The following is a 97686-nucleotide window of genomic DNA, read 5'->3' on the forward strand; positions in this document are numbered from 1 at the left end:
AAAGTCACGCCGACCCCCCGGCCGCCCCCACCACCTACCGACTGCAGTTCGCCCCGCCCGCCGATCAGGCCCGCCGCGGGATGGAACCGGACCTCCAGGAGCGCTTCGACGGCGCGATGGAGCGCATATCCGACGATCCGTACGGGCACGGCTCGACCGCCATCAACAAGGAGACGGACCGCCGCGAGGCCACCGTGGCGGGTGTGGTGATCCGTTACTACGTGAGTCGTTCGGTGCTGACGGTGACGGTGGTGCGGGGGGTATACATCTAGCTGCCATCCGGAAAGGCGTCCTGGAGTCCGTCGCCCACACCCCCTCGCGCATAAACGGTGGACGCCCCCACCCGCCACCGCATATACATTCCGCATGACGCATGACGATGCACCCCTCATCTGGCCCACCGGCTTCCACGCCTACACCGGCCACGGCGGCCTGCGCGAGAGCGGCGACGACATCTCCGTGATCGTCTCCGACCGCCCGGCGTCCGGTGCGGCCGTCTTCACCCGGAGCCTCTTCGCCGGCCCCGCGGTGGTCCTCAGCCGCGCCAACGCCCGCTCCGGGCAACTGCGGGCGGTGGTCACGCTCGCCCAGAACGCCAACGTCGCCACCGGCCGCGCGGGCGAGGCGAACGCCGCCGAGGTCGTACGCCGGGTGGCGGAGCTGGCCGGGGTCCCGGAGGGGGACGTCCTGATCGGCTCGACGGGGGTGATCGGCCGCCCGCTGCCGATGAGCACCATCCGCGCCCACTTCGACGCGGCGGCCAAAGCGCCGTTCGACGCCACGCCGGGCCAGGTGGCGCGGGCGATGATGACGACGGACACCCGACCCAAGACGGCGGTACGGACGGTCGGCCCGGCCCGTATCGTCGGCGTGGCGAAGGGCGTCGGCATGCTGGAGCCGGACATGGCGACGATGCTGGCGTACCTCGTCACGGACGCGTCGCTCGACGCCCCCGCCCTGGACGCGGCCCTGCGCCGGGCGGTGGATCCGACGTTCAACTCCCTGAGCGTGGACACGGACACGTCCACGTCGGACACGGTCGCGCTGCTCGCGAACGGCGCGGCGGGCCCGGTCGACCCGGCCGAGTTCCAGCGGGCCCTGACGGACCTCTGCCTGGACCTGACCCTCCAACTGGCCCGCGACGGCGAGGGCGCGACGAAGCTCCTCCGCGTCACGGTCTCGGACGCCCGCGACCACGCCCAGGCGAAGCGGATCGCGAAGAGCGTGGTGAACTCCCCCCTGGTCAAGACGGCGGTCCACGGCGCCGACCCGAACTGGGGCCGGGTGGTGATGGCGATCGGCAAGAACACGTCGGACACGGACATCGACCCGACCCGGGTCACGGTCCGCTTCGGCGACGTCCCGGTCTACCCGGACGAGCCGTCGGACCTGGCTCCCCTGGTGACGATGATGCGGCGCGACGAGGTGGACATCGCGATCACGCTGGGCACGGGGACGGCGGAGGCCACGGTGTACGGGTGCGATCTGTCGGCGGGATACATCCGGATCAACGCGGACTACACGACGTAGACCGGCGGCCCCACGGGCGTGACGTCTGTCACGGGCGAGGCGAGCCGCCGGCCGCGACCGCGGGCCCCGTCCGGCAGGCACATGGCCTGGTGAGAGGCCTGAAGGAGCCCCCGTAACGCCCGCGCCCGCGGACCGTGGACCCGCCCGCGTCCCCGCAGATCGATTTCGGTTGAATCATAAACGGCTGTAGAGTTTTGCACTGAGCGGTCGCTTAACCCCTTGGCCCCGCCGACCCGTTGGGTCTCCCCCCGTAATCCAACGGCCGGCCGCCGCCGAGGACTCCCCCTAGAGGCGACCGCTCCCCCTCCTGGTGGGCCGCTACTCCCCCCGTAGGCGGCCCACCAGGCAGCTTCCCCGACTCCCTTACGGCTTGACGGCCACCCCGGCCCAGAAGCCGTCGTCCGCGTCCGCGATCTCCCGGGCGTTGACCGTCTCCGCGTCGTCACCCAGCTCGGGACGCCACCGGTGCAGCAGCTCGATCCCCGGCTCCACCAGGTCCAGCCCCTCGAAGAACCGCGCCCCCTCCGCCCGGCTGCGCATCTGGAACCCGATGCCCCGGCTGCGGTAGATCTCCACCGCCTGCGCCGACCCCACGGGGTCGAACTCCCCGGTCACATGGGTCATGGCCAGCGCGGACCCGGACGGCAGCGCGGACAGCAGCTCCCGTACGACGCCGACCGGGTCGTGCTTGTCCTCCACGAAGTGCATCAGCGCGATCAGCGTCAGCGCGACCGGCTGGGACAGGTCCAGCACCTCGGCGAGCTCGGGGTCGCCGAGGATGGTCTCGGGCCGGGTGGCGTCGGCCTGGATGTACGTGGTGCGTCCCTCCGGGGTGCTGCGCATCAGGGCGCGGGCGTGGGTCAGGACGACGGGGTCGTTGTCGACGTAGACCACCCGGCACTCGGGGGCGACCTCCTGGACGACCTGGTGGAGGTTGGGCTCGGTCGGTATGCCGGTGCCGATGTCGAGGAACTGGCGTATCCCCGCCTCACGGACGAGCCAGCGGGTGGCCCTGCGCATGAAGGCGCGGTTGCGGCGGGCGACCTTCACGATGGGCGGGTAGAGCTCGATGATCTTCCCGGCGGCTTCCCGGTCCACGGCGTAGTTGTCCTTGCCGCCGAGGTAGTGGTCGTACATCCGCGCCGGGCTGGGGCGGTCCAGGCGCAGATCCGGGGTCTCGTCGACTGCCATCGGTGTCCTTCGCATCCAGAAGCTCAACAGAAGCCACCGCGGCCCTACTTCACGGTGCAGACAGCGGTTCCGGCAGCCTACGCCTCACCAGCGACAACAGCGATCCTCGTTAGCACAACGGGCCGCCGCCCGCCCCCACTCCATTGTTACCGAACCGCGGCCTCGCCCAGTGCGTCTAGAACAACACCTGTCGTGATGAGAACGGGAGCAGCCGTGGCACCCATCTTCAATCACCAAGTGTTCGAGCTGGTGGGCAGACTCGTGAAGCGCCCGCCCGGCCCCGCCCGGGTCCGGGAAGGCATTCCCATCCTCGAACTCCTCGGCACCCACGACGCCGAACTCGGCGCGCAGATCGACGACTCCGCCCACCGCTCCGACCCCCGGTCCGTACCGCACCGCCGGATCGACATGGACGCCCTGTGGGCGGAGGTCGTCCGCGACCGCGGCGCCGAGGGAACGCCCAGATACCTGGACCACGACTGGCAGCGGACCGAGCTCTGCCGCCGCTCCCTGGTGAAGCTCGCCCAGGAGTTCTCCTCCGACAGCTACGGCCCGGACCAGCGCGTCCGCTTCCGCCGCTTCGGCATGGTCAACTGGCTGCTCCAGACCACGGACTCCCCCGAGGAGCCGGACAGCCAGCACGGCCGGCTGGTGATCCGCCGATTACGGGACCGGGAGTTCGCCCGCCGCCGGCTGTTCCGGCTGACCGGCGGCTCGAGCGCCGAGTCCGCGCTGACCGGCCAGGTCCAGTGGTGGGCACAGCTGTTCGGTCTCGTCCTGGCGCCGCTGATCTGGTTCCGCCTGTGGAGACTGGTCGGCCAGGAATACCGCTGGCTCCTGAAACAGCCCTACATGGCCCCGGCCGACCCCGGCACCTTCACCGGCTTCGCCCTGCGCCTGACCCAGCCCCGCTGGGGCCGCGAGGACCCGGAACAGATCAGCCGCCTCATGGTCAACGCGTTCCTCGAGGACCTGCGCGTGGCCTACCGCCGCCGCCACCCCCTGCGCCCGGCCGGATACCGCCGTACGGCCCACTGCACCGCCTGGCTCCAGGGCGCCACCGCGGCCAACGGCGGCCGCAACCTCGCCCGCCTCATCGCCACCGTCCGCAACGACACCGGCGCCTTCGACCCCCTCCTGCTCGTCCTGACCCGCCCCGAGGACCCCCGGGAGCCGGTCCAGGTCCGCAACGTGAACGACGACCCCTCCCCGTACGACGCCTGGCTCGAGGAACTGGCCGGCCCCGTCCGCGACCGTTCCCCGGGCTTCTGGTACCTCCCGGTACGCATCCCCGCCCCGGTCCCGCCCGACGACCCAGACGTCCACCTCCACGCCGGCCGCACGGCCCGCGCCTCCCGCTGGCAGCTCCCCCGCCCACCGCGCTGGGCCGGCCGTACGGTCCGCCGCACCGTCGCGGCGCTGCTGGTCCTGGCCACCGTGGCCACCACCGCCGCCTACGTCCGCGACGCCCGGGCCGACGAGGCCGCATGGAGCCGCCGGCACTGCGGCCTCGACCGCGGCGACCCCGACGCCGCGACCGTCTGGAAGACGGACCGCACGAACGAGTGCGTGGGCATCGCCCCCCACGGCTTCGCCTTCGGCGCCGCCGACGCCCGCGTACGGACCACCCTCCGGGTCATCACCAGGCAGAACGAAGAGGCCGAGAGAATCCACGAAGCCACCCCCGACCGCCCGCTCATCACCCTGATCCACCTCTCCGCCCTGCTCAGCTCCCCGGGCGGCCACCCGAGCGGCTCCCTGGCCTACGCCCGCGAGCAGCTGCAGGGCGCCGCCGCGGCCCAGCGCCGGCAACTCGACGCGACCCGCAGCAACGCCCCCGTCGTACGGATCTTCACCGCGAGCGCCGGATCCGGCATGCGGTACGGCCGCGACGTGGGCCGCGAAATCGGGGAACTGATGCGGACGGACCCCACCATCGCCGGCGTCACCGGCCTCGACCAGAGCCGTTCGGCGACCGTGGACACCATCGCCGAACTGACCCGCATCGGCCTGCCCATGATCGCCACCACCCTGTCCGCCGACAGCCTCCCGGGCTACTCGGCGCTGTACATGCAGGTCTCCCCGCAAAACCGCCGCGAGGCCGACATCGCGGCCGCCTACGCCCGCCACATGCTCGACGAAGGGCGGCTGAAGAAGCGCAGCGTACGGATCATGTACTCCCTCGACCCCAGCGACACCTACAGCAGCAACCTCCGCGACGACGCCACGCGCTCGTTCGAGTCCGCCGGATTCCACGTGACCCGGCAGGGTTACGCCCCGGACACCCGGCTCGGGAACACCCTCACGGGCGCCACCCCGAGCGAAGTCGGCAAGACGGCCTGCGGCTACGAGGGCCTCGTCTTCTTCACCGGCCGCACGGAGGACTTCATGACGGTCGCCGAATCGGTGAACACCCGCTGCGGACACACCCCGCCCGCGTTCCTCGGCGGCGACGACATCGGCCGGCTCGGCGCGGACCCCGACAAACGGCGGAGCCTGGCCCGCGTACCGTACGAGTTCCTCGACTTCACCGTCGGATCCGCCGGCTGCGACGGTCAGAGCGACCTGTACGCCACCATGCGGCAACTGTTCCCAGAGGAATGCGCGAGTGCCCCCGACACCTCCCTGGACGGCCACGCGGCCCTGGCTTTCGACGCCGTGAACCTGCACCTCACCGCCCTCGCCCACCTCCAGGACACCGCGCCGCGGCTCCCTCTCACACCCGCCGCGCTCTGGCACGGCCTCAGCGGTATCCACGGGGACGACGCGCTGGACGGCGAGAGCGGGAAGATCGACTTCGGCGGGGTCGTGGACCAGCAGGTCCCCATCGACAAGCTCATCTCCGTCCAGCACGTGGAGGGAGGGAAACGGCCCCGGCAGATCGGCTTCTGCGGACTGCTCGGGGGCAGCGAGCAGTCATCCTGGTGTCCGGAGCCAGAGATCCGGCGTTCTCACTGACACCGACGGCCACCGGCTGCCGGGTGTGGGTCCGTCAGCCCGCCTCCGACCGGGGGAAGCTCACCTCCACGCGGCGGTTCTTCCTGCGGCCTTCCTCGGTCGCGTTGTCCGCGATCGGGTAGTCCTCGCTGTAGCCGCGGACCTGGAACGTCATGCCCGCGCTGGCCGTCAGGAGGCTCACCAGCTCGCGGTGGACGGCGTTCGCGCGTTCCTTGGAGAGGGTGACTCCGTGGGCGTACGCGCCGAGGTTGTCGGTGAAGCCGAAGACCCGTACGACGTCGGGGTTGTTCTTCTCCAGCTCCGCCGCGATGGCCGCGATGCGCTCGTGCGCCGCGGCGGTGAGCTTCGCGCTGTCCATGGGGAAGAGGACGTCGGCCTGGAGGGCGATGGTGATCGTGGTGTTCGTGTCGGACCTGCGCTCTTCGCCGCCCTGCGTCTCGACGACGGACACGATGTCAAGCACCTTCGGCTCCGCGAGGGTGGCCCCGTCCTCGAGCTTGAGGTCGGGGTCGTCGGGGTCGGTCTGCACCGGGGGCGGCGCGGAGAGGTTGGTCCCGGGCGGGGAGCTGGGGACGTCGTCCTGCGCGGGGGCGGGGGTTACGGGGAGGAGCAGGAGGGTGAGGGTGGCGGCGAGGGTGAGCATCGCGCGGGGCGGGGTGGGGCGGGGGCGCGGCTGGCGAGGCGCCGACGGGGCTGTGGGCTCTTCACCCCAGCGCGGGAGGTGGTCGGAGGCGGCCCCCGAGGTGGCGCCTTCGGCGGGGGTGGTGTGGGTGTTCGGGGTCATGGCTCCTCACCTCACTCTGAGAGGGGGAGCGTGGTGGGAGTGAAGGTCGGCAGCTGGAACTCGACCTCCTTGGTCTTCTCGGGTGGGGCGGGGAACTGGATATAGATGTCGACTGCCTTGCCCGCTTCGACAACTGCGATGCCTGATGTACACAGGCATCGTTTCTCCGTGTCCCGCAGCACGTAATAGCGCTTCTTGCCCGACTTATCCACGAGAGTCGCCCCCGCAAGGGAGTTACCACCCATCCCGGACTCGGTCCCGCCCCAGGTGGCCGTATCAGTAAAGGGGGCGCTTCCGGTGTTCTGGATCTGGCCGGTCAACGTAACAAAGCCACCCGAGTCTCGCTCAACATCGCCGACGGTCAGCACCATCCCTGACTGCCCTTTGAGCTGAGCCACTGGGGTGCCGGCGGCCTCGTCGTTCGAGTCCTCACCCGACGCCCCGTCGTCACCTTTGCCGTCGCCCTTCGACGATGACGACGAAGCACCATTCTTCGGGCTTCCCCCATCGCTGTCTCCGTCCGAGCCACACCCGGCCGCAGTGACAGTCAGCCCGACCGCCAGAATCGCGGCTACGACTCCCTTACTGACCGCGCTAACGCGCCTGATGCTCATGGTCCGAATCCTTTGTAGGTCAATCGACGAGATGAACAGTGAACAGGTCCGACGGATCGGGAAAGAGATCGAGGTCCGACGGATCCAAGGTCCAGTCCTGTCCGTCGCAGTCCAGCTGAAGCGGCAACTCGTCGTCGCTGGTCTCGGTCGGCGGATCAAGGCGGCAACGCGACTCGATCACGGCCGTGGCCGATGCTTCGGCGTGCCGATCTTCCGTTCCTGGCACCACCGAGTCCCCGACGGTTCCATGGGTCGTCACTGACACAGTGAAGCCATCCCCTGGGTCGTAGACACGTTGGCAATCGTTCAGGTCTGCATCGTTTCTACCGGCAAAGTCCGCTGCCGCATCGCACGACCGGCCGTAGGAAAGCCCATTCCCGCCGAGGATGTCCCCCCATTGAGTGGGATCCGAGATCGCGTCCAACAGATTGCCGCGAAGTTGCTGCCGAGCGTCTTGCGCAGCCGCCAGGGCAGCCGCATCCGCCGCACCCTGCGCATCGTTGCGGGTTGCTGCCGCCTGACCGACCGCGAAGTACGCGACCGCCAAGAAAAGCAGCGCGGCAACGCCAGCGATGTAGATGGGGAAAGCCTGACCATCGTCCGAGCGCAATCGCCGGAGACAGGTCAGGTGAGCTTCGCGATCTGCGCCTGGATCTTGTTGAGGATCGTGTTGCCCAGCCCCGCGTTCAAGAGGATCACGATGATCGCGACGACCACCACGATGATCCCCAGGTACTCGACAACCGTCTGCCCCCGCTCCCCGCCGCCCCGATACCGCCGACGGAGTCGCGCGCCGGCCGTCGACGCCCACTCCGACGCCCTGACCTCCGACCGGACCAGGGACCGCAAGACGAACCCGTTCCGCCTCCACATGCGTACTACCTCCGTACTCGGGTACCGCAACCGCCACCCCGCCGACACCGCTCGTGCCGCCGGGCACTTCTGACCGCAACGCCCCCCGGACGGGCCTGCTGGGCCAATTCTGGACCGAAAAAGGCATCTTGGTGCTACGAACGGCGACATTCCCATCACCCTCCGGGCATAACCCTCCCGATGCCTTCACAGGCGCGATCACGCCTGATCACCCACCGGGCACCGGGCCCCGAAGCCGACCTCGCCCCAACGGCACATCCGTCCCGCTACCAGCCTTCCGGAACAAGGGAGTTGCGGTTGCAGCCGACGGCAAAGCCCGGCCACGAAGCCACTACCCGCACTCACCACCGCACATGCCGTTGCAGCCGCGAACCTCCACCATCCCGCGTCCGCAACCCATGACACACGAAACGCACCCCACCCCCGCACGATTCAGGACACCCTCCCGCCCAAAGGCGCAAGCAACCCACGCCCCCTGACGACCACACCGTCGACACAGAGCCACGAATCCCCACCCCTACCCCCTGACCAGCCCCTTTGTCCCTGAACGCAGGGGATTGCGGAACCCACCTGATCACAACCCGGGGGTGCCCTACCGCTCACGCGTGCACCCCCAGCGGCCCCGGCACCGAATTGTCAGACCCCCCTGCCATCCTGAGGAACGTTCCCTACCCGACGACCTACCCCGCCGCCGACCAGGAATGGACCACCGAACTCCACACCGCGGTGGAAGCCGCCGCGATAGAACCCCCGGGCGCCCCGCTCGACCCCCCGCAGTGGTACGGCGCCTACCTCCGCGGCCACTTCCCCCAGGCGTAACGGCAGCGACGGTCCCGGCCCCGAGACCCGCAACACACAATGAGGAGCCCCGTGGAGTTCGAGACCTACCGCGGAGAGCTGGTGGCGTACTGCTACCGGATGCTGGGGTCCGTCCACGAGGCCGAGGACCTGGTCCAGGAGACGATGCTCCGCGCCTGGAAGGCCCGCGAGCGATACGACCCCGCCCGCGCGTCCGTACGGACCTGGCTCTACCGCATCGCCACCAACGCCTGCCTGACCGCCCTGGACAAGGACCGCAGGCGCCCGCTCCCCTCCGGCCTGGGGGTGCCCGGTGGCGACACCGAGGCGCCGCTCGTCCCCGCGACCGACGTCCCCTGGCTCGGCCCCTTCCCCGACGCGCGGTTCGACGTCGAGGCCCGGGCGGATCTGCGCCTGGCCTGGGTGGCCGCCGTGCAGGTGCTGCCCGCGCGGCAGCGGGCGGTGCTGATCCTGCGCGAGGTGCTGGCGTTCAGCGCCGCCGAGGTCGCCGAGCAGCTGGAGACCACCGTCGCGGCGGTCAACAGCGCGCTGCAGCGCGCCCGCGCCGCCCTCGACGGCGGGGCAGACGCCCACGCAGTCGCGGAGCCGGACGACCCCGAGACGCAGACCGTCGTCCAGCGGTACATACAGGCCTTCGAGGCCGCCGACGTGCCCGCCCTCGTACGGCTCCTGGCCCACGACGCGATCCTCGAGATGCCCCCGATCCCCCTGTGGTTCCTGGGCAGCCGGGACTACGGCCGCTTCATGGACCGCGTGTACCGCATGCGCGGGACAGGCTGGCGCACGCAAACGCTCACCTCCGGCGGCCAGCCCGTCCTCGCCGCGTACGCCTCCCGGCCCGGCGGCGGCTACGAGCGCCACAGCGTCCAGGTCCTCACCGTCACGGGCGGCCGGATCACGCACAACGTCACGTACGTCGACCCCGCCGTCCTCGACACCTTCGCCCTGCCCGACGAGTTCCCCGGAAGCTGACCGCACCGCCCGCGATGAGTCCCGGCGGCGCCCCCGGTACGTACCGGTGAGCACCGAACCGAAGGGATCTGATCATGAGCGTCATCGTCATCGAGTTCATCACCCTGGACGGGATCGTGTACGACCCGGACGGCTCCGCCGGATCGCCCCGGGGCGGCTGGATGTTCCGGCACGGCCCGGAGACGGTCGCCGGGGACGCGTTCCGCCTCGGCAGCACGCTGGACGACGGCGTGCTGCTGCTCGGGCGCGCCACCTGGCAGCTGCTCTCGGGCCTGTGGCCGAAGCGCGACGACCCGTTCTCCACCCGCATGAACGCCGTCCCGAAGCTGGTCGCCTCCAGCACCCTGACGGCCGGCGACCTGGCGGCGTGGTCCAACTCGCGGCCCCTGGAGGGTGACCCGGCCGACGCCGTCGAGCGCGAGCGGCGGGACGTCGTCGTCGCGGGGAGCCTGAGCCTCGTGGACCAGCTGACGGCCGCCGACCTGGTCGACGAGTACCGGCTGCTGACCTTCCCCACCGTCCTGGGCACCGGCCGCCGGCTCTTCCCGGCGGAGGGCCCGCACGCGGAGTTCACCTGCCTGACGGCGGAGCCCTCCGGCGCGGCCGTCTACACGCGCTACGGGCGGGCCTCCGCGTAACTCCGAATGCCGGTGGGCCGCCTCGGGGGAAGACGGCCCACCGGATGCGAGCGGCCGCCCGGGGGGAACCCATGACCGCCGGCCGGATGTTGGACGACGGGGGACGCCCAACAGATCGACCGGCTCACGAGAGTGAACGACCGCTCAGTCCAAAACCATACAGTGCTTCACCCTTCAACCGAAATGGATCGAGGACGAATTCGGCTGATCACCCCCACCCCGTCAACGAATCGACACCCCCGCCCACCAGCGGACATTCCAGACCGAATCGTTAACGGAATCCCTCCGACCGTATTCAGCCCGTGACGGACCTCACGCTGCAAACGAGCGTCTCCCCTCCCGCAAGATCAAACCCCCCGAAAAGACATTCGCAACCGGCTTGCACATTCGTGCCCCTGGGGCTGTTGAGTTGTCGAGCAAGCGGACGGACCTCTGTTCCGCCGGACGCAAAGCGAACCGCGTCCCACCTTGCCCGCCCAACGAGGGGACCCAAGCAACATGCACGTTGAAACTGCCGCCGCACTGCTGGCGGGAGTGACCGCGGTCCGGGTGTTCGGCCCGGACCTGCGCCGCCTGTGCCGGCGAGCCCTCGGCGCCGGCGTGCGGGCCGGAGCCGTCGAACTGGCCCGGCGCAGCCTTGAACCCCCCGCGGCGGTCCCCTGGACGGAGGCGCCATGACGGAGGCAGGAGTCCCAGGCCAGTTACGACCGAACCCGTGGAGTGGCATCGCCGTGCGCACTGACCTCAGCGGCGCACTGCCACGGGATTTCGGCGCCTTCTACGAGGCCAACGTGCGGATGTACCTGGGCTTCGCCCACTCCCATCTGGGCGAGCGGGCACGCACGGAGGCGGCGGTCCACGACTTCTTCGTCTGGCTCGCCCCCCGCTGGGGGCAGGCGCTGACCCGGCCGAACGCCCCCGCGGCGGTCTGGACGGCGTTCAGACGGCACGTGGCCCGCCGGCTCGAGGTCCACGGACAGCACCGGCCGGTCGTCGAATCCCTCGCCTTCGCCCTCAACCGCGAGGACACCCGCGCCACGCTCGAGTCCCTGGAGTCCCGTCTGGGCCTGTACGAGGCCATCGCCAAACTGCCCGACCGGCCCTTCGACGTCATGGTCCTGCACTTCCTGCTGAAGATCCCCCAGAAACAGGTCGCCGGCCTCCTGGGGGTCAGTCCGGCAACCGTCCGCTCGCACATACGCCACGCCCGGATCAGTCTGGCCCGGGACCTGAACATCAACTGGGAAAGAGACAGGGGGGAGACAGATGAGTCGGGGTGACGCGGCAGCCGACCGCGACGACAAGCCGACCACCGAGGAACTGATCGACATGCTCAAAGAGGGATCCCGTGTCCTCGCGCGGGAATACGACGACTTCGACGTACGAGAAGGCCTGGAACGCATCGCCCGCCAGGTCCTCTGGCACGGCGCCCTCTCGTTCGAGGAATTCGCCCAGCTCGTCGACCAGCCCACACCCATTCCGTACATGCCGCCACAGTCGTCCGCCGTCCACCAGTGGGCCGGCCTCGCCCTGCAGCGGCTCTGCGTCGAGCAGATCTGCAACCCGAAGGCGATCGCCGCGATGGGCAGGCGGCTCCCCGGCGGATTACGCAGATACGAGCCCATCGAGCCGGAGGAGGCCCTGGCCTTCGCCTGCCTGCTCTACCTCGGGGAACGGGTCGAGGCGGCCCTGTTCTGGTGGCAGTACGCGGCCGGCGCCGATTCCGCGGACGCCGCCCGCTCCCTCTCCCTGCACCATCTGCAGCACGGGGACCGCCGCACGGCGGAGGGCTGGAGCAGCCTCGAAACGCGAATCCAGCACCAGCAGCACCACCCGGCCGACGCCAGGGAATGGTTCGAACCGCTCCGTCCCGACTACGTCATGGCCTGGATGGACGACCTGGGCCCCAGCGACATCTTCGAAGTGGAGGTGAACAGCCGTCCGCCCGTCGCGGACGCTCTGTCCCTCGCGGCCGAGTCAGGCGGCATGACGGCCACCGTCAGGCTCACTCCGCCACTGGCGGAGGCGGTCCGCCGCCTCCACACCTCGGAGGACGCGGACTACGGCATCCACTGCCAGCCGGACTCCCGCCTCACGGCGGAGCTGGAGAAGACAACACCGAGCTGCTGACCGGGGCCTTGGCCCCGGGAGGCCCGGTACGTCCGCCGGGCAGCTCCCGCTGTGGGGGCGCCCGGCGGACGTAGGCTCGGGGTCAGCCGAGGAGGTGGTCGAACTCCCCCGCCTTCACGCCTTTGAGGAAGGCGGCCAGTTTCTCGGCGCTCGTGGTGATGACGGTGCCCGGGGCGTCACTCTCCCGTATGAGGATCACGCCGTCATGCGAGGCGAGTTCCACACAGTTGGGGCCGTTCGCACCCGAGAAGGACGACTTCTGCCACTGGATCACGTTGCTCATGTCTGCATCCTCACAGTTCCCTGGCGATGTGGTGAATGAGGTGCCGAGATTCCTGCTGATCAAGCGCCAGCTGTTCGGCGCCGTCGAGCAGCTGGCGGTAGTTCTCGAGATGCGACCGGGAGTCGAGGAAACAGCCTCCGACCGCGCCGTCGATCTGAACCGTGTCGAGCTGCGGCACTACCCCGCTGGCGTAGAGAACGGACTGCGAAGCCTCGATGTAGTCCTCGCACGTAAGCGGGATCACGCGTACAGAGATCAGCGGTAGTTCGGAGACCTCCATGAGGTGCCCAAGCTGCTCCTTGACCACCTTGCGACCGCCGAACCGCATTCGCAAGGCCGCCTCGTGGATGAACGCCTCGAAGGCGGGAGGGTCGTCCCGATCGAGAATCGTCGCGCGCTTCATCCGTTGCTCGACACGCGCTTCGAATTCGCTCTCGGGGACCTTGGGGCGTCCACCTGCAAAAATCGTTCGTGCGTAGGCCTCGGTCTGGAGCAGACCCGGCACCGTGACAACCTGCAAGGACCGCAGCGCCACCGCATGGTGCTCCAACTCCGCGATGTCCATGAAGGCCGGGTCAAGGATGCCGCGATAGTTATCCCACCAGTGCTGCCCCCGATGCTCCCGCGCAATGGCGCAGAGCGCATCGATCAACGCTGCGTCACCACACCGGTAGAAGGCCGCAAGCCTGCGAATCCGCTCCTCGCCGACCCCGATGCGCCCGGCCTCCAGGTGGCTGATCTTGGCCTGGTCTATCGCCAGATGCCCCCCGGCCTGCTTCGCCGTCAGCCCCGCCTGCTCGCGCAGCTTCCGCAGTTCGGCCCCCAAACGCACCTGCCGGGCGGTCGGGCTGTTCCTCGGCGGCATGAAATCTCTTCCTCCCGTTTTGATTGAGTGTGCCGCCAAACCACCCTGCGGGTCTACTCACCGTCAGTGAAGCCAGGGGCCACGCTTGCCACGGATCAACCTTGACCCCTACCGTCGTATCAGCATCGCACGACCAACGCAGTGCAGCCGCCGCGACGTTCTACGTCACGCCCGGCCGAGCCACGGTGGTCGTGCGGCGCGAGCCGTACCACGTAGGGAGAACGACCATGGCAACCGCCTTACAGCTTCCCGCACCCCCCGAGCCACCCCCTGTCTCCAACTACCGCTTGTCGGCGGAAAACTCGGAGACTGCCGCGGCCGTCCTACGCGATCTGATAGGGGCCCTCCTCCGGACAACGGGCCACGAAGCCCTGGTGGACGACGCCCGCCTCTGCACGAGCGAGCTCGTCACGAACGTCCACCGTCACACCGCGACCCGCGTCATCCACGTCGACGTGGAGGTGCACGAACGGCACGTCACCGTCTGGGTCCACGACGACCGCCCCTCGCCCCTCCCCATACCGCAGGGCTTCGCGGGTACGGCCGGGGGCCTGGGCCTCTTCATCGTCGACCGGATCGCCGACGCCTGGGGCACGTCCCGCGCCGGCGGCCTCACCCCGCGCGCGAAGGCGGTCTGGTTCCGCCTGGTCGAAGACCCCCTCCAGCCCGCCGGCGGACGGCAACTCACCCCCGTACAGCTGGACCCCTGATCCCCGCCCTCGTACGAGATGCAACCGGCCCCGTCCCGCGCGGCGCTCCACGCCGCGGAGGTGCCCCCGGCGGGTGGGCCGGGGGCCTGGAGGGTGGGGTCGTCAGAGGTTGAGCAGCATCGCCGCCCCGACGGCGTCCGCCGCGTTGCGGTGGCCGGCCGCGTTGGGGTGGACGAAGGCCGGCGTGGACGGGAGGTCGGTGAAGATGCCGTCGACCCAGCGGTCGTCGTCGCAGACGCTGTGGGCGCGGGAGGAGTCGTACAGGTCGACGAAGCTCGTCGCGTCGGAGCCGGCGGCGGACTCCTCCACGAGCGTGTTGAGGGGCTTCAGGACCTCGTCGCGCAGCCAGTCGAGGTCGCCCGGCGTGACCGTACCGAACTGCTCCAGGTCGCCGTAGCGGCACTTCGACGTGTCGTCGGGCACGATCGCCGGGTAGCCGACGGCGAGGATCTTCGCGTGCGGGGCGCGGTCATGGAGCACGGTGAGCATGAAGCCGTAGGCCTGGGAAGCCTCGACGAGCCGGTACCGGACTTCGCGGGCGGAGGCGTCCTTGCACGGGGTGCCCTCGCCGCCGCTCTCCGCGCCCAGCTGGAGGCACCGGAAGAGGATGTCGGCGAAGTGGAGGTCGTTGCCGCCGACGCCGACGGTGATCACGTCGGTGTCCTCGCTGACGACCGAGGACTGCGGAGGGACGGCGGGGAACGGGTAGTCCGGGTCCTCGGAGAGGGGCGGCAGGTGGCGGCCGATCGGCTCCTGCGCCCGGTAGGTGACATCGCCGATGTTCGCGCCGCCGCAGCTGACGTTCGTCAGGTCGAGGAGCGGGCCGAGATCGCGCGCGATCACCTGCGGGTAGGCGCGGTCGGTGCGGTCGCAGCCGTCGCGGGGGAATTCGAAGACGTCGCCGGAGGCGGGGATGACGCCGGCGGTGTACGAGTCGCCCAGGGCCACCCAGTCGTAGTCCGCCGACGGCGCCGCGGAAGCGGGCTGGGAGGCGGCGACCTGCGCGGGAACGAGGGCGCCGGCGAGAAGGGCTACGGCTGAGCCGAGCAGGGCGAAGCGAGCGCGGAAGCGCGCCATGGATCCTCCAGAGGAAGGGGCATTGGCGTCTTTATCCGTACAAGACGCAGTCACTTACTGTACTGGATCTGCTGCGCTGAGTGATCAAGAACGGGTCGCTTTGTCAGACCCCGCTGATACAACCGAGACATGACCGAACTCACCCCGTCGTACGACCGGCTCCTCGCCCGGATCGAGGAGCGTTCCGAAGCCCTTCGCAAGGCCGCCGCTGCCGCGGATCCGGGTGCGCGTGTGCCCAGTTGCCCGGACTGGAGCCTGCGTGACCTCGTCGTTCATCTCGGTGAGGTGCAGCGGTTCTGGGCGACAGTGGTCGCCTCGGGGCCGGACTTCACGCCCCGGCGGCGGGACGGGGACGACTCCGGCCCCGGTGCGGGTGAGTTGCTCGCCTGGGCCGAGGAGTCGACGCGGATCCTCGTCGGCGCCCTGCGGGCCGCCGGCCCCGAGGATGGCTGCTGGACGTGGTGGGGTGGCTCGAAGGCGCCGCAGACCGTCGGGGCCGTGGCGCGGCATCAGGTGCAGGAGGCCGCTGTTCACGCCTTCGACGCGCAGCTGGCCGCCGGGCTGCCCGAGGCGGTGCCGGCTGACGTGGCCCTGGACGGCATCGCGGAGTTCCTCGACGTGTCGCACGGTACGGCGGTCGCGTGGCCCCACGCCCCCGGTGAGATACGTCTGCGGACGGCCGAGGGACCCGAGTGGGAGCTCGGGCTGCCGGAGGGCGCCGGGGATCCGGGGCGTGCCGCCACCCTGCGGGGAGCGGCGAGCGATCTGCTCCTCGTGCTCCACCGTCGGCTTCCCGTGGACCGGATACGTGTCGAGGGCGACGCGTCCCTCGCCACCGACCTGTTGACCTGGCCCGACCTGAGCTGACCGGCGCACTCCGGGATGGTGCACACCTGCGCAACTGCGCAACGTCACCTCCGGGTTGTCCTTGTCACCGCGCATCCGCGGCGACGAGGGTGCTGGTGCGCGCCGTAGCCCTCCGACCAGCCGGATCCGGCGTCCCCCTGTCGCCGGATCCGGGAAGCGGAGAGCCGCGGCTCCCGAACGACTCTCCCGGAGGCACGTACTGTGAGGTTCTCCCCATCCCGAAGAACGGCCGTGGCGGCGCTCGCCGCCGCGACCGTCGCCGCCCTGGCCGTCCCCGGCACGGCTCAGGGCTCCGGCCGACCGGCTCCGGCCGTGCAGAAGTCCGCCACCCCGACCACCGTCACCCTGCTCACCGGCGACCGGGTGACCGTCGGCGCCGGCCCGAAGCCCGAGGTCAGCGTGCAGCGGGCGCCGGGGGCCACGGGGTCGCTGCGGGTGACCGTCGAGGACGGGCACACGTTCGCGTACCCGGACGCGGTGCTGCCGTATCTCGCCGACGGACGGCTCGACCGGCGGCTCTTCGACGTCACCGGGCTGATCGAGCAGGGCTACGACGACGCGCACGCCGCCTCGCTGCCCCTGATCGTCACCCACGGGACGGCCAAGGAGCCCGCCCTCCCCGGCACCGAGACCACCCTCGACCTGCCGGTGATCCACGGGAAGGCCGTACGGGCCAACCGGTCGAAGTCCGCCGCCCTCTGGTCGGCCCTCACGGGGAAGAAGGGCCCGGAGTTCGCCGCCGGGGTGGACAGGGTGTGGCTCGACGGCCGCTCCCACGGCACCCTCGCCGACAGCACGGCACAGATAGGCGCCCCCGCGGTCTGGGCGAACGGCGGGACGGGCGCCGGAGTGCGGGTGGCCGTGCTGGACACCGGGATCGACGCCACGCACCCGGACCTGAAGGACCGGATCGTGGAGTCCCGGAGCTTCGTCCCCGGCCAGGAGGTCACCGACCGGTTCGGCCACGGGACGCACACCGCGTCCACGGTCGCCGGGACGGGCGCCGCGTCCGGCGGGACGGAGAAGGGGGTCGCCCCCGGTGCCGACCTGGTCGTGGGCAAGGTCCTCAGCGATCAGAACAGCGGCCAGGACTCCTGGATCATCGCCGGCATGGAGTGGGCGGCGCGCACCGAGCACGCCCGCGTGATCAGCATGAGCCTGGGCAGCAACGTGCGCAACGGCCAGGACAATCCGCTGAGCCAGGCCCTGAACCGGCTGAGCGCCGAAACGGGCGCGCTGTTCGTCGTCGCCGCGGGGAACGACGGGGAGCAGGGCTCGTACACCCTCGGCTCGCCGGGGACGGCGGACGCGGCGCTCACCGTGGGCGCGGTGGACGGCCGGGACCGGCTGGCGCCGTTCTCGAGCGTCGGGCCGCGGGAGGACGACGACGGGCTGAAGCCGGACATCACGGCGCCGGGCGTGGGGATAGTCGCCGCGCGGTCGCAGTTCATGGACGACGGCGGGGAGGGCTTCTACCGCTCGTCGGAGGGTACGTCGATGGCGACCCCGCATGTCGCGGGCGCGGCGGTGCTGGTCGCGCAGAAGCACCCGGACTGGACGGCGGCGCAGATCAAGGACGCCCTGATGAGCACCAGCGTGCGCACCCCCGACTACAGCCCCTACCAGGCGGGTTCGGGCCGGGTGAGCGTGCCGGGCGCGTACTGGGCGGACGTGTTCGCGACCGGGTCGGTGGACGCGGGGCTCGTGAAGTACGGCACGGAGGCGCAGCCCATAACCAAGCCGGTCACCTACACGAACACCACGGACGCCCCGATAACCCTGGACCTGGCGGTGGACGGCTCTCCTGCCTTCGCCCTCGACGCCGAGCAGGTCACCGTGCCCGCGCACGGCACCGCGCGGGCCGAGCTGACGGCGGACCCCGGCGGGCTCGCCGCCGGGCAGTACACCGCGCAGGTCACGGCCCGCTTCGACGGCGGCGTCATACACACGGCGACCGGGTTCGTGGTCGAGGCCGAGAAGTACGCGCTGACCATGAGCCTGAAGGGCCAGGACGGTGAGCCGGCCGCCGGTGTGGTCGACGTCCGGGGCGCGGACGGGAGTTCGCTGCTGATGGAGGTCCCGGAGAGCGGCTCCGTCACCCGGCGGCTGCCGCCCGGTTCGTACACCGCCTTCTCGTCCATGGACGTGCGGGGGCTGCACGGCGCCCACTCCCTCGGGTTCGCGCTGCTCGCCGCGCCCGAGATCGAGCTGACGGGCGACCGGACGGTGGAGCTCGACGCCTCACGGGTGCGGCAGGTGAAGGTGGACACCGCGAAGCCGAGTGCCGTGACGCAGAGCCGGATCGACGTGTACCGGAACTGGGCGTCGGCGGAGCCGGTGCCGGACTGGTCGGCGCTGTTCGACGTGCAGTTCCCGTCGCCGGCGTACGACAGCCTGTGGGCGCTGCCGACCGGGAAGGTGAAGAAGGGCAGCTTCGTCTTCGGGACGCGGATCCGCGCGGTGCAGACGCCGCTGGCCCTCTCGTACCAGGGGCGGCGGATCGACGACGCGCTGACGCAGCCCGGTTCGGGGCGGTTGGCGGACGGTACGAGGCGGCTGGACGCGGTGTTCGCGGGGACGGGGTCCGAGGCCGAGTACGACGGGGTCGCGGCGCGGGGGAAGGCCGTGGTGGTGCGGGCGTCCGACCGGGCGCCGGCGGAGTTGGCGGCCGCCGCCGAAAAGGCGGGCGCGGCGATGCTGCTCGTCGTCAACCAGGATCCGGGGCGCCGGAGCGATGCGTACGACAGCGCGCTCCCCGTCGCCTCGCTCGGGTTCGACGAGGGTGAGGCCCTGATCGGGCGGATATCCGGGCCGGGCGGCGTGAAGCTCGCCGTCGAGGCCCATCCCTCGCCGGAGTATCTGTACGACCTCGCCGACTATCACGTCGGCGCGATACCGGCCGACCCCTCCGCCGGGACGGATCCCGGTGATCTGGCCCGGGTCGACCTCGAGTTCGCCGTGCCCGCCGGGATGCACGCCGTCGAGCGGCGGGCCGACTTCCCGCCGTACGAGTGGCCGGGGACGGCGGCGCCGTCGTTGGCCGCCGAGCCGGTCGCCGCCGGGTCGCGCACCGACTGGGTCTCCGCCGGTGCCGGTCGCAGCTGGCGGCAGTACGGCACGGTCGCGGAGATAGGCGAGACGCGCACCGGGCAGGTGGCGTACGAGCCGGGGAGCACGCAGGGCGACCGCTGGTTCGGGCCGGTCACCCGGCCGCGGCTGCTGGAGGACGGCGCCCTCTACCGGGGTGCGGACACGTTCAGCGCGTTCGTCGAGGCGTTCGGGGACGCGGGGGCCGCGCACAGCGGTCAGGTGATGCGTGCCCCGCAGCGGGTCGAGCTGTACCAGGGGGACGAGTTGCTGTTCCAGGCCGATGCCTGGCCCTGGGTCGGGGCGAGCGGGCTGGCGCCGGAGGAGCTGCCGTACCGGATGGTCGTCGAGACGCACGGGGACCCCGAGCTGAGCCCGTACTCCTCACAGACGCGCACCGAGTGGCGGTTCCGGTCGGAGGCCGCCGACGAGGGGAAGGCCGTCCCGCTGGTCCAGCTGGACTACGGGACCGGGGTGGACCTCGCGGGCCGTGCGGGGCGGCGCAGTGATGTGATGGTCACGCCGTCCGTGCTGGGTTCGGCGTCCGCCGCGGACGCCGTGTCGTCGCTCGGGGTCGAGGTGTCGTACGACGACGGGAAGACGTGGCGGCGTACGGACCCGAAGGAGCTGAGGGGCGGCGCGTGGCAGGCGGCCCTGGACGCTCCGTCGGGGGCCGCGTTCGTATCGCTGCGGGTCAGCGCCGGGCAGCACAACGGCGGTGGGGTCACGCAGACGGTGATACGGGCGTTCGGCCTGAAGTAGACGCTTCCTGCGGAAGGGGGCGCTTTCGCGCCCCCTTCCGTGTTTCTGCCGACGGGCGTGTTTGAGAAAGCGGTTGCCCACCTGTGCAGCTGCGCTTTCTTCCCTCCGCGATCTTCTTGTCACGGTGATCACGTGGCGGCGAAGGTTCCTGTGCGCCCCGAGCGGGCGCACCGGCCGGCGGGCGCGACGTGTCCCCCGAATCGCGCCCGCCGGCCCGGACGGACCGCCGAACGGAAGGAATCCAGCCCCGTGAATTCCCCGACCAGCAGCGCCGCCCCCCGGCGCCCGCACCGGCAACGCCTGGCCGTGACCGTGGCCCTCACGGCCGCAGCCCTCACCCTGTCCGCACTCCCCGCCACGGCCGGCACCGGCCCGGACACCGCGGCCCCCACCGCGCAGCTCCGGGTCAAAGCCAACCCCGCCCACCAGGCCACGAGCATCACCCCCGCCCACCGCAAGCAGCTCCTCGCGGAGAAGGCCGACAAGGCACCCGCCACCGCCCGCACCCTGAAGCTGGGCGCCCACGAGAAGCTGATCCCCAAGGACGTGGTCCTGGACGCGGACGGCACCGTCCACACCCGCTACGACCGCACCTACGCCGGACTCCCCGTGATCGGCGGCGACCTGGTCGTCCACGAGGGCCCCGCCGGCCGCACCGTCACCTACGCGTCCCAGACGGCCCCCGCCGTCCCCACCACGACGGCCGAAGTCCCCGCCGCCACCGCGAAGAAGACCGCCCTCGGCAAGGCCGCCGACCAGGGCACCCGCAAGGCGAAGGCCGGCAAGGCCCCCCGCCTGGTCGTCTGGACGGCCGGCGGCAAGGCACGGCTCGCCTGGCAGACGGTCGTCACCGGCGTCCAGAAGGACGGCTCGCCCAGCGAGCGGCACGTCGTGACCGACGCCGCGAGCGAGACCGTCCTGGCGAACGCCGAGCACATCCGCTCCGCCGAGGGCCGCAGCCTGTACAGCGGCACCGTGACGATCGGCTCCACGCGCCGCGACGACGGCTCGTACGAACTCGTCGACCCGCAGCGCGGCGGTCACCGCACGCTCGACGCGACGGCCACGTCCGCCGGTGTGCTGTTCACCGACACCGACGACGTCTGGGGCGACGGCACGGCCGCCGACCCGCAGACGGCGGCGGTCGACGCGGCGTACGGGGCCCAGACGACCTGGGACTTCTACCACGACCGCTTCGGCCGCAACGGCATAGCCGACGACGGCCGCGGCAGCTACTCCCGCGTCCACTACCAGGCGACGCCCGGGGTCCCGCTGGCCAACGCCAACTGGCAGGACGGCTGCTTCTGCATGAGCTACGGCGACGGCGCCGACGGCAAGCACCCCGTGACGTCGCTGGACATAGCCGCGCACGAGATGGCGCACGGCGTCACCTCCGCGACCGCCGGGCTCGGCGACTTCGGCGAGTCCCCGGCCCTCAACGAGGCGATCAGCGACATGATGGCCGCCGCCGTCGAGTTCCACGCCGACAACCCGGCCGACGTCCCCGACTACCTGATGGCCGAGCTGGACGACCTGCACGGCGACGGCAAGCCCATCCGCTACATGGACGAGCCCTCGAAGGCCGGGATCAGCGCCGTCGGCTACGCGCCGCTGGACTACTGGTCGCCGGAGACCAAGAACGCCGAGGCGCACATGGCGGCCGGCGTCGGCGCCCACTTCTTCTACCTGCTCGCCGAGGGCAGCGGCAAGAAGACGATCAACGGCGTCGCCTACGACTCCCCCACGTACGACGGCCTGCCCGTCACGGGCATCGGCCTGACGAGCGCCACCGACGTGATGTACCGCGCGCTCACGGTCTACATGACGAGCACCACCGACTACCCGGGCGCCCGCACGGCGACGCTGCGGGCGGCGGCCGATCTGTACGGCGCGCAGAGCGACGGCTACGAGGCCGTGGCCAACGCCTGGGCGGGCGTCAACCTCGGGATCGGGTACGTCAACCACATCGGCGTCGAGCGTCCGGCAACGGAGCCGGTGGCCACGGGCCAGCCGGTGAGCCGGCGGATCGTCGCGTCCAGCACGCGGCCGGGCGCGCTGGCGTACAGCGCGAGGTCGCTGCCGCGGGGCCTGTCGATCGACCCGGCCAGCGGGCTGATCAGCGGGACGCCGGACAAGGCCGGGGAGTACGACACGGCGATCACCATCACGAACGGCGAAGGTGACACCCGTACCCTCGCGTTCACCTGGACCGTCGTGGAGTCCGGCGGGCACTACTTCACCAACCCCACGCACTTCGTGATCCCCGAGCACGGCACGGTCGAGTCGCCGATGGTCGTACGGGGGAGGCCGGGCAGCGCGCCGAGTGATCTGAAGGTCACGGTCGACATCACGCACCCGTTCGGCCTCGCCATGGTGATCGACCTGGTCGCCCCCGACGGCACGGTCGTGCCCGTCAAGCCCTGGGGGCCGTGGGTGCTCGGGCCCGACCTGCACGCGACATACACGGTCGACGCCTCGGCGGTCTCCGCGGTGGGGACGTGGAAGCTGCGGGTGTTCGACGGGACGCCGGGGATCTTCGACATGGACGAGGGTGAGCTGCAGGGCTGGAGCATGAGCTTCTGAGCCTCTTTCGCTGAGGGGGCGGTGTCCGTCGGTACGGGACACCGCCCCCTGTCACGCGTCCTTCAGCCAGCCCCGTTCCGCCGCGAGCAGCGCGATCTGGAAGCGGGTCTTGGCCCCGAGGAGGGTGCCCGCGTCGCTGACGTGCTTCTGCACGGTGCGGCGGCTCACCTTGAGCACGCGGGCGATGGTCTCGTCCTTCATCCCGGTCGCCATCAGACGCAGGATCTCCCGGGTCCGCCGCCCCGGCCCCTCGTCCTCGCCGCCGCACACGGGCTCGGCGGCCTCCCACAGGCTCTCGAACAGCGCTACCAGGGAAGTCACCAGCGCCGGCGAGTGCACCACGAGCGAACCGGCCGCCGGACGGTCCACGGACATCGGCAGCAGGGCGGCCGTCCGGTCGAAAACCACCAGCTTCATGGGCAGCCGGGACGCCAGCCGCAGTTCCCCGCCCAGGACCATGCCGCGTTCGGCGGTGACGAGGGACAGGGGGTTCGTGAAGCCGTCCGTCTCGTACACCGACCGCATCCGCAGCCCGTCCGGCACCGGGAATCCGTCGGCGGGCCCGTGCGGGCCGGTCACGTACGGCGGCTTGGCCAGATGCAGGAGCTCCGTCGACGTGGCCTTCAGCAGCTGGGCGTAGCGGACCGCCACCTCCTCCTCGCGCTCCAGCACCTCCACCAGGCGGGCGGTGCGGGGCGCGGAAACGGTTTCGTACATGTCCTGCAGCCGTTCGACGAGCCCCTCCGCGCGGGCCAGTTCGGCGCGGCGGCGGCCGAGGACGGCGCCGAGGGAGGAGCGGGGCGGGCCGGCGGCCCAGCGGGGTTCGTCGCCGTCGGTGCGCAGGGCGAGGGAGGCGTCGGCGAGGAGGCGCAGGGCGGTGCGTGCTTCGGCCTGCGTCGCGCCGACGGCCGCGGCCGTCTCGGTGACGTCGGCGGACGGGACGGTCACCAGGTACTCCAGCACGCGCCCGGCGAGGGGGTCGAGGCCGGCGGCGGCCCAGGGATTGGTTGTGAGGTCCACACCGCAGTAGAACAAACCGCCGTTGGGGGCGCATAACCGGCGACTGGGGCGAGTTACCCTTCGGTAGCCGTGTTGTCGCTGGCCAGGGAGGTAAGTCGGGGGCTGTCCCGGGTGGTTGACGTGACGCGATCCACATTCCGTACGGGGGCTCTGCCGTCAGCAGACGCCCTGGCCACGGAGGCTTGCGGGGACGCAGACTCGGCGCATGCGACTGCTCATACTTGGTGGAACAGATTTCGTCGGCCGTGCGATCGCCGAGGACGCCGTGGCACGCGGCTGGGAGGTGACGGTCTTCCATCGCGGGACCGGCCCGGCGCCGGCGGGGGTCCGGGCACTGCACGGCGACCGGACGGCGGCGGACGGGCTGGCGGCGCTGTCGTCGCCCTCGGGTCCGGAGGAATGGGACGCGGTGGTCGACACCTGGTCGGCGGCGCCCTCGGTCGTACGGGACAGCGCGCGGCTCCTCGCCCCGCGCGCCGGGCGGTACGCGTACGTATCGTCGCGTTCGGTGTACGCGTACCCGGCGGCACCGGGCGGCGACGAGACCCGGGCGGTGGTCGACGGCGACCCCGACGCGGGGGACGTGGAGTACGCGCAGGCCAAGCGGGGCGGCGAGCTGGCGGCGCTGGACTCCTTCGGGGCTGCGCGGACGCTGCTGTTGCGGGCGGGGCTGGTGCTGGGTCCGTACGAGAACATCGGCCGGCTGCCGTGGTGGCTGACGCGAATCGCCCGCGGGGGCGACGTGCTGGCGCCGGGGCCGCGGGAGCAGGGGCTGCAGTACGTCGACGCCCGCGACCTGGCGGCGTTCACGCTGGACGCGCTGCGGGACGAGCGGTCGGGGCCGTACGACGTGGTGTGTCCGCGGGGGTTCGCCTCGACGGGGGAGCTGCTGGAGGCGTGTGTCGCAGCGGTCAACCCGTCGGGTGCGCGGCTGCGGTGGACCGACGCCGAGGTGATTCTGGCGGCGGGGATCGAGCCGTGGCTCCAGCTGCCGGCGTGGCTGCCGCCGGGGGAGGACTACGACGCGCTGATGACGTCGGACACTGCGCGCGCCCAGGCCGCGGGGCTGCGGTGCCGTCCGGTGACGGAGACGGTACGGGACACGTGGGCGTGGCTGACGTCGATCGGCGGGACGGCACCGCAGCGGGGGGACCGGCCGGTGGTGGGGTTGGATCCGGGGGTGGAGGCGGGGGTTCTGGGCCGCTGATCCGACGTCTGCCGTAACCGATCCCGGGCTTCTTTCGGTTATGTCGAGGTATACCTCCACCAGCTGCACCCCGACATACCTGGGAGCCCGTCGTGGCCCGACGCCCGCGCAGGCCCGTACCCAAACCCGACGGCATGTTCGACCGTAACGTCGAGTGGAGCGAGCTCACCGCCTTCGCGGGGAACCCACAACCCGGCCCCTCCCTGGGTGTGGTCTCCGGCCGGCGGCGACAGGGCAAGAGCTTCCTGCTCGACTCCCTGGCCGAGGCGACCGGCGGCTTCTACTTCCAGGCGCTTGAGGCCTCACGCTCCGAGTCCCTCGCGATGCTGGGACGGGCGGTGGCCGACTACGCGGGCCGCTCGGTCCCGGACCGGCCGGGTAACTGGGCCGAAGCCGTCGATCTGCTCTTTGACCTGGGCCGGGAAACGCCGACGGTCGTGGTCCTGGACGAGTTCCCCTATCTGGCCCGGGCGGACGACTCGCTGCCGTCCGCCCTCCAGGCGGCCATCGGCACCCGGACCCCGCGTCATCTCACCCGCTCCCCACGGCTGCTGCTGTGCGGCAGCGCGCTGTCCTTCATGGGCGGCCTGCTGTCCGGAACGTCTCCGCTGTGCGGGCGGGCCGGCCTGAACCTCGTCGTCCAGTCCCTGCCCTATCGGCAGGCCGCGGCGTTCTGGGGCATCGGGGATCCGCGGCTCGCGGTGCTCACCCATGCCGTCGTGGGCGGCACGCCCGCGTACCGGAACGAGTTCGTCGCGGGCGACACGCCCGAAGGTTTCGCCGACTTCGACGCGTGGATGTGCCGGAGCGTCCTGAATCCGGCGAGCGCGATCTACGGCGAAGCGCCGTTCCTGCTGGCGGCCGAGAGCGAGCTCCGGGACCGGTCCCTGTACCACTCGGTCCTCGCCGCCGTGGCCCAGGGGAACGAGACGTCCGGCGGGATCGCCAACTACCTGGGGCGGCCACGCACTGATGCGGCCCTGCCGCTCACCGTGCTGCGGAACTGCGGGCTGATCGCGGTGGAGGACGACGTGTTCCGGCGCAACCGGCCCCGCTATCGCGTCGCGGAGCCGTTGATCGCCTTCCACCACGCGGTCGTACGGCCCGAGCAGGCGGCCTTCGACCGGCGGCGCACGTCAGCCGCGTGGGCGCGCAGCCAGGACACGTTCCTGAGCAAGGTGGTCGGGCCGCATTTCGAGCACCTGTGCAGGGAGTGGGTGCTGGATCACGCGGACCCCGCCACGTTCGGCGGGATGCCGGTACGGGCGGCGGCGGGGACGGTGGCTGATCCCGAGGCGCGCACCTCGCACGAGGTGGACGTGGTGGTGCACGGGGCGGTCGGCCAGGACACGGGGGTCCTTCTGTCGGTCGGGGAGGTCACATGGGGCCGCCTCATGGACCTCCCCGACCTGGCCCGCCTGCACCACATCCTGGGCCTGCTCACGGCCCGGGGCATCGACACGGTCCACGCACTGCCGGCGTGCTACAGCGGCGTGGGCTTCACCCCGGCCCTGCGGGCGGCCGAGGGGCGGGGGGAGGTGGTGTTGGTGGACTTGGAGCGGGTTTATGGGGGTGAGTAGGGGACGCGGGCTCCTGTGTTGGGGGTCAGTCGTATTTCGCCTGGTTGATGTACGGCTGGTCGGTTGCCGGGATGTTGGCGCTGGACGCGCAGTCGAGGCCGGTGGCGAGTTTGTGGGCTACGGCTCGGAGGAGGGCCATGCGATAAGTGGGGGAATCGTCACCCGCCCTTCCTCCCCTCTTCACGAACGGGGTGTCGGCCTCCACCTCAATCACCGCGCCATCAGCCTTCACCCCGCGCGAGGGAGCACACCGGAAATAGAGCTTGCTCGAGAATCCGTCCCCATCGGCCCTGAGACCATAGCGATAACGCTGAAAGTAGAAATCGCTCGGGACGCCTTCGTTCGGATCGTGAGGCAATTCGGACAGCACCGCGATCTTAATGAACGTGCGCGCCATGTATCCCGCATCCCGAGATCTGTCAGGGTCGAGCGGACGAACAATACATACAGTACGCGCTCCGGCAGGGGACCCACTGATCACCGCCTTCTTCAATCGAGTCGCCGCATCAGGAAAGTCCCCGACCGATTCTTCGTCAAACCGGTCATCCCCTGCCAACTCAGCCACCGCATCCGCCGTACGTTCCGGCACACCACCACACACCTCACTGGCTGACACACCGCTCTCGAACAGGCACGAAGCCAGGGACAGAACACCCACTGCAGCGAGCGACACCATAAGTCGCCTCCAGTACACACCCGACGGCATCATGCGCCCGCACACCCCTTCACTCTCACTGAATGTTGATGCGGTCAACAGCACCAGCCCCGTGCTCGTAGCAGTTCGCCGCGGCGTCGACCAGTTCGCCCGTTGCCTCGTCGGAATAGCCACCGGCGTCGGCATACCAAAGAGCAGGATCTTTTGCCGCATCGAGTCCCGCGGACAGACGGCCTTGCGTATACAGCGAAGCTTCCTGCGAGAAATCGACGGGCGGAACTGACTCGTCGATCTTTGCGCCCACGAACTGGTCCAGTGCTCCAGCGCCCGCCTCAATGGCCATCGGAACGGCTGTCGCCACCACTACTCCGGCACCCGGCCCCGCAGCCGCGCCGGCAACGAATCCAGCCCCCACACCGATGACCTGGCTGGTGCCGTACTTCTTCCAGGCCGCGGTCTCGGCAATCTCGGCATTGATCCGTTCCGCCTGACCCGCGTAGGTTTCCTTGACCTCCGCGATTCGCGATTCATCCATGTATCCGTGCATGTAGGAACCAGTGGTCATAATCCGCTTGGCCATCTCGTGATCATCAAGATGGCCGAGCATTGCGTTATGGGTGAATGCGCTCTGGGAAGCGGTCAGTGTCGCGTGACCTACCTCGTCCTCCGCCACGATTTTGAGGAACCTCTGCGCCGTATCACCATTCACTTGCAGATGCGCAAGACCCTCGTGTCCAAACATGAGGTCCTTGTCCATGTGATCACTGTTTCCACCCCGGTCAGCCAAAGCCCAGTTGAAGTCGTCGATATAACCCGCACTCATACGGGCGATTGAATCGTTCATTCCGGGTCGCGACCCAAGGAACTCGTCATCTACCGCAACCGCCTTCACCACCTGCGTCATAACCCGCGCCCCCTCCGCCGTCCTCTCCAGCCCCACCTCGCCATGAGGCACCCCGAGCGTCGCGGCCTCCAGCGCGTGCCCGAGTTCGTCGTGGCCCATCCCCCGGGGATCGCCGCCCCCCGTCCAGTCGACCGGCCACTTGCGGTCCTCGAGGAGGTACTTCAGGTCCGGATCCGAGGACGAGCCGTCGTCGAACATCGCCGTTGCGGCCGTCGGGTCTTGGCCCAGGGCTTCGAGGTAGCCCGACATGGGGTCCGTTCCCGTGTCGTGGATGCCGAAGGTGAGGCGGTCGCCAGGACCCGCGGGGGTGCGCCAGAGGTTTTCCGGTGTGATGCCCTTGTCCGCCGAGGCGCGCTCGAACTTGAGCAGTTCCTTGCCGTAGTCCTGGAGGAAGTCCGATTCGTAGCGGCCGTTTCGCATGAGGCTGCTCATGACCTGGAATCCGTACGGACCCGGAGGCAGCGTTCCGGGAACCTTGGCGCCCTGGAGGCTGATGCGTTCCTTGCCCAGGGCTGTCATGTCACGTTCCCAGCGCTCCATCGCCGGGGTGTTCGACTGTGTGGCCGTGGCCAGGGTGACGCCGAAGGACTTCTGCAGCTTCGTCAGCTCGTCCGTCGTGGCCTTGTCGGCGCTCATCGAAGCCCTTGCCCAGAACTCCAGCGTTCGCTTCGGGCCCATCGACAGCGCGAAGCGTTCCGCGAAGTCCGGGTCGCCCTCGTGACGTTGCATGAGGGTGTTCAGACGGCGGAGTTCGGTCTCCGTGAGGGGTCGGTCGTGGATTCCCGCGAGGGCAGTCGCCGCCGCCGCGTCCTTCTCCGCCTGTTCGCGGCCCGCCTCCGCCGCGCCCAGGGTGTTGTAGCCGTCGTCGCTGAAGCCCTTGCCCCGGCCGTTCGCGTCGCGTTCGAGCCCACTGCGGAGGTTGTCGTCCGCTTCGGTGGCCGCCGTGAGGATCTTCGCGATGTCCGCGTTTGCCGAGGTGATCGACTCGGCGTAGTTCTTCGCCTGGAGGCCGAGGGCCGTGGGGGTGAGATCGGCGGTGTTCTTCGGGGTGTACGAGACGTGACCTGTTGACGGGTCCACCGTCAGGTTCGGGTCGTCCGAGAGCGAGGCGACGTAGTTCCTCAGTTGTTTCTGCAGCGCCGTGAGGACGGTGTGCGCGTCCAGCAGCAAGCTGTGCACGTCGCTCGCCTCGCCGGCGGCGAGGGTCAGTTCCCTGCCCACCGCATCGATGCGGTGGTGCGCCGCGTCGGACGACTCCCCCTGCCAGGCGGGAGGAGCGAGCGGGCGCTTGACCTGCTCCCTGAGCGCGCGTTCGCGGCTCTTGAACCGATCCGGCAACTTCTGCCATGCCGTGATCGAGTCCGCCAGCGGCTCGAAGTCCGCCGAGGTCAGATGCTGGTAGGTAACCATCTTCCGCGCCCCCTTCAGCCCTGCGTACCGGGATCGACGCGCATCAGGTCGCCGTGGGCGCTGATGTCACCCCGCTTCAGCAGCGTCGCCGACTGGCGCAGGGAAGGGGCCAGATCCGATGCCAACAGGCCGACGAGGCGGCGGGTCTGGTCACGCCAGCGCTCCTCCAGGGCCGTGAAGGCCGGTGCGCTCGCGAAGCCCTTCATCCCGGTGCCGGCCTTGCTGATGCCGGGAACGAAGGCCGTCTCGAAGCGGTGGACACTCGCCGCCACCTCCGACGCCCGGTCGGCCGCCGTGCGCAGCATCTGCGGAGTCACCACGAGGCGGACGCCCGCCCCGGGCGGGGGCGCCTCGCCTGCCACCCCGTCGAGGCGGGTTCTGCTGGTGGCTGCGGCAGCCTTGATCTCGTTCCATTCGGCCCAGTCGGATGTCATGGCACTCCCCCGTCATACGCATATGGGCATGGGCATGCCAATGAGCCCAGTCCAGGGCCCCGGCATCAGTCGCATCGTCAGGCAGGGCAGTCACACTAACAGACTCGCTACTTTGTGCAACGCACCGCTCACGTACGGGAATCGCCAGGTTGACGCACTCGCGTCGGCTTTACTCCCCCGTCAGCACATCGAACTCCGACCCCGACCCCAAATACACCGCCGTGATCAGCAAAATGATCGTCGCCGGCACCATGAACGACGTAATCAGCAACGTCGCCTTGGGAATCGCCCGAGCCGCCCGCCGCCGCGCGTTCTGGGCGTCCGTCCGGCGCTGGTCCGTCGCGATCTGGATCAGCGTCTCGACGATCGGCGCCCCCAGGTCCTCCCCCTGCTGGAGTGCCGTCACGAACTGCGCGACCTGCTCCGAGTCGTTGCGGCGGCGGAGTTCCTCGAAGGCCTGGCGGCGGCTGACGCCCATGTCCATCTGGCGGAGCGTGATGCGGAGTTCGTCCGCCCAGGGGCCCTCGTACTTCTCCGCCACCCGGTCCAGGGCCTGGCGGAAGCCGAGGCCGGCGGAGACGACCACCGCGAGGACGTCGAGGAAGTCGGGGAGGGTGCGTTCGATGACCTCGCGGCGTTTGCGGACCGCCGCCCAGATGCCCACCTCCGCCCACCAGAGGCCGAAGGCGATGAGGACCGCGGCGCCCACCAGGCTGCCGCGGGAGAGCATCGCCAGGGCGCCGAAGCCGCCCAGGAGCGCGTACACCGCGCGGCGGGCCGCGTAGCGGTCGAGCGTGAGGCCGCCGGGGTTGCCCGCCATGTCGATGCGGCGGCGTTTGCGGTCGACGCGGGCGGGGCCCATCAGGCGCAGGACCAGGGGGGCGAAGCGCATGCCGAGGCGGTCGAGGGCGGAGCCCGTACGCGTGGTGCGGGTGGCGCCGACCTCCAGGGCCAGCTGGAGGTCGGAGGGGAGTTTCACCTCGGTGCGGTAGAGGCGTATGCCCGCGAGGATGCCGAACACCGCCAGCGCGGCGGCGAGCGCCAGCAGTGGCGCCGTGTAGTCAGACACGGGCGAGCCCCTTCGTACGGTTACACATGGATCTTCGCCAGCCGGCGGATCAGCAGGATGCCCGCCGCGTACAGGGCGATCGACAGGATGATCGCCCCCTGGCCGAGGGCGGAGGAGCTCATCCGGTCGAGGGAGCCGGGGATGATCTGGTCGGTGAGGATCAGGGCGCCCAGGCCCATGACCGGGACGGTGTAGCCGGTGAGGGTGACCTGGGCGAGCTGGGTGCGGACCTCGCGGCGGGTCTCCTTGCGGTCGTTGAGGGTGACCGTGAGGTTGCGCAGGGAGGAGACGACCTGGCCGCCGGCGCGGTTGGACAGGACGAGGGTGGAGACGAGGACGACCAGTTCGCGGGAGGGAAGGCGGTCCTGGAGGTCGCCGAGGGCGTCGTCCAGGGAGATGCCGAGGGCGAGCTGGTCGGTGACCTTCGACAGTTCCTCGCCGGCGGGGGCGGGGAGTTCCTCGGCGGCGATGCCCAGCGCGGTGCGCAGGGCGAGGCCCGCTTGGGTGGCGTTGGCGAGGATGCGGGAGAGGTCGGGGAGCTGGTTGATGAACGCCTCGATGCGGCGCTGGCGCTGCCAGTTGAGGAAGGCGTACGCGCTCCACACCCCGATCAGCCCGGCGATGGGTCCGAAGAACGCGGCGAACACCGCGTCGGCCAGGATCCACAGCCCGGCGACGAGCGCCGCGACGTACACCGTGAACTCGCCCGGTGTGAGGTCCAGGCCCGTCACCGCGAGGCGGCGTTCCAGCCGGCGGCCCAGGGCCGTACGGCGGACGCGGCGGTCGACCTCGGCGAACCGGCGGCGGGTGCCGGGCGGGGCGCCGCGGTCGTCGCTGAGGCGCCGGATGAGGGCGGCGCGCTGCCGGCGGCCCGAGGCGTACGCCCAGATGCCGAGCACCGCGAGGAGGCAGGCCAGCAGGGCGGCGCCGATCGCGACGGCGGCGGCGGTCTCGTACGTCACGGTCGGGCCGTCCCTTCGGCGCTGGACACCGTCACCGCGCCTCCCGCAGATCCAGATGCGCGTCCGACGGGGCCACGCCGAACGCCGGGGGGACGGGCTCGCCCGCGTAGAAGAGGCGGTCGCCGGTGCGGCGCGGCAGCGGGGCGTAGTCGAAGCGGCCGCGGACGACGCGGTCGGCGGTGACGGGGAGGGGTTTGAAGCGGCAGACGGAGGCGAGCCGGAAGACCTCGCGGCCGCGGGAGGACAGCATCACGATCTCGTCGATCTTGCGCGTGCCGTCGGTGTGGCGGGACAGCTGGACGATGCAGTCGACGGCGCTGTTGATCTGGTCGCGCAGGGCCTCGAAGGGGATCTCGACGTCGGACATGGAGGCCAGGGTCTGCAGCCGCATCAGGGCGTCCTCGGCGGTGTTGGCGTGCACGGTGGCCAGGGAGCCGTCGTGGCCGGTGGACATGGCCTGGAGCATGTCGAGGGTCTCGCCGCCGCGGACCTCGCCGACGATGATGCGGTCGGGGCGCATGCGGAGGCTGTTGCGTACGAGGTCGCGGATGGTGATGTGGCCCTTGCCCTCGACGTTCGGGGGGCGGGACTCCAGGCGGATGACGTGCGGCTGCTGGAGCTGGAGTTCGGCGGCGTCCTCGACGGTGATGATGCGTTCGCCCTCGGGGATGAGGCCGGAGAGGGCGTTGAGCAGGGTCGTCTTGCCGGCGCCGGTGGCCCCGGAGACGATCACGTTGAGTTTGGCGCGGACCAGGCCGGCGAGGAGCAGCAGCATGTGCTCGTCGAGGGTGCCCAGCTCCATCAGCTCGTGCAGTTTGTACGAGCGGGGGAAGCGGCGGATGGTGAGGATCGGGCCGGTGAGGGAGAGCGGGGGGATGATCACGTTGACGCGTTCGCCGCTGGGGAGGCGGGCGTCGACCATGGGCGTGGATTCGTCGACGCGGCGGTTGACGGTCGAGACGATGCGTTCGATCGTCTGCATCAGCTGGTCGTCGGAGGCGAAGCGCATGGGGAGTCGTTCGACGCGGCCGGCGCGTTCGACGTAGATGTGGTCGGGGCCGTTGACCATGATCTCGGTGATGGAGGCGTCCTCGAGGAGTGGTTCGAGGATGCCCAGGCCCAGGGCCTCGTCGACGACGCGGCGGATGAGCTGGGCGCGTTCGGCGGTGGAGAGGACGGGGCCCTCGCGGGAGAGGATGTGGCCGAGGACGCGCTCGAGCCGGGCGCGCCGCTCGGCGGGGGCGAGGGACGACATCTCGGCGAGGTCGATCTCCTCGAGGAGCTTCGCGCGGTACGTCGGTACGAAACTCTCGCTGTGTCCCTCGACGGCGTGTTCCGGCGTGGTCAGCCGGGATCGCAGGCTCATCGGATCACCCCTCGTCCCCGCGCGGCATCGTGGCGTCCCTCGTGACGGAGCCGAAGCCGATACCGGGGAAGAGGGACGGGATCTCCACGGTGACGGTCACATGGACCTGGTCGTCGCTCGTGGACGGCTCTATCTGCGCGCCGTCCGCGAGCCAGCCGCTCATCGCCGCGTGTCCGGCGGCGGACGGGCTGGACGGCGGGTCGTCCAGGGAGCCCATCCTGGCCGCGGCGCGGGCCGCGGTCCCCGCCTGGGAGGCCGCGTACGCCGCGATGCCGAGCTGGACGCCAGCCAGCGCGAGGATCAGGAGGATCGGCAGGAAGCCGATGAGTTCGATGCTGACGGAGCCGCGGTCCGTCTGACGCCGGGGACGGCGCACCCGGATCACCCGTTCTCCTCATCGGTGGCGCCCGCCTTCCCGGTCACGGTGAACGGGAAGTCGATTCCCCCGGGGAACAGCACGGGCACCTTCAGGTCGACGGTCGCCGTCGAAACGCCGTCCGTCTCGGACACCGCGACAGACGCCGTCCAGCCGTCGGGCAGTTGCTCGTTCGCCGCCGCTCCGGCGTCCTGGCCGAGGGCCGCCGCGCGTGCCGCCATATCGGCGGCGTTCCCCGCGAGGGTGTAGGTGTAACCGACCAGCACGAACTGCCAGACGAGCACCAGCACGAGGGCGATGAGGGGGATCATCCCCATGAACTCGACAGTGATCTGCCCGCTGTCGTCACGCCACCGCCTGCGGCCGTCGGGAGCGCCGGGCGGCAGCTCGGGTCGCGGGGGGACGACGGCCGGCCGGCCGAGCTGGGGGCGGGCCGGCTGGGTGAGGGCGGGGGCCTCCTGCGCGGGCGGGGCGGACGCCGGTTCGGGAGCGGACGTCAGCCCGAGCTCCCCGGCGGCCGTCCACAGGGCCTGGCGGATGCTCGATTTGGGGCCGAGGTCCTGCAGCCGGCCCGCGTCGACGAACGGCTGCAGTTCCTTGAACGCCGCCGGTACGACCGTCCGGTTCACCCGGGTCCCCGTCGCCCGCGCGATGATGGACGGCTGGATCTCCGTCCCCCTGGTGAAACGGTTGACCAGTACGGTCGTGTCCTCTGCCTTGCGGATCTGCAGCCGGTCCCACAGCCGCACCGCCCGCTTGGCGCCCCGGACGGCGATCACGTCGGGGGTGGCGACCAGCAGCGCCAGGTCGGCGAGTTCGACGGCGGCGGCGGACGCCGCGCCCAGCTGGCTGCCGCAGTCGACGACGACCAGCTCGTACCGGGCGCGCAGCGCGGCGATGGTCTGGCGCGCGACCCGGTCGTCGAGGTCCTCCCCGCGCTCCCCCTCGGCAGGGGCCAGCAGCAGTCCGAGGCCGGTGTGGTGGGTGAACACGGCATCGCCGATGACCCGGGGGGAGATGTCCTTGATCCCGGCGAGGTCGGCGATGGACCGGCGGAACTGCACGTCGAGGTACGACGCGATGTCACCGGACTGCAGATCCATGTCGACCAGCGCCACCGCCCGCCCCGCCGCCCGCGCCGCGAGCGCGAGCTGGACGGCCACGACCGTCGTCCCCACGCCGCCCTTCGCCCCGCTGACGGTGAGCAGCGTCCCGCCCGCACCACCGCCGTACCCCTCGGGTCCGGGCGCGGCGGCGCCCAGATGCCGCCGTACGCCGCCGGACCAGACCGCCGCCGCCTGGATGCGCGCCGCGAGTTCGTCGTACGTCAGGGGGAGGGCGGCGACGCCGCGGGCGCCGGCGTCCATGGCGGCGGAGTAGCCCTCGGGGCTGACGTCGGCGGTGAGCAGCACGACGCCTGCGGCGGGGAAGCGCAGGGCGAGTTCGCGTACGAGCTCCAGCGCGGGCACCGGACCGATCCGCTCGTGGACGAGCACCACCTCCGGCAGCTCGGCGACCGCCTGCCGGCCGAGGGTGTCCAGGAGGGTCACCGAGTCGCCGACGGGGGGCAGGGCGTCGGAGTCGGGGAGCTGGTGCAGCAGGGAGACGGTCGCCCGGGCGGCGTCGGGGTCTCCTATGACGGGCAGGATGCGGATCATCTGGATTCACCTCGCCGCACGGGACTCGGTCTGCGGTTCACGGCGTCACCCGTCCTCGTCCAGGGTGTACGTACGGTCCTCGGCGGTGACGCTGGTGGTCGTGCCGGGGGCGACGAGCGCGAGGCGGACGTGGGCGGCGAACGACTCGGCGTACGCGATGCGCTGGGCGTCCGCGGTGTTCAGGGCGAACGTGATGGGAACGGCGTCGCCCTCGTCGCGCCGGGGGTCGTCGTCGCCGGTGCGGCGGAAGGGCGCGAGCTCGCCGACGTCGATGACGGGGGCGTTGGCGACGATCAGGCGGGACACGGACTTCTCCGCGTCGCTGCGGCCCTGGAAGGTGGCGAAGACGTTCACCGTCGATCCGGGCCTGATCTTCCCCGCGACGCCCGTCGACGCGTCGATCATGATCGCGATCTCCTGCTGTCCCGGCTTCAGTTCGGGGCGGGCGGCGATCATGTCGGACTGCAGCAGGGAGCCCTTGCGCAGGGTCGTCGTGGCGACCTTGCCGGCCAGGTCGCCGAGGTCGGTGACGGCGGTGTCGGGCAGCCACCGCTCGGGTATCCGGGTGCGCTCGAACTGGGCGGCCTCCAGCGGCTCGTACGCCTTGACGTCCGCCTTCAGCTTGTACGCGGTGGTCTCGGAGCCGACCTTCGACTCGACGTCGTCGATCACCGCGAGGACGCCGGCGAAGGCGCCGAGGGCGGCGAGGACGGACAGCAGCACCAGGATGATGCCGCGGCGCTGGCGGGAGTTCATGGGCTCATCCTCATCGCGTGGGCTCGGCGGGGACAGGGATCACGGCAGCAGCCGCATCGGGGTCGGCGGCGACGGGGCCGGGATCCCCGGGGGGACGGGTGCGACGCACAGCACGCAGCGGTCGCCCAGGACCTCCAGTCCGCACCACGGGCAGCGCTCGCGGCGGACGGAGGCGACGAGCTGGTGCAGGACGCCGGGGTCGAAGATGCCGGCCGCGAACTCCACCACCCTGGACGTCGCCCACCAGGCGGCGGACGGTCCGGGCAGCGGCACCTCCAGCACGGCCCGCACGCGCCAGGCGGGCGCGAGGACGCGCTCGGGCCAGTCGCCGGCGAGCTGGCCGCGGGCGACGACCAGGGTGGTCGCGAAGTCGGGGCCGGCGGGCGGCCTGTCGGCCTTCGCCGCCTCCTCGCGGGGGGCGGCGAGGACGGCGTGCTGGGCGCCGGGGAGCCGGGACTTGAGGTGCCGGCCGAGGGCGACGGGCACCCGGTCCAGCTTGGACAGGCTGCCGAGGAGGCCGCCGGCGTAGACGTAGTGCGTGAGCAGCCGGGCGGCGGAGGCGGCGATGCCGGGGCCGGGCTGCGGGCCGTAGGCGGGGTCGGTGAGCTGGGTGAGCTGACGGGCCAGGACGGCCACGGCGAGCGGCGGCAGGGGCAGCGGGACCAGCGCGATCCGGTCACTCTCCAGCACCGAACGCACCGTGTGCAGCCGCCGTACGACGGCCGCGGGCGCCGCCTGCGGATAGACGACGAGGAGGAACCCGTGGTGCTCCAGGATCGCGGAGGTCCGCGCGAGGGCGTCCTCGAGGCTCTGCTCCCGGGGGGACTGCAGGACCAGCACCGGGGTTTCGGGAAGGACCAGGTCGGGGCTGGTCACGGCGATTGCTAAGGGCACGCGCGGCTCCCGTCCGGTCGAAGTCGTCAGTCGGTGGTCACGGATCGTCAACTCGTGCGCACTACAGGTGGAGCCTATCCGCGGATCCCCGCGCGGACACCGGGTTCCCCGGAATCTTCGCGGCTGACCTGCGGTAAATCGCGGGGCAGGCGGAACGCGTCTCGTTCACACCCCTTGACATGCCCATTGGCCTAGACCAGATTGGTCTGGACCTTATATCTGCTCCGTTCACCCCCGCTCCGGAGGCAGTTGTGCTACCGATCACCCACAGATCACCCAAGTCACGCAGAGGCATCAGAATCGGGCTCGCGGCCGCCGTCTCGGCCGCCCTCGGCGTCGCCGGGCTGAGCGCCCTCACCGGCACCGCGCAGGCCGCCGAGAACCTGGTGTCCAACCCGGGCTTCGAGTCCGGTATGTCGGGCTGGACCTGTTCCGGTGCCAGCGGCACCACGGTCTCCAGCCCCGTCCACGGCGGCACCTCGGCCCTGAAGGCCACGCCCGCCGGCCTGGACAACGCGAAGTGCTCGCAGACGGTCGCCGTCCAGCCGAACTCCGCGTACGAGCTGAGCGCGTACGTCCAGGGCAGCTACGTCTACCTGGGCGCCAGCGGCACCGGTACGATCGACGTGTCGACCTGGGCGCCGAACGCCGCGTCGTACAGCCAGCTCAAGGTGAGCTTCACGACCGGCGCGAACACCACGTCCGTGACGATCTACACCCACGGCTGGTACGGCACCCCCGCCTACAACGTCGACGACGTGAACCTCACCGGCCCCGGCGGCACTCCGCCCGAGCCCCCGCAGCTCCCGGCCGCGCCCACCGGGCTGAAGGCCGGCTCCGTCACGCAGACGTCCGCCACGCTCAACTGGAACACCGTGAGCGGCGCGACGGGCTACAACCTCTATCGCGGCGCCACCAAGGTGCAGTCGGTCTCCGGCACCTCCGCCACGGACACCGGTCTGACGGCGGACACCTCGTACTCGTACACCGTCACCGCCACGAACGCGGCCGGCGAGTCCCCCAAGTCGGCCGCCGTCACGGTGACGACCGCCAAGCAGGACGACGGCGGCGGTACGCCTCCGGGCGGCGGGCCGGTGCCGAAGCACGCGCTGACGGGCTACTGGCAGAACTTCAACAACGGCGCCCAGGTGCAGACCATCGCCCAGGTGCCGAGCCAGTACGACATCATCGCCGTGTCGTTCGCGGACGCCACGACCACGCCCGGCGCGATCACGTTCAACCTGGACTCCGCGGGGCTGAACGGCTACACCGTCGCGCAGTTCAAGGCGGACATCGCCGCGAAGAAGGCGGCCGGCAAGGCGGTCATCCTGTCGGTGGGCGGTGAGAAGGGCACGATCTCGGTGAACAGCGCCGCGTCGGCCACGAACTTCGCCAACTCCGCGTACGCGCTGATGCAGGAGTACGGCTTCCAGGGCGTCGACATCGACCTGGAGAACGGGCTGAACCCGACGTACATGACGCAGGCGCTGCGCGCGCTGGCGTCGAAGGCGGGCGCGAACTTCGTCCTGACGATGGCCCCGCAGACGATCGACATGCAGTCGACGGGCGGCGGCTACTTCCAGACGGCGCTCAACGTCAAGGACATCCTGACGGTCGTCAACATGCAGTACTACAACAGCGGCGCGATGCTCGGCTGCGACGGCAAGGTGTACTCGCAGGGCTCGGTGGACTTCCTCACCGCGCTGGCCTGCATCCAGCTCGAGGGCGGCCTGGCCCCGTCGCAGGTCGGGATCGGCGTGCCGGCCTCGACGCGCGGCGCGGGCAGCGGCTACGTGTCGCCGTCCATCGTCAACAACGCGCTGGACTGCCTGACGGCCGGTACCAACTGCGGCACGTTCAAGCCGGCGAAGACGTACCCCGGGCTGCGGGGCGCGATGACCTGGTCCACCAACTGGGACGCCACGGCGGGCAACGCCTGGTCGAACGCGGTGGGTCCGAAGGTCCACTCGCTGCCGTAACCGCACCATGACCGGCGCCGCCGTCCCCCGGCGCCGCAGGACCGGTGCCGCCACTTCGCCTCCGGCGGCACCGGTCCACCGCTTCCTTCGCGGGACGCAGACCCCCATGAGAGAGCTGCCCCCCGGACCGTCGTCCCGGGGGGCAGCTCTCTGTGCGCGGCTCATGCGGCGAGGGTGTGCGCCTTCCGCAGCCGCGCGCGGCGGGCGGCCTCGACGGCACGGCGGTACGTACGGGCCTCGGCCCAGCGGCCGACCACGGCGGGGACGGCGAACAGGGCGACGACGGCGGCGATGGACAGGGCGTCTGCGGCGATGTCGAAGAAGTTCATGTCCTCTATGGTCCGCGATCCTTGCGCGGACAACGAGTGGCAGGACTGCCGCGAAGGAGCGGATTCCTGCCACACTGGGCGGCATGCTGAAAAATATCGCGTGCGTCCTCGTCAACGGCGTCAACGCCTTCGAACTCGGCGTCGTGTGCGAGGTGTTCGGCCTCGACCGCACCGACGCGGGGCTGCCCGCCTACGACTTCGCGGTGGTCGCCGCCGAGGGATCGCCGGTACGGGTGAACCCGGGGCTGTCCGTCGACACCCCGTACGGCATCGAACGGCTCGCCGCCGCCGACCTCATCGCGCTGCCCGCCGGGGACAGCTTCCATCTGCGGGAGTTCCCCGAGGAGCTGCTGCAGGCGCTGCGGGACGCCGTCGGGAGGGGTGCGCGGATCCTCACCATCTGCTCCGGCGCCTTCCTCGCGGGCGCCGCCGGGCTGCTGGACGGCCGCCGCTGCACCACGCACTGGCGCTACACCGGCCTGCTCGCCGAAGCGGTGCCCCGCGCGCTGATCGAGCCGGACGTGCTGTACGTGGCGGACGGTCCCGTCATCACCTCCGCCGGGACGGCGGCGGGAATCGACGCCTGTCTGGCGCTGGTGCGCGAGGAGCAGGGGACGAAGGTCGCCAACGGAATCGCGCGGCGGATGGTCGTTCCGCCGCACCGGGAGGGCGGGCAGACCCAGTTCATCGAGTCACCGGTGATCCCGCCCTGCCGCGACGACGTGATCGGGGACGCGCTGCGGCGGATGCAGGCGGAGATCGACCGGGAGCATCCGGTGGAGCGGCTGGCGGCGCGGGCGCATCTGGCGCCGCGGACGTTCGCCCGGCGGTTCCAGCAGGAGACCGGGACGACGCCGCTGCAGTGGCTGCTGGGCCAGCGGGTGCTGCTGGCCCAGCAGCTGCTGGAGGAGTCCGATCTGACGGTGGACGCGATCGCGGCCCGTACGGGCTTCGGGAACGCGGCGGCGCTCAGGCAGCAGTTCGTCCGCCGGGTGGGGACCACGCCCAACGCGTACCGCCGGACGTTCCAGGGAACGCCGGCGGTCTGAAAACGTCAGCCCAGGACGGCGAGGGCGTCGATCTCCACGAGGAGGCCGGCGGGCAGGCCGACGTAGACGGTGGTGCGGGCGGCGGGAACGGCCTTCAGATCGGCGAAGTACTCGTTGTAGATCTCGTTGAACTCCGCGAAGTGCCCCGTGTCCGTGAGATACACACGCACCATCACCGCGTCCTCCCACGACGAGCCGCCCTCCTCCAGGACCGCCTTGACGTTGGCGAGGGTCTGCAGGGTCTGCTCGCGGAGGGTCGGGCCGACCGGGGTGGGGGCCTTCCCCTCCTCGGCGGGCAGGAAACCGACCTGACCGGCGACCTGGAGGATGTTGCCCTTGCGCACGCCGTGCGAGAACTTCGCGGGCGGGGCGGTGTGGGTCGAGGGAGTGATCGCGGTCTTCTCGTTGCTCATGCGGGGATTCTTCCTGAATAGTCGTTGCTGATCGAGTCGGCGGCGGCGCGCAGCAGCGGCAGCAGCTCGCGCAGCCCGTCCGCGTCGATGACGACGGACGGCGCGGACAGCGAGCAGGCGGCGACCGTACGTCCGTCGGCGCCGCGGATGGGGGCGGCGACGCAGTTGATGGACTCCTCGTGGCCGCCGAAGTCGGTGGCCCACCCCTGCTCGCGGACCTGCGCCAGCTCGACGAGGAGCTGCGCGGGGCCGGTGATGGACCGGGGGGTGTACGCGGGGTAGTCGAGCCGTTCGGCGAGGGAGCGCCGTTCGGGCTCGGGGAGGTCGGCGAGCAGCAGTTTGGCGACGGCGGCCACGGTGACGGGGACGGGTTTGCCGATACGGCTGTACATCCGTACCGGATAGCGGCTCTCGACCTTGTCGATGTACAGCACGGTGTCGTCCTCGCGGACGGCGAGATGCACCGTGTGCCCGCACGCCTCGTTCAGCCGCACGAGATGGGGGTGGGCGATCTCCCGTACGTCCAGGCCCTCGGCGGCCTGCGCGGCGAGGGTGAACAGGCGGGCGCCGAGTCGGTAGCGGCCGTCCTGCTGGCGGTAGACCATGCCGTGTTCGTGGAGGGTGCGCAGCAGGCGCAGGGCGGTCGACTTGTGCACGCCCAGCGCGGTGGCGACCGGCTCGAGGCCGGCGGGGCCCTCGGCGAGCAGGGGGAGGATGGCCAGCGCGCGGCCGACGGACTGGCTCACGCGGGCACCCCCGGCGGCGGGGCCAGGTCGGCGGCGGTGGCGAGGACCCGGGCGGCGTAGTCGTGACCCCGGCGCAGGGCGTCGGCGGCGGGGCGGCCGGTGAGGGTCGCGTCGAGGTAGCCGGCGGCGAACGCGTCCCCGGCGCCCACGTACGCGACGACGTCCACCTCGTGGGCGGCGACATGGGTGACGCCGCGCGCGGTGAGCGCCGTCGCCCCGTCGGCGCCCTGCTTGACGACCACCGTGGCGGGACCGGGGAGGGCGGCGCGGATGTCCTCGGGGCGGGCGGTGCCCCACAGGGCGGCGGCCTCGTCGGCGCCGACGAACACCAGGTCGGCGCCCCGCGCCAGCTCCGCCAGGACGGGGCCGGCCTCCTCCGCGGGCCACAGGGCGGGGCGGTGGTTGACGTCGAAGGAGACCAGGGGGCGGCCGGGGCGGCGGACGGTGAGCTCGCGGGCGAGGGCGAGGCAGGTCGGGGAGAGGGCGGGGGTGATCCCGGTGAGGTGCAGGACGCGGGACGGGGGAAGCTCGGCGCCGGGGGCCAGGGCGGAGGCAGCGGAGCCGCGGCGGTAGTAGGCGACCTCGGCGGGGGCGCCTTCCGCGTGGGCCCGTTCGGCGGCGGTACGGAAGTACACCCCCGTCGGGCGGTCGGGGTCGCGTACGACGTACGAGACGTCCACGCCGTACGCGGCGACGGCGTCCCGTACGAAGTCACCGAAACCGTCGCCCCCCAGCCGGCTCACCCACGCCGTCCGGTGCCCGGCGGCGGCCAGCGCGCAGGCCACGTTCGACTCGGCGCCCCCCAGCCCCCGGGTGAACCCCGCGACGCCGCTGAGGGGGCCGTCGTCGGTGGGGGCGAAGGCGGCCATCGTTTCGCCGAGGCACACCGCGTCGTACATCGTCGCTCCCGCCTCGTGATTGACCTGTCGTATCGCGGGATGTTAGACAGCATTTCGCGATAGACGCAACGCGCATTGCACCCTGTGCAACGCGAGCGAGCCGGGAGGGCGCATGCCGCAGCAGGCCGACGAGGTCATCGACCACCGCTTCAAGGGCCTGCCGCCGGACGCGGAGGGGCTGACCGTCGGGGAACTCGCCGCCGAGCGCCGTTCGCTGTTCACCGGAGGCTTCACGACCCCGGTGCTCACCCTGTCCGCCGGCGCGCTGGAGCACAACCTCCGCGCACTGGCCGCCTTCTGCACCGCGCACGGGCTGGCCTTCGCGCCCCACGGCAAAACGTCCATGGCCCCGCAGCTCTTCCACCGCCAGCTCGAGCACGGCGCCTGGGGCATCACCGTCGCCGTCCCGCACCAGCTGCGGGTGGCGTACGCGCACGGCGTCAAGCGGATCTTCCTGGCGAACGAGCTGGTCGACGCGGCGGCCCTGCGCTGGCTGAGCGCCCGCCTCGCGGCCGACCCCGGCCTGCGGGTGATCTGCTACGCCGACTCCGTCGAGGGCGTCCGCCTGATGGACGCCGCCCTCGCGGGCGCCCCCCGCCCGCTGGACGTCGTCGTCGAGCTCGGCGGCGGCCCCGGCGCCCGTACCGGCGCCCGCACGGAGGACACCTGCCGCGCGGTGGCGGACGCCGTCGCCGCCTCGGCGGTGCTGCGGCTGGCGGGGGTCGCCGGCTACGAGGCGGAGGTCCCCACCGGCGACGAGGCGGGCGTACGGGCGTGGCTGACGCGGCTGCTCGCGCTGGCGGAGGAGTTCGACGAGGGGGGCCGCTTCGACGGCCTGGACGAGATCGTGGTGAGCGCGGGGGGCAGCGCCTGGTTCGACGCGGTGGCGGACGCCTTCGCCGGGCTGCCGGAGCTGTCGCGGCCGGTGCTGAAGCTGCTGCGGTCCGGGGCGTACGTCAGCCACGACGACGTGCACTACCGCCGCATCACCCCGTTCAACCGCATCCCCGCGGAGGGCAGCCTGGAGCCGGCGTTCCGGATCTGGACGCAGGTCGTCTCGCGCCCCGAGCCCGGGCAGGCGTTCGTCAACGCCGGCAAGCGGGACATGGCGTACGACCTGGACCTCCCGGTCCCGCTGACGGTCCGCGCGGCGGACGGGACGGTGCGCGAGGCGGCCGGGATCACCGTGCGCAAGCTGTCCGACCAGCACGCCTGGCTGGACGTGGCGGACGGTACGGAGCTGCGCGTCGGCGAGTGGGTGTCCCTCGGGATGTCGCACCCGTGCACGATCTTCGAGAAGTGGCCGCTGATCCCCCAGGTCGACGCCGACGGCACGGTCACCGACTACATCCGGACGTACTTCTGATGTCCCTCGTGATCCGGGGCGCCACCCTCGTCGACGGCACCGGCGCCCCCGCCCGCCGCGCCGACGTCGAGATCCGCGGCGGCCGGATCACGGCGGTCGCCGACCGGCTCACCGGCGCCCGCGAGCTGGACGCGACGGGCCTCGTGCTGGCCCCCGGGTTCATCGACATGCACGCCCACAGCGACCTCGCCGTACTGCGCGACCCCGCGCACACCGCGAAGGCCGCGCAGGGCGTCACGCTGGAGGTCCTGGGCCAGGACGGCCTGTCGTACGCCCCCGTCGACGACCGCACCCTGGCCGAGGTCCGCAGCCAGATCGCCGGCTGGAACGGCGACGGGGCGGACGTCGACTTCGACTGGCGCACCGTCGGCGGCTACCTCGACCGCCTCGACCGCCAGGGCCTCGCCCTGAACGCCGCCTACCTCGTCCCCCAGGGCAGCGTGCGGATGCTCGCCGTCGGCTGGGACGACCGCCCGGCGACGGACGCCGAGCTGGCGCGGATGAAGGACCTCGTCGCACAGGGCCTCGCGGAGGGCGCCGTCGGGATGTCGTCGGGGCTGACGTACACGCCCGGGATGTACGCCCCGACGGCCGAGCTCGCCGAGCTGTGCCGGGTCGTGGCCGCGTACGACGGCTACTACTGCCCCCACCACCGCTCGTACGGGGCGGGCGCCCTCGAGGCGTACGCCGAGATGATCGCCCTCGCCCGCGACGCGGGCTGCGCCCTGCACCTGGCGCACGCCACGATGAACTTCGGCGTCAACGAGGGCCGCGCCGGCGAGCTGCTCACCCTCCTGGACGACGCCCTCGCCACCGGCGTGGACGTCACCCTCGACACGTACCCCTACCTCGCCGGCTCCACGACCCTCGCCGCGCTGCTGCCGAGCTGGGCGACGGAGGGCGGCCCGGCGGCGACGCTGGCGCGGCTGCGGGACCCGGGGGCGGTGGAGCGGATCCGCGAGGCGGTGGAGGTCGACGGGTCGGACGGGTCGCACGGCGTGCCCATGGACTGGTCGACGATCGAGATCGCCGGCACCGCCGCCCCCGCCCTCGCCGGCTGGACGGGCCGCCGGGTGCCGGACTTCGAGGCGTTCCGCCGGCTGCTGCTGGACGACGCCCTGGCCACGACGATCCTCCAGCACGTGGGGCACGAGGAGAACGTCCGCGCGATCATGCGCCACCGCGGCCACACCGGCGGCAGCGACGGCATCCTGCACGGCGCGAAGCCGCACCCCCGGGCGTACGGCACTTTCCCGCACTACCTCGGCCACTACGTGCGCGACCTGGGCGTCCTCACCCTGGAGGACTGCGTCCACCACCTCACGGCCCGCCCCGCCGCCCGCCTGCGCCTGCCGGACCGCGGCCTGGTCCGCGAGGGCTACCGCGCCGACCTGGTGCTCTTCGACCCGGGGACGGTCGCCGCGGGCGCCACGTACGACGATCCCCGCCGGCTCCCGACGGGCATCCCGCACGTACTGGTCGACGGCGAGTTCGTGATCCGCGACGGCGTGCGCACCAGCGCCCTGCCGGGCCGGGCGGTGCGGCGTACGGGCACGTGACCTGCCCCTCACTATGGATTATCCGGAGGCGACCGCCCATAGCTGCCCGTAAGGTGACGTCATGCCACAGGTGATCCAGTCAACCAAGCTCGCGAACGTCTGCTACGAGATCCGGGGTCCGGTTCTCGAGGAGGCCACGCGGCTGGAGGCAGCAGGTCACCGCATCCTCAAGCTGAACATCGGCAACCCCGCGCCGTTCGGCTTCGAGTGCCCCCCGGAGATCCTCGAGGACTTCCTGCGGGCCGCCGGCGACGCGCACGGCTACGGCGACTCCAAGGGCATCCTGCCCGCGCGCCGGGCGGTGATGCAGCACTACCAGACCAAGGGTCTGCAGCTGGACGTCGACGACATCTACCTCGGCAACGGCGTCTCCGAGCTGATCCAGATGTCGATGCAGGCGCTGCTCAACGACGGCGACGAGGTCCTCGTCCCCGCCCCGGACTACCCGCTGTGGACGGCGTCCGTCTCGCTGGCCGGCGGTACGGCGGTGCACTACCGCTGCGACGAGGGCGCCGACTGGATGCCGGACCTCGCGGACCTGGAGCGGAAGATCACGGACCGCACCAAGGCGCTCGTGATCATCAACCCGAACAACCCGACCGGCGCCGTCTACACCAACGAGATGCTGCTGGCCCTCACGGACATCGCCCGCCGGCACAATCTGGTGGTCTGCTCCGACGAGATCTACGACAAGATCCTCTACGACGACGCCACCCACACCCCGACCGGCGTGATCGCCCCCGACCTGCTGGTCCTCACGTTCAACGGACTGTCGAAGGCGTACCGCATCGCCGGCTACCGGGCGGGCTGGATGGCGCTGTCGGGCCCCAAGGACCACGCCCGCTCGTACATCGAGGGCCTGACGATCCTCGCGAACATGCGCCTGTGCGCGAACGTCCCCGCCCAGCACGTGGTCGCCACGGCCCTGGGCGGCCGCCAGTCCATCAAGGACCTGGTCCTCCCCGGCGGCCGGCTGGTCGCCCAGCGCGACGCGGCGTACGAGGCCCTGCAGGCGATCCCGGGCGTCAGCGTGGTGAAGCCGAAGGGCGCGCTGTACATGTTCCCGCGCCTGGACCCGAAGGTCTACAAGATCAAGGACGACGCCCGCATGGTCCTCGACCTGCTGCGCAGCGAGAAGATCATGATCGTCCAGGGCACGGGCTTCAACTGGCCGGACCACGACCACTTCCGCATCGTCACGCTCCCCCACAAGGACGACCTGACGGACGCGATCACGCGGATCGGGACGTTCCTGGAGACGTACAAGCAGTAACCCTCGAGCCGGCCGGACCCACCCTCCGCACGGAAACGGGCGGCCGCGGGTGGGCAACTCCCCGCGCCGAAGGCGCGGGCGGCCGGCGGAGCCGAAAGCGACACGACTGCGACATCGAAGCAACCGACCGTTCACCCACGAACCCGGGGAATGACGAGTTCCGGGAGCACCCTGCTCCCGTGAAACGCATCCTGGGCATAGTCCTCGCGGTGCTGCTGACAGCCGGCGTGGCAGCCGCCGTCATCGCAGGCCGCGACAGCAAGGACACCGGCACGGCAACGACGACCGTGCGCGGAGTGATCGGGTCGGAGAAGGCCGAGTTCTTCGAGGACCCCGACGTGGTGAAGGCGCTGGCCGCCAAGGGCCTCACCGTACGCGTGGAGACCGCGGGTTCGTGGGACATGCGCGACCTCCCGCTGGACGAGTACGACTTCGCGTTCCCCTCCAGCGCCGCCCCCGCCGACGAGCTCCGCCACTGGACGAAGATCCGCGGCGGTCCCGTACGGCCCTTCTACTCCCCCCTCGTCGTCGTGGCCCACACGTCCGCCGCCGAGATCCTGGCCCGCAACGGACTGGCCACCCTCGGCGGCGACAGACACACCACCGGCACGCTGAAGATGGACGCCTATCTGCGCGCCGCCGAGAAGGACACGACCTGGCAGCAGCTCAAGGGCGTCGAGGGCCATCAGGAGCTCTCCGGCACGCTGTTCGTCACCAGCACCGACCCGCTCAGCTCCAACTCGGGTGCCCTCTATCTCGCCGCCGCCTCGTACGTCGCCAACGGCGACACGGTCGTCGCCGACCCGGCGGGTATCAGAAGGACGCAGGGTCTGCTGCGCAAGCTGGTCCAGGTGCAGGGCGCCCAGCAGTCGAGCTCCGACGGCCCGTTCCGCGACTTCACCAGCGGCGTCGGCAACCCCCTCGTCCTCGTGTACGAGCAGCAGGTCGCCTCGCTCCTCCTCGCGAAAACGGACCCCGGTGAACTGACGGTCCTCTACCCGGACACCACGGTCTCCAGCGACCACACCCTCGTCCCCGTCACCGAGGGCGGCCGCGAGCTCGGCGAAGCGCTGCGCACCGACGCCCGACTGCGCGAGCTCGCCGTCAGGCACGGCTTCCGCCCGGCGGGCGCGGCGCCCGAGTTCACCGCGGCGACCGCCCCGTACGCCGACTACCTCAACCAGAAGCTCACCGGCGTCCGCCAGGCGCCCGTACCCACGGCCGACGTGCTGAACGAGATGGCCGAACGGGCCCGCGGGTGACCGGCTCGCAGGGGGAGACGCACACCGTGACCGAGAACGAATACGCCCCGCCCGTCCCCGCCGGGAAGGCGTCGGGGCCGGTGCCGCTGGACGCCCGACGCGATCGACACCTGCCGGGCGCAGGCCACCGAATGACGGACAGGCTTCACGCGGCGAGCGCCCGTCCGGCGCGCAGCCGCGGGGCGCTGGAAGGGGGCGGACTGCCGTGAGGCTCAGACTGATCGCCGTACTGCTGGCGTGCGCGGCGCTCGGCGCGTGCACGGGCGGGGGCGACGAAGAGGACCGCGCTGTCACCGGCGGCACCGTCCGCATCCTCGCGTCCAGTGAGCTCGCCGACATGGAGCCCGTGCTGGCGGCCGCCCGCGAGGCGACGGGCATCACCGTCGAGGCCACCTACAGCGGCACCCTCGACGCGGTGGAGACCGTCGCGGAGGGGAAGGCGGACGGCCGTTACGACGCGGTGTGGCTCGCGTCCGGCGGGCAGCTGCGGCTGCGTCCGGACGTCGCGCGCAAGGTGGTGTCGCAGACCCCCGTGATGGCGTCCCCCGTCGCGTTCGGCGTGAGCGCGGAGGCTGCCGCCCGCCTCGGGTGGACGGACCCCGAGCACACCAGCTGGGCGCAGATCCAGCGGGCGGTCGCGGACGGGAAGCTCACGTACGGGATGACCGATCCGCTGCGCTCCAACTCCGGCTACTCCGCGCTGATCGCCGTGGCCTCCGCCCTCTCGCACGCCCAGTCGGCGCTCACCGACGCGGACGTCCAGCGGGCGACGCCCGGACTGACGGAGTTCTTCGCCGGGCAGTCGCTCACCTCCGGGTCGTCCGGCTGGCTGGCGGACGCCTATCTGCACCAGGGCACGGCGGAGGCCCTGATCAACTACGAGTCGGTGCTGCTTACCCTCAACCGCGACCGCCACACCGACTTCACCGTCATCCGTCCGAGCGACGGCGTCGTCACCGCCGACTACCCCCTGGCCGCGCTCACCTCCGCCCCGCCGGACGTCCGCGACCGGGTCCGCGCCCTCACCCGCTACCTCCTCGGCGAGGACGCCCAGCGCCTGATCACCGAACGCACCCTGCGCCGCCCGGTGACGGCGTCCGTCGACCCCGCGGAACCGCTGCCCCCCGGCAAGCGCCGCGAGCTGCCCTACCCCGGCTCGCGGTCGGTGTCCGACGCACTGCTCGCCTCGTACGAGCACAAGCTCCGCCGCCCCGCCCGCACCGTGTACGTGCTCGACACCTCGGGCTCGATGAAGGGCGACCGGCTGCGCGACCTGAAGGCGGCGCTGACGGAGCTCACCGGCGGCGGACGGCGGTTCCGGGACCGGGAGGAGGTCACGCTGATGCCGTTCGGCTCGGCGGTGAAGTCCACGCGTACCCACACCGTGCGTCCGGGCGCGCCGGACGCCGCGCTCGAGGCCATCCGGGCGGACGTCGATGCGCTGGCCGCCGAGGGGGACACCGCGATCTTCTCCAGCCTCGAGGCGGCGTACGGGTATCTGGCGGAGGCGGCGGACGACACCCCGTATCTGACGACGATCGTGCTGATGACCGACGGCGAGAACACCGCGGGAAGCAGCGCGGAGGGCTTCCGCGGCTTCTACGAGGCCCTTCCCCGCGAGCGGCGGGCCACACCGGTCTTCCCGATCGTCTTCGGCGACTCCGACCGCTCGCAGCTCGCCGGGATCGCGGAACTCACCGGCGGACGGCTGTTCGACGCGACCGAGGGTCCGCTCGACGCGGCGTTCGAGGAGATACGTGGCTATCAGTGAGGGTGTCACGGCGCTCAAGTCGTACGTGGCGTCCCTGACCCCGGCGGCCGTCCCGCGCGAGGAGGACGGCCGCCGTGCCTTCGAGGAGGTCGCGCGGGCCGCGGAGGCCGCCGCGCGGGCGGCCGTGTTCGTACGGGACGACGACGGCCTGGGCCGCCGGCGGCGGTGGTGCTCCCTGGGGACCTGTGCGGCGCGGGAGACGGCGGGGTGTCCCGTGTGAGATTCGCCCGCGTGCCGTGGATCGGCGAGGATGCGGGGATGGCGAACCGTCTGACGACAGCGACCTCCCCGTACCTGCTGCAGCACGCCGACGATCCGGTGGACTGGTGGGAGTGGAGCCCGGCGGCCTTCGACGAGGCGCGGCGGCTCGACAAGCCCGTCATGCTGAGCGTCGGTTACTCCAGCTGCCACTGGTGCCACGTCCTGCAGCGCGAGTCCTTCCGCGATCCGGCGACGGCCGATGAGCTGAACGCCGGGTTCGTGTCGGTGAAGGTCGACCGCGAGGAGCGGCCCGACGTCGACGCCGTGTACATGGAGGCCGTGCAGGCGGCGACCGGGCAGGGCGGCTGGCCGATGACGGTGTTCATGACGCCGGACGGGGAGCCGTTCTACTTCGGCACGTACTTCCCGCCCTCCCCCCGGCAGGGGATGCCGTCCTTCCGCCAGGTGATCGCGGGCGTACGGCAGGCGTGGTCGGGGCGGCGGGAGCAGGTCGGGGAGATGGCCTCGCGGATCACCCGGGATCTGGCGGACCGGTCGCTGGCCGTCGGCGGCGGGGCGGGCGTCCCCCAGGAGCGGGATCTGCACGCCGCGCTGCTGGCGCTCACGCGGGAGTTCGACGCGGTACGGGGCGGGTTCGGCGGGGCGCCGAAGTTCCCGCCGTCGATGGTGCTGGAGTTCCTGCTGCGCCATCACGCCCGTACGGGGTCGGAGGGGGCACTGCAGATGGTGCAGGCCACCTGCGAGGCGATGGCCCGGGGCGGGATCTACGACCAGCTGGGCGGCGGGTTCGCGCGGTATTCGGTGGACGCGTCGTGGGTGGTCCCGCACTTCGAGAAGATGCTCTACGACAATGCCCTTTTGTGCCGGGTGTACGCCCATCTCTGGCGGGCCACCGGTTCGGAGATGGCGCGGCGGGTGGCCCTGGAGACCGCCGACTTCATGGTGCGCGAGCTGCGGACGGCGGAGGGCGGGCTGGCGTCCGCCCTCGACGCGGACAGCGACCGGGCGGACGGTTCGCACGCGGAGGGCGCGTTCTACGTGTGGACTCCGGCGGAGCTCCGTTCGGTGCTCGGGGCGGACGACGCGGAGCTCGCGATGCGGCACTACGGGGTGACGGCGGAGGGCACGTTCGAGGAGGGTGCGTCCGTCCTGCAGCTGCCCGACACCGCCCCGGCGGACGGCGACCGGATCGCCTCCGTCCGGCGCCGGCTGTTCGAGGCGCGGGAGGAGCGGCCGCGCCCCCACCGGGACGACAAGGTGGTCGCCGCCTGGAACGGGCTGGCGATCGCGGCGCTGGCGGAGACGGGCGCGTACTTCGGGCGGCCGGATCTGGTCGCGGCGGCGGTGGACGCGGCGGATCTGCTCGTACGGGTCCACATGCGCGCGGAGGACGGCCGCCTGTGCCGTACCTCGCGCGACGGGGCGGCCGGTGACAACGCCGGGGTGCTGGAGGACTACGCCGATGTGGCGGAGGGCTTCCTGGCGCTGACCGCCGTCACGGGCGAGGGAGTGTGGCTGGAGTTCGCGGGCCTGCTGCTGGACACCGTCCTGCGCCACTTCCGCGCCCCCGACGGCTCCCTGTACGACACGGCGGACGACGCCGAGCGTCTGATCAGCCGCCCCCAGGACCCCACGGACAACGCCGCCCCCTCGGGCTGGACGGCGGCTGCGGCGGCCCTCCTGTCGTACGCGGCATACACGGGCTCCGCGCCCCACCGCGAGGCGGCGGAGGCGGCGCTGGGGGTGGTGAAGGCGCTGGCGGAGAAGGCGCCCCGGTTCATCGGCTGGGGTCTGGCCGCGGCGGAGGCCTCCCTCGACGGCCCGCGCGAGGTGGCGGTCGTCGGCCCGGCGGGCGATCCGGCGACGGCGACCCTGCACCGTACGGCCCTGCTGGCCACGGCTCCCGGCGCGGTGGTGGCGGTCGGCGCCCCGGGCGCCGGCGAGGGGGTCCCCCTCCTCGAGGACCGCCCCCTGCTGGACGGCGCCCCGGCGGCGTACGTGTGCCGGGGGTTCGTCTGCGCGCTGCCGACGGCGGATCCCGCGGTGCTGGCGGAGCAGCTGGGCTGAGGCCCGTTACGCGTGCTGGTACGCGACCAGCGAGATCCCCACGTAATGCACCACGAACGCCGCCAGCGTGAAGCTGTGGAACACCTCGTGGAAGCCGAACCAGCGCGGCGACGGGTTGGGGCGCTTGAAGCCGTAGATGACCGCGCCCGCGCTGTAGAGGAGGCCGCCGACGATCACCAGGACCAGGACCGCGATGCCGCCCTGGCGCATGAAGTCGGGGAGGAAGAAGACCGCCGCCCAGCCCATCGCGATGTAGCACGGGGTGTAGAGCCAGCGCGGGGCGCCGACCCAGAAGACCCGGAACGCAATACCCGCGAGCGCCGCCGCCCAGATGAACCACAGCAGCGTGTCCCGCCGGCCGCCGTGCAGCAGCAGGATCGTGAACGGCGTGTACGTACCGGCGATGATCAGGAAGATGTTCGCGTGGTCGAGGCGGCGCAGCACGCCGTTCACCCGGGGTGACCAGTTGCCGCGGTGGTAGAGCGCGCTCACCCCGAACAGCAGACAGGCCGTGAGCGTGTAGACGGCGCACGCGATACGTCCGCGCGGGCTCTCCGCAAGCGCGGTCAGCAGCACGCCCGAGCACAGGGCGGCCGGGAACATGCCGGCGTGGAGCCAGCCGCGCAGCTTGGGCTTGAGCGGCAGGGTCGGTTCGGCGGGGGCGGCAGGCGCCTCGGGCGGGGTGGCACTCACCCGCATCACTCTACCTACGGAACCGTAGGTTACGGGAGGCGTCCGCCGGTGGTCCTGCACACACTACGCCGCACCACGCCGTCCGCGGGGCGTCTCGTGGCACTCCTCACGTCTCATGGGGTGGACAGTTCGTCTGAGCTAGCCCATTATCAAATGAGCGCACGGTCGGCACCGGGTGAGCTCAGATGAGCGGCAGCCGGGTCGCGGCCCCCAAGGGGCGGCAGCCTTGAAAAGCGGTTACACCTAGACGGACACCACAAGCACCACGTACCCGCCCATAACCCTCAACATGGAGCATCACGGACTCATGACGCCCCTCACGTCCACCCCTTCTTCCGTCACCGACGCCCCGACGAAGCACGCCGGACTGATCTCCTGGGTCCAGGAGATCGCCGAGCTCACCCAGCCCGACCGGATCGTGTGGTGCGACGGTTCCGAGGCCGAGTACGAGCGCCTGGCCGAGGAGCTCGTCGCGAAGGGGACGTTCAAGAAGCTCGACCCCGTCAAGCGCCCCGGCTCGTACTACGCCGCCTCCGACCCGTCCGACGTGGCGCGCGTCGAGAGCCGCACCTTCATCTGCTCGGAGCAGGAGGAGGACGCCGGCCCGACGAACAACTGGATGGCGCCGGCGGAGATGCGCGAGATCTTCTCCGGCGACAAGGGCGTGTTCCGCGGCTCCATGCGCGGCCGCACCATGTACGTCGTGCCCTTCTGCATGGGCCCCCTCGGCTCCCCGCTGTCCGCGCTGGGCGTCGAGATCACCGACTCGGCGTACGTCGCGGCCTCGATGCGCATCATGACCCGCATGGGGCAGCCCGTCCTGGACGAGCTCGGCGACGACGGCTTCTTCGTCAAGGCGGTGCACAGCGTCGGCGCCCCGCTGGCCGAGGGCCAGAAGGACGTCTCCTGGCCGTGCAACGAGACCAAGTACATCTCCCACTTCCCCGAGTCCCGCGAGATCTGGTCGTACGGCTCCGGCTACGGCGGCAACGCCCTGCTCGGCAAGAAGTGCTACGCCCTGCGCATCGCCTCCGTGATGGCCCGCGACGAGGGCTGGCTGGCCGAGCACATGCTGATCCTCAAGCTGACCCCGCCGCAGGGCGAGCCGAAGTACGTGACCGCCGCGTTCCCGTCCGCCTGCGGCAAGACGAACCTCGCGATGCTGCAGCCGACGATCCCCGGCTGGACCGTCGAGACGATCGGCGACGACATCGCCTGGATGCGCTTCGGCGAGGACGGCCGGCTGTACGCGATCAACCCGGAGGCCGGGTTCTTCGGCGTCGCCCCCGGCACCGGCGAGGACACCAACGCCAACGCGATGAAGACCCTCTGGGGCAACACCGTCTTCACCAACGTGGCGCTCACCGACGACGGCGACGTGTGGTGGGAGGGCATGACCGAGGAGCCGCCCGCGCACCTCACCGACTGGAAGGGCAACGACTGGACGCCGGAGTCCTCGACCCCGGCCGCCCACCCCAACTCGCGGTTCGCGGTGCCGGCCGCGCAGTGCCCGACGATCGCGCCGGAGTGGGAGGACCCCAAGGGTGTGCCGATCTCGGCGATCCTCTTCGGTGGCCGGCGCGCCTCGGCCGTACCGCTGGTGACGGAGTCCCTGTCCTGGCAGCACGGCGTGTTCCTGGGTGCCAACGTGGCCTCCGAGAAGACCGCCGCCGCCGAGGGCAAGGTCGGTGAGCTGCGCCGCGACCCGTTCGCGATGCTGCCGTTCTGCGGCTACAACATGGGCGACTACATGGCCCACTGGATCAAGACTGGCGCGGACGCCGACCAGGCGAAGCTGCCGAAGATCTACTACGTGAACTGGTTCCGCAAGGACGACGCGGGCCGCTTCGTGTGGCCGGGCTTCGGCGAGAACAGCCGGGTGCTGAAGTGGATCGTCGACCGTCTGAACGGTGACGCCGAGGGCGTGCAGACGCCGATCGGTGTGCTGCCGGCGAAGAACGAGCTGGACACCGAGGGTCTGGAGCTGTCCGAGGCCGATCTGGACGTGCTGCTGTCCGTCGACCCGGAGGTGTGGCGCGAGGAGGCGGCGCTGATCCCCGAGCACTTCAACACGTTCGGCGACCACACGCCCGCGGCGCTGTGGGACGAGTACCGGGCGCTGGTGCGGCGCCTGGGCTGACCCCACGGCTCATCGACCGGCCCCTGTCCCGGTGCGCGCACTCGCGCCGGGCGGGGGCTTCGCCGTACCCGAGCCGTATCCGCGCGCCGTTCCCGCACTACCCGCGTGCGCCCCGAGTTGTCCACAGGGGGATGCGAGACAGCTTGTCAGGCGGAAGACTTGATGCCGCAAGAGCGAGATCGGCTCAAGGGGGAATGCGCATGCCGGGCACGGACGGGTCGGCACGGACGGATCAGCTGCGGGAGGAACACCGCGCGCAGGCCGAGCAGTTGCTCGAGCGTGCCGTGGACGAAGAGGTACGCAGATCGGGGGGCCGGACCGACAGGGCCGTGCTGCTGGGCAGGGCCCGGGCGGCGCTCGACGACATCGCGCGGGGCGCGGCGGAGGAGTACGGGGCGTATGTGCGCGCCCTGGAGGAGGCCGGCGCCGGCCGGCGGACGCTGGGCGAGCGGTTCAGCGGGGAGGCGCTGGGGCCGGCGGCGGCGGGCGTGATCGTGTCGGCCGGGGTGGCGCTGGTGGTCGCGGCGGACGCGGGCTCGCGGGCCGCGCTGTGGACGGGTGTGGCGACGGCTCTGGCCGGGGCGGTGGCGGTGCTGCTGCAGCGGCTGACGGTGCACTGGTGGTCGGGGGCCAGCCGGTCGGGGGCCAGCGGGCAGCCCGGGGGGCCGGAGCAGCTGCGGCTGCAGTGGCTGACGGCGCTGGAGCTGCGGGGGGTGCGGCCGTACGTGGACCAGCAGCGGATGCTGGCGGCGACCCGGCCCGGGCGCTCCGGGACCGGCGGCGGGATTCCCGCGCCGGCCAAGGGCGGTGCGGGCGGGGACCAGGAGGTGCGGCTGCGCGGCGGGGATCGCAGTCAGGCGGCCAAGCGGCGGGCGGTGCTGGAGCAGTCGTGGCGTCAGCTGCCGGACACCCGGGGGCCGTTCGCGGGGCGGCGGGCGGAGCTGGGGCGGATCGCGCAGTGGGTGCATCACGCGCGGGCGTCCGCGGAGACCAAGCCGACGGTGGTGGTGCTGCACGGCCCGCCCGGCTCGGGGCGGACGACGCTCGCGGTGCGGGCGGCGCAGGATCTGCGCGACCAGTTCCGGGGCGCGTGCGTGGTGGATCTGCGGGGGCACGCCCTGGGTGAGACGCCCACGCCGACGCGGGACGCGCTGCTGCATCTGCTGAACCGGCTGGGCGCGCCGCGCGAGCAGCTGCTGTTCCGGGAGCGGCCCGCCCAGGACGTGCAGCTGCGCCGGCTGGGCGAGCTGTACCACCAGCATCTGACGGACATCCCGGTGATCGTCGTGCTGGACAACGCCACGGACGCGGAGCAGGTGCGCGCGCTGATCCCGGAGCGGTCGGAGTCCCTCGTGCTGGTGACGGCGCAGGAGCCGATCGGGCTGCCGGAGCGGCTCGACGCCCGGGTGTATCAGCTGCCGGTGGGCGCGCTGGAGACGTCGGGGGCGGAGGAGCTGCTGCGGGAGGTCGCGCAGGAGAAGGACGACGGTCCGTACGACGCGCAGTCCGCCGACGACGTCATCCGGCTGTGCGGGGCGCTGCCGCTGGCGCTGCGTGTCGCCGGCTCGTCGCTGGGGCCCCGCAGCATGGGCGCGCTGGCCGCGGACCTCGACGCGTACGGGCCGGTGGAGCCGGTGGAGCGGGCGCTGTGGCTGCGCTACGCCGACCAGCCCGAGCCCGGGCGGCGGCTGCTGCGGCGGCTGTCCCTGGCCGGCCGGACGAGCCTGGGCGCGGCGGCCGGCGCGGCGCTGCTGGGCACGGCGGAGGAGGAGGCGGGAGCGCAGCTGACGGCGCTGGCGCGGGCGGGCCTCATCGAGCACGTACGCGGCTCGCGCTACCGGCTGCACGACTCGGTGCGGCGCTTCGCGCAGGCGCGGCTGCTGGACGAGGAGGACCCGGCGGAGCGGACGGCGGCGCAGGAGCGGCTGATCCGCAGCTACGCGGAGCTGGCGGACTCGGTGATCCGCCTGGTCGACGGCAAGACGTCCACGCGGGCGGACCAGTTCGGGCAGCACGGGTTCGTGTCGCTGGACGCGGCGCTGCGCTGGCTGGACGACGAGACGAGCTTCATCACGGCGGCGCTGCGGCACGCGGAGGCCCCGCAGCAGGCCGACCAGGGCGCGGTGCTGCATCTGCTGGGCGCGCTCGCCGACTACTGCCTGCTGCGCGGCGACCTGTACCGGCTGGGTGAGCTGAACGAGCTGACGAAGGCCGCCGACCAGGGTCTGCTGGCGCGGTCGGTGCAGTGGCGCACGGGTGTGGCGGCGCGCCAGCTCGGTGAGCTGGACAAGTCGCGGACCACGCTGTCGTCGGTCGTCGATCTGTACCGGGAGGCCAGGCACGAGGCGGGAGCGGCGCGGGCGCTGCGGGACCTGGGGATCACGCTGCAGCAGCAGGGCAATCTGCCCGAGGCCCGGGCGCGGCTGCGGGAGGCGCTGGAGATGCAGCGGGACGACGAGCTGCGCGGGGACCGGGCGTGGACGCTGCACGCGCTGGCGGCCGTGGAGCGGGACCGGGCGGATCTGCCGGAGGCGCTGCGGCTGCTCACCGAGTCGCTGGGGCTGCACCGGGAGAGCGAGAGCGTGCACGGGGAGGCGTGGGCGCACTTCCAGCTGGGCCAGGTGCGGCTGCGGATGGGCGACGTCGGCGCCGCGCGCGAGGAGCTGGAGCTGGCGCTGGAGGGCTACCGGCGCACCCGGGACCCGCGCGGTGAGGCGTGGGCGCTGACCCAGCTGGCCCGGGCCCGGCTGGTGGGCGGCGATCCGGCGGCGGCCGTGGAGGGCCTGCGGTCGGCGCTGGCCCGGCACCGGGACAACGAGGACGCGCGCGGGGAGGCCTGGACGCTGTACTACCTGGGGCAGGCGCGCGAGGAGCGGGACGACTACGAGGGGGCGGTGCGGGCGCTGGAGCGGGCCCGGACGATGTTCAGCCGGATGCGGGACGTGTACGGGCTGGCCTGCGCCCGGCATCACTCGGCGCGGGTGACGCGGGACATGCGGGCGGAGCAGACGGGGTCGCTGCGCAACTCCGGTTTCGCGCGCCAGCTGCTGGACGACGCGCGCAAGGACTTCCAGCGGATCGGGGTGCCGCACGGGGAGGCGTGGTCGGCGCTGGAGCTGGCGGTGATCGACGCGGGCAACGGGCGCACGGCGCAGGCGCTGGGCCTGGCCGACCAGGCGGCGGCGCTGTTCTCGGGGTACGGCGACCGGCGGGGCGGGGCGTGGGCGCGGTTCCTGCGCTGCACGCTGCTGCCGTTCGCGTCGCCCGGCGGGTCGGAGGTCGGCAGCGCGGTGGCGCAGCAGGAGCTGGCGGAGCTGGCCGCGGAGTTCCCGTCGGGCGGCTCGGCCGGGGACGGGGCGCTGGAGGACTATGCCGAAACGTTCGCCCTGCTGCTGGAGCGCGGCGTGGAGCCGGAGACGGGCTGGCAGGCATGGCGCCTGGGCATGGTGCCCAAGCGCCGGTCCCGGGAGGTGATGGGGTCGGCCGTCCCGGCGTAGCGGGCCGAGGGCGCGCCGTCCGGCGGGATCTGCTCAGCCCGCACCGGCCGGACCGCCCTGCCGCACCGGCGCCCGGTTCGCGACCTCGCCCGCAGGCGGGCCGGCGTCAGTCCCGCCGGCCCGCGTCGGAGGACGCCGACGCGCCGCCGCGCGCCGCCGCCTCCTCGTCCGCGATCTCCTGCCGCTCCTCGAAGTCGACGCGCTTCATGTGCTTGTTCATGCTCTTCAGCAGCTGCCACACCGCGATCGCGAGCACCGCGAAGACGACGAAGCCCAGCAGGCCGGGAGTGACCTTGTCCTCGTCGAGCTCCATGGCCAGGGGAAGGAGCTCGACGGCAGCCAGATAACTGTTCACGGAATCAATTGTCGCGGATACCCGCGAAGAGGTCGGACTCGGGGAGGGAGGTCTCGACGAGAGACTTCGCCAGCTCGTACTCCTCCGTGGGCCAGATCTCGGCCTGGACCTCCAGCGGGATCCGGAACCACGGGCCGTCCGGGTCGATCTGCGTGGCGTGCGCGATCAGCGCCTTGTCGCGGACGGCGAAGAAGTCCGCGCACGGCACGTACGTCGTGATCTCGCGCTCCGTGCGCACCGTGTCCTTCCAGCGCTCCAGCCACTCCCCGTACGGGGACTCCAGCCCGCGCTCGATCATCGCCAGATGCAGGGCCTCGGTGCGGGGGCGGTTGAAGCCCTGGTTGTAGTAGAGCTTCTGCGGCTGCCAGGGCTCGCCCGCCTCCGGGTACTTCGCCGCGTCGCCGGCGGCCTCGAAGGCCACCATGCTGATCTTGTGGGTCATGATGTGGTCGGGGTGGGGATACCCGCCGTTCTCGTCGTACGTGGTGATCACGTGCGGCCGGAACTCCCGGATGAGCTTCACCAGCTCCCCCGCGGCCACGTCCACGTCCTGCAGCGCGAAGCAGCCCTCGGGCAGCGGCGGCAGCGGGTCGCCCTCGGGCAGCCCCGAGTCCACGAAGCCCAGCCAGGACTGCCCGACCCCGAGGATCTCGCGCGCCTCGGCCATCTCCTGGCGGCGCACCTCGTGGATGTTCTCCTCGATGTACGTGTCGCCCTGGAGCTTGGGGTTGAGGATCGAGCCGCGCTCTCCCCCCGTACAGGTGGCGACGAGGACGTCGACGCCCTCGGACACGTACTTGGCCATGGTGGCCGCGCCCTTGCTCGACTCGTCGTCGGGGTGGGCGTGGACGGCCATCAGTCGCAGTTGCTCAGTCAAGATCCGGTCCTCGAACGTGTGGGTCCAGCGTGGGCAGCCAGGTCGCTCCGGAAGAAGAGCGGCTTCTATAGTGACGGAAAGGACTGACAATTCATTCCGCGCCCCCGCCCGCCCGGCACACGAAGGATCGGCCGCATGACCGCTGCAGAGGTACGCCCGCCCGAGGGGCGTTACGGCCGCGCCGCGGCGGACGACGCCAGATCGGACCGGCGGTTGAAGCTGGTCGGAGCGGTGCTGGGGGTCCTGGGGCTGGGCGTGGTCGGCTGGTTCGGCTACGACTATGTGGCGGGTACGGATGTCTCCGGGCAGTTGGTCACGTTCCGCGTCCAGTCGGACACCAAGGCGGTGGCGACGCTCGAGGTCCACAAGGACTCGCAGGTCACCGGCGTGTGCACGGTGCGGGCGGTGGCCGAGGACAAGTCCGTCGTGGGCAGCCGGGAGATCCGGATCGAGCCCGGGAAATCGGCCGAGAGCGTAACCGTGGACGTCCGTACGCTGAGCCGGGCGACCAGTGTGGAGCTGCTCGGCTGCCAGTCCGCCGGCTGAGCGGACCTTCGGCCCGGGCCGTTATCCTCTCCCGCCCCGCTGCCGGAATTGTTACGCTCGTGGTTTCGCCCCATCCGTGAAGGCGCACACCTTCTGGGTAGGGCGTTGACTGTATCCACCCTCATGCTTTGAGAAACACACCGACGAGGAGCACCTGTGACCCAGACCAGCGACAGCGTCACCTGGTTGACCCAGGAGGCGTACGACCAGCTCAAGGCCGAGCTGGAGTACCTGTCGGGTCCCGCACGCGTTGAGATCGCCAAGAAGATCGAGGCGGCCCGCGAAGAGGGTGACCTGCGGGAGAACGGCGGCTATCACGCCGCCAAGGAGGAGCAGGGCAAGCAGGAGCTCCGCGTCCGGCAGCTCACCCAGCTGCTGGAGAAGGCGAAGATCGGCGAGACCCCGCCCGACGACGGCGTCGTCGAGCCCGGCATGGTCGTGACGATCGCCTTCGACGGCGACCCGGACGACACCCTGACCTTCCTGATGGCCTCCCGCGAGTACGCCTCGGCGGACATCGAGACGTACTCCCCGCAGTCGCCGCTGGGACGGGGCGTCAACGGCAAGAAGGTCGGCGAGGACGCCTCGTACGAGCTGCCGAACGGCCGCAGCGCGATGGTGCGGATCCTCGACGCGAAGCCGTACACGGGCTGACGACAGGCATACGACGAGGGTGCGGCCCCGGCAGGGACCGCACCCTCCCGTACAGCGGGGTCAGGCGGCGTTGCGGTACTTACGCACCGCCAGGGTGCGGAACACCGCGATGATCACCAGCGACCACAGCAGCGACGCCCACACCGGATGCTGCATCGGCCAGGCGGAGGACGTCGAGACGCCCGGGTTGCCGAACAGCACACGGCACGCCTGGACCGTGGCGCTGAACGGGTTCCACTCGGCGATGTGCCGCAGCCACGGCGTCATGTTGCTGGTGTCGACGAAGGCGTTCGAGACGAACGTCACCGGGAACAGCCAGATCAGACCGCCGGACGTGGCCGCCTCCGGCGTCCGCACGGACAGGCCGATCAGCGCGCCGATCCAGGTGAACGCGTACCCCAGCAGAAGCAGCAGGGCGAACGCGCCCAGCGCCTTGGCGATGCCCTCGTGGATCCGCCAGCCCACCAGCAGCGCGACGATCGCCAGGACGAACACGGTGAGCGCCGTCTGCACCAGGTCGGCCAGCGTCCGCCCGGTCAGCACCGCGCCGCGCGCCATGGGCAGCGAACGGAAGCGGTCGATGAGGCCCTTGTGCATGTCGTCGGCGATGCCCGCGCCCGCGCCGGCGGTGGCGAAGGTGACCGTCTGGGCGAAGATGCCGGCCATCAGGAACTCGCGGTAGTCCGCCGGGCTGGTGCTGCCGCCGACGTCCATGGAGCCGCCGAAGACGTAGCTGAACAGCACCACGAACATGATCGGCTGGAACAGCCCGAAGATGATCATCTCGGGGATCCGGCTCATCCGGATCAGATTCCGCCTGGCGACGACGAGCGAGTCGCGTACGGACTGGGCCGCGCCGCCGCGCCCGCGCGGGGCCCTGGAGGCCGGGGCGGTGATGGTGCTCGCGCTCACTTGTCCTTCTCCTTCTCGTCCCGCGTCTGCTCGGCGCCCTCGCCGTTCTCGTCCTCCCCGGCCTCGGCCGCGTGGCCGGTCAGGGAGATGAACACGTCGTCCAGCGTGGGCCGGCGCAGACCGATGTCGTCGATCTCGATGCCCCGCTCGTCCAGGTCCCGGATCACGTCGGCGAGCAGCTTGGCCCCGCCGACAACCGGCACCGTGAGCTTGCGGGTGTGCTCCGCGACCGCGACCTCGCCCTTGCCGTGCCGCGCCAGCACCTCGACGCCGGACGGGATCAGGGTCCGGTCGTGCACCACGACCTCCACGCGCTCGCCGCCCGTCCGGGCCTTGAGCTCGTCGGAGGTGCCGCGGGCGATGACGCGGCCGTGGTCGATCACGCAGATGTCGTGGGCGAGGTGGTCGGCCTCCTCCAGATACTGGGTGGTGAGCAGCAGGGTCGTACCACCCGCCACCAGCTCCTGGATGATGCCCCACAGCGCCTGCCGGTTACGCGGGTCCAGACCCGTCGTCGGCTCGTCCATGAACATCACCGGCGGGCTGACCACCAGCGCCGCGGCGAGGTCGAGGCGCCGGCGCATACCGCCGGAGTACGTCTTGGCGGTGCGGTCGGCGGCCTCCGAGAGACCGAACCGCTCCAGCAGCTCGCCCGCGCGGGCCTTCGCCTCGCGGCCGGACATCTGGTAGAGCTGGCCGACCATCTGCAGGTTCTCCCGGCCCGTCAGATACTCGTCGACCGCGGCGAACTGACCGGACAGCCCGATGGACCGCCGGACCTCGTTGGGATGCTTGAGCACATCGATGCCGGCGACCTCCGCGCGCCCGCTGTCGGGCTGCAGGAGCGTCGTCAGCACCCGGACGGTCGTGGTCTTGCCGGCACCGTTGGGTCCCAGCAGGCCGAGGACCGTGCCCTCGGGTACGTCGAGATCGACGCCGTCCAGTGCCCGTACGTCGCCGAAGCTCTTCACCAGACCTTCGGCGTAAATGGCGCCTGGCATTGGGTTCTCCATACCGTGGGAGTATGTGCCACTCGGCACAGGAATGTCGGACATAAAGTCACGTCGAGGCAACGCGACCACCGTAGGGGGACGCGACATATCGCGTCAAGTCGCGTTGCCCGAATGCCCGTGCCCCGAGGGCCTCCCCGGCAGTGACCCGTTACGGCATCACCGTGTATCCGGCGTCCCCCAGGACCCCGAGCACCTCCGCGCAGTGCTCCGGCCCCTTGGTCTCGAGATGTACCTCGACCTCGGCTTCCGTGAGCCGCAGCCGGGGATCGGTCCGGATATGACTCACGTCGAGGACGTTAGCGTCCACCTCTGACAATCGGCCCAGGAGCAGCGCGAGCGCCCCCGGCTGGTCCGGCAGCGCCAGCCGCAGCGACAGATAGCGGCCGGCCGCGACCATGCCGTGCCGCAGCACCCGCTGCATCAGCAACGGGTCCACGTTGCCGCCGGAGAGCACCGCCACCACCGGCCCCGCGAAGCTCCCCGGGTCCGCCATCAGCGCGGCGACGGGCGCCACGCCGGCCGGCTCCACGACGAGCTTGGCGCGCTCCAGACACAGCAGCAGCGCGCCAGCGAGCTGGTCCTCGGTGACCGTACGCACCTCGTCGACCAGATCGCCGATGATTTTGAACGGTACGTCCCCCGGACGGGCCACCTTGATCCCGTCGGCCATGGTGGCCACCGACTCCAGCGCCACCGGCCGCCCCGCCGCCAGCGACGGCGGATACGCCGCCGCCCCCTCGGCCTGGACGCCGACGATCCGTACGTCCGGCCGCAGCGACTTCACGGCCACCGCGATCCCCGCCGCCAGCCCGCCGCCGCCGATCCCGACCACGATGGTCCGCACCTCCGGGCACTGCTCCAGGATCTCCAGGCCCACCGTGCCCTGGCCGGCCACCACGTCCGGGTGGTCGAAGGGATGGATGAACACCGCGCCGGTCCGCCGCGCGTACTCCTGCGCCGCCGTCAGCGTCGCGTCCACGACCTCGCCGGACAGCCGCACCTCGGCCCCGTACTCCCGGGTCGCGGCGACCTTCGGCAGCGGCGCGCCGACCGGCATGAACACCGTGGAGCGCACGCCCAGGAGCGCGGCGGCCAGTGCCACACCCTGCGCGTGGTTGCCGGCGCTGGCGGCCACCACGCCGCGGGCGCGTTCCGACGCGTCGAGGCCGGCGATGCGGGTGTACGCGCCGCGGAGCTTGAACGAGCCGGTGCGCTGCAGGTTCTCGCACTTGAAGTGCACCGGCGAGCCGACGAGCCCGGTCAGATGGCGGCTGCCCTCCAGTGCGGTGATCCGGGCGATCCCGGAGAGGATCTTCTGGGCGCCGCGCACATCGTCGGGCGTGACGTCGGGAAGGGGCTGGTCGTTCATGCGGTCAGTCTCGCATCCGGCACTCGAGGCGGCCGGTCGCGGCATTCCTTTGGTGCAGACCGGGTACGGGGCAGGCCGGGGCCGCGTAATCTGTGCCCATTCTTTCCGCACCTGTGGCCAGGGCGTCCGTTCCCCGCCCGGCCGTCATCCGCAAAGTGAGCACCGGCCATGCCGACGACCAGTGACACCGCCCCGCAGCTGGGCACCGCCGAGGTACTCGACGCCCTCCAGCACCAGGTGGCCGTCTTCGCCCGCCGGGCCGAACAGACCCGGCTCGGCGGGCTGGGCCAGGTCCGCAACTCCATGGACCGCGCCGCCTATCTGCTGCTCAACCGGCTGGAGCAGGAGGGACCGATGGGCGTCAAGGCCCTCGCCGCCGGGATGGGCATCGACTCCTCGACCGTGACCCGCCAGGTCGCCCCGCTGGTGGACAGCGGCCTGGTCACCCGGGCCTCGCACCCCGAGGACGGCCGCGCCGTCGTCCTGCAGCTCTCGCCGCGCGGGCTGGCCCGGCTGGCGGAGGTCCGCTCGTCGCGGCAGGAGCTGATGGCGGTGCTGACCGAGGACTGGAGCCAGGAGGAGCGCGAGCAGTTCACCGGACTGCTCGAGCGCTTCAACTCCCGGGTGTCCGGGATGGTTTCGCAGTTCGGCGGCGGCCCGGGCGCCGCTCCCGAGGGCTCGTAGAGCAGGGCGCGCCCCGCCTCTTGACCACGGGTGGTCAACTGCCGTCAGATGGAGCCGTACAGGCGTATCCGAGGGAGTGGGTCACCGACAGGAGCGGCCGTTGGGCAAGCGGCGAGCGATCCAGGAGCAGGAGCGCGCCCGGGAGTTCGAGTCCTTCGTGGCCGGGGCGGCCGGCCGACTGCTGCACACGGCGCAGTTGCTGACGAGCGAGCCGCCCGGGGCCGCGCCGGCCGCGGAGCGGCTGCTGACGGCCGCGCTGGCGCGCACGTACGCCCGCTGGGACAGGCTGCACGGCGAGGATCCGTACGAGACGGCCCGGCAGGAGCTGATCTCCCGCTTCGCGCATCTCGGCTGGCGCTTCCGGCGTACGTCGGGCGGTCTGCTGGACCGGCTGACGCCGCAGGAGCGGCTGGTGCTGGTGCTGCGGCTGTACGAGGGCGTCGCGGAGGAGCAGACGGCGGCGGCCCTCGGGCTGCCCCCGGAGCGCGTCCACGCGATCCTCGTGGGCGCGACGTCGACGATCCTCAGCCGCCCTGCCACCGCCCGCCGGCGGGCGCCGCGGCCGGAGGGGGCGACGACGTGAGGGGGGCGGCGGGATGAGCATCGTGGACCGCAAGGAGTCGGAGGTGCGCGCGCTGCTCGACACCGCGCATCCGCTCGTCCCCCCGTATCTGGCGGAGCGCACGATCCGGCAGGGGCGGCGCGTGCTGGGGCGGCGGCGGGTCGCCAAGTACACCTTCTGGCTGCTGGCGGCGGCCGTGGTGATCGGGCTCGCGGTGTGGGCGGGCGTGTCGGACGCGTGGGTGGAGCCGGCGGACACGACGACGCCGGACTTCACGGACTGGTGAGACGGGCGGCGGCGCCCTGCGGCCCGCCGCCCCTCGCCGTCAGTCCAGACAGAACTCGTTGCCCTCGGGGTCGGCCAGCACGATGATGCCCTCGTCCATCGCGTCCCCCTCGAGGCGGTAGAGCCGCGTCGCGCCGAGCTTCAGCAGCCGCGCGCACTCCACCTCCAGCGCCGCCATCCGGTCGTCCCCCTTCAGGCCGGGCGCGGAGCGGATGTCCAGATGCACGCGGTTCTTCACCGTCTTGCCCTCCGGCACCTTCTGGAAGAACACCCGCGGCCCGGCGCCCTCCGGATCGACGATCGCCGACCGGTCGTTGCGCTCTTCGGGCGGCACGCCCCAGGCGTCGAGCGCCTCGGTCCAGTCCGCGAACGGCTTGGGCGGCGGCGCCAGCTCGTAGCCGAGCGCCTGCGTCCAGAACTCGGCCTGCGCACCCGGGTCGGCGCAGTCGAACGTCACCTGGAATTCCTTGGCCATGGTTGAGCCTCCTTGCTCCCCGGGCAATCTATCCGCTCCCACCGACAATCACCCCGCGACCAGGCGTCCTTGCCGCGTCCCTCCCCTCCTCGCGACAATCCCGGGTGCCCCGGGGAGGGGCGAATGACATCGCGGGCGGAGCGGGAATTGGGACCGTTCGTACGACGCTACGAGACGGCGGTGGCCCGCCACGGCCGGGTGGGGCTCATCTCCCTGCTGCCCGGCCCGGCGGCCGCGGCGGCGGTCCCGGTGACCATCCAGACGTTCGAGGAACCGAGCGACGGCTCCGCGGCCGGCCTGCTCTCCGGCGTGGCCCGGGTCCTCCCGTGGGACACGATCACCGGGGTGTCGGACATCGGCCAGGACAACGCGGTGGGCCGGACGATGGGCTGGGACATCCACTGCCGCATCCGTACGAGCTCCGGCAAGCGCCTCCTGCTGACTGGCTTCACGCAGGACGCAGCGGAACTGTCCGCGGTCCTGCGGCGGGCGGTGGAGGGGGCGCGGCCGGGGGCGGAGTAAGGGGCCGCGCGCCCCCAGGACGGTTCCCGGGAGCGCGCGGATTCCGTTACCCCAGCGCCTGCCGCAGGTCCGCCAGCAGGTCCTCGGCCGATTCGATGCCCACCGACAGGCGGACCAGGTCGGAGGGGACCTCCAGCGGGGAGCCCGCCGCCGAGGCGTGGGTCATGCGGCCGGGGTGTTCGATCAGGGACTCGACGCCGCCCAGCGACTCGCCCAGGGTGAAGAGCTTCGTGCGGTTGCAGACCTCCACCGCCGCCTCCTCGCCCGCCGCGACGCGGAACGAGACCATGCCGCCGAAGCCCCGCATCTGCTTCGCCGCGATCTCGTGGCCCGGGTGGGACGCCAGACCGGGGTACAGGACCTGGCCGACCGCCGGGTGCTCCGTCAGCATCGCCGCGATCCGCGCCGCGTTCTCCCCGTGCCGGTCCATCCGTACCGCGAGGGTCTTGATACCCCGCATGACCAGCCACGCGTCGAACGGGCCGGCGATCGCGCCCATCGCGTTCTGGTGGTACGCCAGCTCCTCGCCCAGCGCCTCGTCCGACGTGATCAGCGCGCCGCCCACCACGTCCGAGTGGCCGCCCATGTACTTCGTCGTCGAGTGCACGACGACGTCCGCGCCGAGCGAGAGGGGCTGCTGGAGGTACGGGCTCGCGAAGGTGTTGTCCACGACCAGCTTCGCGCCCCCGGCGCGCGCCACCCCGGCGATCAGCGGGATGTCCGTGATCCCCAGCAGCGGATTGCTCGGCGTCTCCACCCACACGACCTTGGTACGGGGCGTCATCGCCGCCCGTACCGACTGCACGTCACTCGTGTCGGCGACGGAGAACTCCACGCCCCACCGCGACACCACCTTCGCGAACAGCCGGAACGTGCCCCCGTACGCGTCGTTCGGGATCACCACATGATCGCCCGGGGAGAGCAGCGTCCGCAGCAGGCAGTCCTCCGCCGCCAGCCCCGACGCGAAGGCCAGACCGCGGCGGCCGCCCTCCAGCGCCGCCAGGTTCTCCTCCAGCGCGCTGCGAGTCGGGTTGGCGGAACGGCTGTACTCGTAACCGCCGCGCAGTCCGCCCACACCGTCCTGTTTGTACGTGGACACCTGGTGGATCGGCGGTACGACGGCACCCGTCGCGGCATCCGGCTCCTGGCCGGCGTGGATGGCGAGGGTCTCAAAACTCTGGTCGCTCATGCGGACCGAGGGTAGTCGGCTGATCCACGGCGGCGTCTGGTTTGCTGAGTCTGGTTTGCTGGAAGCAGACGCCCGTCCTCAACCCACCAGTCAGGACCGACCATGGAATTTCTGTTCACCCTGGCCGTCGTCGCCCTGCTCGTCGCGCTGACCGTGCGGCTGCTGCGCGGTTCCCGGGCGGGCCGCGGTGAGCTCGGCGGCTTCGGGTCCGGCGGGCGCCCCGCCGACCTCGGGGCGCAGGCCGGTTTCGTACCGGTCGAGGACCTCGACGTCCGGCTGCCCGGCCCCGACCCGGAGCTGACGGAGACCCTCGACGCGATAGCGCGCGACCACGACTGGAGCCCGGCGGCCCGGCTGCTGGCGCTCACCGGCGACGACTGGGAGCTGCGCTGGCAGCGCGTGCAGACCCTGGCCGGCGCGGCGGCGTTCGAGCTGAGGCAGCAGCCCGGTGAGGGCGGTACGTGGCTGCGCCGCTGGCGGGCCGAGGCGCCGAAGGACGCGGGCGGGGCGGAGGTGTTCGCCGAGTTCCTGGTGCGTCAGGCGTGGCTGGCGGGGTCCGGGGCCGCCGACTACCGGATCATCCTGGAGGAGGCACGCAAGGTCTGCGGGGAGGCCCGGCTGCTGCACCCCGGCAGTCCCGTACCGGACATCGTCGAGCTGACGATCGCCCGCGGGCTGGTCTACCGGCAGGCCGACTTCGAGGAGCTGTGGGCCCGTACCGAATCCGTCGCCCCCGACCACATGGGCGCGCATCTCGCCGCCCTGCAGTACGCCTGCGAGAAGTGGCACGGCTCGCGCGAGGACGCGTACGACTTCGCCGAGCGCGCCGCCGGCTCCGCGCCGGAGGGCAGCCTCCTCGCGGCGCTGCCGCTGTTCGCGGTGTACGAGCATCTGCCCGAGGTGAACATGGTGCGGGGCCTCTACCAGAGCGCCGTCGTCACCCAGGCGATCGCGGGCGCGCTGTACGCGGCGGAGCACGCGCGGGCGGACCACCCGATGCTGCCGCACGTCCGGCATCTGCTGCTGTGGTTCCTGGTGCGCGCGGAGCGGTACGCGGAGGCCGTGGACCAGGCCGCCCACGTCGACGGGTACTGCGGCGCGATCCCGTGGTCGTACCAGGAGAACCCGGCCACGGAGTACGCCCTGTACCGCGCGCTGGCCGTGGCGGGGGCGACGGGCGGGCAGCCGGTGCTCGGGGGCTGACCGGGTCCGCCGTCCGGGCGGTCGCCTATGCTCCTCACCTCAGAAGCTCGGACGACTGTCCCGGAGAGGTGACGCCCATGCCAGCAGTACGCGCTTTCCTGCTGCTCGCCGGTTTCTATCTGCTGGGCGTCGTCGTCCTCGGCGTCCTCGTCGGCGCCGACGTCGCGATCTTCGCCGCCGACGTGCCGGGCTCCGCGGCCGTCAAGCTGTACGTGGTCTCGGTCCTCCTCGCGATCCCCCTGGTCCAGGGCATGCTCGCGCTGCGTACGCCGAAGGACGAGGGCGGCGACGGGCTCGTCCTCACCGAGGAGCGGCAGCCCGAGCTGTGGCACACCGTACGGACCCTGGCCGAGCAGGCCGGCACCCCCGCGCCGGACGAGCTGGTGCTGACCGGCGACGTGAACGCCTCCGTCACCGAGAACGCCCGGCTGCTGGGCCTGCTCCCCGGCCCGCGCCGGATGCGGATCGGCGCGCCGCTGCTGGTCGGCCTGAACGAGCCCCAGCTGCACGCCGTCCTCGGCCACGAGCTCGGCCACTTCAGCAACGCCGACACCCGGCTCTCCCAGCTGACGCTGCGCGGCCGGTACACCGTCTCGCGGACCATCCAGGCCTTCCACGACCGCGCGGACAAGGCCGCCGGCCGGGAGCTGGCCAAGCAGGAGAAGCGGAACACCAAACTCACCGCCAAGGGCAAGAAGGCCAAGGCGGTCGACGCGGGGATCGCGGGCTTCAGCTACCGGCTGATGGCCAAGCCGTTCATCGGGTACGCGCACTTCTACCTGCGGGTGACGCTCAAGGACGGCCGCGCCCAGGAGCTGGCCGCCGACCGCATCGCGGCGAAGATAGCCGGGCGGGACGTCACGGCGTCCGCGCTGCGCCAGATACCCGTGCTGGACGCGGCGTACGGCTTCTACATGGAGTCGTACGCGACCCTCGGCACCGGCGCCGGACTGCTGCCCCCGCCGGGCGAGGTGTTCGGCGGCCTGCGCCATCTGCTCGCCGCCCGCGGCGAGGAGCTCGCCCGGCTGCGCGCCGGCGCCCCGCGCGAGGAGCTCTCCCCGTACGACTCCCACCCGCCGATCGCCGACCGCGTCGCCCTGCTGGGGCAGCTGCCCGACGACGGCCGCGGACTGCCGCCGGCCCGCCCGGCGATCGCGGTGCTGCGCGACCCGGCGCGGGTGCTGGCGGAGCTGGAGGACGCGGTCCTCACGGCGGAGGCGCGCGGGCTGGAGCGCGTCGACTGGGGGCAGCTGGTGCACCGGTCGCTGCGTACGTACGTCGACCGCGGCGCCGAACCCCTGCGCACGGCGACCGCGGAGGTCACCGGCGGGCCCGGGACCCTGGACGCGCTGCTGTGGGCGGTGGACAACGGGCAGCAGTGGGCGGTCGTCGACAAGCTCCCCAAGTCCGCCGAGGCGGCGTCCGCCACCGGCCGCGCGGCCCGCGAGTTCGCCCGCCCCCGGCTGCGCTCGGGCCTGAAGTCCCTCACCGTGCTGGCGCTGGTGGACGCCCAGCAGGCGTGGTGGGAGCTGGCGTGGCACACCGAGGCCGTACTGCGGCTGCCGCAGGGGTACGAGCAGCGCCTGGACAAGGCACTGGACGCGGCCGTCTCCGACACCCCCAACACGGGGCCGCTGCGGACGATGCTGCCGCAGTCGGCGCCGGCTCTCTGATCTCTCCCGCACATCTCGAACGGAAACCGATGGACCGCCTGATCGTCCCTGTCCTCAGCCTCGTCGTCGCGATCGCGTTCTACGCGTACAAGGCGCACCGGAGCCGGGGCGCCGCCCCCGCCCGCACGCCCCGGCCGGCCGGGCGCGGGAAGCAGTCCGCCGGCTCCGTCCGGCTGGGCTTCGTACCGCCGGAGCGCCTCGACGCGGACCGCGACCAGCCCGCCGACCCGCGCGACGGGGCGGTACGGGCCGCGGTCCGCGCCGGGGACTGGCAGGCGGCGGCGACGTATCTCGCGGAGGCCGGGGGCGACTGGCAGGAGCGCTACCACCGGGCCGGTCAGCTGGCCGCGGAGGCCGCGAAGGACGACGCGTGGCTGCTGGCGTGGCGGCAGGCCCACCCGCACGACCCGGGGGCGGCGCTGGTCAACGCGGACGCGCTGATCGACCTGGCGTGGGCGATCCGCGGCAACGGGCTGGGGAGCACGGTGGGCGAGGAGTCGGCGCGCCGGTTCCACGAGGTGCTGCACCGGGCGCGGCAGGCGTGCGCCGAGGCGCAGGCGCTGGGGGGCGGCGACCCGAGCCCGTACATCGTGGAGATGGCGCTGGCGATGGGGCTGGGCTACCCGCACGAGCGGATGCGCGAGCTGTGGGCGGAGACGGAGAAGCGCGACCCGTACCACCTGGGGGCGTACACGCGGGCGCTGCAGTACTGGTGCGCGAAGTGGCGGGGCTCGCACGAGGAGTCGTTCGCCTTCGCCGCGACGGCGGCCTCGCGGGCGTATCCCGGGTCGCTGCTGACGCTGCTCCCGCTGTACGCGCACTTCGAGTACGAGACGTCGCAGGACGACCTGGACCCGGACGAGTACTACAAGCGCCCGGAGATAGTCGCGGCGGTGGACGCCTGCCTCGCGGACGTCGCGGCGGCCCCGCCCCACAACCGCCGGGTGCCGCAGGTCCGCCACTTCCTGGCCTGGTGCCTGTACTGGCAGGACCGCTATCCGGAGGCGGTGGAGCAGTTCCGCCTGATCGACGGCTATGCGGGCGCGACGCCGTGGGACTACGCGTCGGACCCGGTCAAGCGGTACACGGAGATCCGGGACTACTGCGCGGACCGGGTGGTGGAGGCGGGGGTCTGAGCGACGCACGGGGGTCTCCGTCCGCGTTTCCGGCACCCTCGCCCCCCGTCAGTAGGGGCTCATACGGCGCCGAGCGGTGGATCGAGCTGTGCGCTGACGGCGTCGAGAACTGCGATGTGACCTCCACGGCTTGTCGGACGCAGACCTTGATTCTCCAGGACAGCGACCAGCGCCTTGCGGGCTGCGTCGTACAGCAGTTGGTAGGCCCCGATGGCGTCGATGGCCGTAATCGCTTCGGCAGCGGCCAGATGGTTGCGGGACTGCTCGAGCAGATTGTCGGCCTGTATGCGGCTCGCCGGCAGACGTTCGAGTTCGCCACGCGTGAGCATGCCGTCCAGCATCGCCCGTCCCTGCTGCCACTTCATACGTTTCTCCCGTGCTCGTGCTGCGCCTCCAGGCGCACCATGGGTCGCTCGCGTACCGACGTGAGGAAGGGGTCGTCGCCGGGGGCGAGCCAGCGTTCCGGGGACACCCGGTGAACATTCACCTCACGTCCCAGCACCCGTTCCGCCGCACGCGCGGCCTCGTACAGTTCGTCCGCGTCGGGCCCCCCGACGACCAGGACATCCACATCGTTCGGAACCCCACCGCGCCGGCCCGAGTACCGAGCCGCCCAGGAACCGTAGATGTACGCCTCCTCTATCCCGTCGACCTCTGCCAGCAGACCGCCGAGAACGACGATCGGCCCGTAGGTGAGAGCAAGCAGCTCCGTGAGGGCAGGTGCCAGGCGCCCCTCGGTATCGGCACGCAGCAGCCTCAGCGTCCCCCGCCGTCGCTCCAGAACCAATCCACCCTCGATGAGGCGGGATGCCTCCCTGCTCGCCGTGGCCGAGGAGACGCCGAAGCGCCCGGCCAGTTCCGTCAGCGACGCCTCCTCCCCCGGGTGGAGATAGAGCCAGGCCAGCAGCTCCCCCTGGAAGGAACTGCGCAGTATGGGCAGCAGCGCCGGAGCTGGAGTCTTCATAAAGCGAAGAATACCTTGCAGGAAATGCAATGTCCTGCGCTCACTCGATCGGGGGATGGAACGGGACTGCGCCCGGCGGACAGCCGCTGCCGTGCGGGCGGGGTTTCTCATCCCCCTCTCACCCCCGCCTAAGGATTACGTCAAAGAACCGGGCCTAGCTTCCCCGGCATGTTCTTCACCTATTTGCGGCGTGAGTTGCGCCGGCGCAGGAAAGCGGCCGTCGTGGTCGCGTTGGGGTTGGCGCTCGGGATCGGGCTGGTCATCACCGTGGCGTCCGTGTCCACCGGGATGCGGGACGCTCAGGACGAGGTGCTGCATTCCCTGTACGGGGTGGGCACCGATCTCACCGTCACCAAGGAGAAGGCCGAGGCCGAGGAAGGCGGGGCCAAGCCGCAGCGGTTCAGTATCGGGGGTGGGGCCGATGGTGAGGACACCAAGCGGACCGACGACAATCTGATGCCGCTCGGCGGATTCGAGAACCTCGACGACAGCGTCGTCGACCAGGTGCGGCAGCAGGACGGCGTCGCCGCCGCCGTCGGGGCGCTGGCGCTCACCGACATGCAGTTCAAGGGCGAGTTCAAGCCCGGGGAGATCAAGCAGGACCAGCCGGAGCCCGGGGAGAAGCCCAAGGAGCGGCGGATGTTCGTCGGGGGCGGCGGCGCGGACGTCGACGTCGACTCCTTCACCGTGACCGGCGTCGACGTCACCGAGTCCGGCGTCGGGCCGCTGTCGTCGTCGAAGATCAGCGGCGGGAGCGGGTTCACGGCCTCCGACACCAACGCGCTGAAGGCCGTCGTCGACAGCGCGTACGCCAAGGACAAGGACCTCCAGGTCGGGGACACCGTCACCATCAAGGGCAAGAAGTTCGAGGTCAGCGGGATCGCCACCGCCGACACCGGGGCCTCCGTCTCCAACGTCTACATCCCGCTGAAGCGCGCCCAGGACCTCGCCGACGTCGACATGAAGGGGAAGGTCTCCACGGTCTACGTCAAGGCCGACAGCTCCGACGACATCGGCGCCGTGAAGAGCGCGATCGACAAGAACGTCGACGGCGCCACCGTCACCTCCTCCGCCGACCTCGCCGAGCAGGTCTCCGGGAATCTGTCCACCGCCTCCGACCTGGCCAACAACATCGGCAAGTGGCTCTCGATCGCGGTGCTGATCGCCGCGTTCCTCGTCGCCGGGCTGCTGACGATGTCCGCCGTGTCGCGGCGGGTGCGCGAGTTCGGCACGCTGAAGGCCGTCGGCTGGCGCAGCGGCCGGGTCGTACGGCAGGTCATGGGCGAGGCCTTCGTCAACGGCATCATCGGCGGCGCGCTCGGCATCGCCCTCGGCGTCGGCGGCGCGTGGCTGGTGTCCACCGTCGCCCCGACCCTCACCGCCACCACCGGCGGCGAGCAGGGCGGGCCCGGCGGCGGGCCGGGCCCCATCGGCAAGGCGCTGCGGTCCGCGAACGAGAGCGTCGAGATCGCCCTCCACGCCCCCGTCACCCTCGACGTGATCGTGCTGGCCGTGGTCCTCGCCGCCGCCGGCGGCATCATCGCCGGCTGCTTCGGCGGCTGGCGCGCGGCGCGCCTGCGCCCGGCGGACGCGCTGCGGCGCGTCGAGTGACCCCCGCCCCCACCCGAACCCAGGAGCACCCGGCCATGTACAGACTGAGCGGCGTCAGCAAACGCTACCGGCGCGGCAAGCAGACCATCGACGCCCTCGACGGCATCGACCTCACCATCGACCAGGGCGACAAGCTCGTCGTCCAGGGGCCCACCGGCGGCGGCAAGTCGACGCTGCTGCAGATGCTCGGCGGCCTCGACAAACCCACCGCGGGATCCGTCGAGCTCGACGGCACGGATCTGGCGAAGCTGTCGGAGGCGCGGCTGACGAAGGTCCGCGCGAGCACCATCGGGTTCGTGTTCCAGTCGTGGAACCTGATCCCCACCCTCAACGCCCGGGAGAACGTGGAGGCCGCGCTGGTCCCCCTCGGCGTACGGGCGAAGGAGCGGCGGCGGCGCGCGGCCGGGGCACTGGAGTCCGTGGGGCTCGGCGAGCGGCTGACGCATCTGCCGAGCGAGCTGTCCGGCGGCCAGCAGCAGCGCGTCGCGATCGCCCGCGCCATCGTCAAGGAACCCAAGGTGCTGCTCGCGGACGAGCCCACCGGGAACCTCGACGAGGACATGCGGGACGAGATCATGGCCGTCCTGGAGTCGCTGTGGCGCGAACGGGGGCTGACGTTCGTGATGGTCACGCACGACAGCTCCATCGCCCGCAAGGCACCCCGGCTGGCGGTGATCCGCAAGGGACACATCAAGGTCAGCGAGAACACGCGGGCCTGACGGCGGCGGTACGGGCGGGACTCGCGTGACCCGCCGATTTCGCCTTCGGCAGAGCGCCCGGCCGACCACCCCCCGGCCGGGCGCCCGGCGCCTACGCTGAGCGGATGGCCTCCGAAGCGCACAAGCCCGCCGCCCGCGTCATCCCCCTGCGCCCGCTCGCCCCGCGTGAACCCCACGACCCCCGCGAGCCCAGCGCCCCGGCACCCGCCCCGAGGGAGCCCCTGTGGCGCGACCTCGTCGGCGACGTGCTGCGCCGGGAGCGGCTGACGCAGGGGCGGACGCTGAAGGACGTGGCGGAGGACGCCCGGATCTCCATGCCGTACCTCTCCGAGCTGGAGCGGGGCCGCAAGGAGGCCTCCTCGGAGGTCCTGGCCGCCGCCGCCCGCGCCCTCGGCCTGGGGCTGGCGGACGTACTGGCGCGGGCGCACGGCGAGCTGGTCCGGCTCACGACGACGGTGGCGCCGGCCCGTGCGGTGCCCGGTCGCCGGCCGGGCGGCGGGCCGGGCGCGATGTGCCTGGCGGCCTGAGCGCCCCGGAGGTCACATCGGCCGCCGGCTGAGCACCGCGTCCGCGAGCCCGTACGCCACCGCCTCCTCTGCGGTGAACACCTTGTCGCGGTCCATGTCCGCCCGCAGCGAGGCCAGATCGTGCCCGGTGTGCTCGGACAGCACCTCCTCCACCTGGCTGCGGATCCGCAGCAACTCCTTGGCCTGCAGCGTCAGATCGGAGACCGTCCCCCGGCTGCCCCCGCTCGCCGGCTGCCCGAGCAGCACCCGGGCGTGCGAGAGGACCGCGCGCCGGCCCTTGTCGCCCCCGGCGAGGAGGACGGCGGCGGTGGACGCGGCCTGGCCGACGCAGAGGGTGGAGATGGGGGCGGTGACGTAGCTCATCGTGTCGTAGATGGCCATGAGCGAGGTGAAGGAGCCGCCGGGCGAGTTGATGTAGAAGGAGATCTCCCGGTCGGGGTTCTCCGACTCCAGGTGCAGCAGCTGGGCGATGACGACGTTGGCGACGCCGTCGTCGATCTCCGTGCCGAGGAAGATGATCCGCTCGGACAGCAGCCGGCTGTAGATGTCGTACGCGCGCTCGCCGTGCGCGGTGCGCTCGACGACGGTCGGGATCGTGTACTGGCTCATCGCGGTGTCCTCACAGTCCCATCCGGCGCCGCGGACCGGCCGGGCGCACGTCCTCGAGGGAGTCGACGACGCGGTCGACCATCCCGTACTCCCGTGCCTGCTCGGCGGTGAACCAGCGGTCGCGGTCGCCGTCGCGGGAGATGGTCTCCTCGGTCTGGCCGGTGTGGTGGGCGGTGATGCGCTCGATGGACTTCTTGGTGAACTCGAGGTTCTCCGCCTGGATCTCGATGTCGGCGGCGGTGCCGCCGATGCCGGCGCTGGGCTGGTGCATCATGATCCGCGCGTTGGGCAGCGCGTAGCGCTTGCCGGCGGTGCCGACGGTGAGCAGGAACTGGCCCATGCTGGCGGCGAATCCCATGGCGAGGGTGGAGACGTCGTTGGGGATGAGCCGCATGGTGTCGTAGATCGCGAGACCGTCGGTCACCGAGCCGCCGGGGCTGTTGATGACGAGGCTGATGTCGGTCTTCGGGTCCTCGGCGGACAGCAGGAGCAGCTGGGAGCAGACCCGGTTCGCGGAGATCTGGTCGACCTGGGTGCCCAGGATGATGATCCGCTGGAGCAGCAGCTGGGCGGCGAGGTGGTCGTCGAAGCGGTTGCTGGGGGTGTCGCCCTCCTCGGCGCGTGGCGCGAGGGACGGGTCCCGGACGGGCATGGGGCCTCCAAAGGATCGGGCGCGGCCCGCGTCGGACCGCGCCCTTTCACCTTCGGCCGGTGCGCCCGGCCCCGGAAGGGATCTCTGCCTCCGGCAGATCTGCCCTCGGCAGAGTTACGACAGCGCGCTGCCCGCCGTCCACTGCGCCCAGTCCATGTTCCAGCCGCTCAGCCCGTTGTCGGCGGTGATCGTCTTGTCCGGGGAGTTCTTGACGACGATCTGGTCGCCGATCAGGGAGTTCGCGTAGAACCAGGCGCCGTCGGTCTCCGGGTCGTCCGCGCCCTGGGCGTCGGCGAGGCCGATGCAGCCGTGGCTGACGTTGACCTTGCCGAAGGTCGACGCCGGGGTGCTCCAGTAGTTGCCGTGGACGAAGGTGCCGGAGCGGGACAGACGCATGGCGTGGGGGACGTCCGGGATGTCGTACTCGCTGGCGCCCTTCTTGTCCTTGAAGCCGACGGTGGAGCCGTCCATGCGGGTCTCGCGGTACTTCTCGGAGATCGTCATGGTGCCGTTGTACGTGGGGTTGTCGGCGGAACCGGCGGAGATCGGCAGGGTCTTGATCACCTTGCCGTCGCGGGTGACCGTCATCTTCTTGGCGGCGATGTCGACGGTGGAGACCTGCGAGCGGCCGACGGTGTACGAGACCTCGCGGTCCTGCACGCCGTACACACCGGTGGAGGCCTGGACGCCCTCGAGGTCCAGGTACAGCGTGACGGTGGTGCCGGGCGCGAACTCGTGCTGCGGGCGCAGGTCCAGGCGGTTGTCGCCGAACCAGTGGCCGACGACCGGCTGGCCGCTGCTCGCGTTGACGGTGATCTTCGATTCGACGGCGGCCTTGTTCTCGACCGGCTTGTCGAACTGGATCGAGGGGTACATGCCGGCGCCGACGGTCTTGCCCTCGATGTTGGGCTGGAAGTGGCCGAGGAAGCTGTGCGCGGCGGACACGGTGGTGAAGTGCGAGTTCGACGTGGCCAGGCGGCCGCGGCCGTCCTTCGCCTTCGCGGTCAGCTTGTAGTCGGTGCCGCGCTTCAGGGTGGTGGACGGGGCCCAGGAGGTGCCGTCGGGGGATATCGTCCCGGCGATCTTCGGGCCGCCGGTGGCGGCCGTGAGGGTCACCTCGGTGAGCGTGCCGTGCGTGACGGTGACGCGGGTGTCGCGGTTGATGCCGACGTTGCGCGCGCCATCGCGCGGGGTGATCGTGATCTGCGCGTCCGGCGCGTCGCCGACGTCCGCCGTCACCCGCGTCGGGGAGTGGTCGGTGGCCGCCTGGCTGATCCCGCCGCAGGCGGCGGTGAGGAGCAGCGTTCCACTCGCGACCACGGTCACGGCGATCAGGTGCTTGCGTCGTACGGCGTGCGCGCTCAAAGGATCTCCGAACTTCGACGGATGGCTCGTGCGTAAAAACGCCCCTTTCGACGCTACCTGCTCCAGACGCCCGGAAAATGTGCGATATGCCACGGAACGGGGGCGGCCCTCACGGTGAGAGCCGCCCCCGTCACGGTGCGCGGAACTACAGCAGCGGACCGACCGCCGTCTCGGCCGCCGTCACCAGCGCCCCGGTGCGTACGAAGCCGTCCGCCGCCGCCAGGTCCGGCGCCAGGAAGCGGTCCTCCCCCGGCCCGCGGACGCCCGCGGCCCGTACCGCGGCCAGGACCGCGGCGGTCGCCGGGGCGGGGGTGAGGCCGTGGCGGAGCTCGAGGGCGCGGGTGGCCGCGTACAGCTCGATCGCGACGACGCGGGTGAGGTTGTCGACGGCGGTACGGAGCTTGCGCGCGGCGGACCAGCCCATGGAGACGTGGTCCTCCTGCATGGCGGAGCTCGGGATGGAGTCCACGGAGGCCGGGACGGCCAGGCGCTTCATGTCCGAGACCAGCGCGGCCTGCGTGTACTGGGCGATCATCAGGCCGGAGTCCACGCCGGGGTCGCCGGCGAGGAAGGCGGGCAGGCCGTGGGAGCGGTTCTTGTCCAGCAGCCGGTCGGTGCGGCGCTCCGCGATGGACGCCAGGTCGGCGGCGGCGATGGCGAGGAAGTCCAGGACGTACGCGACGGGGGCCCCGTGGAAGTTCCCGTTGGACTCCACCCGCCCGTCGGGCAGCACGACGGGATTGTCGACGGCCGCCGCCAGCTCCCGCTCGGCGACCAGCAGGGCGTGCGCGAGGGTGTCGCGCCCGGCGCCGGCGACCTGCGGGGCGCAGCGCACGGAGTACGCGTCCTGCACCCGCGGCGCGTCGTCCTGGTGGTGCCCCGTGAGCCCGGAGCCCTCCAGCACCCGCAGCATGTTGGCGGCCGAGGCGGCCTGCCCCGGGTGCGGGCGGATGGCGTGCAGCTCGGGCTCCAGCACCTTGGCGCTGCCCAGCAGCGCCTCCAGGGTCAGGGCGGCGGTGATGTCGGCGGCGGTGAACAGCCGCCCGAGGTCGGCGCAGGCCAGGACGAGCATGCCGAGCATGCCGTCGGTCCCGTTGAGCAGCGCCAGCCCCTCCTTCTCCCGCAGCTCGACGGGCTTCAGCCCCGCCTCCGTGAGCAGCTCCCCGGCCGGGCGGATCACCCCGTCGGGACCCTCCGCGTCGCCCTCGCCCATCAGCGCCAGCGCGCAGTGGGAGAGCGGCGCGAGGTCGCCGGAGCAGCCCAGGGAGCCGTACTCGTGCACCACGGGCACGATGCCGGCGTTGAGCAGCGCGGCCATGGCCTCGGCGACCTCGGGGCGGACACCCGTACGGCCGGAGGCGACGGTCTTCAGCCGCAGGAACTGGAGCGCCCGGACCACCTCGCGCTCCACCCGCGGGCCCATGCCGGCGGCGTGCGAGCGGACGATGTTGCGCTGCAGCTGGGCGCGCAGGTCGGGGCCGATGTGGCGGACGGCGAGGGCGCCGAAGCCGGTGGAGACGCCGTACACCGGCTCGGGGCGGGCGGCGAGGTCGGCGACGACGCGGCGGCCGGCGGCCAGGGCCTCGAGGGCGTCGGGGGACAGTTCCACGCGCGCGTTGTCGCGGGCGACGGCGATGACGTCGGCGGCGGTCACACCACTGGTGCCCACGACGACGGGGGCAGGGTTCTGCATATCCATATTCAGGAACCTTAGAGAGTGAATCGATGCCTGTCATCAGGCGGGGTCGTCATCGGGCGGCTCGTTGACCCGCCCCCGGAAGCGCCGCCGCTCGCGCTGCCCGCCCTCGTCCCGGTCCACGAGCCGCACCACGGCCTCGTCCCGCCCGGCGACCACGGGCTTGACCGCGTGCGCCGCCTTCGCCCGGTACTGGGCGGCGTCCGCGAGCCGGAACAGCCGCCGCCCGGTGCGCACCGGCCCGATCGGGTCGCCGGTGGAGGCGATGCCGCAGCTCACGCCGTGTCCGAGGTCCAGCTCCGCGGCGCGTACGGAGAGCTCCTCGACGGCCCGTACGAACTCGTCGGCGGTGGGCCCGACGGCCAGCAGACAGAACTCGTCACCGCCGAGGCGCGCCGCCAGCGCGCCGGGAAGGTTCGCCCCGTACAACGAGAGCAGCGAGCCGAAGCGCTCCAGGAGCTTGTCGCCGCTGGCGTGGCCCATGGAGTCGTTGACCTGCTTGAGGCCGTTCAGGTCGCAGACGGCGAGGCTGACGATGGTCCCCCGCGCCCGGTGCTCGCGCAGCGCCTCCTCCAGCCGCAGATCGACGGCGCGGCGGTTGGCCAGGCCCGTCAGGGGGTCGGTGAAGGCGAGGCGGCGGGCCTCCTCCAGCCGCTCGTTCTGCGCCACGCCGGCGGCGACGACGCAGGCCAGGGCGGTGGCGTACGCGGCGTCGCCGGCGCCGAAGACAGGGGCGCCGGCGGGGCGGGCGACGTACAGCTCGCCCCAGGCGCGGTCGTGCACGACGATCGGCGCCACGACGCAGCAGCCCCGCCGCCGCCGGCGCAGGGCGGCGCCGCGGGCCAGGGGATCCTCGGCGACGGCGATCCAGGCGGGGTGGGCGCGGCGGTGCTCGCCACCCAGGAACTCGGCGATCTCGGGGTAGTCGTGCACGGGGTACGACTCGTCCTCCGGAAACTCCTCCTCCCCCGGCGCCAGCTCCCCGGAGTTCACCAGCACCCGCAGCCGCCCCCGCTCGCGCTCCCAGACGGACACGGCCGCGAAGCTCCCGCCCAGGGCACGCCGCGCCCCCTCGGCCGCCGCCCGCACAGTCCCCCGCGGACCGTTCGCGGCGGCCATCGCCTGGGCCATCTCGGCCATGCGGCAAAGCCGCGCATCCGGTTGCACGGGTTCCAGCGTAGGGAGGTATGCAGGGGTTTGCCCTGAGCAGGGGCGCGTGTGGCATGGGCCGACCGGCCCTATTCCGTCCCGGGCCGGGCTGGTCAAGCCCGCCCCGGGGCGTTACGTTAGCGGGCGTTAACACGAAGGAACGTACAGGCGGAGGCGCCCCCATGACCGATGAGGTCCGTTACGGCGAGTTCGTGGCCGTCGTCCGGCACGGATACGTCGCCGAGCTGCGGCTCGACCGGCCCAAGGCGATGAACGCGGTGTCCCTGGAGCTGGCCCGCGGGGTCGCCGCCGCGACCTTTGCCCTCGCGGCGGACGCGGACGTCCGCGCGGTGGTGCTGACGTCGTCCGCCGAGCGGGCGTTCTGCGTCGGCGCGGACCTCAAGGAACGCAACGCCATGAGCGACGACGACATGCGCCGCCAGCGCCCCACCAGCCGCGCCTGCTACACGGGCGTGCTGGAGCTGCCGATGCCCGCCATCGCCGCCGTGCACGGCTTCGCCCTCGGCGGGGGGTACGAGATCGCCCTGTCGTGCGACGTGATCGTCGCGGACTCCACGGCGGTCGTCGGCCTGCCGGAGGTCACCGTCGGCGTCATCCCCGGCGGCGGCGGTACGCAGCTGCTCCCGCGCCGGGTGGGCGCGGCCCGCGCCGCGGAGCTCGTCTTCACCGGACGCCGGGTCGAGGCGGCGGAGGCCCGGGAGCTGGGTCTGGTCGACGACCTCGTACCGGCGGGCGAGGCCCGGACGGCGGCGCTGGCGCTGGGCGCGCGGATCGCGGGGAACTCCCCCGTGGGCGTACGGGCGGCCAAGCGCGCGATGCGCCTGGGGTACGGGAAGGACCTCCCGGCCGGGCTGGACCTGGAGGACGCGGCGTGGCGCACCACGGCGTTCTCGGGCGACCGGGCGGAGGGGGTGCGGGCGTTCAACGAGAAACGCAAGCCTTCCTGGCCCGGTGTGTGACTAGGACTCCGACCGGCGGGACAGCATCCACGGGGACACGACCCCGAGGCCGCGGACCGGGCGCTGCCACATCGGCTGGAGGCCGAAGCGGTACGCCGGGGGCTCGCGGCCCTCGTCCTGCGCGGCCTTCGCGGCGAGCGTCGCCTCCGCCTCCGAGGCGGGGGCGTCGCCCTCGCGGATCAGCTCCTCCGCGAAGTCGCCGTCCACCAGCACGGCGTCCTTCGGCGCTATCGACGTCAGCCGCGACGCCAGATTCACCGTCGTACCGAAGACGTCGCCCATCCGCGTCGTCACCGTGCCGAACGCGATGCCGACGCGCAGCTCCGGCATCGTCTCGTCGTTCGCCAGGGTCTCGATGAGCCGCAGCCCGATCTCCGCCGCCGTACCGACGTCCTCCGCGGCGAAGAGCACCTCGTCGCCGAGCGTCTTGATCAGCCGCCCTCCGTACGCGGCGACCAGATCGGCGGCCGTCGTCTCGAACGCCTCGACCAGCTCGCCGAGTTCCTCCTCCTCCAGCCGCCGCGTCAGCCGCGTGAAGCCGACGAGGTCGGCGAAGCCGACGGCCCAGCGCCGGTCGACCATCTCGGTGTCCTCGGCGGCGGAGATGACCCGCCCCGTCGCGGCGGCCAGCTGACGGCGCCAGACGTAGACCAGGAACTCCTCCAGCTCCGGCAGCAGCAGCTCGACCAGCGGATACGTCATGTCCATCCGCGTCATGCCCGGCTCCTGGGGCTCGGTGAGGCCCTCCAGGAAGGAGTCGATCTGCCAGTCCGCGAGCCGCGCGGTCGTCTGCCCCGTGGACCGCGCCACCTGCACGGCCATGGACTCGCTGAGCAGCCCCGCCTCGACCAGACCGGCCAGGCGCCGCAGCGCCAGCACATCCGCCTCGGTGAGCACCTTCGCCTGCCCGATGTCGGCGAAGCCCATCGCACGCCAGAACCTCGAGGCCAGATCCATCGAGACGCCCGCCGAACGGGCCGCCTGGAACGGCGTGTAGCGGCGCTCCGAGCCCAGGATCAGCTGCTCGAGCCGGAGCGCGTCCTGTCCCTCTTCGCTGTCCTCCGGCGAGGACTCGTCCGGGGCCCCGGGCACGCCGGAGACCTGGTCGTCGACGCTCACCGCCCCACCCCTGTCCGTTCGCCGCGCACTGCCCTTCCGTCCCTCTGTCTCGCCTGGTCCGGTCCCACGATACGGGAAGTGTGGGCCAGCTCACTTCGGTCGGGCCGGTACTTTTCGGCGTGCGCCCCATCATGCCTTTATCGCAGGTGAACGATGTCCCCCGCGCCCACCGGCCGCTGTACGCCGGCCTCGGTCGCCAGCACCAGCCGCCCGTCGCCGTCGACCGCGACGGCCTCCCCGGAGAGGGTGGCGCCACCGGGGAGTTCGGCGCGGACCGTACGCCCGAGGGTGGCGCAGCCGGCGGCGTACGCCTGGAGCAGCCCGCAGGCCGCCGCGTCGCCGCGGGCGGCGCGCCAGTCGCCGTACCACTGCTCCAGGGAGCGCAGCACGGCACGCAGCAGGGGGTCGCGGTCGGTGCCTCTCGCGCCGGCGAGGGCGAGGGAGCCGGCGGTGGGGACGGGGAGTTCGTCCTTGCGGAGGGTCACGTTGAGGCCCATGCCGAGGACGACGGCGCCGTCGCCGGCGCGCTCGGCGAGGATGCCGCCGGCCTTGCGCTCCTCGCCGCCGACGTCGACGAGGAGGTCGTTGGGCCACTTCAGCGAGGTGTCGACGCCGGCCGTCCGCGCGACGGCGGTGGCGGCGGCGACTCCCGCCAGCAGCGGCAGCCAGCCCCACCTCTCCCCGGGGACGTCCTCCCCGGGACGCAACAGCACGGAGAAGAAGAGCCCGGACCGCGCGGGCGCCGTCCAGCTCCGCTCGAGCCGCCCCCGGCCGGCGCGCTGCTCCTCGGCGACGCGGACGAGGCCCTCCGGTTCCCCGGCGGCCCGCGCCACGAGGTCCGCGTTGGTGGACCCGGTGACGTCGACGACCTCGACGCCGGTCCACAACCCCCCGTCCCGCACGAGCGCCTTACGCAGGGCGCCGGCGTCCAGGGGCGGGCGGTCGAGGTCGGACCATCGGTTACGGGTCATGGGGTCCAGCGTAGGCCTCCGTCGCGCGGCGGCGTGTGCCGGTCTTCGGCCTCCGTCGCGCGGCGGTGTGGGTCGGTCTTCGGCCTCCGTCGCGCGGCGGTGTGCCTCGGTCTTCGGCCTCCGTCGCGCGGCGGTGTGCCTCGGTCTTCGTCTTCCGTTTGCGTCGGCTGTCGCGCATCCGGCCTTCGGCCGGAGGCCTCAAGCGCCGGCCGGGCTATTCGGCGCCTCTCCGGCCGTCCGGCCGGGCTTTTCGGCGCTGCGCGCCTCGCCCTCAAACGCCGGGCGGGCTGGATAGGGGGTCTCTCTCCGCTGTCGGCTCACTGCCGGGCGCGAGTGCACCTCGCCTTCGGATGTGGTGCGCCGCAGTCCCGCCGGGGGTCGGGGCCGCCCGACACACCTACGCGCGTACTGCCGCGTCGTGCTCGCGTTGGGAGCGTTTCCCGTACGCGCGCAGGCGTGTCGAACGTCCCCTTACTTTCGTCGGCGGCCACCGGATTGTCCCTGGTCACCGCCACCCCTAGCCCGCCAACCGTGGGGAACTCCCCCGGAGCACAGGCCCTCGAACGGTCACCCCCGCAGTCACCGGCCCGGCGGCGCGAAGCGCCGACGCCTCACTCCACATCCGAAGCCGCGCCAGCGGCTTCCCTCACTCCGCATCACGAGGCGCGCAGCGCCGAGCCTCCCCCAAGGCGCGCAGCGCCGCCCCTCACTGCGAGGCGCGCAGCGCCCCGCCCCCCGCTCCCTGCCCCAAGGCGCGCAGCGCCGCAGAACCACTCCACATCCACCCCGCCCCCGGCCCACCACCGACCACGCCCACCCCGACACCGCCCACCCCGCCGCCGGCTACGCCAGCCCCGTCACCCAGAAACGGGCGGCATGTGGGTGGGAGACAGCCCCGCGCCGCAGGCGCGGGGAGCCGGCGGCCGACGCCGCGAAAATCCCCCGCAAGCAGACGACCCCCCGCACAAGGCCAACCTCCCGCCGGCTACGGCGACAATGTCACCCAGAAACGGGCGGTGTGTGGGTGGGAGACAGCCCCGCGCCGCAGGCGCGGGGAGCCGGCGGCCCACGCCCCCAAAATCCCCCGCAAGCAGACCACCCCCCACACAAGGCCAACCCCCCGCCGGCCACGGCAACAACGCCGCCCCGAAACAGGCAGCCGCGGATGGGCAACCCACCCGCCCCGCAGGCGCGGGAAGCCAGCAGCACCGGAGCCGCACCGACCCCACCAGGCTCACCCCAGCAGCGAGGTCCCCTCAACCGCCTCCAGCCACCGCACCAGAACGCACAGGTCCGCAACCTCCTCCGCCCGCAGATCCCCCACGCCCCGCAGGGGCCCGTCCGGCACATACGGCGTCCCGTCGACCCGCGGCACCACAACCGCGTCGCCCGGCGCCCGGGCATGCAATCGGACCACGCCGGTCGGAGCCGGGACCGGACCCGGATGCGCCCACCGCCACGGCAGCGGACGTGTCCGCAGGACGAGCGTCTCCACCGGCAGCTCACCCGAACCGGCGTCCGCCGGATAAAGCAGCATCACCGGCTCCCGCCCCGGCACGATCACGTACCGCCGCTCGGCCACCGTCGGCGAGCGCGCCGCCCGGGTCAGGGCGAAGGACCGGCGGGACACGGCGACGGGTTCGAGGAGCAGGAAACCGACGGGCACGGTGAAAAGAATCGTCGGCCCGGCCAGTTCCGTCCTCGGCCAGTACACCGTCGCCCACCAGACCCCCACGGCGAGCGCGACGGTGCACGCCAGCGACGGCAGCGGCACCCGCCACACCCGCGTCCACCACAGCCCCGCCTTCCCCGGATCCCGCCGGACGGCGACGGCGAACCGCGCCTCCGCCGCGGCGACCGCCCCCGTCCGCGCGTACGTCAGGACCGCGAGGTCACCCTCCGGCGCCACCACCGGCTCGGGCGCCCTCAGGCCCGCCCACCAGCGGGCGAAGTGGTTCGCCCGGACCGTGTCCCGCTCCGACCCGACCGGCCCCGCCCACGCGACCCCGCCCCCCGGCGCCGCGATCACGCCACCGGTTCCGCCCGGATGCGGCCGCCACCGCACGACCGCCCGCGTGTACGGCGCGACCCGCACGGGGCCGAGCACGACCACCCGCGGCATCACGGCATGCACCCGCCCGCCGCGCTCCTGCACGACCACGGCCCCGTTGCCCCCCTGCACCGTGGCGGCCCCGCACACCTGCCACGGACCGGCCCGCAGCGCCGCACGCACCCGGCGGTACCGCACCGTGAGCACGACCGCCCCGGTGACCCCCCAGAAACCTCCCATCAGGAGCACCCCCCTGAGCGCCGCCGGCCAGGCACCGTGCCCCGGGCGCACCAGCCACCACCCGGCGGCCACCAGCACCAGCCCGGCCACCAGCACCCCGAGCGCCTGCCGACGGCATCGCCGCCCCAGCCGTACGTCCTCGTCCCCCACCGCCGCCTCCCCCGCGTCGGACACCGCCCCCGCACCGAGTATCGGCGGCCCCGCGCCCCCGGAACAGCCCGAGGACCGGGCAACAACCGCACCCCCGGCCTGCCCGGATCCGGCAGCACGCACCCGCGATCACGCACTGAACCCAAGCCCGGGGGCGTCCCCCCGAAGAAGCACAGCACCCCCCGGTGTGGCCAACGCCGCACGGCCGACGGGCCACCGCGCGGCTACGCTACGTATGAACCTACGTATGAGTAGCACCGGGCCCAGACGAGCGACGAAGCAGGAGCCGCACCGCCATGCCAGAGCCGCAGGACGCCAACGACGCCGTCGACATCAGGACGACGGCCGGGAAGCTCGCCGACCTCCGGCGGCGGATCGACGAGGCGACCCACGCCGGGTCCGCCAGGGCGGTGGAGAAGCAGCACGCCAAGGGCAAGCTGACCGCCCGTGAGCGGGTCGATCTGCTGCTGGACGAGGGCTCGTTCACCGAGCTCGACGAGTTCGCCCGGCACCGGTCGACGAACTTCGGCATCGAGAAGAACCGCCCGTACGGCGACGGAGTCGTCACCGGCTACGGCACGGTGGACGGCCGGCCCGTGGTCGTCTACTCGCAGGACTTCACCGTCTTCGGCGGATCCCTCGGCGAGGTCTACGGCGAGAAGATCGTCAAGGCGATGGACTTCGCCATGAAGACCGGCTGCCCGATCATCGGTATCAACGACGGCGGCGGCGCCCGGATCCAGGAGGGCGTGGTCGCGCTCGGCCTGTTCGCGGAGATCTTCCGCCGCAACGTGCACGCCTCCGGCGTGGTCCCGCAGATCTCCGTGATCGTCGGCCCGTGCGCCGGCGGCGCGGTGTACTCCCCGGCGATCACCGACTTCACGATCATGGTCGACCAGACCTCGCACATGTTCATCACCGGCCCCGACGTGATCAAGACCGTCACCGGCGAGGACGTCGGCATGGAGGAGCTCGGCGGCGCCCGTACGCACAACACGGTCTCCGGCGTCGCCCACCACATGGCCGGCGACGAGAAGGACGCGTTCGAGTACGTCAAGGCGCTGCTCTCGTACCTCCCGTCGAACAACCTCACCGAGGCCCCGGCCTACCCGGAGGAGACGGACCTCGAGGTCTCGGACACCGACCGCGAGCTCGACACCCTGATCCCGGACTCCGCGAACCAGCCGTACGACATCCACACGGTCATCGAGCACGTGCTGGACGACGCGGAGTTCCTGGAAACCCAGTCGCTGTTCGCGCCGAACATCGTCACCGGCTTCGGCCGCGTCGAGGGCCACCCGGTGGGCGTCGTCGCCAACCAGCCGATGCAGTTCGCCGGCTGCCTCGACATCAACGCCAGCGAGAAGGCCAGCCGCTTCGTCCGCACCTGCGACGCGTTCAACGTCCCCGTGCTGACGTTCGTCGACGTCCCGGGCTTCCTCCCGGGCACCGACCAGGAATACGACGGCATCATCCGCCGCGGCGCCAAGCTGATCTACGCGTACGCCGAGGCCACCGTCCCGCTGATCACGGTGATCACGCGCAAGGCGTTCGGCGGCGCGTACGACGTGATGGGCTCCAAGCACCTGGGCGCCGACCTCAACCTGGCCTGGCCCACCGCCCAGATCGCCGTGATGGGCGCGCAGGGCGCGGTCAACATCCTGCACCGCCGCACGCTGGCCGCGATCGAGGACCCGGGTGAGCAGGACGCCAGGCGGCAGGAGCTGATCGCGGACTACGAGGACACGCTGCTGAATCCGTACGCCGCCGCCGAGCGCGGTTACGTCGACGCGGTGATCATGCCTTCGGACACCCGCCGGCAGATCGTGAAGGGGCTGCGGGTGCTGCGCAACAAGCGGGAGTCCCTGCCGCCCAAGAAGCACGGCAACATCCCGCTCTGACCACCCGAGGAAGGCGACCGACGATGACCGACATGTTCCGGGTCGTACGGGGCAACCCGACCCCCGAGGAGCTGGCCGCCGCCCTGGCGGTGGTCCGGCTCCGCGCGTCCGCCGCCGCCGGTGACGACGCGGCGGACGCGCGGGCCACGGACGAGTGGGCGGTGGCCCGCCGGCTGCGGGGCCGTACGCTGCCGGCCCCGGGTCCCTCGTCCTGGCGGACGACGTACTGGCCCTCCTGAGCCCGCCCGCGGGCGACTTGAGTACGCGTACTCAGGCGCCGTCCGAGGGGCCGGGACCACCATCGTCAGCATGCTGTGGTCAGACCCCTCGGACGAGCCCCCCAAGGAACTCCGCGACGCGCAGAACATGCTGCGGCGCGCGAGCCATGTCCTGGCCGCCGCCACCATCGTGGTGCTGGTGGTGGCGGTCCTGGGCCTGCTCTGAACCGGGCCGGGGCCCAGCCCCTACGCTAGGGCCCCATGAGCCACCGCAAGCTGATCCTCGCCTCCGCCTCCCCCGCCCGGCTGGAGCTCCTCAAGCACGCCGGTTTCGACCCGCACGTCCTGGTGAGCGGGGTCGACGAGGACGCCCTGACCGCCCCGACCCCCGGTGAGCTGGCGCGGGTGCTGGCCGAGGCGAAGGCCGCGGCGGTGGCCGCGCGGCCGGAGGCGGCCGGGGCGCTGGTGATCGGCTGCGACTCGGTGCTGGAGCTGGACGGCGAGGCGCTGGGCAAGCCGGCCGGCGCGGAGGAGGCCACCGCGCGCTGGAAGGCGATGCGGGGCCGCTCGGGCGTGCTGCAGACGGGGCACTGCCTCATCGACGCCGCGGACGGCCGCCGCACCTCGGCGACGGCGTCCACGACGGTACGGTTCGGCGAGCCCACGGACGCCGAGATCGCCGCGTACGTCGCCACCGGTGAACCGATCCATGTGGCGGGCGCGTTCACCCTGGACGGCCGCGCGGCGCCGTTCGTCGACGGCATCGACGGCGACCACGGCAACGTGATCGGCCTGTCGCTGCCGCTGTTCGGCCGGCTGCTGGGGACGCTCGGGCTGTCGGTGACGGACCTCTGGGTCTAGGGGGTCGCTAGGGGGTCGCCGGAGCAGGTCCCTCGACCGGCTCCACGGGCTCCGCCGGCTCCGCGGGCGGCTCACCCGGCCGCCCGTACGCGATCACGCTGAACACCACCAGCGCCAGCACGGCCATCATCACGGCGAACAGATCCCACCCGACGAGCCCCGCCATCACGGCCCCGAGCACCCCGTGCACCACGGCCACGGCGATCAGCACACCCCGTACGAAACCGCCCGGCGCCCGGTCCAGCACCGCCATCCGCAGCGCGAGCACACCCACCGCCACCAGCACCAGCCCGAAGAACAGCCCGCCGCCGCGCAGGCTGTTGGCCAGCATCGACGTGTCGAGCCCGGCCAGGGACATGTGCTGGCGGTCGAGGAAGTCCGCCATCACCCACTGCACCCCGGCGACACCGACGCCCTCGAGCACCAGCACCACGCCGGCCACACCCGCAACGGCCCGCCTGATCCCCACCTGAACCCCCTGTTACCCGGGTATCTCCCTGACCAGCACGCTACTAATGGGTAATCCGTACGGCAAGGGTCGCGGGCCCGCGAAGTCACCCGGCAAAGTTTCCAGTCCGGGTTAGTAGGGGTTCCACAAAAGACACCCCCTGGCAGAACGTTGCTGCAGGCGAGACCTTGACCACACGCACCGTCCGCGCACCAGGCCCCGAGTCACGGCGTACCCTTGGCAATCCCGGGGTTCGGGACCATCGATCGCGGCCCGGTTCACCCTCCGTGTGGGCAAGCTCACGCCCCAGCCCGCCTCGGCGCGGTGTGTCCCTACTACCTAAAATCACGGATGTTCCAAGGAGGGAGCCAACGTGCGCAAGGTGCTCATCGCCAACCGTGGCGAAATCGCTGTCCGGGTCGCCCGGGCCTGCCGTGACGCCGGGATCGCGAGCGTGGCCGTCTACGCCGATCCGGACCGGGACGCGCTGCATGTCCGCGCGGCCGACGAGGCGTTCGCGCTGGGCGGTGACACCCCGGCCACCAGCTATCTGGACATGGCCAAGGTCCTGAAGGCGGCGGCCGACTCGGGTGCGGACGCCGTCCACCCCGGGTACGGCTTCCTGTCGGAGAACGCCGAGTTCGCCCAGGCGGTCCTCGACGCGGGTCTGACCTGGATCGGCCCGCCCCCGCAGGCGATCCGCGACCTCGGCGACAAGGTCGCCGCCCGGCACATCGCCCAGCGCGCCGGAGCGCCGCTGGTCGCCGGTACGCCGGACCCGGTGGCGGGCGCCGACGAGGTGGTGGCCTTCGCGAAGGAGCACGGCCTGCCGATCGCCATCAAGGCGGCGTTCGGCGGCGGCGGGCGCGGTCTGAAGGTCGCCCGCACGCTCGAGGAGGTGCCGGAGCTCTACGAGTCGGCGGTGCGCGAGGCGGTGGCCGCGTTCGGCCGCGGCGAGTGCTTCGTCGAGCGGTATCTGGACAAGCCGCGCCATGTGGAGACCCAGTGCCTGGCGGACTCGCACGGCAACGTGGTCGTGGTCTCCACCCGTGACTGCTCGCTGCAGCGCCGCCACCAGAAGCTGGTGGAGGAGGCGCCGGCGCCGTTCCTGAGCGAGGCGCAGAACGCCGAGCTGTACGCGGCGTCCAAGGCCATCCTGAAGGAGGCCGGGTACGTCGGCGCGGGCACGGTGGAGTTCCTGGTCGGCACGGACGGCACGATTTCCTTCCTCGAGGTCAACACCCGGCTCCAGGTGGAGCACCCAGTGACCGAGGAGGTCACGGGGATCGACCTGGTGCGCGAGATGTTCCGTATCGCCGACGGCGAGGCCCTGGGTTACGACGACCCGGCCGTGCGGGGTCACTCCTTCGAGTTCCGTATCAACGGCGAGGACCCGGGCCGCAACTTCCTCCCGGCCCCCGGCACGGTGACGAAGTTCGCCCCGCCGACCGGTCCGGGCGTCCGGCTGGACGCGGGCGTCGAGTCGGGTTCGGTGATCGGCCCGGCGTGGGACTCGCTGCTGGCCAAGCTGATCGTCACCGGCGCCACGCGGGAGCAGGCGCTGCAGCGCGCCGCCCGGGCGCTGGCGGAGTTCGAGGTGGAGGGCATGGCGACGGCCGTCCCGTTCCACCGCGCGGTGGTCGCCGACCCGGCGTTCACCAGCGACCCGTTCACGGTCCACACGCGGTGGATCGAGACGGAGTTCGTCAACGAGATCAAGGCCTTCGCCGGTACGGGCGCGGACGCCGACGAGGACGAGGCGGGCCGCGAGACGGTGGTCGTCGAGGTCGGCGGCAAGCGGCTGGAGGTCTCCCTCCCGGCGGGCCTGGGCATGCAGATGGCCCGTACGGCCGCGGCGGGCGGCGCCCGGCCGAAGCGCAAGGCGGTGAAGAAGGCCGGCTCCGCGATCTCCGGCGACACCCTGGCGTCGCCGATGCAGGGCACGGTCGTCAAGGTCGCCGTCGAGGAGGGCGCGCGGGTCGAGGAGGGTGACCTGGTCATCGTCCTGGAGGCGATGAAGATGGAGCAGCCCCTCAACGCGCACAAGGCCGGCACGGTCAAGGGCCTGAATGTCGCGGTGGGCGCGGCGCTCACGTCGGGCGCGACGATCTGCGAGATCAAGGACTGAGTACGGTACGACTCGGCCCCGGCGCTCCTCGGAGCACCGGGGCCGAGTCATGTCCACGGGACGTGGGAGTACCGGTCACCGTCTCCGCGGCGCCAGGTCCGCCACCGCCGCCGCACGCAACTGCGTCGTCGGACCCGTGCCGTTCGCCGGCCGGCCGCGGCGCTGGCCGGGCAGGGAGACCTCCCGGGCCAGCCGCGCCGGCCGGGGAGGCTCACTCACGGCCGCTCCCGTCCCCGCCACGGAGAGCTGCACGCCCTGGTCCGCCAGCGCCTGCAGCTCGGTCGCGGCACGCTCCTCGGACGGCGGCGGCTCGTCCGTGACCAGCCGGGTGATGACGTCGGTCGGCACCGTCTGGAACATGGTGTCCGTACCGAGCTTGGTGTGGTCGGCGAGGACGACGACCTCCGACGCCGCCTGCACCAGCGCCCGGTCGACGCTCGCGGAGAGCATGTTGGACGTGGAGAGCCCGCGCTCGGCCGTCAGACCGCTCCCGGACAGGAAAGCCCGCGACACCCGCAGCCCCTGGAGGGACTGCTCCGCGCCGCTGCCGACCAGCGCGTAGTTGGAGCCGCGCAGCGTGCCGCCGGTCATCACCACCTCGACGCGGTTGGCGTGGGCCAGGGCCTGCGCCACGAGCAGGGAGTTGGTGACGACCGTGAGGCCCGGGACGCGGGCCAGCCGGCGGGCGAGCTCCTGCGTCGTGGTCCCGGCGCCCACGACGACGGCGTCGCCCTCCTCCACGAAACCGGCCGCGAGATCGGCGATGGCCGTCTTCTCCGCGGTCGCTAGATGGGACTTTTGCGGGAAGCCGGACTCCCTGGTGAAGCCGCCCGGCAGAACCGCACCGCCGTGCCGGCGGTCGAGGAGTCCTTCGGCCTCCAGCGCCCGTACGTCACGACGCACGGTCACTTCGGAGGTCTGGACCACGCGGGCAAGCTCGCGGAGCGATACGGCCCCATTGGCTCGCACCATTTCGAGGATCAACTGACGACGTTCTGCAGCGAACACGAAACTGACAGTAACGCGGACGACCGGCTTTGTTCAGCAGTTTCCGCCGATTAACGAAAGCTGTCCGCGCAGCTCACTCGAAGATGGTATACGCGAGGGCCCTGTTGTTCGGAAAAGTGTGCGCCCGGGGTTCAGGCCTCCGAGTCGGCCTTGCGTCCGTGCAGTTGGCGGGCCACCTCGGCGATCGAGCCCGACAAAGACGGGTAGACCGTAAAGGCATTTGCGATCTGTTCGACGGTGAGATTGTTGTCGACGGCGATCGAGATCGGGTGGATCAGTTCACTCGCCCGTGGAGCGACGACCACGCCGCCGACGACGATTCCGGTCCCGGGCCGGCAGAACAGCTTCACGAAACCGTCCCGGATGCCCTGCATCTTGGCGCGCGGGTTGCGCAGCAGCGGGAGCTTCATCACCAGGGCCTCGATCCGGCCCTCGTCGACGTCCGCCTGCTGGTAACCCACCGTGGCGATCTCGGGGTCCGTGAAGACGTTCCCGGAGACGGCCTTCAGGTTGAGCGGGGCCACCGCGTCGCCCAGGAAGTGGTACATCGCGATCCGGCCCTGCATCGCGGCGACGGACGCGAGGGCGAAGACGCCCGTCACGTCACCGGCCGCGTAGATGCCGGGCGCCGACGTACGGGACACCCGGTCCGTCACGATGTGACCGGATTCCGTCAGTCGGACGCCGGCCTCCTCCAGCCCCATACCGGTGGTGTTGGGGATGGCGCCGACCGCCATCAGACAGTGCGAGCCGGTGATGGTGCGGCCGTCGGCGAGGGTGACCTCGACCCGGTCGCCGGCCCGCTTGGCGGAGGCGGCGCGGGAGCGGGCCATCACGTTCATGCCGCGGCGGCGGAAGACGTCCTCCAGCACGGCGGCGGCGTCCGGGTCCTCACCGGGAAGCACCCGGTCGCGGCTGGAGACGAGGGTGACCTTGGAGCCCAGCGCCTGGTACGCGCCGGCGAACTCGGCGCCGGTCACACCGGAGCCGACCACGATGAGCTCCTCGGGCGTCTCCTCCAGGTCGTACACCTGCTTCCAGTTCAGGATCCGCTCGCCGTCGGGCAGCGCGTCCGCCAGCTCGCGCGGCGTACCGCCGGTGGCGACGAGCACCGCGTCGGCGGTCAGCTCCCGGCTGGTGCCGTCCGCGGCGGTGACCGTGACCTTGCGCGAGCCGTCGGGGCCCTGGGTGGCGCCGACGCTGCCGCGCCCGCGCATCACCTTGGCGCCGGCGCGGGTCACGGAGGCGGTGATGTCGTGCGACTGGGCGAGCGCCAGGCGCTTGACGCGGCGGTTGACCTTGCCCAGGTCGACGCCCACCACCCGGGCGGCCTGCTCTATGTGCGGCGTGTCGTCGGCGACGATGATGCCGAGCTCCTCGTGCGAGGAGTCGAAGCCCGTCATGACCTCGGCCGTGGCGATGAGGGTCTTGGACGGCACGCAGTCGGTCAGCACCGACGCCCCGCCCAGCCCGTCGCAGTCGACGACGGTCACCTCCGCGCCGAGCTGCGCGGCCACCAGCGCCGCTTCGTATCCGCCGGGTCCGCCACCGATGATCACGATCCGAGTCACGTACTCCATTCTCGCGCACCCGCGGTGCGGCCTCCGCCCGGGGGGCGCCGTATGGGTCCAGGCTGGAGGTCACCCGATCGCCCCCGGGGACACAACGGGGCTCTACGCGCGTAGGATCGTCGTCGTGAACGCATCAGTTTCCTCGGACCCCCAGGGCGCGGCCAAGGCCGCAGCCGAAGCGCTGCGCCGCCTGACCGGCGCCGAGACCCACGACGTCGCGCTCGTCATGGGCTCCGGCTGGGTGCCGGCGGCCGACGCCCTCGGCAGCGCGGAGGCGGAGTTCCCCGTCACCGAGCTCCCCGGCTTCCCGCCACCGGCCGTCGAGGGGCACGCGGGCACGATCCGCTCGTATCTCGTCGGCGACAAGCGGGCGCTGGTCTTCCTCGGGCGTACGCACTACTACGAGTCGCGTGACGTGGCCGCGGTGGCGCACGGGGTGCGGACCGCGACGGCGGCGGGCTGCAAGACGATCGTCCTCACCAACGGGTGCGGCGGGCTGCGGAGCGGGATGCGGCCGGGGCAGCCGGTGCTGATCAGCGACCACATCAATCTGACGGCCACCTCGCCGATCGTCGGCGCGAACTTCGTGGACCTCACCGACCTGTACTCGCCGCGGCTGCGCGCGCTGTGCAAGGAGGTCGACGGATCGCTGGAGGAGGGCGTGTACGTCCAGTTCCCCGGCCCGCACTACGAGACCCCCGCGGAGATCGAGATGATCCGGCGGCTCGGCGCGGACCTGGTGGGCATGTCGACGACGCTCGAGGCCATCGCCGCCCGCGAGGCCGGGGCGGAGGTGCTGGGCATCTCGCTCGTGACGAACCTGGCGGCGGGCATGACGGGTGAGCCGCTGAACCACGAGGAGGTCCTGCGGGCGGGACACGAGTCGGCGGCGCGGATGGGCGCGCTGCTGGCGGACGTACTGCCGCGGCTGTAACGGTCACGGCCCGAGTCGTACGCGATCACCACCGGAAAGGACGTCCCCGTGGGACACGACGACCTCCAGGAGCGGGCCGCGGCATGGCTCGCCGAGGACCCCGACCCCGACACCCGGGCTGAGCTGCACAAGCTGATCGACGCCGGGGACACGGACGCGCTCGCGGAGCGGTTCGCCGGGATACTGCAGTTCGGGACCGCCGGACTGCGCGGTGAACTGGGCGCCGGCCCGATGCGGATGAACCGCGCCGTGGTCATCCGCGCGGCGGCGGGGCTGGCCGCGTACCTCAAGGCGGAGGGACACGCCGGAGGGCTCGTCGTCGTCGGCTACGACGCCCGCCACAAGTCCGCCGACTTCGCCCGCGACACGGCCGCCGTGATGACGGGCGCCGGCCTGCGCGCGGCGCTGCTCCCCCGCCCGCTGCCCACGCCGGTGCTGGCGTTCGCGATCCGCCGTCTGGGCGCGGTGGCCGGGGTCACGGTGACCGCCAGCCACAACCCGCCGCAGGACAACGGCTACAAGGTCTATCTCGGCGACGGCTCGCAGATCGTGCCCCCGGCGGACGCCCGGATCGCGGCGGAGATCGACGCGGTGACGTCGCTGGAGCAGGTCACGCTCGCGCCGTCCGGCTGGGACGTCCTGGGCGAGGACGTGATCGACGCGTACGTGACCCGCGCCGCCTCCGTCGTCGCTCCCGGCGGCCCGCGTGATCTGCGGGTCGTGCACACGGCGCTGCACGGCGTCGGCTGGGAGACGCTGCGTTCGTCGTTCGTACGGGCGGGCTTCCCGGAGCCGGTGCCGGTCGCGGAACAGGCGGAGCCGGACGCGGACTTCCCCACGGTGTCGTTCCCCAACCCCGAGGAGCCGGGGGCGATGGACCTGGCGTTCGCCACGGCGGCCGCGGCCTCCCCCGCGCCCGACCTGATCATCGCCAGCGACCCCGACGCGGACCGCTGCGCGGTGGCCGTTCCCCTGGCCGCCGGCGGCTGGCGGATGCTGCGGGGCGACGAGGTGGGGGCGCTGCTGGCGACGCATCTGGTGCACAGGCGGGCGGAGGGGACGTTCGCCACGTCGATCGTGTCGTCGTCGCTGCTGGGGCGGATCGCGGCGGCGGCGGGTCTGCCGTACGAGGAGACGCTGACGGGCTTCAAGTGGCTCGCCCGGGTCCCGGGCCTGCGCTTCGGCTACGAGGAGGCGCTGGGCTACTGCGTCGACCCCGCGGGGGTCCGCGACAAGGACGGCATCACGGCGGCGCTGCTGGTCGCGGAACTCGCGGCGGAGCTTCGGGCGTCCGGCCGGACGGTGGGGGATCTCCTGGACGACATCGCGGTGTCGTACGGGCTCCACGCCACGGACCAGCTGTCCGTACGGGTGGACGACCTGTCCCTGATCGCCGCGGCGATGGACCGCCTCCGGTCTTCGCCTCCCTCATCCCTGGCGGGGCTGCCGGTGACGTCCGCGGAGGACCTCTCGGTGGGCTCCCCGTCGCTGCCGCCGACGGACGGCCTCCGGTACCGCCTCGGCGGCGACCCCTCGCGGGGGATCTCGGGGGCGCGGGTGATCGTCCGCCCGTCCGGGACGGAGCCGAAGCTGAAGTGCTACCTGGAGGTCGTGGCGCCGGTGTCCTCGGCGGACGGCCTTCGGGGGGCCCGGGCTGTGGCGGCGGAGGTCATCGCGGGACTCAAGTCGGACGTGGGGGCGGCGGCGGGCCTCCCGGCGGAGCCGGTGGGGGCCGCTCCGGGGTGTCCGGCCCCCTGAGGCGGGGGCGGCTGGCTGGTGGGGGGTGAGTTCTGGGGGGTTCTGGGTGGGGGTCGGGGGTTCGGCGTCGGTCGCCGGCTCCCGGCGGGGGTGGGTTGCCGGGTGCGTGTGGCGGCGTGGGCCGCCGGCTGCCCGCGCCTGCGGGGCGGGCGGGTTGCCGATCCGCGGCCGCCTGTCACCGCGCTCGTCGTGGTCTCCATCGGCTTCTCGCTGGGCGGCCCCACGGGATACGCCATCAACCCGGCCCGCGACCTGGGCCCCCGGATCGCCCACTCCCTCCTGCCGATGCCGAACAAGGGCGGC

At 72.0% G+C, this 97686-nt stretch carries 88 protein-coding genes and 2 pseudogenes; 46 read left to right on the forward strand and 44 right to left on the reverse strand.

Annotation, left to right across the window (positions count from 1 at the left end):
* Positions 1-80 precede the first annotated feature (80 nt).
* Entirely contained in the window at positions 81-272 is a 192-nt protein-coding gene (locus SRB5_RS35945; RefSeq protein WP_194293027.1) for a hypothetical protein, read from the forward strand.
* A gap of 94 nt (positions 273-366) precedes the next feature.
* Positions 367-1530 (forward strand): bifunctional glutamate N-acetyltransferase/amino-acid acetyltransferase ArgJ, encoded by a 1164-nt coding sequence (argJ, locus tag SRB5_RS24905; RefSeq protein WP_153455655.1) that lies wholly within the window; start codon positions 367-369, stop codon positions 1528-1530.
* A gap of 363 nt (positions 1531-1893) precedes the next feature.
* On the opposite strand, the gene SRB5_RS24910 is transcribed toward argJ, so the two are convergent.
* Positions 1894-2721, reverse strand: coding sequence for an SAM-dependent methyltransferase (locus SRB5_RS24910; protein WP_153455656.1), 828 nt, complete (start codon positions 2719-2721; stop codon positions 1894-1896).
* Between the two features lie 237 nt (positions 2722-2958).
* On the opposite strand from SRB5_RS24910, the gene SRB5_RS24915 reads away from it, so the two are divergent.
* Positions 2959-5679 carry a type 1 periplasmic-binding domain-containing protein gene (locus tag SRB5_RS24915; protein WP_153455657.1) on the forward strand — a complete coding sequence of 907 codons (2721 nt, stop codon included), beginning with the start codon at positions 2959-2961 and terminating at the stop codon, positions 5677-5679.
* A gap of 34 nt (positions 5680-5713) precedes the next feature.
* Here the strand turns inward: SRB5_RS24915 and SRB5_RS24920 are convergent, their stop codons facing one another.
* The 4 genes from SRB5_RS24920 to SRB5_RS24935 all read right to left on the reverse strand — a co-directional run bounded on the left by SRB5_RS24920 (position 5714) and on the right by SRB5_RS24935 (position 7950).
* Complete coding sequence (locus SRB5_RS24920) at positions 5714-6322, reverse strand: OmpA family protein (RefSeq protein ID WP_153455722.1); 609 nt, start codon at positions 6320-6322, stop codon at positions 5714-5716.
* A gap of 152 nt (positions 6323-6474) precedes the next feature.
* Positions 6475-7077 carry a hypothetical protein gene (locus tag SRB5_RS24925; protein ID WP_153455658.1) on the reverse strand — a complete coding sequence of 201 codons (603 nt, stop codon included), beginning with the start codon at positions 7075-7077 and terminating at the stop codon, positions 6475-6477.
* Positions 7078-7096: 19 nt separating this feature from the next.
* The gene (locus SRB5_RS24930) at positions 7097-7687 is read right to left on the reverse strand and encodes a pilus assembly protein TadG-related protein (protein WP_228390435.1); all 591 of its coding nucleotides are present in this window, start codon (positions 7685-7687) and stop codon (positions 7097-7099) included.
* Between the two features lie 14 nt (positions 7688-7701).
* A complete protein-coding gene (locus SRB5_RS24935; RefSeq protein ID WP_153455724.1) occupies positions 7702-7950 on the reverse strand; it encodes a hypothetical protein in 249 nt (82 codons plus the stop codon).
* A gap of 837 nt (positions 7951-8787) precedes the next feature.
* On the opposite strand from SRB5_RS24935, the pseudogene SRB5_RS24940 reads away from it, so the two are divergent.
* From SRB5_RS24940 to SRB5_RS24960, 5 genes and pseudogenes are all read left to right on the forward strand, one after another.
* Positions 8788-9741, forward strand: a pseudogene (locus tag SRB5_RS24940) (sigma-70 family RNA polymerase sigma factor); the annotation flags it as partial.
* Positions 9742-9815: 74 nt separating this feature from the next.
* Entirely contained in the window at positions 9816-10379 is a 564-nt protein-coding gene (locus tag SRB5_RS24945) for a dihydrofolate reductase family protein (protein WP_153455660.1), read from the forward strand.
* Positions 10380-10877: 498 nt separating this feature from the next.
* Positions 10878-11057, forward strand: coding sequence for a hypothetical protein (locus SRB5_RS24950; RefSeq protein ID WP_153455661.1), 180 nt, complete (start codon positions 10878-10880; stop codon positions 11055-11057).
* Between the two features lie 53 nt (positions 11058-11110).
* Complete coding sequence (locus SRB5_RS24955) at positions 11111-11659, forward strand: RNA polymerase sigma factor (protein ID WP_194293026.1); 549 nt, start codon at positions 11111-11113, stop codon at positions 11657-11659.
* The gene (locus SRB5_RS24960) at positions 11646-12509 is read left to right on the forward strand and encodes a hypothetical protein (RefSeq protein WP_153455663.1); all 864 of its coding nucleotides are present in this window, start codon (positions 11646-11648) and stop codon (positions 12507-12509) included. The genes SRB5_RS24955 and SRB5_RS24960 overlap by 14 nt, the downstream gene beginning before the upstream one ends.
* 82 nt (positions 12510-12591) lie before the next feature.
* Here the strand turns inward: SRB5_RS24960 and SRB5_RS24965 are convergent, their stop codons facing one another.
* Complete coding sequence (locus SRB5_RS24965) at positions 12592-12792, reverse strand: DUF397 domain-containing protein (RefSeq protein WP_153455664.1); 201 nt, start codon at positions 12790-12792, stop codon at positions 12592-12594.
* 10 nt (positions 12793-12802) lie between these two features.
* A complete protein-coding gene (locus SRB5_RS24970) occupies positions 12803-13657 on the reverse strand; it encodes a helix-turn-helix domain-containing protein (RefSeq protein ID WP_153455665.1) in 855 nt (284 codons plus the stop codon).
* 227 nt (positions 13658-13884) lie between these two features.
* Between SRB5_RS24970 and SRB5_RS24975 the strand changes: the two genes are divergently transcribed.
* Positions 13885-14367 carry an ATP-binding protein gene (locus tag SRB5_RS24975; RefSeq protein ID WP_153455666.1) on the forward strand — a complete coding sequence of 161 codons (483 nt, stop codon included), beginning with the start codon at positions 13885-13887 and terminating at the stop codon, positions 14365-14367.
* Between the two features lie 102 nt (positions 14368-14469).
* On the opposite strand, the gene SRB5_RS24980 is transcribed toward SRB5_RS24975, so the two are convergent.
* Positions 14470-15444: an SGNH/GDSL hydrolase family protein gene (locus SRB5_RS24980; protein ID WP_153455667.1), complete on the reverse strand. Its 975-nt coding sequence runs from the start codon at positions 15442-15444 to the stop codon at positions 14470-14472.
* Positions 15445-15573: 129 nt separating this feature from the next.
* On the opposite strand from SRB5_RS24980, the gene SRB5_RS24985 reads away from it, so the two are divergent.
* The 3 genes from SRB5_RS24985 to SRB5_RS24995 all read left to right on the forward strand — a co-directional run bounded on the left by SRB5_RS24985 (position 15574) and on the right by SRB5_RS24995 (position 22743).
* The gene (locus SRB5_RS24985) at positions 15574-16311 is read left to right on the forward strand and encodes a maleylpyruvate isomerase family mycothiol-dependent enzyme (RefSeq protein WP_153455668.1); all 738 of its coding nucleotides are present in this window, start codon (positions 15574-15576) and stop codon (positions 16309-16311) included.
* Positions 16312-16542: 231 nt separating this feature from the next.
* Positions 16543-20160: a S8 family serine peptidase gene (locus tag SRB5_RS24990; RefSeq protein WP_323378422.1), complete on the forward strand. Its 3618-nt coding sequence runs from the start codon at positions 16543-16545 to the stop codon at positions 20158-20160.
* A 249-nt stretch (positions 20161-20409) separates the two neighbouring features.
* Positions 20410-22743: a M4 family metallopeptidase gene (locus SRB5_RS24995; protein ID WP_323378423.1), complete on the forward strand. Its 2334-nt coding sequence runs from the start codon at positions 20410-20412 to the stop codon at positions 22741-22743.
* Between the two features lie 51 nt (positions 22744-22794).
* On the opposite strand, the gene SRB5_RS25000 is transcribed toward SRB5_RS24995, so the two are convergent.
* Entirely contained in the window at positions 22795-23763 is a 969-nt protein-coding gene (locus SRB5_RS25000; RefSeq protein ID WP_323378424.1) for a helix-turn-helix transcriptional regulator, read from the reverse strand.
* Positions 23764-23968: 205 nt separating this feature from the next.
* On the opposite strand from SRB5_RS25000, the gene SRB5_RS25005 reads away from it, so the two are divergent.
* Complete coding sequence (locus SRB5_RS25005; protein WP_153455670.1) at positions 23969-24970, forward strand: NAD-dependent epimerase/dehydratase family protein; 1002 nt, start codon at positions 23969-23971, stop codon at positions 24968-24970.
* A gap of 134 nt (positions 24971-25104) precedes the next feature.
* A complete protein-coding gene (locus SRB5_RS25010; protein WP_153455671.1) occupies positions 25105-26550 on the forward strand; it encodes an AAA family ATPase in 1446 nt (481 codons plus the stop codon).
* 25 nt (positions 26551-26575) lie between these two features.
* Here SRB5_RS25010 and SRB5_RS25015 read toward each other — a convergent pair whose 3' ends face one another.
* From SRB5_RS25015 to SRB5_RS25060, 10 genes are all read right to left on the reverse strand, one after another.
* Positions 26576-27226, reverse strand: coding sequence for a hypothetical protein (locus tag SRB5_RS25015; protein ID WP_153455672.1), 651 nt, complete (start codon positions 27224-27226; stop codon positions 26576-26578).
* Positions 27227-27281: 55 nt separating this feature from the next.
* The gene (locus tag SRB5_RS25020; protein WP_153455673.1) at positions 27282-29519 is read right to left on the reverse strand and encodes a hypothetical protein; all 2238 of its coding nucleotides are present in this window, start codon (positions 29517-29519) and stop codon (positions 27282-27284) included.
* A 14-nt stretch (positions 29520-29533) separates the two neighbouring features.
* Positions 29534-29953: a type VII secretion target gene (locus tag SRB5_RS25025; RefSeq protein WP_153455674.1), complete on the reverse strand. Its 420-nt coding sequence runs from the start codon at positions 29951-29953 to the stop codon at positions 29534-29536.
* Positions 29954-30122: 169 nt separating this feature from the next.
* Positions 30123-31022, reverse strand: a complete 900-nt coding sequence (locus tag SRB5_RS25030) for a DUF5936 domain-containing protein (protein ID WP_323378426.1) — start codon at positions 31020-31022, stop codon at positions 30123-30125.
* Between the two features lie 20 nt (positions 31023-31042).
* The gene (locus SRB5_RS25035) at positions 31043-31984 is read right to left on the reverse strand and encodes a type II secretion system F family protein (protein ID WP_323378427.1); all 942 of its coding nucleotides are present in this window, start codon (positions 31982-31984) and stop codon (positions 31043-31045) included.
* Positions 31985-32015: 31 nt separating this feature from the next.
* Positions 32016-33350, reverse strand: coding sequence for a CpaF family protein (locus SRB5_RS25040; RefSeq protein ID WP_153455675.1), 1335 nt, complete (start codon positions 33348-33350; stop codon positions 32016-32018).
* 4 nt (positions 33351-33354) lie between these two features.
* Positions 33355-33735, reverse strand: coding sequence for a TadE/TadG family type IV pilus assembly protein (locus SRB5_RS25045; RefSeq protein WP_323378428.1), 381 nt, complete (start codon positions 33733-33735; stop codon positions 33355-33357).
* Entirely contained in the window at positions 33732-35384 is a 1653-nt protein-coding gene (locus SRB5_RS25050) for an AAA family ATPase (protein ID WP_153455676.1), read from the reverse strand. Before SRB5_RS25050 ends, SRB5_RS25045 begins: the two co-directional genes overlap by 4 nt.
* A 45-nt stretch (positions 35385-35429) precedes the next feature.
* Positions 35430-36140 (reverse strand): Flp pilus assembly protein CpaB, encoded by a 711-nt coding sequence (gene cpaB, locus SRB5_RS25055; RefSeq protein ID WP_153455677.1) that lies wholly within the window; start codon positions 36138-36140, stop codon positions 35430-35432.
* A gap of 39 nt (positions 36141-36179) precedes the next feature.
* Positions 36180-37034: a hypothetical protein gene (locus SRB5_RS25060; RefSeq protein ID WP_323378429.1), complete on the reverse strand. Its 855-nt coding sequence runs from the start codon at positions 37032-37034 to the stop codon at positions 36180-36182.
* A gap of 251 nt (positions 37035-37285) precedes the next feature.
* Between SRB5_RS25060 and SRB5_RS25065 the strand changes: the two genes are divergently transcribed.
* Positions 37286-39013 carry a chitinase gene (locus tag SRB5_RS25065; protein WP_407703966.1) on the forward strand — a complete coding sequence of 576 codons (1728 nt, stop codon included), beginning with the start codon at positions 37286-37288 and terminating at the stop codon, positions 39011-39013.
* Positions 39014-39174: 161 nt separating this feature from the next.
* Here SRB5_RS25065 and SRB5_RS25070 read toward each other — a convergent pair whose 3' ends face one another.
* Complete coding sequence (locus tag SRB5_RS25070) at positions 39175-39342, reverse strand: hypothetical protein (RefSeq protein WP_153455679.1); 168 nt, start codon at positions 39340-39342, stop codon at positions 39175-39177.
* 83 nt (positions 39343-39425) lie between these two features.
* Between SRB5_RS25070 and SRB5_RS25075 the strand changes: the two genes are divergently transcribed.
* Complete coding sequence (locus tag SRB5_RS25075; RefSeq protein WP_153455680.1) at positions 39426-40391, forward strand: GlxA family transcriptional regulator; 966 nt, start codon at positions 39426-39428, stop codon at positions 40389-40391.
* A 5-nt stretch (positions 40392-40396) separates the two neighbouring features.
* Here the strand turns inward: SRB5_RS25075 and SRB5_RS25080 are convergent, their stop codons facing one another.
* From SRB5_RS25080 to SRB5_RS25090, 3 genes are read right to left on the reverse strand one after another with little or no spacing between them, the layout of a single operon-like run.
* The gene (locus tag SRB5_RS25080) at positions 40397-40804 is read right to left on the reverse strand and encodes a RidA family protein (RefSeq protein WP_153455681.1); all 408 of its coding nucleotides are present in this window, start codon (positions 40802-40804) and stop codon (positions 40397-40399) included.
* Entirely contained in the window at positions 40801-41550 is a 750-nt protein-coding gene (locus tag SRB5_RS25085) for an IclR family transcriptional regulator (RefSeq protein ID WP_323378430.1), read from the reverse strand. The genes SRB5_RS25080 and SRB5_RS25085 overlap by 4 nt, the downstream gene beginning before the upstream one ends.
* The gene (locus tag SRB5_RS25090) at positions 41547-42449 is read right to left on the reverse strand and encodes a sugar kinase (RefSeq protein ID WP_153455682.1); all 903 of its coding nucleotides are present in this window, start codon (positions 42447-42449) and stop codon (positions 41547-41549) included. The genes SRB5_RS25085 and SRB5_RS25090 overlap by 4 nt, the downstream gene beginning before the upstream one ends.
* 112 nt (positions 42450-42561) lie before the next feature.
* Between SRB5_RS25090 and SRB5_RS25095 the strand changes: the two genes are divergently transcribed.
* The 7 genes from SRB5_RS25095 (at position 42562) to SRB5_RS25125 (ending at position 51969) form a co-directional block, all read left to right on the forward strand.
* The gene (locus SRB5_RS25095; protein WP_153455683.1) at positions 42562-43815 is read left to right on the forward strand and encodes an amino acid deaminase; all 1254 of its coding nucleotides are present in this window, start codon (positions 42562-42564) and stop codon (positions 43813-43815) included.
* Positions 43815-45374 carry an N-acyl-D-amino-acid deacylase family protein gene (locus SRB5_RS25100; protein ID WP_153455684.1) on the forward strand — a complete coding sequence of 520 codons (1560 nt, stop codon included), beginning with the start codon at positions 43815-43817 and terminating at the stop codon, positions 45372-45374. The genes SRB5_RS25095 and SRB5_RS25100 overlap by 1 nt, the downstream gene beginning before the upstream one ends.
* 61 nt (positions 45375-45435) lie before the next feature.
* Positions 45436-46647, forward strand: coding sequence for a pyridoxal phosphate-dependent aminotransferase (locus SRB5_RS25105; RefSeq protein ID WP_153455685.1), 1212 nt, complete (start codon positions 45436-45438; stop codon positions 46645-46647).
* Between the two features lie 191 nt (positions 46648-46838).
* The gene (locus SRB5_RS25110; protein WP_153455732.1) at positions 46839-47909 is read left to right on the forward strand and encodes a hypothetical protein; all 1071 of its coding nucleotides are present in this window, start codon (positions 46839-46841) and stop codon (positions 47907-47909) included.
* 205 nt (positions 47910-48114) lie between these two features.
* Positions 48115-49680: a substrate-binding and VWA domain-containing protein gene (locus SRB5_RS25115; protein WP_323378431.1), complete on the forward strand. Its 1566-nt coding sequence runs from the start codon at positions 48115-48117 to the stop codon at positions 49678-49680.
* Positions 49667-49900 (forward strand): hypothetical protein, encoded by a 234-nt coding sequence (locus SRB5_RS25120; protein WP_153455686.1) that lies wholly within the window; start codon positions 49667-49669, stop codon positions 49898-49900. The genes SRB5_RS25115 and SRB5_RS25120 overlap by 14 nt, the downstream gene beginning before the upstream one ends.
* Before the next feature lie 38 nt (positions 49901-49938).
* On the forward strand, positions 49939-51969 hold the full coding sequence (locus SRB5_RS25125) for a thioredoxin domain-containing protein (RefSeq protein WP_153455687.1): 2031 nt from the start codon (positions 49939-49941) through the stop codon (positions 51967-51969).
* Between the two features lie 6 nt (positions 51970-51975).
* On the opposite strand, the gene trhA is transcribed toward SRB5_RS25125, so the two are convergent.
* Complete coding sequence (trhA, locus tag SRB5_RS25130; RefSeq protein ID WP_153455688.1) at positions 51976-52668, reverse strand: PAQR family membrane homeostasis protein TrhA; 693 nt, start codon at positions 52666-52668, stop codon at positions 51976-51978.
* A 301-nt stretch (positions 52669-52969) separates the two neighbouring features.
* On the opposite strand from trhA, the gene SRB5_RS25135 reads away from it, so the two are divergent.
* Both SRB5_RS25135 and SRB5_RS25140 read left to right on the forward strand, forming a co-directional pair.
* Entirely contained in the window at positions 52970-54802 is a 1833-nt protein-coding gene (locus SRB5_RS25135) for a phosphoenolpyruvate carboxykinase (GTP) (protein ID WP_153455689.1), read from the forward strand.
* 200 nt (positions 54803-55002) lie between these two features.
* Complete coding sequence (locus SRB5_RS25140) at positions 55003-58299, forward strand: tetratricopeptide repeat protein (RefSeq protein ID WP_153455690.1); 3297 nt, start codon at positions 55003-55005, stop codon at positions 58297-58299.
* Between the two features lie 106 nt (positions 58300-58405).
* Here the strand turns inward: SRB5_RS25140 and SRB5_RS25145 are convergent, their stop codons facing one another.
* Positions 58406-58654: a hypothetical protein gene (locus tag SRB5_RS25145; protein WP_407703968.1), complete on the reverse strand. Its 249-nt coding sequence runs from the start codon at positions 58652-58654 to the stop codon at positions 58406-58408.
* 4 nt (positions 58655-58658) lie between these two features.
* Positions 58659-59531, reverse strand: coding sequence for a mycothiol conjugate amidase Mca (mca, locus tag SRB5_RS25150; RefSeq protein ID WP_153455691.1), 873 nt, complete (start codon positions 59529-59531; stop codon positions 58659-58661).
* A 135-nt stretch (positions 59532-59666) separates the two neighbouring features.
* Here mca and SRB5_RS25155 point away from each other — a divergent pair, with 135 nt between their 5' ends.
* Positions 59667-60077, forward strand: coding sequence for a DUF4307 domain-containing protein (locus tag SRB5_RS25155; RefSeq protein WP_153455692.1), 411 nt, complete (start codon positions 59667-59669; stop codon positions 60075-60077).
* 156 nt (positions 60078-60233) lie between these two features.
* On the forward strand, positions 60234-60731 hold the full coding sequence (gene greA, locus SRB5_RS25160; protein WP_323378432.1) for a transcription elongation factor GreA: 498 nt from the start codon (positions 60234-60236) through the stop codon (positions 60729-60731).
* Positions 60732-60791: 60 nt separating this feature from the next.
* Here greA and SRB5_RS25165 read toward each other — a convergent pair whose 3' ends face one another.
* The 3 genes from SRB5_RS25165 to ilvA all read right to left on the reverse strand — a co-directional run bounded on the left by SRB5_RS25165 (position 60792) and on the right by ilvA (position 64025).
* A complete protein-coding gene (locus SRB5_RS25165) occupies positions 60792-61643 on the reverse strand; it encodes an ABC transporter permease (RefSeq protein WP_407703969.1) in 852 nt (283 codons plus the stop codon).
* Positions 61640-62644 (reverse strand): ATP-binding cassette domain-containing protein, encoded by a 1005-nt coding sequence (locus SRB5_RS25170; RefSeq protein WP_153455693.1) that lies wholly within the window; start codon positions 62642-62644, stop codon positions 61640-61642. Before SRB5_RS25170 ends, SRB5_RS25165 begins: the two co-directional genes overlap by 4 nt.
* A gap of 160 nt (positions 62645-62804) precedes the next feature.
* Positions 62805-64025, reverse strand: a complete 1221-nt coding sequence (ilvA, locus tag SRB5_RS25175; RefSeq protein WP_153455694.1) for a threonine ammonia-lyase — start codon at positions 64023-64025, stop codon at positions 62805-62807.
* A gap of 168 nt (positions 64026-64193) precedes the next feature.
* On the opposite strand from ilvA, the gene SRB5_RS25180 reads away from it, so the two are divergent.
* The 3 genes from SRB5_RS25180 (at position 64194) to SRB5_RS25190 (ending at position 65557) form a co-directional block, all read left to right on the forward strand.
* Positions 64194-64709, forward strand: a complete 516-nt coding sequence (locus SRB5_RS25180; RefSeq protein WP_153455695.1) for a MarR family winged helix-turn-helix transcriptional regulator — start codon at positions 64194-64196, stop codon at positions 64707-64709.
* 100 nt (positions 64710-64809) lie between these two features.
* A complete protein-coding gene (locus SRB5_RS25185; protein ID WP_153455696.1) occupies positions 64810-65292 on the forward strand; it encodes a sigma factor-like helix-turn-helix DNA-binding protein in 483 nt (160 codons plus the stop codon).
* Positions 65293-65305: 13 nt separating this feature from the next.
* The gene (locus SRB5_RS25190) at positions 65306-65557 is read left to right on the forward strand and encodes a hypothetical protein (RefSeq protein ID WP_153455697.1); all 252 of its coding nucleotides are present in this window, start codon (positions 65306-65308) and stop codon (positions 65555-65557) included.
* A gap of 39 nt (positions 65558-65596) precedes the next feature.
* On the opposite strand, the gene SRB5_RS25195 is transcribed toward SRB5_RS25190, so the two are convergent.
* Positions 65597-66031, reverse strand: a complete 435-nt coding sequence (locus SRB5_RS25195; protein ID WP_153455698.1) for a VOC family protein — start codon at positions 66029-66031, stop codon at positions 65597-65599.
* Positions 66032-66154: 123 nt separating this feature from the next.
* Between SRB5_RS25195 and SRB5_RS25200 the strand changes: the two genes are divergently transcribed.
* Complete coding sequence (locus SRB5_RS25200) at positions 66155-66553, forward strand: hypothetical protein (RefSeq protein ID WP_153455699.1); 399 nt, start codon at positions 66155-66157, stop codon at positions 66551-66553.
* Between the two features lie 46 nt (positions 66554-66599).
* Here SRB5_RS25200 and SRB5_RS25205 read toward each other — a convergent pair whose 3' ends face one another.
* On the reverse strand, positions 66600-67742 hold the full coding sequence (locus SRB5_RS25205) for a cystathionine gamma-synthase (protein WP_153455700.1): 1143 nt from the start codon (positions 67740-67742) through the stop codon (positions 66600-66602).
* 102 nt (positions 67743-67844) lie between these two features.
* Between SRB5_RS25205 and SRB5_RS25210 the strand changes: the two genes are divergently transcribed.
* From SRB5_RS25210 to SRB5_RS37215, 3 genes are all read left to right on the forward strand, one after another.
* Complete coding sequence (locus SRB5_RS25210; RefSeq protein WP_153455701.1) at positions 67845-68945, forward strand: hypothetical protein; 1101 nt, start codon at positions 67845-67847, stop codon at positions 68943-68945.
* A 77-nt stretch (positions 68946-69022) separates the two neighbouring features.
* A complete protein-coding gene (locus SRB5_RS25215) occupies positions 69023-70618 on the forward strand; it encodes a M48 family metallopeptidase (RefSeq protein WP_153455702.1) in 1596 nt (531 codons plus the stop codon).
* A gap of 29 nt (positions 70619-70647) precedes the next feature.
* Positions 70648-71754, forward strand: a complete 1107-nt coding sequence (locus SRB5_RS37215) for a hypothetical protein (protein WP_153455703.1) — start codon at positions 70648-70650, stop codon at positions 71752-71754.
* A 59-nt stretch (positions 71755-71813) separates the two neighbouring features.
* On the opposite strand, the gene SRB5_RS25225 is transcribed toward SRB5_RS37215, so the two are convergent.
* Positions 71814-72119, reverse strand: a complete 306-nt coding sequence (locus tag SRB5_RS25225; RefSeq protein ID WP_153455704.1) for a hypothetical protein — start codon at positions 72117-72119, stop codon at positions 71814-71816.
* Positions 72116-72718, reverse strand: coding sequence for a MarR family transcriptional regulator (locus SRB5_RS25230; protein ID WP_153455705.1), 603 nt, complete (start codon positions 72716-72718; stop codon positions 72116-72118). The genes SRB5_RS25225 and SRB5_RS25230 overlap by 4 nt, the downstream gene beginning before the upstream one ends.
* A gap of 168 nt (positions 72719-72886) precedes the next feature.
* On the opposite strand from SRB5_RS25230, the gene SRB5_RS25235 reads away from it, so the two are divergent.
* The 3 genes from SRB5_RS25235 (at position 72887) to SRB5_RS25245 (ending at position 75575) form a co-directional block, all read left to right on the forward strand.
* Positions 72887-74329: an ABC transporter permease gene (locus SRB5_RS25235; protein ID WP_153455706.1), complete on the forward strand. Its 1443-nt coding sequence runs from the start codon at positions 72887-72889 to the stop codon at positions 74327-74329.
* A gap of 35 nt (positions 74330-74364) precedes the next feature.
* Positions 74365-75048, forward strand: a complete 684-nt coding sequence (locus tag SRB5_RS25240; RefSeq protein ID WP_153455707.1) for an ABC transporter ATP-binding protein — start codon at positions 74365-74367, stop codon at positions 75046-75048.
* A gap of 104 nt (positions 75049-75152) precedes the next feature.
* Positions 75153-75575, forward strand: coding sequence for a helix-turn-helix domain-containing protein (locus SRB5_RS25245; protein WP_153455708.1), 423 nt, complete (start codon positions 75153-75155; stop codon positions 75573-75575).
* 12 nt (positions 75576-75587) lie between these two features.
* On the opposite strand, the gene SRB5_RS25250 is transcribed toward SRB5_RS25245, so the two are convergent.
* The 5 genes from SRB5_RS25250 to SRB5_RS25270 form a co-directional block, all read right to left on the reverse strand.
* The gene (locus SRB5_RS25250; RefSeq protein ID WP_153455709.1) at positions 75588-76184 is read right to left on the reverse strand and encodes a ClpP family protease; all 597 of its coding nucleotides are present in this window, start codon (positions 76182-76184) and stop codon (positions 75588-75590) included.
* A gap of 10 nt (positions 76185-76194) precedes the next feature.
* The gene (locus SRB5_RS25255) at positions 76195-76836 is read right to left on the reverse strand and encodes a ClpP family protease (protein ID WP_153455710.1); all 642 of its coding nucleotides are present in this window, start codon (positions 76834-76836) and stop codon (positions 76195-76197) included.
* Positions 76837-76950: 114 nt separating this feature from the next.
* Complete coding sequence (locus SRB5_RS25260; RefSeq protein WP_153455711.1) at positions 76951-78201, reverse strand: L,D-transpeptidase; 1251 nt, start codon at positions 78199-78201, stop codon at positions 76951-76953.
* Between the two features lie 145 nt (positions 78202-78346).
* Positions 78347-79894, reverse strand: a complete 1548-nt coding sequence (hutH, locus tag SRB5_RS25265) for a histidine ammonia-lyase (protein ID WP_407703976.1) — start codon at positions 79892-79894, stop codon at positions 78347-78349.
* A 42-nt stretch (positions 79895-79936) separates the two neighbouring features.
* Entirely contained in the window at positions 79937-81037 is a 1101-nt protein-coding gene (locus tag SRB5_RS25270) for a GGDEF domain-containing protein (RefSeq protein ID WP_153455713.1), read from the reverse strand.
* 191 nt (positions 81038-81228) lie between these two features.
* On the opposite strand from SRB5_RS25270, the gene SRB5_RS25275 reads away from it, so the two are divergent.
* Positions 81229-82026: an enoyl-CoA hydratase/isomerase family protein gene (locus SRB5_RS25275; protein WP_153455714.1), complete on the forward strand. Its 798-nt coding sequence runs from the start codon at positions 81229-81231 to the stop codon at positions 82024-82026.
* Here SRB5_RS25275 and SRB5_RS25280 read toward each other — a convergent pair whose 3' ends face one another.
* From SRB5_RS25280 to SRB5_RS25290, 3 genes are all read right to left on the reverse strand, one after another.
* On the reverse strand, positions 82027-83145 hold the full coding sequence (locus tag SRB5_RS25280; RefSeq protein WP_407703972.1) for an adenylate/guanylate cyclase domain-containing protein: 1119 nt from the start codon (positions 83143-83145) through the stop codon (positions 82027-82029).
* A gap of 137 nt (positions 83146-83282) precedes the next feature.
* On the reverse strand, positions 83283-84116 hold the full coding sequence (locus SRB5_RS25285; RefSeq protein WP_153455715.1) for a biotin--[acetyl-CoA-carboxylase] ligase: 834 nt from the start codon (positions 84114-84116) through the stop codon (positions 83283-83285).
* 1234 nt (positions 84117-85350) lie between these two features.
* The gene (locus tag SRB5_RS25290; RefSeq protein WP_153455716.1) at positions 85351-86580 is read right to left on the reverse strand and encodes a hypothetical protein; all 1230 of its coding nucleotides are present in this window, start codon (positions 86578-86580) and stop codon (positions 85351-85353) included.
* A 272-nt stretch (positions 86581-86852) separates the two neighbouring features.
* On the opposite strand from SRB5_RS25290, the gene SRB5_RS25295 reads away from it, so the two are divergent.
* The 4 genes from SRB5_RS25295 to SRB5_RS25305 all read left to right on the forward strand — a co-directional run bounded on the left by SRB5_RS25295 (position 86853) and on the right by SRB5_RS25305 (position 89536).
* Complete coding sequence (locus SRB5_RS25295; protein ID WP_153455717.1) at positions 86853-88457, forward strand: acyl-CoA carboxylase subunit beta; 1605 nt, start codon at positions 86853-86855, stop codon at positions 88455-88457.
* Between the two features lie 32 nt (positions 88458-88489).
* The gene (locus SRB5_RS25300) at positions 88490-88696 is read left to right on the forward strand and encodes an acyl-CoA carboxylase subunit epsilon (RefSeq protein ID WP_407703977.1); all 207 of its coding nucleotides are present in this window, start codon (positions 88490-88492) and stop codon (positions 88694-88696) included.
* A gap of 70 nt (positions 88697-88766) precedes the next feature.
* Positions 88767-88901 carry a morphogenic membrane protein MmpB gene (mmpB, locus tag SRB5_RS37220; RefSeq protein WP_267132611.1) on the forward strand — a complete coding sequence of 45 codons (135 nt, stop codon included), beginning with the start codon at positions 88767-88769 and terminating at the stop codon, positions 88899-88901.
* Between the two features lie 35 nt (positions 88902-88936).
* On the forward strand, positions 88937-89536 hold the full coding sequence (locus SRB5_RS25305; RefSeq protein ID WP_153455719.1) for a Maf family protein: 600 nt from the start codon (positions 88937-88939) through the stop codon (positions 89534-89536).
* 7 nt (positions 89537-89543) lie between these two features.
* Here SRB5_RS25305 and SRB5_RS25310 read toward each other — a convergent pair whose 3' ends face one another.
* The gene (locus SRB5_RS25310; RefSeq protein ID WP_323378433.1) at positions 89544-90005 is read right to left on the reverse strand and encodes a hypothetical protein; all 462 of its coding nucleotides are present in this window, start codon (positions 90003-90005) and stop codon (positions 89544-89546) included.
* 352 nt (positions 90006-90357) lie between these two features.
* Here SRB5_RS25310 and SRB5_RS25315 point away from each other — a divergent pair, with 352 nt between their 5' ends.
* Positions 90358-92112, forward strand: coding sequence for an acetyl/propionyl/methylcrotonyl-CoA carboxylase subunit alpha (locus SRB5_RS25315; RefSeq protein WP_323378434.1), 1755 nt, complete (start codon positions 90358-90360; stop codon positions 92110-92112).
* Positions 92113-92187: 75 nt separating this feature from the next.
* Here the strand turns inward: SRB5_RS25315 and SRB5_RS25320 are convergent, their stop codons facing one another.
* A complete protein-coding gene (locus tag SRB5_RS25320; RefSeq protein ID WP_407703975.1) occupies positions 92188-93084 on the reverse strand; it encodes a DeoR/GlpR family DNA-binding transcription regulator in 897 nt (298 codons plus the stop codon).
* Between the two features lie 167 nt (positions 93085-93251).
* Positions 93252-94700: an NAD(P)H-quinone dehydrogenase gene (locus tag SRB5_RS25325; RefSeq protein WP_153455720.1), complete on the reverse strand. Its 1449-nt coding sequence runs from the start codon at positions 94698-94700 to the stop codon at positions 93252-93254.
* A 115-nt stretch (positions 94701-94815) separates the two neighbouring features.
* Here SRB5_RS25325 and SRB5_RS25330 point away from each other — a divergent pair, with 115 nt between their 5' ends.
* The 3 genes and pseudogenes from SRB5_RS25330 to SRB5_RS25340 all read left to right on the forward strand — a co-directional run.
* A complete protein-coding gene (locus SRB5_RS25330; RefSeq protein ID WP_323378436.1) occupies positions 94816-95625 on the forward strand; it encodes a purine-nucleoside phosphorylase in 810 nt (269 codons plus the stop codon).
* Between the two features lie 48 nt (positions 95626-95673).
* Positions 95674-97383: a phospho-sugar mutase gene (locus SRB5_RS25335; RefSeq protein ID WP_323378437.1), complete on the forward strand. Its 1710-nt coding sequence runs from the start codon at positions 95674-95676 to the stop codon at positions 97381-97383.
* 174 nt (positions 97384-97557) lie between these two features.
* Positions 97558-97686, forward strand: a pseudogene (locus SRB5_RS25340) (aquaporin family protein); the annotation flags it as partial.

The sequence above is a fragment of the Streptomyces smaragdinus genome (assembly GCF_009604385.1).
In the GTDB taxonomy this organism is placed as follows: Bacteria; Actinomycetota; Actinomycetes; order Streptomycetales; family Streptomycetaceae; genus Streptomyces; species Streptomyces smaragdinus.

Excerpts from the sequence above, each read along its gene's own strand:
- SRB5_RS25010 (WP_153455671.1), top strand. The coding sequence starts at position 25,105 with ATGTTCGACCGTAACGTCGAGTGGAGCGAGCTCACCGCCTTCGCGGGG.
- cpaB (WP_153455677.1), bottom strand. The coding sequence starts at position 36,140 with ATGAACTCCCGCCAGCGCCGCGGCATCATCCTGGTGCTGCTGTCCGTC.
- SRB5_RS24960 (WP_153455663.1), top strand. The coding sequence starts at position 11,646 with ATGAGTCGGGGTGACGCGGCAGCCGACCGCGACGACAAGCCGACCACC.
- SRB5_RS25005 (WP_153455670.1), top strand. The coding sequence starts at position 23,969 with ATGCGACTGCTCATACTTGGTGGAACAGATTTCGTCGGCCGTGCGATC.
- SRB5_RS25100 (WP_153455684.1), top strand. The coding sequence starts at position 43,815 with ATGTCCCTCGTGATCCGGGGCGCCACCCTCGTCGACGGCACCGGCGCC.
- SRB5_RS25050 (WP_153455676.1), bottom strand. The coding sequence starts at position 35,384 with ATGATCCGCATCCTGCCCGTCATAGGAGACCCCGACGCCGCCCGGGCG.
- SRB5_RS25105 (WP_153455685.1), top strand. The coding sequence starts at position 45,436 with ATGCCACAGGTGATCCAGTCAACCAAGCTCGCGAACGTCTGCTACGAG.
- SRB5_RS25205 (WP_153455700.1), bottom strand. The coding sequence starts at position 67,742 with ATGAGCGACCAGAGTTTTGAGACCCTCGCCATCCACGCCGGCCAGGAG.
- SRB5_RS25190 (WP_153455697.1), top strand. The coding sequence starts at position 65,306 with ATGAGCATCGTGGACCGCAAGGAGTCGGAGGTGCGCGCGCTGCTCGAC.
- SRB5_RS25225 (WP_153455704.1), bottom strand. The coding sequence starts at position 72,119 with ATGAAGTGGCAGCAGGGACGGGCGATGCTGGACGGCATGCTCACGCGT.
- hutH (WP_407703976.1), bottom strand. The coding sequence starts at position 79,894 with ATGCAGAACCCTGCCCCCGTCGTCGTGGGCACCAGTGGTGTGACCGCC.
- SRB5_RS25135 (WP_153455689.1), top strand. The coding sequence starts at position 52,970 with ATGACGCCCCTCACGTCCACCCCTTCTTCCGTCACCGACGCCCCGACG.
- SRB5_RS25210 (WP_153455701.1), top strand. The coding sequence starts at position 67,845 with ATGGAATTTCTGTTCACCCTGGCCGTCGTCGCCCTGCTCGTCGCGCTG.
- trhA (WP_153455688.1), bottom strand. The coding sequence starts at position 52,668 with ATGCGGGTGAGTGCCACCCCGCCCGAGGCGCCTGCCGCCCCCGCCGAA.
- SRB5_RS25270 (WP_153455713.1), bottom strand. The coding sequence starts at position 81,037 with ATGGCCGAGATGGCCCAGGCGATGGCCGCCGCGAACGGTCCGCGGGGG.
- SRB5_RS24925 (WP_153455658.1), bottom strand. The coding sequence starts at position 7,077 with ATGAGCATCAGGCGCGTTAGCGCGGTCAGTAAGGGAGTCGTAGCCGCG.
- SRB5_RS25300 (WP_407703977.1), top strand. The coding sequence starts at position 88,490 with ATGTTCCGGGTCGTACGGGGCAACCCGACCCCCGAGGAGCTGGCCGCC.
- SRB5_RS24980 (WP_153455667.1), bottom strand. The coding sequence starts at position 15,444 with ATGGCGCGCTTCCGCGCTCGCTTCGCCCTGCTCGGCTCAGCCGTAGCC.
- SRB5_RS25235 (WP_153455706.1), top strand. The coding sequence starts at position 72,887 with ATGTTCTTCACCTATTTGCGGCGTGAGTTGCGCCGGCGCAGGAAAGCG.
- SRB5_RS24985 (WP_153455668.1), top strand. The coding sequence starts at position 15,574 with ATGACCGAACTCACCCCGTCGTACGACCGGCTCCTCGCCCGGATCGAG.
- SRB5_RS25195 (WP_153455698.1), bottom strand. The coding sequence starts at position 66,031 with ATGGCCAAGGAATTCCAGGTGACGTTCGACTGCGCCGACCCGGGTGCG.
- SRB5_RS25180 (WP_153455695.1), top strand. The coding sequence starts at position 64,194 with ATGCCGACGACCAGTGACACCGCCCCGCAGCTGGGCACCGCCGAGGTA.
- SRB5_RS24965 (WP_153455664.1), bottom strand. The coding sequence starts at position 12,792 with ATGAGCAACGTGATCCAGTGGCAGAAGTCGTCCTTCTCGGGTGCGAAC.
- SRB5_RS24950 (WP_153455661.1), top strand. The coding sequence starts at position 10,878 with ATGCACGTTGAAACTGCCGCCGCACTGCTGGCGGGAGTGACCGCGGTC.
- SRB5_RS25170 (WP_153455693.1), bottom strand. The coding sequence starts at position 62,644 with ATGCCAGGCGCCATTTACGCCGAAGGTCTGGTGAAGAGCTTCGGCGAC.
- SRB5_RS25140 (WP_153455690.1), top strand. The coding sequence starts at position 55,003 with ATGCCGGGCACGGACGGGTCGGCACGGACGGATCAGCTGCGGGAGGAA.
- SRB5_RS25125 (WP_153455687.1), top strand. The coding sequence starts at position 49,939 with ATGGCGAACCGTCTGACGACAGCGACCTCCCCGTACCTGCTGCAGCAC.
- SRB5_RS37215 (WP_153455703.1), top strand. The coding sequence starts at position 70,648 with ATGGACCGCCTGATCGTCCCTGTCCTCAGCCTCGTCGTCGCGATCGCG.
- SRB5_RS24910 (WP_153455656.1), bottom strand. The coding sequence starts at position 2,721 with ATGGCAGTCGACGAGACCCCGGATCTGCGCCTGGACCGCCCCAGCCCG.
- SRB5_RS25090 (WP_153455682.1), bottom strand. The coding sequence starts at position 42,449 with ATGTACGACGCGGTGTGCCTCGGCGAAACGATGGCCGCCTTCGCCCCC.
- SRB5_RS25080 (WP_153455681.1), bottom strand. The coding sequence starts at position 40,804 with ATGAGCAACGAGAAGACCGCGATCACTCCCTCGACCCACACCGCCCCG.
- ilvA (WP_153455694.1), bottom strand. The coding sequence starts at position 64,025 with ATGAACGACCAGCCCCTTCCCGACGTCACGCCCGACGATGTGCGCGGC.
- SRB5_RS25285 (WP_153455715.1), bottom strand. The coding sequence starts at position 84,116 with ATGACCCGTAACCGATGGTCCGACCTCGACCGCCCGCCCCTGGACGCC.
- SRB5_RS25275 (WP_153455714.1), top strand. The coding sequence starts at position 81,229 with ATGACCGATGAGGTCCGTTACGGCGAGTTCGTGGCCGTCGTCCGGCAC.
- SRB5_RS24935 (WP_153455724.1), bottom strand. The coding sequence starts at position 7,950 with ATGTGGAGGCGGAACGGGTTCGTCTTGCGGTCCCTGGTCCGGTCGGAG.
- SRB5_RS25215 (WP_153455702.1), top strand. The coding sequence starts at position 69,023 with ATGCCAGCAGTACGCGCTTTCCTGCTGCTCGCCGGTTTCTATCTGCTG.
- SRB5_RS25040 (WP_153455675.1), bottom strand. The coding sequence starts at position 33,350 with ATGAGCCTGCGATCCCGGCTGACCACGCCGGAACACGCCGTCGAGGGA.
- SRB5_RS24975 (WP_153455666.1), top strand. The coding sequence starts at position 13,885 with ATGGCAACCGCCTTACAGCTTCCCGCACCCCCCGAGCCACCCCCTGTC.
- SRB5_RS24970 (WP_153455665.1), bottom strand. The coding sequence starts at position 13,657 with ATGCCGCCGAGGAACAGCCCGACCGCCCGGCAGGTGCGTTTGGGGGCC.
- SRB5_RS25320 (WP_407703975.1), bottom strand. The coding sequence starts at position 93,084 with ATGGTGCGAGCCAATGGGGCCGTATCGCTCCGCGAGCTTGCCCGCGTG.
- SRB5_RS25325 (WP_153455720.1), bottom strand. The coding sequence starts at position 94,700 with ATGGAGTACGTGACTCGGATCGTGATCATCGGTGGCGGACCCGGCGGA.
- SRB5_RS25020 (WP_153455673.1), bottom strand. The coding sequence starts at position 29,519 with ATGGTTACCTACCAGCATCTGACCTCGGCGGACTTCGAGCCGCTGGCG.
- SRB5_RS25200 (WP_153455699.1), top strand. The coding sequence starts at position 66,155 with ATGACATCGCGGGCGGAGCGGGAATTGGGACCGTTCGTACGACGCTAC.
- SRB5_RS25245 (WP_153455708.1), top strand. The coding sequence starts at position 75,153 with ATGGCCTCCGAAGCGCACAAGCCCGCCGCCCGCGTCATCCCCCTGCGC.
- SRB5_RS25070 (WP_153455679.1), bottom strand. The coding sequence starts at position 39,342 with ATGAACTTCTTCGACATCGCCGCAGACGCCCTGTCCATCGCCGCCGTC.
- SRB5_RS24945 (WP_153455660.1), top strand. The coding sequence starts at position 9,816 with ATGAGCGTCATCGTCATCGAGTTCATCACCCTGGACGGGATCGTGTAC.
- SRB5_RS25240 (WP_153455707.1), top strand. The coding sequence starts at position 74,365 with ATGTACAGACTGAGCGGCGTCAGCAAACGCTACCGGCGCGGCAAGCAG.
- SRB5_RS24920 (WP_153455722.1), bottom strand. The coding sequence starts at position 6,322 with ATGCTCACCCTCGCCGCCACCCTCACCCTCCTGCTCCTCCCCGTAACC.
- SRB5_RS35945 (WP_194293027.1), top strand. The coding sequence starts at position 81 with ATGGAACCGGACCTCCAGGAGCGCTTCGACGGCGCGATGGAGCGCATA.
- SRB5_RS25230 (WP_153455705.1), bottom strand. The coding sequence starts at position 72,718 with ATGAAGACTCCAGCTCCGGCGCTGCTGCCCATACTGCGCAGTTCCTTC.
- SRB5_RS25075 (WP_153455680.1), top strand. The coding sequence starts at position 39,426 with ATGCTGAAAAATATCGCGTGCGTCCTCGTCAACGGCGTCAACGCCTTC.
- SRB5_RS25025 (WP_153455674.1), bottom strand. The coding sequence starts at position 29,953 with ATGACATCCGACTGGGCCGAATGGAACGAGATCAAGGCTGCCGCAGCC.
- SRB5_RS25305 (WP_153455719.1), top strand. The coding sequence starts at position 88,937 with ATGAGCCACCGCAAGCTGATCCTCGCCTCCGCCTCCCCCGCCCGGCTG.
- SRB5_RS25250 (WP_153455709.1), bottom strand. The coding sequence starts at position 76,184 with ATGAGCCAGTACACGATCCCGACCGTCGTCGAGCGCACCGCGCACGGC.
- argJ (WP_153455655.1), top strand. The coding sequence starts at position 367 with ATGACGCATGACGATGCACCCCTCATCTGGCCCACCGGCTTCCACGCC.
- SRB5_RS25095 (WP_153455683.1), top strand. The coding sequence starts at position 42,562 with ATGCCGCAGCAGGCCGACGAGGTCATCGACCACCGCTTCAAGGGCCTG.
- mmpB (WP_267132611.1), top strand. The coding sequence starts at position 88,767 with ATGCTGTGGTCAGACCCCTCGGACGAGCCCCCCAAGGAACTCCGCGAC.
- SRB5_RS25015 (WP_153455672.1), bottom strand. The coding sequence starts at position 27,226 with ATGGTGTCGCTCGCTGCAGTGGGTGTTCTGTCCCTGGCTTCGTGCCTG.
- SRB5_RS25295 (WP_153455717.1), top strand. The coding sequence starts at position 86,853 with ATGCCAGAGCCGCAGGACGCCAACGACGCCGTCGACATCAGGACGACG.
- SRB5_RS25255 (WP_153455710.1), bottom strand. The coding sequence starts at position 76,836 with ATGCCCGTCCGGGACCCGTCCCTCGCGCCACGCGCCGAGGAGGGCGAC.
- SRB5_RS25155 (WP_153455692.1), top strand. The coding sequence starts at position 59,667 with ATGACCGCTGCAGAGGTACGCCCGCCCGAGGGGCGTTACGGCCGCGCC.